Source organism: Actinoallomurus sp. NBC_01490, from assembly GCF_036227085.1.
In the GTDB taxonomy this organism is placed as follows: Bacteria; Actinomycetota; Actinomycetes; order Streptosporangiales; family Streptosporangiaceae; genus Actinoallomurus; species Actinoallomurus oryzae.
Map to the genome: position 1 here is coordinate 1076406 of NZ_CP109433.1, position 111327 is coordinate 1187732.

General features: G+C 70.3%; 117 protein-coding genes (2 of these 117 running past the window's edge). 72 read left to right on the plus strand and 45 right to left on the minus strand.

The window, feature by feature from the left end; translation table 11 throughout:
* From rplE to OG417_RS05585, 12 genes are all read left to right on the plus strand, one after another.
* On the plus strand, positions 1–514 hold the 3' portion of the coding sequence (gene rplE / locus OG417_RS05530; RefSeq protein WP_285625176.1) for a 50S ribosomal protein L5. Its footprint begins 62 nt before the window's first position; 514 of the gene's 576 nt are visible here — the last part of the coding sequence; its start codon lies beyond the left edge, outside the window; its stop codon occupies positions 512–514.
* A gap of 3 nt (positions 515–517) precedes the next feature.
* Positions 518–703, plus strand: coding sequence for a type Z 30S ribosomal protein S14 (locus OG417_RS05535; protein WP_285582680.1), 186 nt, complete (start codon positions 518–520; stop codon positions 701–703).
* Between the two features lie 126 nt (positions 704–829).
* Complete coding sequence (rpsH, locus tag OG417_RS05540; protein WP_285582679.1) at positions 830–1228, plus strand: 30S ribosomal protein S8; 399 nt, start codon at positions 830–832, stop codon at positions 1226–1228.
* An 18-nt stretch (positions 1229–1246) separates the two neighbouring features.
* On the plus strand, positions 1247–1783 hold the full coding sequence (rplF, locus tag OG417_RS05545; protein ID WP_329250663.1) for a 50S ribosomal protein L6: 537 nt from the start codon (positions 1247–1249) through the stop codon (positions 1781–1783).
* An 8-nt stretch (positions 1784–1791) separates the two neighbouring features.
* On the plus strand, positions 1792–2172 hold the full coding sequence (gene rplR / locus OG417_RS05550) for a 50S ribosomal protein L18 (protein ID WP_378205481.1): 381 nt from the start codon (positions 1792–1794) through the stop codon (positions 2170–2172).
* 43 nt (positions 2173–2215) lie between these two features.
* A complete protein-coding gene (rpsE, locus tag OG417_RS05555) occupies positions 2216–2827 on the plus strand; it encodes a 30S ribosomal protein S5 (protein ID WP_329250666.1) in 612 nt (203 codons plus the stop codon).
* Positions 2824–3006: a 50S ribosomal protein L30 gene (gene rpmD / locus OG417_RS05560; protein WP_329250669.1), complete on the plus strand. Its 183-nt coding sequence runs from the start codon at positions 2824–2826 to the stop codon at positions 3004–3006. The genes rpsE and rpmD overlap by 4 nt, the downstream gene beginning before the upstream one ends.
* Before the next feature lie 2 nt (positions 3007–3008).
* Positions 3009–3461, plus strand: coding sequence for a 50S ribosomal protein L15 (rplO, locus tag OG417_RS05565; RefSeq protein ID WP_329250672.1), 453 nt, complete (start codon positions 3009–3011; stop codon positions 3459–3461).
* A 163-nt stretch (positions 3462–3624) separates the two neighbouring features.
* Positions 3625–4926 carry a preprotein translocase subunit SecY gene (secY, locus tag OG417_RS05570; protein ID WP_329250675.1) on the plus strand — a complete coding sequence of 434 codons (1302 nt, stop codon included), beginning with the start codon at positions 3625–3627 and terminating at the stop codon, positions 4924–4926.
* Positions 4926–5579 carry an adenylate kinase gene (locus OG417_RS05575; protein WP_329250677.1) on the plus strand — a complete coding sequence of 218 codons (654 nt, stop codon included), beginning with the start codon at positions 4926–4928 and terminating at the stop codon, positions 5577–5579. Before secY ends, OG417_RS05575 begins: the two co-directional genes overlap by 1 nt.
* A gap of 119 nt (positions 5580–5698) precedes the next feature.
* Complete coding sequence (gene map, locus OG417_RS05580; RefSeq protein ID WP_329250678.1) at positions 5699–6535, plus strand: type I methionyl aminopeptidase; 837 nt, start codon at positions 5699–5701, stop codon at positions 6533–6535.
* On the plus strand, positions 6519–6956 hold the full coding sequence (locus OG417_RS05585; RefSeq protein ID WP_329250680.1) for a DUF1707 SHOCT-like domain-containing protein: 438 nt from the start codon (positions 6519–6521) through the stop codon (positions 6954–6956). Before map ends, OG417_RS05585 begins: the two co-directional genes overlap by 17 nt.
* 18 nt (positions 6957–6974) lie before the next feature.
* On the opposite strand, the gene OG417_RS05590 is transcribed toward OG417_RS05585, so the two are convergent.
* A complete protein-coding gene (locus tag OG417_RS05590) occupies positions 6975–7751 on the minus strand; it encodes a metallophosphoesterase (RefSeq protein ID WP_329250683.1) in 777 nt (258 codons plus the stop codon).
* A 229-nt stretch (positions 7752–7980) separates the two neighbouring features.
* On the opposite strand from OG417_RS05590, the gene infA reads away from it, so the two are divergent.
* The 8 genes from infA (at position 7981) to truA (ending at position 12808) form a co-directional block, all read left to right on the plus strand.
* Positions 7981–8202 (plus strand): translation initiation factor IF-1, encoded by a 222-nt coding sequence (gene infA / locus OG417_RS05595; RefSeq protein ID WP_067912209.1) that lies wholly within the window; start codon positions 7981–7983, stop codon positions 8200–8202.
* Between the two features lie 68 nt (positions 8203–8270).
* Positions 8271–8384 carry a 50S ribosomal protein L36 gene (rpmJ, locus tag OG417_RS05600; RefSeq protein WP_141956754.1) on the plus strand — a complete coding sequence of 38 codons (114 nt, stop codon included), beginning with the start codon at positions 8271–8273 and terminating at the stop codon, positions 8382–8384.
* Between the two features lie 142 nt (positions 8385–8526).
* Positions 8527–8907 carry a 30S ribosomal protein S13 gene (rpsM, locus tag OG417_RS05605; RefSeq protein WP_329250685.1) on the plus strand — a complete coding sequence of 127 codons (381 nt, stop codon included), beginning with the start codon at positions 8527–8529 and terminating at the stop codon, positions 8905–8907.
* A gap of 61 nt (positions 8908–8968) precedes the next feature.
* Positions 8969–9370, plus strand: coding sequence for a 30S ribosomal protein S11 (gene rpsK, locus OG417_RS05610; protein ID WP_285582658.1), 402 nt, complete (start codon positions 8969–8971; stop codon positions 9368–9370).
* A gap of 15 nt (positions 9371–9385) precedes the next feature.
* A complete protein-coding gene (gene rpsD / locus OG417_RS05615; RefSeq protein ID WP_329250687.1) occupies positions 9386–10015 on the plus strand; it encodes a 30S ribosomal protein S4 in 630 nt (209 codons plus the stop codon).
* Between the two features lie 98 nt (positions 10016–10113).
* The gene (locus OG417_RS05620; protein ID WP_329250690.1) at positions 10114–11127 is read left to right on the plus strand and encodes a DNA-directed RNA polymerase subunit alpha; all 1014 of its coding nucleotides are present in this window, start codon (positions 10114–10116) and stop codon (positions 11125–11127) included.
* Between the two features lie 120 nt (positions 11128–11247).
* The gene (rplQ, locus tag OG417_RS05625; RefSeq protein ID WP_329250693.1) at positions 11248–11784 is read left to right on the plus strand and encodes a 50S ribosomal protein L17; all 537 of its coding nucleotides are present in this window, start codon (positions 11248–11250) and stop codon (positions 11782–11784) included.
* 172 nt (positions 11785–11956) lie between these two features.
* A complete protein-coding gene (gene truA / locus OG417_RS05630) occupies positions 11957–12808 on the plus strand; it encodes a tRNA pseudouridine(38-40) synthase TruA (protein WP_329250696.1) in 852 nt (283 codons plus the stop codon).
* A gap of 86 nt (positions 12809–12894) precedes the next feature.
* Here truA and OG417_RS05635 read toward each other — a convergent pair whose 3' ends face one another.
* From OG417_RS05635 to OG417_RS05645, 3 genes are all read right to left on the minus strand, one after another.
* Positions 12895–14424: a hypothetical protein gene (locus tag OG417_RS05635; RefSeq protein ID WP_329250699.1), complete on the minus strand. Its 1530-nt coding sequence runs from the start codon at positions 14422–14424 to the stop codon at positions 12895–12897.
* Positions 14425–14632: 208 nt separating this feature from the next.
* On the minus strand, positions 14633–15706 hold the full coding sequence (locus OG417_RS05640; RefSeq protein ID WP_329250702.1) for a hypothetical protein: 1074 nt from the start codon (positions 15704–15706) through the stop codon (positions 14633–14635).
* A gap of 39 nt (positions 15707–15745) precedes the next feature.
* Positions 15746–16477 (minus strand): CAP domain-containing protein, encoded by a 732-nt coding sequence (locus OG417_RS05645; RefSeq protein ID WP_329250705.1) that lies wholly within the window; start codon positions 16475–16477, stop codon positions 15746–15748.
* Positions 16478–16753: 276 nt separating this feature from the next.
* Here OG417_RS05645 and rplM point away from each other — a divergent pair, with 276 nt between their 5' ends.
* From rplM to OG417_RS05665, 4 genes are all read left to right on the plus strand, one after another.
* A complete protein-coding gene (gene rplM / locus OG417_RS05650; protein ID WP_329250708.1) occupies positions 16754–17197 on the plus strand; it encodes a 50S ribosomal protein L13 in 444 nt (147 codons plus the stop codon).
* Positions 17198–17232: 35 nt separating this feature from the next.
* Complete coding sequence (gene rpsI, locus OG417_RS05655; RefSeq protein WP_329250713.1) at positions 17233–17739, plus strand: 30S ribosomal protein S9; 507 nt, start codon at positions 17233–17235, stop codon at positions 17737–17739.
* Between the two features lie 180 nt (positions 17740–17919).
* Positions 17920–19260 (plus strand): phosphoglucosamine mutase, encoded by a 1341-nt coding sequence (gene glmM, locus OG417_RS05660; protein ID WP_329250716.1) that lies wholly within the window; start codon positions 17920–17922, stop codon positions 19258–19260.
* Between the two features lie 5 nt (positions 19261–19265).
* Positions 19266–19790, plus strand: a complete 525-nt coding sequence (locus OG417_RS05665) for a hypothetical protein (RefSeq protein WP_329250719.1) — start codon at positions 19266–19268, stop codon at positions 19788–19790.
* 66 nt (positions 19791–19856) lie between these two features.
* On the opposite strand, the gene OG417_RS05670 is transcribed toward OG417_RS05665, so the two are convergent.
* From OG417_RS05670 to OG417_RS05685, 4 genes are all read right to left on the minus strand, one after another.
* Entirely contained in the window at positions 19857–20570 is a 714-nt protein-coding gene (locus OG417_RS05670; protein ID WP_329250722.1) for an ABC transporter permease, read from the minus strand.
* 64 nt (positions 20571–20634) lie between these two features.
* A complete protein-coding gene (locus OG417_RS05675) occupies positions 20635–21546 on the minus strand; it encodes an ABC transporter ATP-binding protein (protein ID WP_329250724.1) in 912 nt (303 codons plus the stop codon).
* A 31-nt stretch (positions 21547–21577) separates the two neighbouring features.
* Positions 21578–22468 carry an ABC transporter permease gene (locus OG417_RS05680; protein ID WP_329250726.1) on the minus strand — a complete coding sequence of 297 codons (891 nt, stop codon included), beginning with the start codon at positions 22466–22468 and terminating at the stop codon, positions 21578–21580.
* Entirely contained in the window at positions 22465–23367 is a 903-nt protein-coding gene (locus OG417_RS05685; RefSeq protein WP_329250728.1) for an ABC transporter ATP-binding protein, read from the minus strand. Before OG417_RS05685 ends, OG417_RS05680 begins: the two co-directional genes overlap by 4 nt.
* 251 nt (positions 23368–23618) lie before the next feature.
* Here OG417_RS05685 and OG417_RS05690 point away from each other — a divergent pair, with 251 nt between their 5' ends.
* Positions 23619–24308 (plus strand): HNH endonuclease family protein, encoded by a 690-nt coding sequence (locus OG417_RS05690; RefSeq protein WP_329250731.1) that lies wholly within the window; start codon positions 23619–23621, stop codon positions 24306–24308.
* A 578-nt stretch (positions 24309–24886) separates the two neighbouring features.
* On the opposite strand, the gene OG417_RS05695 is transcribed toward OG417_RS05690, so the two are convergent.
* Together OG417_RS05695 and OG417_RS05700 are read right to left on the minus strand one after the other, a co-directional pair.
* Positions 24887–25039, minus strand: coding sequence for a hypothetical protein (locus OG417_RS05695; protein WP_329250734.1), 153 nt, complete (start codon positions 25037–25039; stop codon positions 24887–24889).
* Positions 25040–25092: 53 nt separating this feature from the next.
* The gene (locus tag OG417_RS05700) at positions 25093–25608 is read right to left on the minus strand and encodes a DUF1697 domain-containing protein (RefSeq protein ID WP_329250735.1); all 516 of its coding nucleotides are present in this window, start codon (positions 25606–25608) and stop codon (positions 25093–25095) included.
* 186 nt (positions 25609–25794) lie between these two features.
* Between OG417_RS05700 and OG417_RS05705 the strand changes: the two genes are divergently transcribed.
* Positions 25795–26247 carry an ATP-binding protein gene (locus OG417_RS05705; RefSeq protein WP_329250737.1) on the plus strand — a complete coding sequence of 151 codons (453 nt, stop codon included), beginning with the start codon at positions 25795–25797 and terminating at the stop codon, positions 26245–26247.
* Positions 26244–26990, plus strand: a complete 747-nt coding sequence (locus tag OG417_RS05710) for a tRNA(His) guanylyltransferase Thg1 family protein (protein WP_329250740.1) — start codon at positions 26244–26246, stop codon at positions 26988–26990. The genes OG417_RS05705 and OG417_RS05710 overlap by 4 nt, the downstream gene beginning before the upstream one ends.
* Positions 26991–27055: 65 nt before the next feature.
* Here the strand turns inward: OG417_RS05710 and OG417_RS05715 are convergent, their stop codons facing one another.
* The 3 genes from OG417_RS05715 to glmS all read right to left on the minus strand — a co-directional run bounded on the left by OG417_RS05715 (position 27056) and on the right by glmS (position 29593).
* Positions 27056–27334, minus strand: coding sequence for a type II toxin-antitoxin system RelE family toxin (locus OG417_RS05715; RefSeq protein WP_329250743.1), 279 nt, complete (start codon positions 27332–27334; stop codon positions 27056–27058).
* Between the two features lie 4 nt (positions 27335–27338).
* Positions 27339–27620: a type II toxin-antitoxin system Phd/YefM family antitoxin gene (locus OG417_RS05720; RefSeq protein WP_329250746.1), complete on the minus strand. Its 282-nt coding sequence runs from the start codon at positions 27618–27620 to the stop codon at positions 27339–27341.
* 65 nt (positions 27621–27685) lie between these two features.
* Positions 27686–29593 carry a glutamine--fructose-6-phosphate transaminase (isomerizing) gene (gene glmS, locus OG417_RS05725; protein ID WP_329250749.1) on the minus strand — a complete coding sequence of 636 codons (1908 nt, stop codon included), beginning with the start codon at positions 29591–29593 and terminating at the stop codon, positions 27686–27688.
* A gap of 165 nt (positions 29594–29758) precedes the next feature.
* Between glmS and coaA the strand changes: the two genes are divergently transcribed.
* From coaA to tsaE, 7 genes are all read left to right on the plus strand, one after another.
* The gene (gene coaA, locus OG417_RS05730; RefSeq protein ID WP_329250751.1) at positions 29759–30697 is read left to right on the plus strand and encodes a type I pantothenate kinase; all 939 of its coding nucleotides are present in this window, start codon (positions 29759–29761) and stop codon (positions 30695–30697) included.
* A gap of 77 nt (positions 30698–30774) precedes the next feature.
* Complete coding sequence (locus OG417_RS05735; protein WP_329250752.1) at positions 30775–30999, plus strand: hypothetical protein; 225 nt, start codon at positions 30775–30777, stop codon at positions 30997–30999.
* Between the two features lie 9 nt (positions 31000–31008).
* The gene (locus tag OG417_RS05740) at positions 31009–31380 is read left to right on the plus strand and encodes a holo-ACP synthase (RefSeq protein WP_329250755.1); all 372 of its coding nucleotides are present in this window, start codon (positions 31009–31011) and stop codon (positions 31378–31380) included.
* A 2-nt stretch (positions 31381–31382) separates the two neighbouring features.
* Positions 31383–32900: an NAD(P)H-hydrate dehydratase gene (locus OG417_RS05745; RefSeq protein WP_329250758.1), complete on the plus strand. Its 1518-nt coding sequence runs from the start codon at positions 31383–31385 to the stop codon at positions 32898–32900.
* Positions 32901–32963: 63 nt separating this feature from the next.
* Positions 32964–34094: an alanine racemase gene (gene alr, locus OG417_RS05750; protein WP_329250761.1), complete on the plus strand. Its 1131-nt coding sequence runs from the start codon at positions 32964–32966 to the stop codon at positions 34092–34094.
* Positions 34091–35164, plus strand: a complete 1074-nt coding sequence (locus OG417_RS05755) for an alpha/beta fold hydrolase (RefSeq protein ID WP_329250764.1) — start codon at positions 34091–34093, stop codon at positions 35162–35164. Before alr ends, OG417_RS05755 begins: the two co-directional genes overlap by 4 nt.
* A gap of 43 nt (positions 35165–35207) precedes the next feature.
* Positions 35208–35666, plus strand: coding sequence for a tRNA (adenosine(37)-N6)-threonylcarbamoyltransferase complex ATPase subunit type 1 TsaE (gene tsaE, locus OG417_RS05760; protein WP_329250767.1), 459 nt, complete (start codon positions 35208–35210; stop codon positions 35664–35666).
* A gap of 16 nt (positions 35667–35682) precedes the next feature.
* On the opposite strand, the gene OG417_RS05765 is transcribed toward tsaE, so the two are convergent.
* Positions 35683–36309 (minus strand): nucleotidyltransferase domain-containing protein, encoded by a 627-nt coding sequence (locus tag OG417_RS05765; protein ID WP_329250769.1) that lies wholly within the window; start codon positions 36307–36309, stop codon positions 35683–35685.
* Positions 36310–36458: 149 nt separating this feature from the next.
* On the opposite strand from OG417_RS05765, the gene OG417_RS05770 reads away from it, so the two are divergent.
* From OG417_RS05770 to tsaD, 4 genes are read left to right on the plus strand one after another with little or no spacing between them, the layout of a single operon-like run.
* Positions 36459–37178 (plus strand): hypothetical protein, encoded by a 720-nt coding sequence (locus tag OG417_RS05770; RefSeq protein ID WP_329250772.1) that lies wholly within the window; start codon positions 36459–36461, stop codon positions 37176–37178.
* A 35-nt stretch (positions 37179–37213) separates the two neighbouring features.
* On the plus strand, positions 37214–37879 hold the full coding sequence (gene tsaB / locus OG417_RS05775) for a tRNA (adenosine(37)-N6)-threonylcarbamoyltransferase complex dimerization subunit type 1 TsaB (RefSeq protein ID WP_329250776.1): 666 nt from the start codon (positions 37214–37216) through the stop codon (positions 37877–37879).
* The gene (rimI, locus tag OG417_RS05780) at positions 37876–38358 is read left to right on the plus strand and encodes a ribosomal protein S18-alanine N-acetyltransferase (RefSeq protein ID WP_329250779.1); all 483 of its coding nucleotides are present in this window, start codon (positions 37876–37878) and stop codon (positions 38356–38358) included. The genes tsaB and rimI overlap by 4 nt, the downstream gene beginning before the upstream one ends.
* A complete protein-coding gene (gene tsaD / locus OG417_RS05785; RefSeq protein WP_329250782.1) occupies positions 38355–39386 on the plus strand; it encodes a tRNA (adenosine(37)-N6)-threonylcarbamoyltransferase complex transferase subunit TsaD in 1032 nt (343 codons plus the stop codon). Before rimI ends, tsaD begins: the two co-directional genes overlap by 4 nt.
* Positions 39387–39402: 16 nt before the next feature.
* On the opposite strand, the gene OG417_RS05790 is transcribed toward tsaD, so the two are convergent.
* From OG417_RS05790 to OG417_RS05805, 4 genes are all read right to left on the minus strand, one after another.
* Positions 39403–40326: a phosphotransferase family protein gene (locus OG417_RS05790; RefSeq protein ID WP_329250785.1), complete on the minus strand. Its 924-nt coding sequence runs from the start codon at positions 40324–40326 to the stop codon at positions 39403–39405.
* Positions 40327–40530: 204 nt separating this feature from the next.
* Positions 40531–41721, minus strand: a complete 1191-nt coding sequence (locus tag OG417_RS05795) for a hypothetical protein (protein ID WP_425550861.1) — start codon at positions 41719–41721, stop codon at positions 40531–40533.
* Between the two features lie 215 nt (positions 41722–41936).
* Positions 41937–42152 carry a TFIIB-type zinc ribbon-containing protein gene (locus OG417_RS05800; RefSeq protein ID WP_329250790.1) on the minus strand — a complete coding sequence of 72 codons (216 nt, stop codon included), beginning with the start codon at positions 42150–42152 and terminating at the stop codon, positions 41937–41939.
* A gap of 122 nt (positions 42153–42274) precedes the next feature.
* On the minus strand, positions 42275–43513 hold the full coding sequence (locus tag OG417_RS05805) for a class I SAM-dependent methyltransferase (RefSeq protein ID WP_329250793.1): 1239 nt from the start codon (positions 43511–43513) through the stop codon (positions 42275–42277).
* A gap of 304 nt (positions 43514–43817) precedes the next feature.
* Here OG417_RS05805 and groES point away from each other — a divergent pair, with 304 nt between their 5' ends.
* From groES to glpD, 10 genes are all read left to right on the plus strand, one after another.
* Complete coding sequence (groES, locus tag OG417_RS05810) at positions 43818–44129, plus strand: co-chaperone GroES (protein WP_141956791.1); 312 nt, start codon at positions 43818–43820, stop codon at positions 44127–44129.
* A 103-nt stretch (positions 44130–44232) separates the two neighbouring features.
* Positions 44233–45855: a chaperonin GroEL gene (gene groL, locus OG417_RS05815; protein WP_329250796.1), complete on the plus strand. Its 1623-nt coding sequence runs from the start codon at positions 44233–44235 to the stop codon at positions 45853–45855.
* A 332-nt stretch (positions 45856–46187) separates the two neighbouring features.
* A complete protein-coding gene (locus tag OG417_RS05820) occupies positions 46188–46769 on the plus strand; it encodes a sigma-70 family RNA polymerase sigma factor (protein ID WP_329262127.1) in 582 nt (193 codons plus the stop codon).
* A complete protein-coding gene (locus tag OG417_RS05825) occupies positions 46766–47449 on the plus strand; it encodes a hypothetical protein (protein WP_329250798.1) in 684 nt (227 codons plus the stop codon). The genes OG417_RS05820 and OG417_RS05825 overlap by 4 nt, the downstream gene beginning before the upstream one ends.
* 300 nt (positions 47450–47749) lie before the next feature.
* Entirely contained in the window at positions 47750–48037 is a 288-nt protein-coding gene (locus OG417_RS05830) for a hypothetical protein (RefSeq protein ID WP_329250801.1), read from the plus strand.
* A gap of 102 nt (positions 48038–48139) precedes the next feature.
* Entirely contained in the window at positions 48140–48526 is a 387-nt protein-coding gene (locus OG417_RS05835; protein WP_329250804.1) for a DUF5319 domain-containing protein, read from the plus strand.
* 134 nt (positions 48527–48660) lie between these two features.
* Positions 48661–50157 carry an IMP dehydrogenase gene (gene guaB / locus OG417_RS05840; protein ID WP_329250807.1) on the plus strand — a complete coding sequence of 499 codons (1497 nt, stop codon included), beginning with the start codon at positions 48661–48663 and terminating at the stop codon, positions 50155–50157.
* Positions 50158–50220: 63 nt separating this feature from the next.
* A complete protein-coding gene (locus OG417_RS05845; RefSeq protein WP_329250810.1) occupies positions 50221–51333 on the plus strand; it encodes a GuaB3 family IMP dehydrogenase-related protein in 1113 nt (370 codons plus the stop codon).
* A 192-nt stretch (positions 51334–51525) separates the two neighbouring features.
* Positions 51526–52734 (plus strand): RNA-guided endonuclease InsQ/TnpB family protein, encoded by a 1209-nt coding sequence (locus tag OG417_RS05850; RefSeq protein WP_329250813.1) that lies wholly within the window; start codon positions 51526–51528, stop codon positions 52732–52734.
* 76 nt (positions 52735–52810) lie between these two features.
* The gene (glpD, locus tag OG417_RS05855) at positions 52811–54553 is read left to right on the plus strand and encodes a glycerol-3-phosphate dehydrogenase (protein WP_329250817.1); all 1743 of its coding nucleotides are present in this window, start codon (positions 52811–52813) and stop codon (positions 54551–54553) included.
* A gap of 81 nt (positions 54554–54634) precedes the next feature.
* Here the strand turns inward: glpD and OG417_RS05860 are convergent, their stop codons facing one another.
* Positions 54635–55417 carry an SDR family NAD(P)-dependent oxidoreductase gene (locus OG417_RS05860; protein ID WP_329250819.1) on the minus strand — a complete coding sequence of 261 codons (783 nt, stop codon included), beginning with the start codon at positions 55415–55417 and terminating at the stop codon, positions 54635–54637.
* 86 nt (positions 55418–55503) lie between these two features.
* Between OG417_RS05860 and OG417_RS05865 the strand changes: the two genes are divergently transcribed.
* Positions 55504–56361, plus strand: coding sequence for a helix-turn-helix transcriptional regulator (locus OG417_RS05865; RefSeq protein WP_329250820.1), 858 nt, complete (start codon positions 55504–55506; stop codon positions 56359–56361).
* A gap of 384 nt (positions 56362–56745) precedes the next feature.
* Here OG417_RS05865 and OG417_RS05870 read toward each other — a convergent pair whose 3' ends face one another.
* On the minus strand, positions 56746–57939 hold the full coding sequence (locus OG417_RS05870) for an RNA-guided endonuclease InsQ/TnpB family protein (protein ID WP_329262130.1): 1194 nt from the start codon (positions 57937–57939) through the stop codon (positions 56746–56748).
* Between the two features lie 437 nt (positions 57940–58376).
* On the opposite strand from OG417_RS05870, the gene OG417_RS05875 reads away from it, so the two are divergent.
* Entirely contained in the window at positions 58377–59708 is a 1332-nt protein-coding gene (locus OG417_RS05875; protein WP_329250821.1) for a phospholipase D-like domain-containing protein, read from the plus strand.
* A gap of 12 nt (positions 59709–59720) precedes the next feature.
* Here the strand turns inward: OG417_RS05875 and OG417_RS05880 are convergent, their stop codons facing one another.
* On the minus strand, positions 59721–60356 hold the full coding sequence (locus OG417_RS05880; protein ID WP_329250824.1) for a TetR/AcrR family transcriptional regulator: 636 nt from the start codon (positions 60354–60356) through the stop codon (positions 59721–59723).
* 207 nt (positions 60357–60563) lie between these two features.
* Here OG417_RS05880 and OG417_RS05885 point away from each other — a divergent pair, with 207 nt between their 5' ends.
* The 3 genes from OG417_RS05885 to OG417_RS05895 are packed head-to-tail and all read left to right on the plus strand — an operon-like array spanning position 60564 to position 65761.
* Positions 60564–62165, plus strand: coding sequence for a succinic semialdehyde dehydrogenase (locus tag OG417_RS05885; RefSeq protein ID WP_329250828.1), 1602 nt, complete (start codon positions 60564–60566; stop codon positions 62163–62165).
* 8 nt (positions 62166–62173) lie between these two features.
* Positions 62174–63895, plus strand: a complete 1722-nt coding sequence (locus tag OG417_RS05890; RefSeq protein ID WP_329250831.1) for a GMC family oxidoreductase — start codon at positions 62174–62176, stop codon at positions 63893–63895.
* A gap of 36 nt (positions 63896–63931) precedes the next feature.
* Entirely contained in the window at positions 63932–65761 is a 1830-nt protein-coding gene (locus tag OG417_RS05895) for an alkyl/aryl-sulfatase (RefSeq protein ID WP_329250834.1), read from the plus strand.
* A gap of 33 nt (positions 65762–65794) precedes the next feature.
* Here the strand turns inward: OG417_RS05895 and OG417_RS05900 are convergent, their stop codons facing one another.
* Positions 65795–66247: a hypothetical protein gene (locus tag OG417_RS05900; RefSeq protein ID WP_329250836.1), complete on the minus strand. Its 453-nt coding sequence runs from the start codon at positions 66245–66247 to the stop codon at positions 65795–65797.
* A 170-nt stretch (positions 66248–66417) separates the two neighbouring features.
* Between OG417_RS05900 and OG417_RS05905 the strand changes: the two genes are divergently transcribed.
* The 4 genes from OG417_RS05905 to guaA all read left to right on the plus strand — a co-directional run bounded on the left by OG417_RS05905 (position 66418) and on the right by guaA (position 71219).
* Entirely contained in the window at positions 66418–67683 is a 1266-nt protein-coding gene (locus OG417_RS05905; protein ID WP_329250839.1) for a sensor histidine kinase, read from the plus strand.
* Entirely contained in the window at positions 67671–68318 is a 648-nt protein-coding gene (locus tag OG417_RS05910; protein WP_329250842.1) for a response regulator transcription factor, read from the plus strand. The genes OG417_RS05905 and OG417_RS05910 overlap by 13 nt, the downstream gene beginning before the upstream one ends.
* On the plus strand, positions 68315–69142 hold the full coding sequence (locus OG417_RS05915; protein ID WP_329250846.1) for a DUF4097 family beta strand repeat-containing protein: 828 nt from the start codon (positions 68315–68317) through the stop codon (positions 69140–69142). The genes OG417_RS05910 and OG417_RS05915 overlap by 4 nt, the downstream gene beginning before the upstream one ends.
* A 505-nt stretch (positions 69143–69647) precedes the next feature.
* Positions 69648–71219: a glutamine-hydrolyzing GMP synthase gene (gene guaA / locus OG417_RS05920; RefSeq protein ID WP_329250849.1), complete on the plus strand. Its 1572-nt coding sequence runs from the start codon at positions 69648–69650 to the stop codon at positions 71217–71219.
* 3 nt (positions 71220–71222) lie between these two features.
* Here the strand turns inward: guaA and kynU are convergent, their stop codons facing one another.
* The 3 genes from kynU to OG417_RS05935 form a co-directional block, all read right to left on the minus strand.
* A complete protein-coding gene (kynU, locus tag OG417_RS05925) occupies positions 71223–72470 on the minus strand; it encodes a kynureninase (protein WP_329250852.1) in 1248 nt (415 codons plus the stop codon).
* Between the two features lie 145 nt (positions 72471–72615).
* On the minus strand, positions 72616–73464 hold the full coding sequence (locus OG417_RS05930) for a haloalkane dehalogenase (RefSeq protein ID WP_329250855.1): 849 nt from the start codon (positions 73462–73464) through the stop codon (positions 72616–72618).
* Positions 73465–73541: 77 nt separating this feature from the next.
* On the minus strand, positions 73542–74357 hold the full coding sequence (locus OG417_RS05935; protein WP_329250857.1) for an SDR family oxidoreductase: 816 nt from the start codon (positions 74355–74357) through the stop codon (positions 73542–73544).
* Between the two features lie 74 nt (positions 74358–74431).
* On the opposite strand from OG417_RS05935, the gene OG417_RS05940 reads away from it, so the two are divergent.
* Positions 74432–75007 carry a TetR/AcrR family transcriptional regulator gene (locus OG417_RS05940; RefSeq protein ID WP_329250860.1) on the plus strand — a complete coding sequence of 192 codons (576 nt, stop codon included), beginning with the start codon at positions 74432–74434 and terminating at the stop codon, positions 75005–75007.
* A 140-nt stretch (positions 75008–75147) separates the two neighbouring features.
* Positions 75148–75891 carry an SDR family NAD(P)-dependent oxidoreductase gene (locus OG417_RS05945; protein ID WP_329250863.1) on the plus strand — a complete coding sequence of 248 codons (744 nt, stop codon included), beginning with the start codon at positions 75148–75150 and terminating at the stop codon, positions 75889–75891.
* Between the two features lie 70 nt (positions 75892–75961).
* Here OG417_RS05945 and OG417_RS05950 read toward each other — a convergent pair whose 3' ends face one another.
* The 5 genes from OG417_RS05950 to OG417_RS05970 form a co-directional block, all read right to left on the minus strand.
* Positions 75962–76858 carry a LysR family transcriptional regulator gene (locus OG417_RS05950; RefSeq protein ID WP_329250866.1) on the minus strand — a complete coding sequence of 299 codons (897 nt, stop codon included), beginning with the start codon at positions 76856–76858 and terminating at the stop codon, positions 75962–75964.
* A gap of 221 nt (positions 76859–77079) precedes the next feature.
* Positions 77080–77844, minus strand: coding sequence for an SRPBCC family protein (locus OG417_RS05955; RefSeq protein WP_329250869.1), 765 nt, complete (start codon positions 77842–77844; stop codon positions 77080–77082).
* 112 nt (positions 77845–77956) lie between these two features.
* Entirely contained in the window at positions 77957–78802 is an 846-nt protein-coding gene (locus OG417_RS05960) for an FAD binding domain-containing protein (RefSeq protein ID WP_329250872.1), read from the minus strand.
* Positions 78799–81201, minus strand: coding sequence for a xanthine dehydrogenase family protein molybdopterin-binding subunit (locus OG417_RS05965; RefSeq protein ID WP_329250875.1), 2403 nt, complete (start codon positions 81199–81201; stop codon positions 78799–78801). The genes OG417_RS05960 and OG417_RS05965 overlap by 4 nt, the downstream gene beginning before the upstream one ends.
* Positions 81198–81686, minus strand: a complete 489-nt coding sequence (locus tag OG417_RS05970; protein ID WP_329250878.1) for a (2Fe-2S)-binding protein — start codon at positions 81684–81686, stop codon at positions 81198–81200. Before OG417_RS05970 ends, OG417_RS05965 begins: the two co-directional genes overlap by 4 nt.
* Positions 81687–82204: 518 nt before the next feature.
* Between OG417_RS05970 and OG417_RS05975 the strand changes: the two genes are divergently transcribed.
* The 3 genes from OG417_RS05975 (at position 82205) to OG417_RS05985 (ending at position 85333) form a co-directional block, all read left to right on the plus strand.
* A complete protein-coding gene (locus OG417_RS05975; RefSeq protein WP_329250880.1) occupies positions 82205–82825 on the plus strand; it encodes a TetR/AcrR family transcriptional regulator in 621 nt (206 codons plus the stop codon).
* A gap of 76 nt (positions 82826–82901) precedes the next feature.
* A complete protein-coding gene (locus tag OG417_RS05980; RefSeq protein ID WP_329250883.1) occupies positions 82902–84665 on the plus strand; it encodes a serine/threonine protein kinase in 1764 nt (587 codons plus the stop codon).
* Between the two features lie 143 nt (positions 84666–84808).
* Positions 84809–85333, plus strand: coding sequence for an SRPBCC family protein (locus tag OG417_RS05985; protein ID WP_329250886.1), 525 nt, complete (start codon positions 84809–84811; stop codon positions 85331–85333).
* A 20-nt stretch (positions 85334–85353) separates the two neighbouring features.
* Here the strand turns inward: OG417_RS05985 and OG417_RS05990 are convergent, their stop codons facing one another.
* Complete coding sequence (locus tag OG417_RS05990) at positions 85354–85746, minus strand: cysteine dioxygenase (protein WP_329250889.1); 393 nt, start codon at positions 85744–85746, stop codon at positions 85354–85356.
* A 251-nt stretch (positions 85747–85997) separates the two neighbouring features.
* On the opposite strand from OG417_RS05990, the gene OG417_RS05995 reads away from it, so the two are divergent.
* The 3 genes from OG417_RS05995 to OG417_RS06005 all read left to right on the plus strand — a co-directional run bounded on the left by OG417_RS05995 (position 85998) and on the right by OG417_RS06005 (position 88883).
* The gene (locus OG417_RS05995; protein WP_329250892.1) at positions 85998–86546 is read left to right on the plus strand and encodes a hypothetical protein; all 549 of its coding nucleotides are present in this window, start codon (positions 85998–86000) and stop codon (positions 86544–86546) included.
* Between the two features lie 73 nt (positions 86547–86619).
* A complete protein-coding gene (locus tag OG417_RS06000; RefSeq protein WP_329250894.1) occupies positions 86620–88167 on the plus strand; it encodes an alkaline phosphatase D family protein in 1548 nt (515 codons plus the stop codon).
* Between the two features lie 263 nt (positions 88168–88430).
* Positions 88431–88883 carry a hypothetical protein gene (locus OG417_RS06005; protein WP_329250896.1) on the plus strand — a complete coding sequence of 151 codons (453 nt, stop codon included), beginning with the start codon at positions 88431–88433 and terminating at the stop codon, positions 88881–88883.
* A 92-nt stretch (positions 88884–88975) separates the two neighbouring features.
* Here the strand turns inward: OG417_RS06005 and OG417_RS06010 are convergent, their stop codons facing one another.
* Positions 88976–90031 carry an LLM class flavin-dependent oxidoreductase gene (locus OG417_RS06010; protein ID WP_329250900.1) on the minus strand — a complete coding sequence of 352 codons (1056 nt, stop codon included), beginning with the start codon at positions 90029–90031 and terminating at the stop codon, positions 88976–88978.
* A gap of 352 nt (positions 90032–90383) precedes the next feature.
* Between OG417_RS06010 and OG417_RS06015 the strand changes: the two genes are divergently transcribed.
* Together OG417_RS06015 and OG417_RS06020 are read left to right on the plus strand one after the other, a co-directional pair.
* On the plus strand, positions 90384–90644 hold the full coding sequence (locus OG417_RS06015; RefSeq protein WP_329250902.1) for a hypothetical protein: 261 nt from the start codon (positions 90384–90386) through the stop codon (positions 90642–90644).
* 310 nt (positions 90645–90954) lie between these two features.
* The gene (locus OG417_RS06020) at positions 90955–91398 is read left to right on the plus strand and encodes a DoxX family protein (RefSeq protein ID WP_329250904.1); all 444 of its coding nucleotides are present in this window, start codon (positions 90955–90957) and stop codon (positions 91396–91398) included.
* 360 nt (positions 91399–91758) lie between these two features.
* Here the strand turns inward: OG417_RS06020 and OG417_RS06025 are convergent, their stop codons facing one another.
* The 6 genes from OG417_RS06025 to OG417_RS06050 form a co-directional block, all read right to left on the minus strand.
* Complete coding sequence (locus OG417_RS06025) at positions 91759–92181, minus strand: RidA family protein (RefSeq protein WP_329250907.1); 423 nt, start codon at positions 92179–92181, stop codon at positions 91759–91761.
* A complete protein-coding gene (locus tag OG417_RS06030; RefSeq protein ID WP_329250909.1) occupies positions 92178–93368 on the minus strand; it encodes a pyridoxal phosphate-dependent aminotransferase in 1191 nt (396 codons plus the stop codon). The genes OG417_RS06025 and OG417_RS06030 overlap by 4 nt, the downstream gene beginning before the upstream one ends.
* 17 nt (positions 93369–93385) lie before the next feature.
* Positions 93386–94081 carry an HAD-IA family hydrolase gene (locus tag OG417_RS06035; RefSeq protein ID WP_329250911.1) on the minus strand — a complete coding sequence of 232 codons (696 nt, stop codon included), beginning with the start codon at positions 94079–94081 and terminating at the stop codon, positions 93386–93388.
* Entirely contained in the window at positions 94065–95429 is a 1365-nt protein-coding gene (locus OG417_RS06040; protein WP_329250914.1) for an amidase, read from the minus strand. Before OG417_RS06040 ends, OG417_RS06035 begins: the two co-directional genes overlap by 17 nt.
* 13 nt (positions 95430–95442) lie before the next feature.
* Positions 95443–96783 (minus strand): MFS transporter, encoded by a 1341-nt coding sequence (locus tag OG417_RS06045; RefSeq protein ID WP_329250917.1) that lies wholly within the window; start codon positions 96781–96783, stop codon positions 95443–95445.
* 572 nt (positions 96784–97355) lie between these two features.
* A complete protein-coding gene (locus OG417_RS06050) occupies positions 97356–97994 on the minus strand; it encodes a GntR family transcriptional regulator (RefSeq protein ID WP_329250919.1) in 639 nt (212 codons plus the stop codon).
* 136 nt (positions 97995–98130) lie between these two features.
* Between OG417_RS06050 and OG417_RS06055 the strand changes: the two genes are divergently transcribed.
* On the plus strand, positions 98131–98220 hold the full coding sequence (locus tag OG417_RS06055) for a DUF397 domain-containing protein (RefSeq protein WP_329250921.1): 90 nt from the start codon (positions 98131–98133) through the stop codon (positions 98218–98220).
* A gap of 99 nt (positions 98221–98319) precedes the next feature.
* Here the strand turns inward: OG417_RS06055 and OG417_RS06060 are convergent, their stop codons facing one another.
* Positions 98320–98514 (minus strand): hypothetical protein, encoded by a 195-nt coding sequence (locus tag OG417_RS06060; RefSeq protein ID WP_329250923.1) that lies wholly within the window; start codon positions 98512–98514, stop codon positions 98320–98322.
* A complete protein-coding gene (locus tag OG417_RS06065; protein ID WP_329250926.1) occupies positions 98501–99802 on the minus strand; it encodes a PspC domain-containing protein in 1302 nt (433 codons plus the stop codon). The genes OG417_RS06060 and OG417_RS06065 overlap by 14 nt, the downstream gene beginning before the upstream one ends.
* A gap of 115 nt (positions 99803–99917) precedes the next feature.
* Between OG417_RS06065 and OG417_RS06070 the strand changes: the two genes are divergently transcribed.
* Both OG417_RS06070 and OG417_RS06075 read left to right on the plus strand, forming a co-directional pair.
* Entirely contained in the window at positions 99918–101126 is a 1209-nt protein-coding gene (locus tag OG417_RS06070; RefSeq protein ID WP_329250928.1) for a PspC domain-containing protein, read from the plus strand.
* A 13-nt stretch (positions 101127–101139) separates the two neighbouring features.
* Positions 101140–101766, plus strand: a complete 627-nt coding sequence (locus OG417_RS06075; protein WP_329250931.1) for a response regulator transcription factor — start codon at positions 101140–101142, stop codon at positions 101764–101766.
* A 6-nt stretch (positions 101767–101772) separates the two neighbouring features.
* Here the strand turns inward: OG417_RS06075 and OG417_RS06080 are convergent, their stop codons facing one another.
* Positions 101773–102204 carry a hypothetical protein gene (locus OG417_RS06080; RefSeq protein ID WP_329250934.1) on the minus strand — a complete coding sequence of 144 codons (432 nt, stop codon included), beginning with the start codon at positions 102202–102204 and terminating at the stop codon, positions 101773–101775.
* Positions 102205–102299: 95 nt separating this feature from the next.
* Here OG417_RS06080 and OG417_RS06085 point away from each other — a divergent pair, with 95 nt between their 5' ends.
* Positions 102300–103691, plus strand: a complete 1392-nt coding sequence (locus tag OG417_RS06085) for a serine/threonine-protein kinase (protein ID WP_329250937.1) — start codon at positions 102300–102302, stop codon at positions 103689–103691.
* 14 nt (positions 103692–103705) lie between these two features.
* Here OG417_RS06085 and OG417_RS06090 read toward each other — a convergent pair whose 3' ends face one another.
* The 3 genes from OG417_RS06090 to OG417_RS06100 form a co-directional block, all read right to left on the minus strand.
* Positions 103706–106897: an efflux RND transporter permease subunit gene (locus tag OG417_RS06090; RefSeq protein ID WP_329250940.1), complete on the minus strand. Its 3192-nt coding sequence runs from the start codon at positions 106895–106897 to the stop codon at positions 103706–103708.
* A 172-nt stretch (positions 106898–107069) separates the two neighbouring features.
* On the minus strand, positions 107070–107735 hold the full coding sequence (locus tag OG417_RS06095) for a response regulator transcription factor (RefSeq protein ID WP_329250943.1): 666 nt from the start codon (positions 107733–107735) through the stop codon (positions 107070–107072).
* Positions 107732–108922: a sensor histidine kinase gene (locus OG417_RS06100; RefSeq protein WP_329250947.1), complete on the minus strand. Its 1191-nt coding sequence runs from the start codon at positions 108920–108922 to the stop codon at positions 107732–107734. The genes OG417_RS06095 and OG417_RS06100 overlap by 4 nt, the downstream gene beginning before the upstream one ends.
* Positions 108923–109194: 272 nt before the next feature.
* Here OG417_RS06100 and OG417_RS06105 point away from each other — a divergent pair, with 272 nt between their 5' ends.
* Positions 109195–110430 carry a sensor histidine kinase gene (locus OG417_RS06105; RefSeq protein ID WP_329250950.1) on the plus strand — a complete coding sequence of 412 codons (1236 nt, stop codon included), beginning with the start codon at positions 109195–109197 and terminating at the stop codon, positions 110428–110430.
* 26 nt (positions 110431–110456) lie between these two features.
* On the opposite strand, the gene OG417_RS06110 is transcribed toward OG417_RS06105, so the two are convergent.
* Positions 110457–111327: the 3' portion of a right-handed parallel beta-helix repeat-containing protein gene (locus OG417_RS06110; protein WP_329250953.1), read on the minus strand. 596 nt of this gene lie beyond the right edge of the window; only the last 871 of its 1467 coding nucleotides appear in the window; its start codon lies off the right edge, out of view — the gene reads right to left on this strand; its stop codon occupies positions 110457–110459.

Consider the following 111327-nt stretch of genomic DNA (forward strand, 5'->3'; position numbering starts at 1 on the left):
CGAGATCGCCAAGGCGATGCGCGACGAGTTCGGCTACGCGAACGTCATGCAGATCCCCGGGTTGACCAAGATCAAGGTCAACATGGGCGTCGGTGACGCCGCCCGCGACTCGAAGGTCATCGAGGGCGCGGTGCGCGACCTGACGACCATCACCGGGCAGAAGCCGGCCGTGGCCCGTGCGAAGAAGTCGATCGCGCAGTTCAAGCTGCGCGAGGGTATGCCGATCGGCGCTCACGTCACGCTCCGCGGTGACCGTATGTGGGAGTTCCTCGACCGGCTGCTGTCGCTGGCCCTGCCGCGCATCCGTGACTTCCGTGGCCTGTCGCCGAAGCACTTCGACGGCAACGGCAACTACACCTTCGGGCTCACCGAGCAGGTGATGTTCCACGAGATCGACCCGGACAAGGTCGACCGGCAGCGCGGTATGGACATCACGATCGTGACCACCGCCAAGACCGACGAGGAGGGTCGGGCGCTTCTTCGGCACCTGGGCTTCCCCTTCAAGGAGAACTGACAGATGGCGAAGAAGGCTCTGATCGCCAAGGCGAACCGGAAGCCCAAGCACTCGGTGCGCGCCTACACTCGGTGCTCGCGCTGTGGGCGTCCGCGCGCGGTCTTCCGCAAGTTCGGCCTGTGCCGGATCTGCTTCCGGGAGATGGCGCACCGCGGCGAGCTGCCCGGCATCACCAAGTCCAGCTGGTAAGCCGGACTGCATTCAAGACAACAGGCGATAATGACCAACCGGGTGCCTGAGCAAGGCACCCACGACCACGTCGAAGGTCCGCGCGGACGATGCGTGGAAACCGCGGCGAGGAGGGCCCAGTAGGCCATGACGATGACCGACCCGATCGCAGACATGCTGACACGTCTGCGGAACGCGAATTCGGCGTACCACGACACCGTGGCGATGCCGTACTCGAAGATCAAGGCGCACATCGCCGAGATCCTCCAGCAGGAGGGCTACATCTCGGGGTGGAGCGTCGAGGACGCCGAGGTCGGCAAGAAGCTGGTGGTCGACCTCAAGTTCGGCCCGAGCCGTGAGCGTTCGATCGCCGGGCTCAAGCGGGTTTCCAAGCCGGGCCTGCGGGTCTACGCGAAGAAGGACAACCTGCCCAAGGTCCTCGGTGGTCTCGGCGTCGCGATCATCTCGACGTCCTCGGGCCTGATGACCGACCGGCAGGCCGGCAAGAGCGGTGTGGGCGGGGAAGTCCTCGCCTACGTCTGGTAAGAGGGGAGGGAAAACAGCATGTCGCGCATTGGACGTCTGCCCATCCCCGTCCCCAGCGGCGTCGACATCAAGGTCGACGGCCAGGACGTCACGGTCAAGGGCCCCAAGGGCGAGCTCAAGCACAAGGTTGCCCGGCCGATCGAGGTCGTCCAGGAGGACGGTCAGATCAAGGTCGGTCGCCCCAGCGACGAGGGACCGGTCCGTGCCCTGCACGGCCTGACCCGGACGCTGATCCACAACATGGTCATCGGCGTGACCGAGGGCTACAGCAAGACGCTGGAGATCGTCGGCGTCGGTTACCGCGTTCAGGCCAAGGGCAGCAACCTCGAGTTCTCCCTCGGCTTCAGCCACCCGATCACGGTGGAGCCGCCGGCCGGCATCACCTTCCGTGTCGAGCGGCCGACCCAGTTCGTGGTCGAGGGCATCGACAAGCAGAAGGTCGGCGAGGTCGCCGCGAACATCCGCAAGCTGCGCAAGCCGGACCCGTACAAGGGCAAGGGCGTGCGCTACCAAGGCGAGCAGATCCGCCGCAAGGTCGGAAAGGCTGGTAAGTAGTCGTGCCTGTGAGCAAGACCCAGGTCCGCAAGCGGACCTCGGCGCGCGCGGCGTCCCGGGCCCGTCGGCACCTGCGCGTCCGCAAGAAGATCCAGGGCAGCGCCGAGCGGCCGCGGCTGGTCGTGACCAAGTCGGCGAAGCACATGTCCGCGCAGATCATCGACGACATCGCCGGCCACACGCTGGTGTCCGCGTCGACGCTCGACTCCACGCTCCGTACGAGCGAGGGCGACAAGACGGCCAAGGCGCGCAAGGTCGGCGAACTGCTGGCGGAGCGGGCCAAGGAGGCCGGCATCGGCGCCGTCGTCTTCGACCGCGCCGGGCACCGGTACCACGGTCGCATCGCGGCTCTGGCCGACGGTGCCCGCGAGGGTGGGCTGGAGCTCTGATGGCCCGCTCACTGCAACCGACGGACGAGAAGAGGAACCACTAATGGCAGCACCACGTCGTGGCGGCGGCGAGCGGCGCGACCGGCGTGATGATCGCCGGGGTGGCGCCGACAAGGGCCAGTCGTACATCGAGCGTGTCGTAGCGATCAACCGCGTCGCCAAGGTCGTCAAGGGCGGCCGGCGCTTCAGCTTCACCGCGCTGGTCGTGGTGGGCGACGGCAACGGCACCGTGGGTGTCGGCTACGGCAAGGCCAAGGAGGTGCCCGCGGCGATCGCCAAGGGTGTCGAGGAGGCCAAGAAGCACTTCTTCAAGGTGCCGCGGATCCAGGGCACCATCCCGCACACCAGCCAGGGCGAGGAGGCGGCGGGCGTCGTCCTGCTGAAGCCGGCCAGCCCCGGTACCGGTGTCATCGCGGGTGGCCCGGTCCGCGCCGTGCTGGAGTGCGCGGGCATCCACGACGTCCTGTCCAAGTCGCTGGGCTCGTCCAACGCCATCAACATCGTCCACGCGACGGTGGCGGCGCTGAAGCAGCTCAGCCGGCCGGAGGAGATCGCGGCCAAGCGCGGCCTGCCGATCGAGGACGTCGCCCCCGCCGCCATGCTGAAGGCCCGTGCCGCCGGCACCGAGGCCCGGCAGGAGGTCGCGGCGTCATGAGTAACCTGAAGATCACGCAGGTCAAGTCGCGGATCGGTGGCAAGCAGTACCAGCGCGACACCCTGCGCACCCTCGGGCTCAAGCGGATCGGCCAGAGCGTCGTCCGCGAGGACCGCCCCGAGGTGCTCGGGATGATCCAGACCGTGCGCCATCTGGTCACGGTCGAGGAGGTTGACTGATCATGGGAGCCGAGACTCCGCTGCGGCCGCACCACCTGCGGCCCGCTCCGGGTGCTCACAAGGCCAAGACCCGTAAGGGCCGTGGCGAGGCGTCCAAGGGCAAGACCGCCGGGCGCGGCACCAAGGGCACCAAGGCCCGCAGCACGGTGCCGGCCGGGTTCGAGGGCGGCCAGATGCCCCTGATCCGGCGGGTGCCGAAGCTCAAGGGCTTCAAGAACCCGTTCCGTGTCGAATACCAGGTCGTCAACCTGGGCCGGCTCGCCGAGCTCTACCCTGAGGGTGGAGAGGTGACGCCCGACGACCTCGCCGCCAAGGGCGCGGTGCGCTCGGGCCGTCCGGTAAAGATTCTTGGTACTGGTGACATCTCTGTAACGGTGCAGGTCAAGGCTCACGCCTTTTCCGGCTCCGCCAAGGAAAAGATCACAGGTGCCGGGGGCACCGCCGAAACACTGTGAGACCAAGCCCTTGTGGGAATCGCCCCCGCCGAGGCCCGGCGGGGGCGTCAGCCCATGCAAGGGCTGTTAGAGTGCGAGCGGCGGCTATCGCCGCCTACCATCGACCGGGGCCCATCCGCGGCCCTGATTGTGCCTCATGGCCGGAATTCGCGCAGGAGGAATGGTGCTGACCGCGTTCACTCGGGCGTTCCGAACACCCGACCTGCGCAAGAAGCTTGTCTTCACGCTCTTCATCATCGCCGTGTTCCGGCTGGGGTCCACGCTGCCGGCACCGGGCGTGAACACGGGCGCCGTCCATCGTTGTGTCGATGTGGCGACCAAGGGTGCCAACGGCAATATTTACGGCTTGGTCAACCTCTTCAGCGGCGGCGCGCTGCTCAAGCTGTCGATCTTCGCGCTGGGCATCATGCCCTACATCACCGCGAGCATCATCTTGCAGCTGCTGACCGTGGTGATCCCGCGTCTGGAGTCGCTCCGCAAGGAGGGACAGTCCGGCACCACGAAGATCACGCAGTACACGCGTTACCTGACGATCGGGCTGGCGGTCCTCCAGGGCACCGGCATCGTCGCGATGGCGAGCACCGGCAACCTGCTGCAGGGCTGCACCGAGGACCTGCTCTGGAACAAGGGCTGGTTCACCATCGTCACGATGGTCATCGTGATCACGGCGGGTACGTCGGTGATCATGTGGCTGGGCGAGCTGGTGACCGACAAGGGCATCGGCAACGGCATGTCGATCCTGATCTTCACCCAGGTCGTCGCGGTCTTCCCGAGCGAGTTCTGGAACATCTACAAGACCAAGCACGGCTTCGTCTTCGCGATCGTCATTCTCGTCGGTATCGCGATCGTCGCCGGCGTGGTCTTCGTCGAGCAGGCGCAGCGCCGCATCCCGGTGCAGTACGCCAAGCGGATGGTCGGCCGCCGGATGTACGGCGGCACGTCGACCTACATTCCGCTCAAGGTCAACCAGGCCGGTGTCATCCCGGTCATCTTCGCCTCGTCGCTGCTGTACCTTCCACAGCTCGTGGTGCAGATGTGGCACAGCACCAACCCGGTGAGCACCTTCATCTCGAAGTACCTCGTCAAGGGCGATCACCCGATCTACATGGGGCTGTACTTCGTCCTGATCATCTTCTTCACGTACTTCTACGTCGCGATCACCTTCAACCCGACCGAGGTGGCCGACAACATGAAGAAGTACGGCGGGTTCATCCCCGGCATCCGTCCGGGCCGGCCGACCGCCGAGTACCTCGACTACGTGCTCACACGCGTCACGGCGCCGGGCGCGCTCTACCTCGGGCTCATCTCTTTGATCCCGATGATCGCGTTCGGTCTCATCGGCGCCAGCCAGAACTTCCCGTTCGGTGGCACGAGTATCCTGATCATGGTCGGTGTCGGGCTGGACACGGTCAAGCAGATCGAGAGCCAACTCCAGCAACGTAACTACGAGGGCTTCCTGCGGTAGTGCGCATCGTGCTCGTGGGTCCCCCCGGAGCGGGCAAGGGGACGCAGGCCCAATTCATCGCATCGCACCTGTCAATCCCGAAAATCTCGACAGGTGACATCTTCCGCGCGAACGTGAGCGGAAACACCCCCCTCGGCCGTAAGGCCAAGGAGTACATGGACCGGGGTGACCTCGTCCCGGACGAGGTCACCATCGCCATGGTGCGTGACCGGTTGGGCGAGGAGGACGCCCAGGAGGGCTTCCTGCTCGACGGCTTCCCGCGCAACGTTCCGCAGGCGGAGACGCTCAAGAAGATCCTGTCCGAGACCGACCGCAGGCTCGACCTCGTGCTCGAGCTCGTGGTCGACGACGACGAGGTCGTACGCCGGCTGTCGGGCCGCCGCACGTGCCGCAAGTGCGGGCGCATCTGGCACGTCGCCTTCGACCCGCCCACCAAGGACGGCGTCTGCGACGTCTGCGGCGGTGAGCTGTTCCAGCGCGACGACGACCGCGAGGAGACCATCCGGCACCGCCTGGAGGTCTACCAGGAACAGACGGCGCCTCTCGCGTCGTTCTACGCCGATGAGGGCATTCTGGTGGGTATCGACGCCACCGGGCCCGTCGAGGAGGTCACGGAGCGGGCCCTGGCCGCGCTCCGCCGCTTCGCCGCCTGATCTCGCGGTCGTTGCACGGCGCCCGAGCGCCTGCCGCGCCCGCCTGGGCGGTGGGCGCAGGCCCGCAGGCGTGGAGCCGTCCTCGTAGGCCAACCCCCGGACCACGTGCGGAGCGAAGAGTGTGGAAGAAGCGTAAGCCGGCCATCCAGATCAAGTCGCGCGACGAACTCGCGGTGATGCGGGAGGCCGGCCTCGTCGTCGGCCGCACCTTGCGCCGCCTCACCGAGGAGGTACGCCCGGGGATCACCACGGCCGACCTCGATGCCATCGCCGAGGAGTCCATCCGCTCCGCGGGCGCGACGCCGTCATTCAAGGGCTACCAGGGTTTCCCCGCCACGATCTGCACCTCGGTGAACGAGGAGATCGTCCACGGCATCCCCAGCGCCGACAAGGTCCTGCGCGACGGCGACATCATCTCCATCGACTGCGGTGCCATCGTCGACGGCTGGCACGGCGACTCGGCCGTGACGGTGCCGGTCGGGGAGATCACACCGGACCTCCAGCGGCTCCTGGAGGTCTGCGAGGAGTCGATGTGGCGCGGCATCGCCGCCGGCCTGGTCGACGCCCGCCTGAGCGACATCGGCCACGCGGTCGAGACATATGTGCGCGATCAGGGCGACTATGGCATCGTCGAAGAGTACGTCGGCCATGGGATCGGTACGCAGATGCACATGGACCCTCCGGTGCCCAACTACGGCGAGGCCGGGCACGGGCCGCGCCTGTCTTCCGGCATGTGCTTCGCGGTCGAGCCGATGGTCAACCTCGGGACGGCGGCGACCGTCCTGCTGGACGACGACTGGACGGTGGTGACCGGCGACGGCGCCCGCTCGGCGCACTTCGAGCACACCTTCGCGGTCACCGAGGACGGTCCCTGGGTGCTCACCGCGCTCGACGGCGGTGCGTCCCACGGTTTCCTCGGCCGGGACGAGAGGATCAAGGATGGCGCTCAACCCTGAGATGCGGGCCTCCGACGCCGACCGCGACCGGGTCGCGGCGGCGCTACGGGAACACTGCGCTCAGGGGCGCATCGACGTCGAGGAGCTGAACGAGCGCCTCGAGGGCGTCTACTCCTCCAGGACTCTGGGAGACCTGGAGAAGGTCACCGCGGACCTGCCCGAAGAGGACCTGTACGAGCTGCCCGTGCCGTCCTGGCGGCGGTCGACCCCGGCCCGGCGCATGGGCGGCGGCCTGTCGCGCGGGGGCCTGCGGGCGGGCTGGGCCACGTACGCCGCGGTGAACCTCGTGTGCTTCGTGGTCTGGCTGCTCACGGCGGTGTCCTCGGGTGCCTGGTACCCCTGGTGGGTCTGGGTGGCCGGGCCCTGGGGCGCGGTGATGCTGGCCGGGCAGGCCTTCGGCACCCGCGGCGACCGTCGCTGACCTTGTCCGGGGGCTCTCTCAGACGGGTTCGGGCGTCTCCTCCACCGGCCGGAAGTGGGTGACGGCGCTCATGCCGTCGATGAGGTGCAGCGCCAGGCCGGGCGGCGCGTCGGACAGCGCGGGCCGGCCGCCGGGGTCGACGTGCAGCTGGCGGTACGTGCTCGGGCAGGTCGTGGCGACCGTACCGGCGAAGGCGCGCACCGAGCCCGCGTGCACGTGTCCGGCGATGACGCGGACGACCTGTGGATGGCGCGCGATCACGTCGGCGAGGCGCTCGGGCCGCGCGTGCCCCATGGCGTCGACCCAGCCGACCCCGATCTCGTACGGCGGGTGGTGCATGGCCACGACCGACGGGGCCTCGGGCTCCTCGGCGAGGGCGGCGTCCAGCCACTCCGGATCCGACAGCGCGCCGCCGTCCTGGCCCGGAACGGTCGAATCGCAGCACAGCAGCCGGACGCCGGCCACGGTCACCGCGTAGCTCGCCGCCGGGATCGCGGGGAAGGCCGCCAGCAGCGCGGCGACGTCGTCGTGGTTGCCGGGCAGCGGATGCGCGGGGATCGGCAGGCGCGCGAGCTCGTCGCGGAGGAGCGCGTACTCCTCGGGGCGGCCGTGGTCCGTCAGGTCGCCGGTGAGGACCACCGCGTCGGGCCGCGTGGCGAGGGCGAGCAGCGCGGCCAGGGCGGTGCGCAGCGAGCGTACGCGGGTGGGGTCGTCGACGGTCAGGTGAAGATCGCTGAGTTGCGCGAGGATCGTCATGGTTCCCCAGCCGACCACGAGCGCGTGGGGAATCACCATGGCCACTCGTGCGTTGAGACTCCCCGAGGAGTGGCATGGCCACGATGCCGGCTCGGCGGACCACCACCGGGCCGGTCTGGTGAGGAATCGCGCCGATTTCACATTCTCGCGGCTGGTGACGTACACTTCTTTGTCGGTCCTGTGTCGGCTCATGTCCGCATGCTCTGCGTGCTTCGGGGCGCCGCGAGGGCCGTTCTCCTGACGAACCGATCAGTGAAGCGCGGAGGACATGCCCAAAAAAGAAGGGGCCATCGAGATCGAAGGCACCGTCGTCGAGTCTCTCCCGAACGCCATGTTCCGGGTGGAGCTGGACAACGGGCACAAGGTTCTCGCTCACATCAGTGGGAAGATGCGGATGCACTACATCCGGATCCTTCCCGATGACCGTGTGGTCGTTGAACTGAGTCCGTACGACCTCACCCGCGGCCGGATCGTCTACCGCTACAAGTAAAACCACCCACTGGGGTTGCCTTCCCCGCGTCTGGCAGCGCGGGGGTGACCCTGCTATGAGGAGACCCAGTGAAGGTCAAGCCGAGCGTCAAGAAGATCTGCAGCAAGTGCCGCGTCATCCGCCGGCACGGCCGGGTCATGGTCATCTGCGACGACCCGCGCCACAAGCAGCGCCAGGGCTGATGACCTACTAGGCACAGCTCGACAACATCATCGTTCCGCGGCTCCCTTTCGGGAGCGACCCCCGGTCGGAGGCCGGGGCCTCACCCGGGCAGGTGGGGGTGCGGAGCGCAGACCTCCGTGAAACAGAAGGGAACTGCCCGAGATGGCACGCCTCCTCGGCGTCGACCTCCCGCGCGAAAAGCGCCTCGAGGTCGCTCTTACCTACATCTTCGGCATCGGCCGCACCCGCGCGCTCGAGACCCTCAAGGAGACCGGCATCAGCGGTGACCGCCGGGTCCACGAGCTCGGCGACGACGAGCTGGTGCAGCTCCGCGACTGGATCGACGCGAACTACAAGATCGAGGGTGACCTCCGCCGCGAGATCCAGGCGGACATCCGTCGCAAGATCGAGATCGGGTGCTACCAGGGCATCCGCCACCGCCGCGGGCTGCCGGTCCACGGCCAGCGCACGCAGACCAACGCCCGTACGCGCAAGGGCAAGAAGAAGACCGTGGCCGGCAAGAAGAAGGCCGGCAAGAAGTAGTCCGCCGCCCGGCCACGTGCCGGACCGTCGGATCGACGACCTCCAGGAGACTTGAGAGCAGATGCCGCCTAAGAGCCGCACCGGCGCCAAGAAGGTGCGCCGCAAGGAAAAGAAGAACGTCGCTCACGGGCATGCCCACATCAAGAGCACGTTCAACAACACCATCGTCACGATCACGGACCCGATGGGCGCCGTGATCTCCTGGGCCAGCGCCGGCCACGTGGGCTTCAAGGGCTCGCGTAAGTCGACGCCGTTCGCCGCTCAGATGGCCGCTGAGGCCGCCGCGCGCCGCGCCATGGAGCACGGCATGCGCAAGGTCGACGTCTTCGTGAAGGGCCCGGGCTCGGGCCGCGAGACCGCGATCCGGTCGCTGCAGGCGACCGGCCTCGAGGTCGGTTCCATCCAGGACGTCACCCCGGTCCCGCACAACGGCTGCCGGCCGCCCAAGCGCCGCCGCGTCTGAGTTAGGAAGAGAGAGATGGCTCGATACACCGGCGCGGACTGCAAGCTGTGCCGCCGCGAGAAGATGAAGCTGTTCCTCAAGGGCAGCAAGTGCGACGGGCCGAAGTGCCCGATCGAGATCCGGCCCTACCCGCCGGGTGAGCACGGCCGTGGCCGTCCCAAGGAGAGCGAGCACATGCTCCAGCTCCGGGAGAAGCAGAAGGCCCGTCGCATCTACGGGGTCCTCGAGGCCCAGTTCGTCAACTACTACAAAGAGGCGAACCGCCGCCAGGGCAAGACGGGTGAGAACCTCCTGTCCCTGCTCGAGCGCCGCCTCGACAACGTGATCTACCGTGCCGGCTACGCCAAGAGCCGTGACATGGCCCGCCAGCTGGTGCGCCACGGTCACTTCCTGGTGAACGGCAAGAAGGTCGACATCCCGTCGTACCGCGTCAGCGAGCGGGACATCATCGAGGTGAAGCAGAAGAGCCTCGAGCAGACCCCGTTCGTGGTCGCGCGCGCCGAGGCCGGCGAGCGTCCGGTCCCGGCATGGATCGAGGTCGCGCCCGAGAAGATGCGCATCCTCGTGCACTCGCTCCCGGTCCGCCAGCACATCGACGCGCCGGTCCAGGAGCAGCTCATCGTCGAGTGGTACGCCAAGCGCTGACGTACGGCTCGGGCGGGCGTGCGCCTCTGCGGCGTACGCCCGCCGAACGCAAGGTCGCGGCAGTCAAATAGCGGGCGCCGCGGAAAGGATGTTCTGAAATGCTCATCGCACAGCGACCGACCCTCACCGAGGAGCAGGTCGACGAGTTCCGGTCGCGGTTCACCATCGAGCCGCTGGAGCCGGGCTTCGGCTACACCATCGGCAACTCGCTCCGCCGTACGCTCCTGTCCTCGATCCCGGGTGCCGCGGTCACCAGCATCCGCATCGAGGGCGTGCTGCACGAGTTCTCCACGATCCCGGGGGTCAAGGAGGATGTCACCGACATCATCCTGAACCTCAAGGAGCTCGTCGTCTCCTCCGAGCACGACGAGCCGGTCGTGATGTACCTCCGCAAGCAGGGGCCCGGTGACGTCACCGCCGCCGACATCGCGCCGCCGGCCGGTGTCGAGGTGCACAACCCCGAGCTGCACATCGCCACGCTGAACAACAAGGCGAAGCTGGAGATGGAGCTCACCGTCGAGCGTGGCCGAGGCTACGTCTCGGCGGCGCAGAACAAGCAGCCGGGCCAGGAGATCGGCCGGGTGCCGATCGACTCGATCTACTCGCCGGTCCTGAAGGTCACCTACAAGGTCGAGGCGACGCGTGTCGAGCAGCGCACCGACTTCGACCGGCTGATCGTCGACGTCGAGACCAAGCCCGCGATGCTGCCGCGCGACGCGGTGGCGAGCGCCGGCAAGACGCTCGTCGAGCTGTTCGGGCTGGCGCGCGAGCTCAACGTCGAGGCCGAGGGCATCGACATGGGCCCGTCCCCGACGGACGCCGCGCTCGCCGCGGACCTGGCGCTGCCGATCGAGGAGCTCAACCTCACGGTCCGGTCCTACAACTGCCTCAAGCGCGAGGGCATCCACACCGTGGGTGAGCTCGTGGCGCGCAGCGAGCAGGACCTGCTCGATATAAGGAATTTCGGCGCCAAGTCGATCGAAGAGGTCAAGCAGAAGCTCAACGACATGGGCCTCACGCTGAAGGACTCCCCGCCCGGGTTCGACCCGACCGCGGCGGCCGACTCTTACGGCGACGAGGACCAGAGCTACGCCGAGACCGAGCAGTACTAAATGATGTGGGCGGTCCGTTCCGGGCCGCCCACACCGCGATACACAGCGGGAAGAACTCTCGCTGGACCGACGCCGGTACCTCGTACGGCCGGCGCGGGTTGAACAAGGAGAGAAGCACTCATGCCCCAGCCCACCAAGGGCCCTCGTCTCGGCGGCAGCCCCGCGCACCAGCGGCTGATCCTGGCGAACCTCGCCACCGCCCTGTTCGAGCACGGCCGTATCACGACGACCGAGGCCAAGGCCCGGCGGCTGCGGCCGCTGGCGGAGAAGCTCATCACCAAGGCCAAGCGCGGTGACCTCGCCGCGCGGCGCCAGGTCCTCACCGTCGTGCGGGACAAGAGCGTCGTCCACACGCTGTTCACCGAGATCGGCCCGCGCTTCGAGAACCGCCCCGGCGGTTACACGCGGATCACCAAGCTCGGCCCGCGCAAGGGCGACAGCGCTCCGATGGCCCTGATCGAGCTGGTCGACGAGCCGATGGCGGCCGTGACCACCGGGCGTCCGGCGCAGGCCGCCGCGCCCGCCAAGGCCGAGGAGCCGGCCGCCGAGGCCGAGACCCCGGCCGAGGAGCCGGCCGCCGCCGAGGCCGAGGAGGCCGAGGAGGCGCAGGACAGCGCTCCGGCCGAGGAAGCAGACGAGGCCGAGGACAAGAAGTAACTCACGCTTGGTCACGAGCCCGCCGTGCCCTACGGGACGGCGGGCTCGATCTTTGGGAGAGTTGTGGAATGGCCAGGACACGGAGAGCATGGACACGGGGTCACCGCCGAACGGCGGGGCCCGGAGGGCAACCGACATGGACGAACGGCCGCCTGAGCCATCTCCCGATGCCATGACCGCTCTCGTACGACTCCGGCTCGACATCGGTTACGACGGGTCGGACTTCGCGGGCTGGGCCCGCCAGCCCAACCAGCGGACGGTTCAGGGTGTCATCGAAGAGGCTCTGGGACGCGTGCTCCGCCTGGACCCGCCGCCGGTGCTGACCGTGGCGGGCCGTACGGACGCCGGGGTGCACGCCCGCGGTCAGGTGGCGCACGTGGTCGTCCCGGTCGCGGCCTACTACCCGGTCACCGGGACCCTGCCGCGGCGCCTCGCGGGCGTGCTGCCCGCCGACATCCGGATCTGGCGCATCGGCCAGGCGCCGGAGGGCTTCGACGCGCGGTTCTCGGCGCTGTCGCGGCGCTACGCCTACCGGGTGTGCGACAACCCGATCGGCGTCGACCCGATGCGCCGGCACGAGGTGCTGTGGCACCCGCGGCCGCTCGACCTCGACCGGATGAACGCCGCGGCGGCGCTGCTGCTCGGCGAGAACGACTTCGCGGCGTACTGCCGTCGCCGCGAGGGCGCCACGACCATCCGGCGGCTGCTGCGCTGCGACTGGGCCCGCGAGGCCGGGAACATCGCCGTCGCGACCATCGAGGCGGACGCCTTCTGCCACTCGATGGTGCGGGCGCTGGTCGGCGCGCTGATCTCGGTCGGCGACAGCCGCCGTCCCATCGAGTGGCCGGCCGAGGTGCTCGCCGGCGGACGGCGCGACTCCGCCGTGCAGGTGCTCCCGCCGTACGGTCTGTCGCTGGAAGAGGTGACCTACCCGGACGCCGCGCACCTGGCCGACCGTGCCCAGGAGACGCGCCGCATCCGGGTCCTCGGCGGGAGCGCCCCCGAGGAACGCCACGCCAGCTGACCTGTCTCACGACTCGCCGCCCGGTCGGGCGGCCGGTGGTTCCCAGGCCCGCGGCCGGACGACGGGGCCTGGGAGCACCCCGGCGGTCAGTGCTTGTCGTCGCGCCGTTCGATGGGACGGGCGGTCGAGTCGCGGAACGCGGTGCCGACCTTCTTCAGCGTGTCGTCGTCGGCGGCCGGCTTGTGACCGTCGGCGTACGTCGCGTACGCGTAGCTGATGTAGCGCCCGCGCACCGTGCTCGCGGCGAAGCCGCCGGCGTGGTCGATCTTCGGGGCGCCGGTGGCCTTCATTCCGCGGAACCACTCGTAGTGCGCCGGGTCCTGGACCTTCAGGACGGCCTTGGCGGCGGCGTCCGTCGGCATCACCGCGATGCCGGTCGTCACGGCCACCTTCTTGTCCGCCGAGACGAACGTCGCGCGGACGACCCGGCGGCAGTGCTGGCGGGTCAGCTCGGTGGCGAACGGCCCGTTGGCGGCCAGGGAGCAATGGTCGTTGATGACCGCCTTGGCCCGGGTGAACTTCTGTTTCGCCAGTGTCAGCGTCTTGGCCGGGAAGACCTCGTGGACGGTCAGCGGCTTGGGATCGGTCTTCTCGTCGCGGATGTCGACCGGCACGTGCTTGGGCTTGTGCTTGGCCTTGGTCTTCGACGGGGTCGGCGTGGGCGTCGGCCGCACCTGCGTCGGGGTCGGCGGCTGCGGGTCGGCGACCTTGTGCTCCTTCGCCGTACCGCCGGAGAGCTGCGTGACGGCCAGCGCACCGCCGCCCCCGAGTACGAGGGCGGCCACGAGTCCACCGGCCACGAGCAGCGCTCTACGGGCCCCTGAGACCCCTCCGGTGCCGCCGCCCTGGGGCGGGGGCCCGCCGGGACCGCCGGGGAACGACGCCCCGGGGCCGAGCCTGGGGATCGGACCGGTCGTGGTGGCGTGCGGGTCGGGCGGCGGCGGGTCGGGCGGCGCCTGCGGCGGCGTGCCGGGCGGCAGGATCGCGTCGGGTTCGAGCTCGGGGCCCGGGGCGCTGGTCGTCGCCCCGTTCGTGGGGATCTTCAGGATGGCCACCGTTCGCTGTCCGGTCGCACCGGTAGCGGCCTCTGCCGAGGCCCCGGACGGCGGGACGTCGTCGGCCACGGTCCGTTCCGCCTCGGGGAGGTCGCCCGGAGCGGCCTCCTGCGCGGCGTTCGGCTCGTCGGTGACGGTGCGCTCGGCCTCCGGCACGGGTGGCTCCTGCGGAGGCGTCCGGCCGGTCTCGCCCGCCGCGCCGGCGAACCCCGGTGGCGGAGTGGTGTCGTGCGGAGCGCCGCTGGTGTCACCCGGGAAACCGGGCGGCGGCGTGGCGCCGTACGGGGCGCCTGAGCCGGTGGGGCCGCTCGCGTCGCCTGGCACGCCGGACGGCGGTGTGGCGCCGTACGGGCCGCTCGTGGGCGCCGAGCCGGGGAGGCCGTTCGGCGGTGGTGTGGAGGGGGTGGTGTGCCCGTCGTCCGATGCGGCGCCGTTCGTGGTGTTCTGTGGGGATGAGTCCTGCGCCGGGTGCGAGGGCGGGGTGGGCTGGTGGGCGTCCGGCGTGGGGGCGCCGGGGCGCGGGAAGGGCGGGGTCATGGTCTCCTCGGCGTCGGATGCCACCGACGATCCGGAGAAGCCCGGCATGCCCGGGCGTGTGTCGGCGGTCTGGAAAACGACTGACGGCCTCTTGGCGGCCGGGCCCTGTCCGAAGTGTGGCGGAGCGTCTGTCGGCGGTTGCGGCGGAAGCTTCGCTTCCTCCTCGTCGGGAGGAAGGAAAGTCTCGTCATGGCCAGACATGAGTCACCAGAGTATTAGGTGAAGGCAAACCTTATGCCGGTTTGCCCTCCATTGACCGATAGTTCAGGGCCGTGCGCAGATTGCTGCCGTACGTCGTGTACTTCACGAACGACTTCACGGCCGAGTAGTCGCTCGTGGCGATCTTCTTGCCGCTCGGGTACTGCACCCAGCTCATGATCAGGTAGTGGCCGTTCACCTCGGTGGTGGTCAGCGACAGGCCCTGGCCGATCTTCTTGGTGGTGCCGGTGCCCGGCAGCGCGAGGACGAACGCGTCCTTGGACTTCGACGCGGTCTGAGCCGACGTGGCCGCGGCCTGGGTCCTGAGATTGATCACACCGATCGTGCCGATCAGCTTGCCGTTGCTGAAGGTCGCCCGCAGCACCTGGTTGCAGCCGCCCCTCGCGAGGGCCTTGCGGAACTTCGTGCCGTGCGTCGGCGGTGAGCACTTGCGCTCCGAGCGCCGTGCCGTCATGAGGTAACGGCGGCCGCCGGCCTTGAACGACCGGTCCTTGAAGATCTCGTTCAGTGTGAGGAGCTTGGGGTCGGTCGCGCGGCTCTGGAGGCGGTCGCCGCGCCCGGTCTCGGTGGGAGACGGCGTGGGAGTCGGCGTCGGCGTGGCGGGAGGCGCCGAGGACGGAGCCGCCTCCGTCTTGGGCTTGTCGTCGCCTCCGGACGTGATCGCGAAGGCCGCGCCGCCGGCGACCACGATGACGCCCACCGCGATCGCCGCGCCGATGAGTAGCCGCTTGCGGCCGGAGCCCGAGCCCGAACCCGAGCCGAAGTCATCGCCCGGACCGTAGTCGCCCGGACCGCCGCCGTAGGGTTCGGCGCCCTCGTCGTAGGAGTCGTAGGAGGGGTTCGGCTCGAAGGCGTTGCCGTACGACGGGGGACGCTCGTCGCCGAACGAGGGGTCGTCGCCGAAGGAGCCGCTGTAGCCGCCCGCGCCACCGGCGCCGCCGCCCGGCCCGAAGCCTCCGTCTCGTGGGCCGCCGAAGGAGGGCGGACCGCCGTGTCCTGCCTGGTCGTCGCCCGGGCCGTACGGCGACGACGGCGGCTGGGAGGGCCCCCAGCCGCCGGGTTGCTGCTGATCACCCGGATAAGACATGAATGCGACCCTACCTGCTCGTATCAGGTGATCAGGGGTTTACCGGAAGCCGAAGTCCTGCGTCCACCACGGCCCTCCAGAGCCGTACTCGACGCCGATTCCGACCGCCTTCAGGCTGCAGTTCAGGATGTTCGCCCGGTGTCCGGGGCTCTTCATCCAGCCCGCGACGACCGCCTGGGCTGTGGCGTATCCCATGGCGATGTTCTCGGCGCCGGGCTGGCTGTAGCCGACCGCCTTGATCCGGTCCCACGGGGTCCTGCCGTCCGGTGAGTTGTGCTCGAAGTAGTGCCGTACGCGCATGTCCTTCGAGTGGGCCCGCGCCGCGGTGCGCAGGTGCGCGTCGACGTGGAGCGCGGAGCAGCCGTGCTTGGCCCGCTGCTGGTTCGTCAGCTGTACGGCGAGGTTCTCGGCCGCGACGTTCTTGGCCGGGGCGCCCGCGGAGCCGGCGTTCACCGTGGTCGAGGGCTTCTTCTTCGGCTTGACGACCTTGGCGGCGGGGCGGTGGCTGGGCGTGTGCTTGTGGGAGGGGGTGGGCGAGGGAGCCAGGGTGGTCGGCCGGACGGCCGAGCCCTCCGGGCTGGGGACCACGGCCGCGTCCTGCGCGGGCTGGTCGCCGGTTACGGAGTGCGCCGTCATGTAGCGGTTCGCCGCGAAGCCTGTCGCGACGAAGAACGCGATCGCCAGGATCACGAACGCCTGGACCTTGCGCTTGATGGGGATCGAACGCTTGGCGGACAGGGGGTCCTCCAGGGGGCTGCGGAGGTGCAGCACTATAGAGGTGCTAACCACCATCGAGCGCGCCGTTCTGGAGTAATTCCTGCTATATGCTGTACAAAGGACGAACGCATGATCGTCCGAAGCGATGGCAGGAGGCGGCGGAAGCCGCCCGCTTTGACCCGCACGTCAGTGGGCCGGTATCCTGCCAGTTCGTTGTGTGCGTCAGCGTGCCCGTTCTTCGGGTCGCTTGACCATGCGGGCCAGTGACGGACGTCGCCCGTCCCGCCGGCCCGGTCTCTGTTGTCAGACACGAAACGAAGGCTTACGACCGTGCGCACCTACACCCCTAAGCCCGCTGACGTCGAACGTCAGTGGCACGTCATCGACGCGACCGATGTCGTGCTGGGTCGGCTGGCCAGCCAGGTCGCGACGTTGCTTCGGGGTAAGCACAAGCCGATCTACGCGCCACACCTCGACACCGGCGACTTCGTGATCATCATCAACGCCGACAAGGTGGCGCTGTCGGGTAAGAAGCTGGAGCAGAAGAAGGCCTACCGTCACTCGGGCTACCCCGGTGGTCTCCGCTCCGTGACCTACTCCGACCTGATGGCGAAGCACCCCGAGCGCGCCGTCGAAAAGGCGATCAAGGGCATGCTGCCCAAGAACTCGCTCGGCCGGAAGATGTTCGGGAAGCTCAAGGTCTACGCCGGTCCCGAGCACCCGCACCAGGCGCAGCAGCCGGTGCCCTACGACATCAAGCAGATCGCGCAGTAGACGCGCGCCGTCGAGATCGAAATCTGAGGAGTCCCGTGGCTGAGTCCACCGGTATCGAGACGCCCCTCGAGGGCGCCGACTATGAAGAGTACGTGGGGGACTACACCTCCGAGTCCGCTGAGGTCCTCGTCGAGGAGACCCCCCGTCCGGTGCTGACCGGCCCGGCCGCGGGCACCGGCCGTCGCAAGGAGGCGATCGCGCGCGTGCGCATCGTCCCCGGCAGTGGAAAGTGGACGATCAACGGTCGTCCCCTCGACGCCTACTTCCCCAACAAGGTCCACCAGCAGGTCGTGAACGAGCCCTTCGTCACGCTCGGCCTCGAGGACCAGTTCGACGTGATCGCGCGGGTCAACGGCGGCGGCGTGACCGGCCAGGCCGGCGCCCTGCGGCTGGGCATCGCCCGCGCGCTGCAGCTCGTCGACCCCGACAACCGCCCGCCCCTCAAGAAGGCCGGCTTCCTCACCCGTGACGCGCGGGCCAAGGAGCGGAAGAAGTACGGCCTCAAGAAGGCCCGTAAGGCTCCGCAGTACAGCAAGCGTTGATCGGCCCTGTGCGGTGACCCGCCGACTCGGTACACCCGGGCGGGGGCGCCGCACAGGACTTCGGCGGTTCCGTAGATTCGCGGGACCGCCGATCGCTTTGTTTCGCCGGGCCGGCACACCGGCCTGCGTTTCGAAGGGCCGGCGGACCGGCCTGCCACGCGCGACCTTGGGGTGTTAGCAGTGTCACGTCTGTTCGGAACCGACGGTGTCCGGGGGGTCGCGAACCGTGACCTGACCGCCCGGCTCGCGCTCGACCTGTCGGTGGCCGCCGCCCGTGTCCTGGGTGAGGCCGGCGCGTTCGAGGGCCACCGGCCCGTCGCGGTCGTGGGCCGCGACCCGCGCGCCTCGGGCGAGTTCCTCGAAGCCGCCGTCGTGGCCGGGCTCGCCTCCGCCGGCGTCGACGTCCTCCGCCTGGGCGTCCTGCCGACGCCCGCCGTCGCGTACCTCACCCAGTCGCTCGGCGCCGACCTCGGCGTCATGCTGTCGGCCTCCCACAACCCCGCGCCCGACAACGGCATCAAGTTCTTCGGCCGCGGCGGGCACAAGCTCGCCGACCAGATCGAGGACCAGATCGAGGCGCACCTCGGCGAGGAGTGGTCCGGCCCGACCGGCCCCGGCGTCGGCCGCGTACGCGACGCGCAGGGCGAGGTCGAGAGCTACATCGCGCACCTGCTGTCGACGCTGCCCCGCTCGCTGGACGGCCTCCGCGTCGTGGTCGACTGCGCGCACGGCGCCGCGTCCGGGGTCTCCCCCGAGGCGATGCGCCGCGCCGGCGCCAATGTGGTCGCCATCGGCGCCTCCCCGGACGGCCTGAACATCAACGACGGCTACGGCTCCACCCACCTGGACGCACTGTGCCGCGCCGTGGTCGAGCACGGCGCCGACGTCGGCATCGCCCACGACGGCGACGCCGACCGCTGCCTCGCGGTCACCGCCACGGGCGAGCCGATCGACGGCGACCAGATCATGGCCATCCTCGCGGTCGAACTGCGGGAGGCCGGCCGGCTGCCCGGCGACACCGTCGTCGCGACGGTCATGTCCAACCTCGGCTTCAAGATCGCCATGCGCGACGAGGGCCTCAACGTCGTCGAGACGACGGTCGGCGACCGCTACGTCCTGGAAGCCATGAAGTCCGGGGGCTACGCCTTCGGCGGCGAGCAGTCCGGCCACGTGATCATGCTGGACCACGCGACCACCGGAGACGGCCTGCTGACCGGCCTGCACCTGCTCGCCACCGTCGCGGGCCGCGGCCGCCCGCTCGACGAACTCGCCAAGGTGATGACCCGCCTCCCGCAGGTGCTCATCAACGTCAAGAACGTCGACAAGTCCCGCGCCAAGACCTCCCCGGAGCTGACGGCGGCGGTCGAGACCGCCGAGGCGGAACTCGGCGACACGGGACGCGTCCTGATCCGCCCGAGCGGCACCGAGCCGATGGTCCGCGTCATGGTCGAGGCCACCCACGAAGAACAGGCCCGCACCCTGGCCGAACGCCTCGCCGAGGTCGTCCGTACCGCCCTGTAGCGCTGATGGGCGGCGAACTCTCCGCCGGGTGGCTCTCCCGGTGGCGATCGCAGGTCGATGCCGCTCTCAGCACGATGCTGAGCACGTTCGAGGAGAAGTACGGCTATCCGCCGGGCACCAACGAGGTCAGATCCCCGGGCGCCGGCGACCGGAGTGCGGCCGCGGAGCTCGCCCGCGAGCAACTGACCCCCGCCGATCTGGTCACCTTCTACCGATCCATCGGCGAGGTCGTCCTGGCGGACGTCGGCAACGCGTACTTCCTCCACCCGGCCGGACTCGTACTCGATCACCTGCGCGCCGACGGCCCCGTACCGCTCGACGGTGCGGACGACGCGCGGGGCACGGTGATCGCTTCGGACGGCGGAGGCATCATGTTCGCCGTCGACGCCGAAGGAGCCGTCCACCGCTCCCGTGCGGCGTCCACCGAGAGCGGGTTCGACAAGGTCACGGGTAGTGTCCAGGAGTTCCTCGACCTGATCCGTCGTTCCGTCGTGCGTTTCGCCGACACCGGTAAGCCCGGCTATCTCTAGAGCGCGCGATCGGAGTGCGGGAACCGCGCTCGCGCCGGCCGAGCATTTCACTGTTGCCGGTGCATTTCAGTCGGCGCCGGTGATCGAGAGGGTGCGGAGCTTCCAGCCGGCGACGGTGACGCCGAGGACGGTCAGCACGATCAGCAGGGGTACGGCGGTGGAGGTGTGCACCTCGGAGGTGACCGAGGTCGCGTTCGTCGCCAGGTCGGTGATCGTGACCGACCACTGCCGGATGGACAGCGTCCGGACGCCCGAGGCGTACCGGCCGATGAGGTTCTCCCAGACCAGGGCGTAGATCAGGCCGATCGTCACGGCGAACCGGCTCATCACCGCGAGCGCCACGAACAGCGCGCAGTACGCGATGCCGCCCACCAGCGCGCCCAGGGCGAAGCCGCTCGCCAGGCCCGCCGTCAGGCCGTTCATGATGAGGCCGGAGACGAAGATCGGCACGACGCCGAAGCCGACGACCAGGATCACCGCGACCAGGTACTTGGTGGTCGAGATGACCGGCCGGGCGATCGGCTTGGTCATGATGTACATGATCTGGCCGTCGTCGATCTCCGGGCCGATCACGCCGGTGCCGGCGAGCAGCGCCAGCAGCGGCAGCAGCGCGCCCAGCCCGAACTGCGTCAGCAGGGCCGCCGCGGTGTCGAGGTCGGCGTTGCCGGTGATCCGCAGGCCGATGCTGAGCAGCAGCAGGACGCCCGGGAGGATGAACAGCAGAAGCGCGCGGCGCCGCCCGAGCATGCCGCGAAAAGTGATGTACGCGATGGTGTTCATGCATCCTCCTTCATCGGAGGAGTGACCCCGTGTGCTGTGTTATTGATTCGCTCACTACGTTCGTTCATGGGGAGACCAGGTAGGAGAAGACGCTTTCGAGGGACTCGTCGGCCGGGGAGACCTCCCACAGCCGGATGCCGGCGCCACGGGCCACCTGCGGCAGCAGCAGGGTGAACCGCCGGAAGTCGACGACCTCCACCTCCAGGCCGGCCGAGGTGAGCTCGACGCCGCGGGTCGAATCGTCGGCGATCAGCGCGGCCGCCAGGCGGCGGTCGTCGCTGGAGCGGATGGCGAACATGTGCGGCCGGTCGGTCATCAGCCGCCGGATCGCGCGGAAGTCGCCGGAGGCGGCGTGCCGTCCCGCGACGATGACCTCGATGTGGTTCGCGAGCCGCTCGACCTCCTCCAGGATGTGCGAGCTGAACAGCACCGTACGGCCCTCGGCGGCCATCTTGCGGATGAGGTCCATGAGCTGGAGCCGCTGGCGCGGGTCCATGCCGTTGAACGGCTCGTCGAGCAGCAGGACCGCCGGGTCGTGTACGAGCGCCGACGCCATCTTGACGCGCTGGCGCATCCCCTTGGAGTAGGTGCCGATGGTCCGGTCGGCCGGCGGCAGCATCTCCACCATCGCGAGGGCACGGTCGGCGGCGGCCACCGGGTCGGGCAGCTTGTGCAGCTTGGCCATCGAACGGACGAACTGCCTGCCGGTGAGGAAGTCGTAGGCGGACTCGCGTTCGGGCACCAGCCCGATGTGGCGGTAGACCGAGGGGTTCTTCCAGATCCGCTGCCCGTCGATGCCGACCTGGCCGTTGGAGGGCGCGAGGAACCCGCCCATCATGTGGATGAGCGTCGACTTGCCGGCGCCGTTCGGGCCGAGCAGGCCGGTCACCCCCGGGCCGATGGTCATCGACACGCCGTTGACCGCGACCACGTTGCCGTACCACCGGGAGACGTCCCGGAGCTCCAGGACACTCACGATGCCTTCCTCTCGTCGGTGGGCCGGCCGGTCATTGCGCACCCGCCCTGCGGAACCGCTGGTACAGGATCGCGAGTCCGCCCACGACGACGGCCACGCACACGAGCGCGAACACCGGGCCGCCGAGGCCGGACGGGGGCGGCTCCGGGGAGGACGACTTGGCCCCCAGCGCCCAGACCTGCACGTCGTCCACGAGGTTGAAGGGCGTGAACATGCCCGCCCAGCGGGCGACTCCGAACTTGGTCTGGGTTTCGGCGATGCCCTGGATCGAGCCGACCGCGGCGGTGCTGATGAGGTACACCGCCATCACCGCGGTCACGCCGAAGCCGCGGCGCGGCGTGAAGGCGGCCACGACCAGGCCGATCGCGGCGAGCACCAGAGCGAACATCAGGCAGCCCACCACGGCGCCGGCCCAGTCGAGCGTGTGGGTGCCCAGGTGCTTCTGCTTGGTGGCGAGCGCACCGATGAACAGGATCGTGACCGGCGTGCCCAGCAGGATGAACAGCGCCGTGGTCAGCGCGCCGTACTTGGCCAGCACGTAGTCCAGGCGCGACAGCGGGCGGGAGAAGTACAGCGGCGTGACGTGGAACCGCAGGTCGCGCGAGGCCAGCACCGGCGCCTGCGCCGCCAGGAAGATCGCGATCAGCGGCTGGAGGTAGACGGCGTAGGCCGAGTAGCGGATCAGGTTGACGGGCTGGCCGCTGCCGAGCGAGGAGGCCAGTGCCGTGATCGCGACACTGATGGCCGCGGGCAGCAACATGATCGTGAACAGCAGGAACGGCATGATCTTGGCCTTGGCCGGCCGCCCCAGCCCGTACGCCGCGCGCAGGTTGTGCGTGAACAGGGAGCGGACGGCGTACGCGCGGCCGAGCCGCGGGCCGTCGTAGTGCCGGTAGCCGATGTCGTGGATGACGCTCGTCATGAGGAGAACACCTCTTCGATGCGGTGACGGCGGTTCTCCATGCGTACGAGGGCCAGGCCGAGGTCGGCGACGCAGTCGCGCACGAGGTCGTACGTCGTCTCGTCGGCGATGTCGATGAGCAGGCCCCGTCCGTCGGGGTGGACGCGCAGCCCGGCCTCAGCCAGGCGGTGACCGAGCCGGTCGCGGCCGGCGGCCTCATCGTCGATCTCGACCGCGAGAACGCCGCTGGCCTGGGTGAACGCGGTGACCGCCTGCGACCGCAGCAGCCGGCCGCCGTCGATGATGACCAGGTGCTGGGCGACGCGTTCGAGCTCGCCGAGGAGATGGGAGGTGACCAGGACGCTGATGCCGAACTGGGTGCCGATGCGCCGGATGAGGGCGAGCATCTCGTCCCGTCCGGCCGGGTCGAGGCCGTTGGTGGGTTCGTCGAGGAAGACGAGCTTCGGGTCGTGCACGAGGGCCTGGGCGAGCTTGACCCGCTGGCGCATGCCGGTGGAGTAACCACCGATCGGCCGGTAGCGCTCCTCGTACAGGCCGACGTGGCGGAGGGTGTCGGCGGCGCGTTCGCGCGCGGCGGTGGCCGGCAGCCCGGACACGCGTGCGACGTGCACGATGAACTCGGTGGCGGAGACGTCGGGCGGGAGGCAGTCGTTCTCGGGCATGTAGCCGACCAGCTCCCGGATCTTCAGCGACTCGCGGACCGTGTCGAGTCCGAGGACGCTCGCCTGCCCGCGGGTCGGGGGGATGAGCCCGAGCAGGATCTTGATGAGGGTCGACTTGCCCGCGCCGTTGGCCCCGACCAGCCCGACGACGCCGGGCTCGATGTCGATGGTCAGCTCGTCCAGGGCGAGCACGCCGGGGAACTGCTTGCCGAGCCCCCGGGTGGCGATGATGGACATGCGCCGAACTTAGTGGACCGTCGTGGTCGCGTCGTCACCCTTGGGCGGTACTCGCCACCAGCCGAAGGGATGAGAACTCCCCCCTACCGAAGCCGGATGCCCGCTGAGAACGCGCTGCACACGTGCCGGGTCATCCCGGCCGGCCCTTCCATTCCGCGGTGCTCGCCGCAGGGGACCGGCCGTCGGCGATTGGAGAATAAAGCCGTATATTCCGGGCATAGCTTCGCCAAAAAATCCTGGACGGTGGGGATATGTCAGTACGGCGACGGGTGGGCGTGCAGGTCACCTCGATGGTCGTCTCCGTGTTCGTCGCGGCCGGATGCGCCGGCAATGTCAGGCTGTCCGGGGACGGCCCGTCGAGTTCGGCCTCGGGTAAGTCCTCCAAAAAGGGCGGCAAGGGCAAGGAGGGGACGGCGCGGAAGGAGCTCGCCGGGCTCAAGGAGGGCAAGCCGGACTCCATGAGCGGGTACAGCCGGGATGAGTTCGGCCCCGCCTGGAAGGACGTCGACCACAACGGCTGCGACACCCGCAACGACATCCTCGCCCGCGACCTGGACGACGTGAAGAAACGCAACGAGTGCGTCGTCATCGCCGGGACGCTGGACGACCCGTACACGGGCAAGCAGATCACTTTCGCCAAGGCGCACGCCACGATGGTGCAGATCGACCACATCTTCCCGCTGGGGCTCGCCTGGCGGATGGGTGCGGACCACTGGACCGAGGAAAAGCGGACCGAACTGGCCAACGACCGCGACAACCTCCTGGCGGTCTGGGGACGGCCCAACGAGCAGAAGAGCGACAAGGGCCCGTCGGAATGGCAGCCGCAGAAGTCCTTCCAGTGCACGTACGCGGAGAAGTTCGTCGCCGTGGCCGATGAGTATCACCTGTCGGTGACGCAGGCGGACCACGACGAACTGAGCGACATGCTCGACACCTGCTGAGTCCGCCCGGAAAGGCCCTGCTCGGTGCCAGTACGGTGAGGCATCGCCGTGCTGAGGGTGGCGATCGTCGGCGTTTCCTTAACCCTTCTGTGCTCCTGCGCCGCCTCGCCCGACCGGCGGCGAGAAGGCACCGCCGCCTCGCCACGGCGATCGCCGCCGTGGCGCCCAAGGACGTGCGGGTGGCCGGCGCGGACGGCCCGGGCCCGAGCCCTGCGTTCGCCTCGCACTGGGACGGGACGCGCTGGACCGTCCGGCGTCCTTTCTGCATACGGGAGCACGCCCTCCTGACGGACGTGAGCGCGACGGGAGGCAAGGCCTGGACTCGAGAGTACGGCCCCTGCCGGCGGCCGGCCGCCCCGCCGAGAAAGGCCACCAAAGGGTCGATCGCGTCCGAATCACCCCGGTCCCGGCACCCGCATGGTGTGGGCGGTCGGTTCGATCGGCGCGGGACGGGACAACGGGGACCCGGCGCGGTACTTCGTGCTCCGAAACGACGATGCCTGACCGGCCTGGTCATTCCCGAGAAACGGAGAGCGCCCCCGCCAGGCGCTCTCCGTTTCTTCTCCGGTGATCGGCTCTTATGCGGCCTGCCGGCGCGTCCGCCGCGCCGCCCTCGACCGTCCGTTGCTCGGAACGCCCAGCAGACGGGCGAGGACCCGGAAGGGCAGCAGAAGTACGTTGGCCACCGTCGCGAGGACGGTACGGAGTGCTGCGATGATGCGGCTCGCCATCGGTCCCTCCCTTCACTGTCCGTTGGGGGAGGTGTATACCCGGTGAGCGCGTTTTATTCGGCGAGCGACAAAAGGCTGGTGACCGTGTTCCAGTTGCGCATCGTTGCGGTGACCTTCAGGCGCCGCCCGAGCGCGACCGGCAGTTTCGCGCGGCCGATGCCGTTCGGCAGCCGGAGGTAGATCTCGCGCTCGCCGGCGCGCATCTCTTCGGGGGCGAATCGCCCCAGGTCAAAGCCGGAAAGCCAATCCTGGCGCGGTGGCTCGGCCAGAAACCAGACGGTGGACTTCGCCGGGTCGTCGACTTCCAGCGGGTTGCGCTCGACCACGTCGCGGAGCTCCTCCGCGGTCCGCAGGATCACCTCGGTCGTCAGCCCCAGCTCGGCGGCGAGCCGCTCCTCGACCGACGCCGCCACCCGCTCCGGCCGCGTCTCGGCAGCGGTGAAGACCGCGTTGCCGCTCTGCAGGTACGTCCGCACGTCGGCGTACCCGAGGCCGGCCAGCAGACCGCGCAGGTCGGCCATGGAGACCTTCTTGTGGCTGCCAAGGTTCACCGCGCGCAGCAGCGCCACGTATCGCGTCACAACGTCGCTTACTACTCCATCGCGGCGAAATTCGCCAGACCGCCCCCTGGTCAACACCGGTCCCGGCGCTGGCGAACTCGCTGGGAAGGCCCGTACGGTGAGCAGGTGTCGGGCCCCGACCAGCCGCGATCCGGCTGACTCTGGCGGTGACTTGGGATGCCTACGCTGGCGATCTTGATCGGGTTGCAGGCGTCGGGGAAGACGACGTTCTACCGGCAGGTGCTGTCGGCCGCGTACGTGCACGTCTCCAAGGACGATTTCCCCAATGCGCGGCGGCGGCAGGCGCGGCAGATGCGCCTCGTCGAAGAGGCGCTGACGGCGGGCCGGGATGTCGCCGTCGACAACACCAACCCTTCGCCCGAGGAGTGGGCGCCGCTGATCGGCGCCGCGCGGAGACACGGCGCCACGGTCGTGGGGTACTGGTTCGGTCCCGACCTCGTCGGTTCGCTGGAGCGCAACGCGGCGCGTGCCGGAAAAACCCGGGTGCCGGAGGTCGGCATCTATGCGACCCTCAAACGCCTGCGCCACCCGCGGCGTGCGGACGGGTTCGACGAGTTGTACGCGGTCCGGTTCGACGGCGCGGGAGGTTTCGACGTGCGGCCGCTGGCCGAGGAGGCGGAGACATGAAGGGCAAGGACCTGGAGACCCGCATGCGGTCGTTGGAGTGGTTCCACTCCCTCGCGGTGCTGCCAGGTGCCTGGATCATCATTCGGGTGGACGGGCGCAGCTTCTCCCGGTTCACCGAAAGCCGCTTCGACAAGCCGTTCGACGAGAGATTCTCCGCATTCATGATCGAGACGGCGCGGACCCTGCTGAACGAGTTGGGTGGCTGCTACGCGTACACCGAGAGCGATGAGATCTCCGTGCTGCTGAAGCCGTCGTTCGACCTGTTCGACCGCGAGGTCGAGAAGCTGGTGTCGATCTCCGCGAGCGTTGCCACCGCTGCCTTCACGCACGCCGTAGGAGAACCCGCCCACTTCGACAGTCGCGTGTGGATGGGCGCCGCTGTGGAAGACGTCGTCGACTACTTCTCCTGGCGGCAGACCGACGCGGCGCGCTGCGCGCTGAACGGCTGGTGCTATTGGACGCTGCGCGGCGAGGGCCGGTCCAGGCGGGAGGCGACCCGGATGCTGAAGAACTCCGATGTCGCCGCCAAGAACGAACTCCTCTTCGCCCGTGGGGTGAACTTCAACGACGTGCCCACGTGGCAGCGCCGTGGAGTCGGGCTGTGGTGGGAGACCTTCGAGCGGCTGGGCCACGACCCGGTCCGGGGCGTCGACGTGACCGCCACGCGGCGGCGGATCCACGTCGAAAAAGATCTCCCGATGAAGGACGACTACCGGACACTCGTTCAGCGGCTGACCGCCTGACTCGGCCCCGGGCGCGGCGGTTTGGCCGATCTCAATCGGGTCGGAGCGTGACGTTCGTGCGGGGCCTACAGGTTCCGGTAGATGTCGCGGCGATTTCCGGCGGCCAGGACCCACACGACCAGTTCGCCGCCCTCGATCGTGTACACGACGCGGTAGTTCCCGACTCTGAGGCGCCACCGGGAGCTGTGGCCTTGGAGAACCTTGACGTCGAAGCCTGCGATGTCTCCCGCGTCCATCGCTCTCTGCAGTTCCGTGAGCCGGTGCAAGATCCGCAAGGCGTCAGATCGGGGGATCTTGAGCATGTCCCGTTGGGCGTGCGGCGTGAACCGTGTGACGTAACCCACCGGATCAGGCGTGGTCGGTCCGGAGCATGGCCGCCATCTCTTCGAGAGAGACCGAACCCTCCATGCCTTCGGACTCCGCTTCGTCGGCCAGACGGTTGAGCCAGGATTCTTCGACCTGTTCCGCGACCTGACGCAAGTGTCGGTATTCCTGGATGTCGACCACGATGGCCTCCTGCTTGCCGCGTCGCGTGATGATCGTCGGGGTGTGCTCACGGTGAGCACGGTCGATGACATCCGCGAGGTGCCGGCGGACCTCGGCCATTGATTCGACTTCCGGGTCAATCATGTCACGAGTGTAACAGATGTACATCTGTTACACAGTGGGCCTCTCGCTTGGACGCATCGGAGCTTCTACTCCACGGTCACAGACTTGGCGAGGTTGCGGGGCTGGTCGACGTCGTGGCCGCGGGCGGTGGCGAGTTCGCAGGCGAACACCTGGAGCGGCACGGTCGCCACCAGCGGCTGCAGCAGGGTCGGGACGGCCGGTACGCGGATGAGCGTGTCGGCGTACGGCACGACCGCCTCGTCCCCGTCCTCGGCGATCACGATCGTACGGGCGCCGCGGGCGCGGATCTCCTGGATGTTGGAGACGATCTTGTCGTGCAGGATCGGGCGGGCGCGCGACGGCACGATGACCACGACCGGCAGATCCTGTTCGATCAGGGCGATCGGTCCGTGCTTCAGCTCGCCGGCGGCGAAGCCCTCCGCGTGCATGTAGGCGAGCTCCTTGAGCTTGAGCGCGCCCTCCAGCGCCACCGGGAAGCCCACGTGCCGGCCCAGGAACAGCACGCAGCGCTCACCGGCCAGCGACCGGGCCAGCTCGCGTACCGGCTCGACGGTCTCCAGGACCTGCTCCACCTTCTGCGGCATCGTGCCCAGCAGCTGGATCATCGCGAACACCTCGTCGCCCCACTTGGTCCCGCGTACCTGCGCCAGGTAGAGGGCGATCAGGTAGACGGCGACGAGCTGGGTGAGGAACGCCTTGGTCGAGGCGACGGCGATCTCCGGCCCGGCGTGCGTGTACAGCACGCCGTCGCACTCGCGCGGAATGGTCGAGCCGTTGACGTTGCAGATGCCGAGGACGCTGGCGCGCTGCTCGCGGGCGTGGCGGACCGCCATGAGCGTGTCCATCGTCTCGCCGGACTGGGAGATCGCGATGACCAGCGTCGAGCGCGTCAGGATCGGGTCGCGGTAGCGGAACTCGCTGGCCAGCTCCACCTCGCACGGGAGCTGGGTCCAGTGCTCGATGGCGTACTTGGCGATCAGCCCGGCGTGGTACGCCGTGCCGCACGCGACGATGATGATCTTGTCGATGTCGCGCAGCTCGTCGTCGGTGAGGCGCATCTCGTCGAGGCTCAGCCGGCCGTCGGTGCCGATGCGGCCGAGCAGCGTTTCGGCGACCGCGCGCGGCTGCTCGGCGATCTCCTTGAGCATGAAGTAGTCGTGGCCGCCCTTCTCCGCGGCGGACACGTCCCAGTCGACGTGGTACTCCTTCACCTCGGCCGGCCTGCCGTCGAAGCCGGTGACCGTGACGCCCGACGGCCGCAGCTCGACGACCTGGTCCTGGCCCAGCTCGATCGCGTCGCGGGTGTGCGCGATGAAGGCCGCGACGTCACTGGCCAGGAAGTTCTCCCCGGCGCCGACGCCGACGACCAGGGGAGAGTTGCGGCGGGCGCCGACCACGAGGTCGGGCTCGCCGGAGTACACGGCGACGAGCGTGAACGCGCCTTCGAGGCGCAGGCAGACCCGGCGCATCGCGTCGGCCAGGCTCGCGCCCTTGGCGACCTCCTCCTCGAGCAGGTGGGCGACGGCCTCGGTGTCGGTGTCGGAGGACAGCTCGTGGCCGCGGTGCTCGAGTTCGAGGCGGAGCGCGGCGAAGTTCTCGATGATGCCGTTGTGCACGACGGCGACGGCGCCGGTGCAGTCGGTGTGCGGGTGGGCGTTGCGGTCGTTCGGCGGCCCGTGAGTGGCCCAGCGGGTGTGCCCGATACCCGAAACGCCGGTCTCCGTACGCTCACCCGAACCGCCCGCGTCCGTACGGCCGGCGCTCCCGGCCTCCTCGCCGCCCGGCGGGACGGTGCCCGCGAGTGCCTCACGCAGGTTGGCCAGCTTTCCGGCGCGCTTGGTCACCGTCAGCTTGCCGTCGGCGGAGATGGCCGTGCCCGCCGAGTCATACCCCCGGTACTCCAACCGGGAGAGGCCCTCGATGACGACGTCGAGCGCCGGCTGCGAGCCGACGTACCCCACGATTCCGCACATGCGGGCCACAGTAATGGCTCCAGGTGAACGGGTAGACCACCGCCGCGCCAACTCTCCGCCCGCCCTGGCCGCCGCGGGCGAGACGGTCGGCCTGACCCGGCCCTGTCGCCGAGCGTAACTCTGTCGTAACACTGTAAATCGCCGCAATTCGCTAGGGTCCACGTCATGACGAGCATCGGGGGCAATCCCCCCAGCCCGTATGTCGAGCTCGAACGTGAGGCCTGGCGTGCCCTACGTGCCGGTACGCCGTTGTCCCTCACCCCCGCCGATCTGGAGGAGATCCGCGGGCTCGGCGACCCCATCGACCTCGACGAGGTCGAGGATGTCTACCTGCCGCTGTCGCGGCTGCTGCGGCTGTTCGTCGCGGGCGACGGCCGGCTGCGCGACACCGTTAGCGCCTTCCTCGGCGAGCCGGTCGCCCCCACGCCGTACATCATCGGCATCGCCGGCAGTGTGGCCGTGGGCAAGTCGACGGTCTCCCGCCTGCTGCGCGTGCTCCTCTCCCGTGGCCCGGGAGACCCGAGGGTGGAGCTGGTCAGCACGGACGGTTTCCTCTATCCGAACGCCGTCCTCGCCGAACGCGGCCTGATGCAGCGCAAGGGCTTCCCGGAGTCCTACGACCGGCGCGCGCTGCTGAAGTTCGTCTCGGAGGTCAAGGCGGGCGTGCCCGAGGTGTCCATGCCGGTGTACGAGGCGCTGCGGTACGACATCGTGCCGGACGCCCGGCAGGTCGTACGGCGGCCGGACATCCTCATCGTGGAGGGGCTCAACGTGCTGCAGAGCGCCCGGCCGGGCGGCCTGGCCCTGGCGGACCTGTTCGACTTCTCCATCTACGTCGACGCGCGGGTCGACGACATCCGCCAGTGGTACATCGACCGCTTCTTCGCCCTGCGCCGGACGATCTTTACCGACGAGCGCTCCTACTTCCACCCGTACGCGCAGGTCGACGGGGACGAGGCGGCGGCGCAGGCGGAGCGCTTCTGGCGCGACATCAACGAGGTCAACCTCGTGGCCAACATCCTGCCCACCCGCGCCCGCGCCACTCTCGTCCTGAACAAGGACCGCGACCACCGCGTCCGCCGCGTACGGCTGCGGCGCATCTGACGGCGCAGCCCCGCCGCTGGAGCGGCGGCAGGGCGCAGCAGGCGCCCACGGCCGCCGCGCCGGCCAGAGCCACGCACGTGACCGTCAGCGCGTGCCCGGTCGGCGGCGCGACGCCGAGGAACAGCGTGCCGAACGTCGCGACGCCCACGACCTGGCCGAGCTGGTTCGTCATCGCGAGCAGCCCGCTGGCATCCGCCGCGTCCGTCACGGCCACGTGGGTGAACGCGACCGCACCCGGCCGCCGACCACACGCACGCGCCCGTCCACTGACGCCGCTCTTGCGCGACGGCCACGAGCGTTAACCTGAATCGGTGATCGTCGGAGTGGGGATCGACGTCGTGGACATCGCGCGGTTCGCGGGGTCCCTCGAACGCACGCCCGGCCTCGCCGTCCGGCTGTTCACCGAGTCGGAGCGGGGGCTGCACCCGCGCTCCCTCGCCGCGCGCTTCGCGGCCAAGGAGGCCCTGGCCAAGGCGCTGGGCGCGCCGCGCGGGCTCAAGTGGACCGACGCCGAGGTGCGCAGGGCGTCCGACGGACGTCCCAGCCTGCACGTCGAGGGCACCGTCGCCGCCGCGGCGACGCGTCTCGGCGTCGACTCCTGGCACGTCTCGCTCAGCCACGACGGCGGTGTGGCCGTCGCGGTGGTGATCGCCGAGCACACCGACCGAAGAGAGGGAGCGTGAGCATGCGGTACGCGCACGAGGTGGAGAAGGTTCGCGCCGCCGAACGCGCCCTGATGGCCCGGCTGCCCGAGGGCGCGCTCATGCGCCGCGCCGCGGCCGGGCTCGCCTCCGTCTGCGCCGGGCTGCTGCGCACCGGGCGGGCGGGGGTCACCGGCCCGGGCGAAGGCGTGTACGGCGCGGAGGTCGTGCTGCTCGTCGGCAGCGGTGACAACGGCGGTGACGCACTGTACGCCGGCGAGCGGCTGGCCCGCCGTGGCGCGCGGGTCACCGCGATCCTGGCCGGCTCCAAGACCCACGAGGGCGGCCTGGCGGCGCTGCGTTCGGCGGGGGGACGCGCCGTCGAGGCCGGCGACGGCGACCGACCGGTACGCGCGATCGAGGCCGCGGACCTGATCATCGACGGGATGCTCGGCATCGGCGGCCGTGGCGGGCTCCGTGAGCCGTACGCGACCCTGGCCGGGCACGCCTCGCGCGCCATCGCCACCATCGTGGCGTGCGACCTGCCCAGCGGCGTCGACGCCGACACCGGCGTGGTGAGCGGCGCGGCCGTCCGCGCCGACGTGACGGTGACGTTCGGCACGTACAAGCCGGGCCTCTTCGTGGATCCGGGGGCCGAGCACGCGGGCGTGGTGGAGCTGGTCGACATCGGGCTCGGCCCGTACCTGAACGACCCGGACGCGTGCCTGCCGCAGGCGGCCGACGTCGACCTGTGGATCCCCCGGCCGCAGCGGGAGTCCAACAAGTACCGCCGCGGTGTCCCCGGTGTGCTCGCGGGGAGTGAGACCTTCACCGGCGCCGCGGTGCTGTCGGTCGGCGGTGCCGTACGCGGCGGCGCCGGCATGGTGCGCTTCGCCTCGGCGCGGCACTCGGTCGAGCTCGTCCGGCACCACTGGCCGGAGGTGGTGACCAGCGTGGTCGAGGACACCCTGAGCGGCGTCGGGCGGGTCAACGCCTGGGTCGCCGGGCCCGGCATGGGCACCGACGAGCGGGCCGAGACGCTGCTGAGCGAGGTGCTCTCCACCGATCTGCCGGTGCTGGTCGACGCCGACGGGCTCACCGTACTGACCCGCCGCCGCGACCTGCTGTGGCGCAGCGCGCCGACCGTGCTCACCCCGCACGCCGGCGAACTCGCCCGGCTGCTGGGCACCGAGGCGGACCAGGTCGAGGCCCGGCGGCTCGAACACGTGCGCCGGGCCGCCGAGGAGCTCAACGCGACCGTGCTGCTCAAGGGCTCCACCACGGTCATCGCCGAGGTCGGCCGGCCCGTACGCGTGAACCCGACCGGCACCGCGCGGCTCGCCACCGCGGGCAGCGGCGACGTGCTGTCCGGCCTGATCGGCGTGTTCCTGGCCGGCGGGGCGTCCGCGATCGACGCGGCGGCGGCCGGAGCGTACCTCCACGGCCTCGCCGGACGGCTCGCCGCCGCCGGTCCCGAGCCCGGCTCCGACGCGGAGGCGCCGATCAGCGCCCAGGACGTCGTCGAGGCGCTCCCCGCCGCCTTCCATACGCTCGGCGGCTGAGCTTTCCCGGCGCGCCCGTCGCCGATGGCCTGGGCAAGCGTCCGGCGCTGCCACACTTGTCGCATGAGCGTTACCACCGCGGCCTCCATCGATCTTGCCGCGATCAGGCGCAACGTCGAACTGCTGCGAGAGAGCGTCTCGGGTGCCGCGCTGATGGCGGTCGTCAAGGCGGACGGGTACGGCCACGGGATCATCCCGGCCGCACGCGCCGCGCTGGCGGGCGGAGCGTCCTGGCTGGGCGTCGCCACCCTGGACGAGGCGCTGACCCTGCGGCGCGCGGGCATCGACGTGCCGGCGATGTGCTGGCTGTACGCGCCCGGCGAGCGGTTCGACGACGCCGTCGCCGGAGGCGTCGACCTGTCCGCCACCTCGGTCGGGCAGGTGGAGGAGATCACCCAGGCCGCCGCCCGGGTCGGACGGCAGGTCAGACTGCACCTGAAGGCCGACACCGGGCTGGGCCGCAGCGGCGCGACCCCGGCCGACTGGCCCGCACTGGTCGACGCGGCCCTGCGCGCCCAGGCCGAGGGCCTCGCGGCGGTCGTCGGGCTCTGGTCCCACCTGGCCTGCGCGGACGAGCCGGGCCACCCCTCGATCGCCGCCCAGCTCCGGGAGTTCGACGACGCGGTCGAGTTCGCCGAGAAGGCCGGCGTACGGCCCGAGGTGCGCCACATCGCGAACTCCGCAGCCACGCTGACCCTCCCCGAGGCCCGCTACGACCTCGTACGGCCCGGCATCGCGGTCTACGGCCTGGACCCGATCCCCTCACTCGGGCCCGCGGCCCGCCTGGGCCTGCGTCCGGCGATGACGCTGACCGGGCGGCTGGCGCTGGTCAAGCGGGTCGGTGCCGGGCAGGGCGTGTCGTACGGTCACCGGTACACCACCCCGGCGGAGACGACGCTCGGTCTGGTGCCGCTGGGGTACGCCGACGGCATCCCGCGGCACGGCACGAACCTCCTGGAGGTATGGGCGGCGGGCCGGCGGCGGCGCATCGCCGGCACCGTGTGCATGGACCAGTTCGTCATCGACGTCGGCGACGACGAGATCCGCGCGGGCGACGAGGTGATCCTCTTCGGGCCGGGCGACCGAGGCGAGCCCACCGCGCAGGAGTGGGCGGAGATGCTCGGCACGATCTCATATGAGATCGTCACCAGAATCGGAGCCCGGGTCCCCCGTACGTACGAAGAGGCGGCATGAACAAGAAGCGAGCCGGCCTGATCGGTGCCGCGATCGGCACCGCCGGTGCCATCGGTGTCGGCGCGGTCGTCGGAGCGCGCCGCTACGCCGTCGGACGCGAGCGGCTGCGTCCCGACCCCGATCGGTACGAACGGTTCGGTGAGCTGCGCGGCCGCCCCCAGACCGTCGTGGCCAGTGACGGAGTGCCTCTCCACGTCGAGGTCGACGGGCCGGACGACGCCGCCCTCACGGTCGTCTTCAGCCACGGCTACTGCCTGACCCAGGACTCCTGGCACTTCCAGCGGCGCGACCTGGCCCGCCTCGACGACGTGCGGATGGTCTTCTGGGACCAGCGCAGCCACGGCCGTTCGGGACGCAGCGACCTCACCCACGCCACCATCGACCAGTGCGGCGACGACCTGCTCGCGGTGATCGAGGCCACCACGTCGCCGGGCGCGCCGGTCGTGCTGGCCGGTCACTCCATGGGCGGCATGACGATCATGGCGCTGGCCGACCGGCACCCGGAGCTGTTCGGCTCTCGCATCGTCGGGGTGGCCCTGGTCAACACCTCCTCGGGCCAGCTGGCCGAGCTGACGCTGGGTCTGCCGGAGCTGTTCGGCAAGCTGTTCCGGCGCGCCGTGCCGGGCGTCGTGCGCGGCATCGGCAAGCGCGGCGCGCTGGTCGACCGGGGCCGCCGCATCGGCGCCGACGTGGCCTTCGTGATCACCCGCCGCATCGCGTTCGCCGACCGCGAGGTGAGCCCGTCGATCGTGGAGTTCGTCGAACGCATGATCGCCTCCACGCCCACCGACGTGATCGCGGAGTTCTACCCGACGCTCGCCGAGCTCGACAAGCTGGAGGCGCTCGGGGTGCTTCGCGACCTCCCCGCCGTGATCGTGATCGGCGACGACGACCGGCTGACCCCGCCCGCCCACGGACGGGCCATCGCGGCGGCGCTGCCGGACGCCGAACTGATCGAGGTGAGCGAGGGCGGCCACGTGGTGATGCTCGAACACCCCGAGATCGTCACCGACGCCATCGCCGAGCTGGTCGGCCGGGTCCGGCCGGCGGCCGAGGAGCGTTCCGCGTGAGCGAGCGGCGTGAGCGAACCGGTCCCGTGGTCACGGAGGGCGCATGAGCACGCCCGCCTTCCACGTCCCGACCGAGGGAGAGATGCGCGACCTGGGCCGCCGGCTGGCCGGCCTGCTGCGCGCCGGCGACCTCGTCCTGCTGTCCGGTCCGCTCGGGGCGGGCAAGACGACGCTGACGCAGGGCCTGGGCGACGGCCTGAAGGTCCGCGGCCCGATCACCTCACCGACCTTCGTGATCGCGCGCGTGCATCCGCCGCTGGCGGGCGGCCCCTCGCTCGTGCACGCCGACGCGTACCGCCTCGGCGGCCTGGACGAGCTGGACGACCTCGACCTGGACCTGCAGGACGCGATCACCGTGGTCGAGTGGGGCGGCGGCATCGCCGAGGGCCTGTCCGACGACCGCCTGGAGATCGCCATCGAACGCAGCGAGACCGACGAGCGCACGGTCACGCTGACCGGCGTCGGCCACCGGTGGGAGAACCTCGGCGACCACCCGCTCTGACGGGCCGCGCCGCTCATTACGCGAGCCGGTCCTGCCACGGGTGCGAGCCGAAGCAGTGCGACAGGGCTTCGCTCAGCCAGCGCCGCCGCGCCGCATCCAGGAGGGGCAGGACCGCGAGGAGATCGATCTCGTCTTTGCGCCGGGGGTTCTTGGCCTTGTAGAACAGCTGGATCTCGGGCGCGAGGCAGGGGACGCCGCCCGGGCCGGTCGTCCCGATGTCGGCCAGGGGACGCCGGATGGCCGGATCGCGACGAGACACCCAGTCTTCGCCGTTCGTCTCGTCCAGCATCACCTGGACACGCCACGGTTCGCCGGGTCCCGGGCGGCACCAGATGTCGTGGACGGAGGGCGGCAGCACCTCGGCGGGCTCCCAGCGACGCAGCACGCCCGGCGGATCGGCGGCCCAGCACTCCCAGCCGCGCAGCGCGTCGTGCAGGTGGAGCTGGTCCGGGCGCAGCATCATCACGTCGATGTCCCCGTGGCCGCGGACGCGATGGCCGACGGCGAGCTCGATGGCGTACCCGCCGGCGATCCACCACCGGCACGGCATCGCGGAGAACAGCGCGGCGACCTGGGCGGGCGTCGCGGGCTCCCAGCGCCCGTACGGCGCGACGATCCTCCCTCGGCTCGGCTGCTCCACCACACTCCGCTCCCGTGTGAACGCCCACCGTGGGCCTCATATCAAACTCTGGACCCTCGATCGATCAGAATTACGATCTTGTCGTACTCTCTTCCCTTAAATCTCATCTCCTGGCAAAGCGTGCGAATCGGAGATGAGGGAGGGGAGACCCGGTGAGCGGTCGTCGTCGTGCCGTCCGGCCGGCCAGACGGCGTGGCCGCCTGGTCGCCGCCGCCTGTGCGGCCGTGTCCGTCGTCGGGGTTTCCGGCGCCGTCGCCTGGTTCACCGTCGGCCGGGACCACGCCCACCAGCCGCGCTCGCGGGACGCGAGTGCCGAGAGCTCGCCCATGAGCACCGGCCAGGGATCCGAGCGCGACGCCGTGCCCAGCGCCTGTGACACGCTCAGCAAGAGCGTCGCCGACGAACTCGCGCCCGGTGCCGACCGCAGCGCGACCGTCGCCACCCAGTCCGACGAGCACAGCGAATGCGCGTGGAGCCGGTACGGCTCGCGCACTCGCCAGCTGAGCGTCGAACTGCGCGCCATCGCCGCGGGCGGCGGCACGTCGGCCACCGACGCCGCGATCCGCACCTTCTCCGACGAGTGGCGCGCCGACCGCGACGGCAAGGATCTGGCGGACGGCGTCAAGGTACGGGACAGCCGTGGCGTGAGCGGCGTGGGAGAACAGGCGTACGTCGTGTACACGGTCGAGGCCGGCGCCGCGATCGGGGAGGCCGTCGCCAACGCCCGGCTCGCCAACGTACTGATCACCGTGCACTACTCCGGCGGCGACCACCTCAACGCCGCGGGCAGCCCTCTGTCGTCCAAGTCCGCGGGCGACGGCGCCTTGGAGGCCGCACGCGACATCGTCTCCAAACTCGAGTCTCACTCGTAACTCGCAGTGGCCGGAGGGCGCTACCCTCAAGGATCGTGCTGGTCCTGGCTTTCGATACCGCGACAGCCGCGGTCACCGTCGCGCTGAGCGAGTGGGCCCCGGGCGAGACGCCGCGCCTCCGGGCCGAGTCCAAGGTCGTCGATCGCCGCAGGCACGCCGAGGTTCTCGCGCCCGCGATCGACACCGTGCTCGGCGACGCGCGGGTGAGCCGCGAGGAGCTGTCCGCCATCGCCGTCGGCGTCGGCCCCGGCCCGTACACCGGCCTGCGGGTCGGCCTGGTCACCGCGCGCTCGCTCGGCGCCGTCCTGCAGATCCCGGTGCACGGCGTCTGCACGCTCGACGCGCTCGCCTGGGAGTCCAAGCGCACCGACCCGTTCGTGGTGGCCACCGACGCGCGCCGCAAAGAGGTCTACTGGGCGCGGTACGACTCGGCGACCGTCCGCACCGACGGTCCGTCGGTCGGCAAGCCCGCCGACGCCGCGGTCCCGGGGCTGCCCGCGCTGGGCGAGGGGGCGCTGCTCTACCCGGAGGTGCTCAAGGGCGAGACCCCGGCGCTGCCGTCGGCCGCCGCGATCGCCGAGCTCGTCGTCTCCCGGCTGTCCGGCGGTGAAGGCCCCGATCTCCTGCCGCCCGAGCCGCTCTACCTGCGCAAGCCCGACGCGCGTGAGCCCGGGCCCCGCAAGCGGGTGACGCCGGGATGAAGGTCCGCGAGCTGACCCTCGACGATCTGCCGGCGGTGCTGGAGCTCGAACACCTGCTGTTCACCGACGAGGCCTGGTCCGAGAAGACCTACCGCGGCGAGCTGGTCGATCGCAGCGGCACCCGCCACTACGTCGCCGTGGACGACGGCGGCGTGCTCGCGGGCTGGGCCGGCCTGTCCGCCGTGGGCGGGCAGGGCGACGTGCTGACCATCGGCGTGCGCCCGGAGCTGCAGGGCCGGGGCATCGGGTCGGCGCTGCTGACCGCGCTGCTGGAGGAGGCGGCCGTACGCGGCTGCGTGGAGATCTTCCTCGACGTGCGCGCCGACAACGACCGGGCGCGCCGGCTCTACGAGCGCTTCGGCTTCACCGCCGTCGGGATCCGCAAGCGCTACTACCAGCCCTCCGGGGTGGACGCGATCGTGATGGTGAAACAGTCGCGGCCGGCCGACGCGCCGGCGCGGCAGGGGGTGGGGACGTGAAGGACCAGCCGTTGGTGCTGGGCATCGAGACGTCGTGTGACGAGACGGGCGTGGGCGTGGTCCGGGGCCACACGCTCCTCGCCGACGCGATCGCCTCCAGCGTCGATGAGCACGCCAGGTTCGGCGGGGTGGTGCCCGAGGTGGCCTCCCGCGCCCACCTGGAGGCGATGACGCCGACCGTGGACCGCGCGCTGAGCGAGGCCGGTGTGACGCTCGCGGACGTCGACGCGATCGCGGTCACCGCCGGCCCCGGTCTCGCCGGCGCCCTGCTCGTCGGCGTCGCGGCCGCCAAGGCGTACTCCCTGGGCCTGGGCAAGCCGCTGTACGGCGTCAACCACCTCGCCGCGCACGTGGCCGTCGACCAGCTCGAACACGGCGCCCTGCCCAAGCCCTGCGTCGCCCTGCTGGTGTCCGGCGGGCACTCCTCGCTCCTGCTCGTGCCCGACGTGGCCTCCGACGTACGCCCGCTGGGCGCCACGGTCGACGACGCCGCCGGTGAGGCGTTCGACAAGGTGGCGCGGGTGCTCGACCTCGGCTTCCCCGGCGGCCCGCACATCGACCGCGCGGCGCGCGAGGGCGACCCGGGGTCGATCGCCTTCCCGCGCGGCAAGTACGAGGACGGCACCTACGACTTCTCCTTCTCGGGGCTGAAGACCGCGGTGGCCCGCTGGGTCGAGTCGCGTGAGCGGGCCGGTGACCCGGTGCCGGTGGCCGACGTCGCGGCGGCGTTCCAGGAGGCGGTGGTCGACGTGCTGACCAAGAAGGCCATCGCCGCCTGCAAGGACAACGACGTCTCCCACCTGCTCGTCGGCGGGGGCGTCGCGGCCAACTCGCGGCTGCGGGCGCTGGCCCAGGAGCGCTGTGAGGCGGCCGGCATCCGGCTGCGCGTGCCGCGGCCGAAGCTGTGCACCGACAACGGCGCGATGGTCGCGGCGCTCGGCGCCGAGCTCGTCGGCGCGGGACTGGCCCCCTCGTCCCTCGACCTCCCCGCCGACTCGTCCCTGCCGATCACCGACGTGCTGGTCTAAGCCGCCGGAACCGCCGTCAGAACCGCGCGGCCGGAGCGCCGAGTTCGATCAGCGCCCGTTCGAGGAACTCCTCCAGCAGCGGGATGTCGCCCGGGGAGATCGGCCGCAGCGGCTGCTCGGGCAGCAGGTCGAGCACGCTGCGCAGGTCCCAGTAGGGGTTGTGCCGGTAGCCGCCGGAGACCTGGTCGAACGCGCCCAGGAACTGGTCGGCGACCGCGACCCCGTAGCGGAGCGCGAGGTTCCATCGCATGTGGGCGACGTCGACGGCGGCCGGGCCGTGGGAGGCGCTGGACCAGTCGACGACGCCGGTGAGCCGCCCGTACGCCCAGAGGGTGTTGTCGGGCAGGTAGTCGCGGTGGATGAAGTGCGGCGTGGCGCCCGGGCACGGGCCGGCCGCGATGTCGAACGCCCGCTCCCACAGCGCCGGGTGCCGCGCGTTGATCGGTGCGAGGCGTACGTCGAGGTGGTTGTACGGGCGGTAGGGCGGCATCGTGGAGGCGCCCCCGACCGCGTGCACCGACAGCAGGCCGGCGGCGAGCTGGATGAGGTATTCGGGGAGTTCTTCGCGCGCCGGTCGCGGCGGATGGCCGAGCAGCCGCGTGATCAGCAGCGTCGGCGTCTCGCAGTGGGCTCCGGAGGGGTCGGCGGCCACGAGCGACGGTGTCGGGATCTCACAGCCCGCCAGGAGCGTCAGCGCGGCGATTTCGCGCTCGGGCGAGAACTCGATGTCGATGTCCGGCCAGGACGCGGAGGCCCAGCGGCGCAGCACGAGCCGGTGCACGGTGCCGGAGCGGCTCTCCGCGAGCAGCGCGTGGTTGATGTGGGACAGGCCGCCGACGAGCGGCCGGACCATCTTCACCTCGCTGCCCGGCCCCAGGCATTCCTCGACCCAGCGCAGCGTGGCAGCGCTCAGTGGCTCTGAGAATCTGGGGAAGGTCACGGGTCCCATCCAAACGGATTCCGAACCGTATCGGGAGTGATTTTATCAATCCAAGGTGAAGTAAACGGCATGTCATTGCGGCACAACGATCTTCTTGGGTCTGCTATTAACCCAGAAAGTCGCGCAAATGCCCATGGGAGTAGCGTTCCGCGCAAAGGGCGACGAAAAGGCCGCTCCGGGACAAGGCCGGAGCGGCCGTCGCCGTCACTCCTTGGTCTCCCGGCGCGGGCGGAAGAGCGCCTCGGCCAGCGCGAGCATGGTCTCCTCGAGCGTGATGAGCCGTTTCATGAGGTCCTCGTGGACGGAGATCATGCGCTGCGTCATGTCGTGCTGGACCCCGTCGACCTTCTTGCTCACGTCCTCGTGCACACCGCCGACCTGCCGCAGCAGGTCCTCCCGGAGGATCTCCATGTGCTTCGTGAGGTCGGAGCGCGACGACTCGACGATCTTCGACAGGGTCTCCTCGGCCTCGTCGCGGTCGGGCCGTGCCCGCAGCTCGTCGACGAGCGGGTCGATCGCCTCGGCGAGGCGTTTCTCCAGCGCGTCGAAGCGGTCGGTCGGGTCGATGAACGGCCGGTCGCCGATGGCGGCGAGCTTGCGGTGCAACTCGCCGATCTCCAGCGTGACCGGCAGCTGGCCGATGCGCTGGTTGACCCCGTCGACGCGGTCGTCGACGCCTTCGATCTTGGCCTCGAGCCCCTGGAAGTGGCCCTCGATGCCCTTGATCTTGCCGGACAGGCCCTCGACGCGGCCGTCGATGCCGTCGAGGCGCCCGCCGACGCCCTCGACCCTGCCGTTCACCGCGTCGAGCCCCTGCTCGACGCGCTCGGCCATGTCGCCGAGCGACTGGTCGACCTTGCCGGCCACGGCGTTGATCTGGTGCTCGAGCTTCTCGGAGCGGTGTCCGAGGTCGGCGAGGGTCTTGTCGAGCCGGTTGAAGCGTACGGACGCGGCCTCCATCGTGCCCGCCAGCCGGTCGAGGCGCTTGGTGAGGTCGTCCATCTGCTGCGCGGCCCGCAGCGTCGCGTCGGTGATGCTCTTGCTCGAGTCGAGGACGTTCTGGATGCGGGAGAGGCCCTCGTCGACGTTCTCCGCGATGACGCCGACGTCGGCCCACAGCGAGGGCAGCTCGGCGACCGGCTTGACCTTCTCGCCGACGGACTCGATGTGCTCGGCCAGCCCCTCGGCCCACTCCGGAGGCTTGCCGTACAGCTCGTCGACCTGGCCGCGGACCGAGTCGAGCTGGGTCGTCAGGCCGCTGAGCTCGCGCTCGCGCACCTCGCGGAGCAGCCACTCGATGCCTTCGAGCCGCTGATGGATCTCGTCGAGGACCTGACCTGTCGAGCGTTGCTCGTAAACATGATCTTGAGCAGCGCGGGCCAGCAATTCCCGCATTCGGTCCGAGACCGGTTGACCTCCTGTCTGCAGGAAGTTGTGATTGGTGTCCACCCGGGGAGCTCCTTCGTTTTGCCGGGTCGCCGGCCTGCGCGCGGAAATGGCAGTGGCGTGCGTCGCGAAGGGTCACTCTAATGAGCCGACCATGGTCATCGAGCGTAAGCAAAGAAATTCAGGGAAAAGAGATCATTATCCCGGAGTAGCGGAATGCCGTTTTAGTCGCGGCGGTGACGGCCTTCGTAAGGCGCGGGCATCGCGTGAGCGTTCGTCCCGGCCGCGCCCGAGGCGCCGCGTCCGAGGAGCCGGTCCAGCTCGCCACGGCCGAGGAAGACGCCGCGGCACGCGCCGCACTCCCGCAGGGAGACGCCGGCGCGGTGAAAACCGGCCATGGCGACGCCGCACTTGGGACATTGCAGCACGGCGTCGGTCATCGTCGTTCCCCATTTCCCCCGTGCGCCCGGCCGGGCGCTCCTCCTGTCGCGCCCCCGCGGCGCGGATTGCGGCCGCTGCCAAGAGTAGTCAACCCAATACGGCAATAGTCGCAGTGTTTGCCTTAGGGTGGCGTGTCTTCTGCCGTGACCTGGTGTCGGCGGGCTTCGCAGATGAGTGCCGTTGGTGTTTCGCCGACCCGCGTCAGAACCACGACCCACTCCCGCGACCCGGACGGCCGCAGGTCGCGCCGGAGACGTTCGATGTCGACGGCGAATCCGCGCTTCTTGATCGTCAGGGTGCCGGCGTCGCGTCGCCGCAGCTCCGCCCGCAGGCGTTTGACCGAGAAGGGCAGGACGTCGTGGATCTCGTACGCGCGGGCGAACGGCGTGGGGCGCAGCGTGTCGGAGGTGACGTAGGCGATGCGCGGGTCGGCGAGCGCCCCACCGAGCGTGGCGGCGACCTCTGCGACGAGATGGGCGCGTATGACCGCTCCGTCCGGTTCGTAGAGGTAGCGCCGCCACGGCGCGACAGGGGGCGGCCCGAGGGCCGGGTCGGCCGTCATCGTGGCCGGCTCCGCGCCCTCCCTGAGCACGGTCGCCCGGCGCAGCGTCGTGCCCCGCCGGGCCCCGGACAGGCCGCCGAGCCACAGCGCCGCCTCCTTGACCTCGCCGCCGTCGGAGATCCACTCGGCCTCGGCCCCCTCCGGCACCGCGTCGTGCGGGATGCCCGGCGCCACCTTCACGCAGCCGGCCGGCGCCGTACGGGCGAGGCCGAGCACGGTGGTCAGCGGAGGCTCGTACGCCTCCGGGTCGAACACCCGCCCACGCGACGTGCGCCGCCCGGGGTCGGCGAAGACGGCGGCGTGCCGCGCGGGGTCCTGGGCGACCGCGTCACCCGCGCGTACGGACGCCGAGTCCTCCAGCCCGAAGGCCGCCACGTTCGCGCGGGCGACGGCGGCGGTCAGCGGGTCCAGGTCGACGCCCAGGCCGTGGCAGCCGGCCCGTCCGCGTGCGACCAGGTCGCCGCCGATGCCGCAGCCGAGGTCGAGCACGCTGCCGGCGCCCTGCACGTGGGCGGCGAAGCGCCGGGCCCGGTGCCGCGCGACGCTCGCCCGCGTCGCCTGCTCCAGGCCGGCCGGCGTGAAGTACATGCGGTCGGCGTCGGCGCCGAACTTGGCGCGCGCCCGCTGCCGCAGGCGTACCTGGGTCAGCGCGGCCCCGACCAGCTCCGGGGGATGGCGGGCGCGCAGCCGCGACGCCGTCGCCAGCAGCGCCCCCTCGCTCACGTCGGCCGCGCCCGTCTCGCCGAGCAGGGCCTGGCCGCCGGGGGTCAGCAGGCCTTCGAAAGCGGCGATGTCCACCCGAAGAAGGTAGCGACGCCCGGTCGCCGTACGACACCGGCCGCGGGCGCCGGAGAGTCACACGGCGCGCCGGACGTGTCATCGGGGCAGGTCACGGGCGGCGGACTCCGTAGGCGCGGGCCCGTGTTGACGGGTACCCGAGCACGGCATAATCTCCATGACTGGCACTCTCATCAGTAGAGTGCCAATCAAGCGACAGGCTGGTCTGGCACCCGCGACGGCAGGCCACCGTGGTCGCGTCTCCATCATGCGGCTGGCCGCTTCGGTCGGCCGAGGATACGCAATCGAAGGGGAAGGTCAGATCGTGTCGACCGCCACCAAGGTTGTTCTCAAGCCGCTCGAGGACCGCATCGTCGTCCAGCCCCTCGAGGCCGAGCAGACAACTGCGTCAGGTCTGGTTATTCCGGACACCGCCAAGGAGAAGCCGCAGGAGGGCACCGTCCTCGCCGTGGGCCCGGGCCGCTTCGACGACAAGGGCGAGAAGCGCGTGCCGCTCGACGTCAAGGTCGGGGATGTCGTGCTCTACAGCAAGTACGGCGGCACCGAGGTCAAGTACAACAACGAGGACTACCTCGTGCTGTCCGCTCGCGACGTGCTCGCCGTCGTCGAGAAGTAACAACTGAAGACAGATGCACCGCCCCGGTCGGCCCCTGCGGGCGGCCGGGGCTGTGTGCTTCTAGCGCATATCTGACGTACATCCCTTACTTGGAGCTTCTCTCATGCCGAAGATCCTGGACTTCGACGAGGACGCGCGGCGCTCGCTCGAGCGCGGTGTCAACGCCCTCGCCGACGCCGTGAAGGTGACGATCGGCCCGCGTGGCCGCAACGTCGTCATCGACAAGAAGTGGGGCGCCCCCACGATCACCAACGACGGTGTGACCATCGCACGCGAGGTCGACCTGGAGGACCCGTTCGAGAACCTCGGGGCCCAGCTCGCCAAGGAGGTCGCCACCAAGACCAACGACATCGCGGGTGACGGCACCACCACCGCGACGGTCCTGGCCCAGGCCATGGTCCACGAGGGCCTGCGCAACGTCGCCGCCGGCGCCTCGCCGATCGGCCTCAAGCGCGGCATCGACGCCGCCGCCGCGTACGTCTCCGACGAGCTGCTCAAGTCGGCCCGCGAGGTCGACGACAAGGAGTCGATCGCGCACGTCGCCACCATCTCCGCCCAGGACGCCAAGATCGGTGAGCTGATCGCCGAGGCGTTCGACAAGGTGGGCAAGGACGGCGTCATCACCGTCGAGGAGGCCCACACGATGGGCCTGGAGCTGGAGTTCACCGAGGGGCTCCAGTTCGACAAGGGGTACCTGTCGCCGTACATGGTGACCGACCCCGAGCGCATGGAGGCGGTCCTCGAGGACGCCTACATCCTCATCCACGACGGCAAGATCTCCAACGTCAACGACTTCCTGCCCCTGGCGGAGAAGGTCGCCCAGACGCGTAAGCCGCTGCTGGTCGTCGCCGAGGACGTCGAGGGCGAGGCCCTGGCGCTCCTGGTGCAGAACAAGATCCGCGGCACCTTCGTCAGCGTCGCCGTCAAGGCCCCCGGCTTCGGCGACCGCCGCAAGGCCATGCTCGAGGACATCGCCGTGCTCACCGGCGGCCAGGTCATCACCGAGGCCGTCGGCCTCAAGCTGGACGGCGTCGAGCTCGACATGCTCGGCACGGCCCGCCGCGTCACGGTGAAGAAGGACGCCACCACGATCGTCGACGGCGCGGGCGAGGCCTCCGCCATCGAGGACCGGGTCCGCCAGATCCGCCAGGAGATCGAGAACAGCGACTCCGACTGGGACCGCGAGAAGCTCCAGGAGCGGCTCGCCAAGCTCGCCGGCGGCGTGAGCGTGCTGCGCGTCGGCGCGGCCACCGAGGTGGAGCTGAAGGAGAAGAAGCACCGTCTCGAGGACGCCATCTCCGCGACCCGCGCGGCCATCGAGGAGGGCATCGTCTCCGGCGGCGGCAGCGCGCTGGTGCACGTCGCCAAGGGCGGCTTCGACGCGCTCGGCCTGTCGGGCGACGAGGCCACGGGCGCGGAGTCCGTGCGCAAGGCGCTCGTCGAGCCGCTGCGCTGGATCGCCGAGAACGGCGGCAACGAGGGCTACGTCGTCGTCTCCAAGGTCCAGGCGCTGTCGGCCGGGCACGGCTTCAACGCCGCCACCGGCGAGTTCGGCGACCTGATCGCGCAGGGCGTCATCGACCCGGTGAAGGTGACCCGTTCGGCGGTCACCAACGCCGCGTCGATCGCGGGCATGCTCCTCACCACCGAGGCGCTGGTCGCGGACAAGCCGGAGGAAGAGCCCGACGCCGCGGCCGGCGGTCACGGCCACGGCCACGGCCACTGATACCGGCCGGTCTTTTCCGGGCCCTCGCCGCGCCGTGCGGCGAGGGCCTTTCTTTGTGTTCGGCGGCCCCGCGTAGGCTGGACTTGCGAGGGATGCCAATAATTTCCCGAAAGCCTGCTGCTCACGGAATGTGTGTTGCAAATGACGCACAACGCTGACAGTGAGCTTGTGTGCGGCTACAATGAGTGAGAAATGGCCGCTCGATCGTGCACTGTGACCATTCCGTTGTCATCAACGAGGCAGACAGGCGCGATCTCGATGGGCATCATGCTCTCGTGACCGAGGGAGCAATCGCCGGGGCCACGTATCGGGGTGCTGCCGACGATCTACGGCTGAGCCGTCCGGCCAAAGGGGATGAAAGTGATCTCCGCGACTTGACGAATCTCGCCGTACAGGGAGACCCGGCGGCGGTCGAGTCTCTGATCGGGCGTGTGCGCCCGATGATCGTCCGTTACTGCCGTGCGCGACTCGGCCGGGTGTCCGGGCAATACCACATCGCCGACGACGTGGCGCAGGAGGTGTGCATCGCCGTGCTCGGGGCCCTGCCCCGTTACCGTGACATGGGCCGGCCATTCGCCTCCTTCGTCTTCGGCATCGCCTCACACAAGATCGCCGACGCGTTGCGCAGCGCCATCCGTGCGGCCGTGCCGACCGAGGACCTGCCCGACGGGCCCGACGAGGGGCCGGGGCCGGAGGAGACGGTCGTGCGCTACATCGAGGCCGAGCGCGCTCGCGACCTGCTCGACCGCTTGCCGGAACACCAGCGCGAACTGGTTCTTCTGCGGGTGGTGGCCGGTCTCTCCGCGGAGGAGACCGGTAATGTACTCGGTATGTCAGCGGGGGCCGTACGCGTCGCGCAGCACCGGGCCATCGCCCGGCTTCGAGCGATGGCAAGTGAGGAGTCGATCGCTTGACACGTGGTCGTGCCACCACCCCCGATCCGTTCGACATCAGTGCCGTGAGCAGCAGCGACGAGCTCTTCGACGCGCTCTCCACCCGCCGCCTCGCCGACGTCCGCCGCTCCTCCTCCGACGATCCGGCGGCCGCCCTGCTGGCGGCGCTGGTCGCCGACGTCGACGCGGGTGCTCCGCCGCTGCCCGCCCCTCCGTCACGCGTGCCGTGCGGCCTCCAGGGGCAGTGCCGCCGGGGCGTCCGCGTGTTCGTGACCTTCGGCGTGGCCGCGATGGTGCTGACGTCGGCCGGTGCCGCCGCCGCGGGCGGGGGCAAGGATCTCGGCGCGATGGGCGGCACCCACGGATCGGCCGGAGTCAACGGCGCGGAACGTTCCAACGAGAACGCCCAGCGCCACGACCCGGTGGCCGACACGAACACCATGCTGACCGGCCGCCGCATGCCGGCGCGGCGCCCGCCGGACAAGCGCCCGCGCGGCGTACCGTCGGAGGACTCCGCGCCTCGCGCCGCCGACGATTCGCGGTCGCCGTGGACTCACTGGGGCCACCGGCCGTCGCGCGGCACCACGCGATCGCCGGTGGACGGCCATGGTCACCACCCGTCGAGCCATACGGACGCGCACGCCTCGAACGACGGCTGGCACGGGTCGCCGTACCGGCCGGAGCGCACCTCCACCCCCTGAGGCCTGTCCGCCTCCGGCGGCTGATGGTGGCCACCAACGGTCTCGAGTGACCATCGAAGATACGGTGACCCCGTGACGGGCCAGAATCACGGACAAAGCGGCCCACCGCCCCCGGGGGGACGGCCGCCGCAGGGTGGGCACGGGCAGTGGCATCAGACGCCTCTTACGCCCCAGCACGCGCCGCCGTCTCGGACCGGCCCGTCGGCCGCTCCGCGTCCGGGGCGACCTGGCTCGGCGGACCGCCCGCGGTTCCCGCTGCTGCGGCTTCGCGGACGCGGTTTCTGGGGGACCGTCGGCCGGGTGCTCCTGTTGATCGTCCTGTCGCCGTTCTTCGCCCTCTACGGCGTGTACTGGCTCGTCACCTTCCTGCTGACCCCGGTGTTGTTCGCGCTGCACCTGGTGGTCTGGCCGCTGGCGTGCCTGTGGGCGGGCGTCTGTCACCTGTGCGGTGCCAGGCGCGACACGAGATGGCGGATCTTCCACCCGACGCTGCCGGCCTTCCCCGCGATCTGGCGGCTGAGCTACTGGTTCACGCTACGCAGGGCCATCTCGGCCTTCTTCCTGATCATTTCGGACGGGATCAGCTGAGGCTCAGTTGAGGCTCACCGCGACGCCGTGGCGGGCGTCGGCCTGCTCATTGGTGTGACGGACCCGGCACCCACCACTTGCGCCGCGCAGTAGCGTGGGTTTGTGCACGATGACGCCCCGCTCGATCCTTTCGCGGATGATCCGGAAGACCCGGCCGCCGCGCTCGGCGACCTGGATGACGAGGTCGAGCCGCTGAGCATGACGGAGCGTGAGGACGTGCTCGCGGATCTGTCCGACCTCGAGGTCTTCCGCGCGCTCCTGGAGCCGTTGGGCATCAAGGGCCTGACGGTCGACTGCACCGACTGCGGCAAGCCTCATCACATCGACTGGGACCTGCTGTACGGCAACCTGCGGCACCTGCTCGACCAAGGGCTGGCCCGGGTGCACGAACCGGCCATCGCCGCCGAGCCGAGCGACTACGTCAGCTGGGAGTACGCCCGCGGCTACGTCGACGGCGTGATCGACAGCGAAGAGGGCCAGTCCGGCTAGGGTTCAGGGTTCACAGGGGTGCTCCCGGTTGTCCACAGCCCCACCCAACGGGCCTTGTCAGCAACCCCCTCGCTCTAGGATGTAACCAGGATCCGCTGACCTGGCCCGATATCGCACCCCATCGGATGATGCCAATGACTTCCGCGCCCGAGCCCGCAAAGTTCGCCCCGCAGGGCTTCACCTACGACGACGTGTTGCTCGTGCCCTCCTATTCCGATCTCGCGCCGGGTGAGGCCGACACGTCGACACGCCTGTCCCGCTCGGTGACCCTGCGCATCCCGCTGGTCTCCGCGGCGATGGACACCGTCACCGAGGCCCGGATGGCCGTGGCGATGGCCCGTCAGGGCGGCCTCGGCGTGCTGCACCGCAACCTGCCGATCGAAGAACAGGCGCTCCAGGTCGACCTGGTCAAGCGGTCCGAGGCGGGCATGGTCACCGACCCGGTGACGTGCTCGCCCGGTGACACGCTCGCCGACGTCGAGCGCCTGTGCGCCCACTACCGCATCTCCGGTGTGCCGGTGACCGACGAGGAAGGCGTCCTGGTCGGCATCGTGACCAACCGCGACATGCGGTTCGAGACCGACACCTCCCGTCCCGTGCGCGAGGTCATGACGCCGATGCCGCTGGTCACGGCCCCGGTCGGCGTGTCCCGTGAGGACGCGTTCGCCCTCCTGCGAAAGAACAAGGTGGAGAAGCTCCCGCTGGTCGACAAGGGCGACCGGCTGCGCGGGCTGATCACCGTCAAGGACTTCACCAAGAGCGAGCAGTACCCCGACGCCACCAAAGACTCCGCCGGCCGGCTGATCGTCGGCGCCGGGGTGGGCGTGGGCGAGGAGGCCGAGCTGCGCGCCCGCGCGCTGGTCGACGCCGGGGCCGACGTGATCGTCGTGGACACCGCCCACGGTCATTCGCGCGGCATGCTCGACATGGTCGCCAAGCTCAAGGCCAACACCCGCGCGGACATCATCGCGGGCAACATCGCGACCCGCGCGGGCGCCCAGGCGCTGGTCGACGCGGGCGCCGACGCGGTCAAGGTCGGGGTCGGCCCCGGCTCGATCTGTACGACGCGGGTGGTGGCCGGGGTCGGCGCGCCCCAGGTGACCGCGATCTACGAGGCCGCGCTGGCCTGCCGTCCCGCCGGGGTACCGGTGATCGGCGACGGCGGCCTGCAGTACTCGGGCGACATCGCCAAGGCCATCGCGGCCGGGGCCGACTCGGTGATGCTGGGTTCGCTGCTCGCGGGCTGCGAGGAGAGCCCCGGCGAGCTGATCTTCATCAACGGCAAGCAGTACAAGACCTATCGGGGCATGGGCTCGCTCGGCGCGATGAAAAACCGCGAGCGCGGCGGCTCCTACAGCAAGGACCGCTACTCCCAGGAGACGGTCGAGGGCGAGGACAAGCTCATCCCCGAGGGCATCGAGGGCCAGGTGCCCTACCGCGGGCCGATCGCGGCCGTCGCCCACCAGCTCGTCGGTGGCCTGCGCCAGGCGATGTGGTACACCGGCTCCCGCACGATCAGGGACCTGAAGGAAAAGTCCGTACTCATGCCGATCACCGGGGCGGGTCTGCGGGAGAGCCACCCGCACGACATCCAGATGACGGTCGAGGCGCCCAACTACCAGGTCCGCTGAAAGAGACTTTCTCGGCCGTGACCACGAGGGTGGTCGCGGCCGAGCCATGGAAAGGGACATCAGATGGCTGAGGTTGAGATCGGGCGGGGGAAGAGCGGCCGCAGGGCGTACGAGCTCGATGAGATCGGCATCGTCCCCTCGCGCCGCACGCGCGATCCCGAAGAGGTCAGTGTGGCCTGGCAGATCGACGCGTACCGGTTCGAGATGCCGCTGGTCGTCGCCCCGATGGACAGCGTCGTCAGCCCTGAGATCGCGATCGCGATCGGACGCCTCGGCGGGCTGGGCGTGCTCGACCTCGAAGGGCTGTGGACCCGCTATGAGAACCCCGAGTCGCTGCTCGCCGAGATCACCTCGCTGGAGGACGGCACCGCGACCAAGCGGCTTCAGGAGCTGTACGCCGAGCCGATCAAAGAAGAGCTGATCGGGCAGCGCATCAAGGAGATCCGCGACGCGGGCGTCACCGTGGCGGCCCGGCTGTCGCCGCAGCGCACCGCGCAGTACCACAAGGCGGTCATCGACGCCGGGGTCGACCTGTTCGTCATCCGTGGCACGACGGTCAGCGCGGAGCACGTCTCGGGCCGTGCGGAGCCGCTCAACCTCAAGCAGTTCATCTACGACCTCGACGTCCCGGTCATCGTCGGCGGCTGCGCCACCTACACCGCCGCGCTGCACCTGATGCGCACGGGCGCGGCGGGCGTGCTCGTCGGGTTCGGCGGCGGGTCGGGGCACACGACCCGCACGGTGCTCGGCGTCGCGGTGCCGATGGCCACGGCGATCTCCGACGTCGCCGCCGCCCGGCGCGACTACCTCGACGAGTCGGGCGGGCGCTACGTCCACGTGATCGCCGACGGCGGCATGCGGCAGTCCGGCGACATCGCCAAGGCCCTCGCGGTCGGCGCCGACGCGGTGATGATCGGCTCGCCGTTCGCGCGGGCCGCCGAGGCGCCGGGGCGCGGCTACCACTGGGGCAGTGAGGCACACCACGAGGAGCTGCCGCGCGGCACCCGGCTCGACGTGGGTTCGATCGGCACGCTGCAGCAGATCCTCTACGGTCCCTCGAACGTCGCCGACGGTTCGATGAACCTCATCGGTGCACTACGTCGTGCGATGGCCACGTCCGGGTACTCCGACCTGAAGGAGTTCCAGCGTGTGCAGGTCGTGGTCGCACCGCACTGAACCCTGCTTTGTCGCTGAAGTGACGCCGTCATCGGGTCTCTCCTTCGTGGATACCCCCGGCTTCAGCCGGGGGAGGAAACGAAGCTCCTGCGGAGCGGGGCAGGAAAAGCCGGTTTGTCGCCAGGGCGGACCGGCGTCCACCATTCACCGGCCGACACGCCCGCTCACACGGAACCTGATACGGTGTGAGGAATGACGCAGCTGGTCAAGCGGGCTTTCAAGTACCGCTTCTACCCCACGGACGAGCAGGCGGCTGAGCTGTCGCGCACGTTCGGCTGCGTCCGCCTCGTCTACAACAAGGCGCTGGAGGAGCGCACACGGGCCTGGTACGGCGAGCAGCGCCGTGTCTCCTATGTGCAGTCGTCGGCGGCGCTGACGGAGTGGAAGAAGACCGAGCAACTGGCCTTCCTGACGGAGGTGTCCTCGGTTCCGCTTCAGCAGGCGCTGCGCCACTTGCAGACGGCGTTCGGGAACTTCTTCGCCAAGCGCGCCAAGTACCCGCGCTTCAAGTCGAAGAAGAGGTCCCGGGCGTCGGCCGAGTACACCAGTAGCGCGTTCAAGTGGCGTGAGGGGCAACTGACTCTGGCGAAGATGGCGGAGCCCCTGGACATCCGGTGGTCGCGTCCGCTCCCGGAGGGTGCGAAGCCGACCACGGTGACCGTGTCCCGCGACGCGGCGGGACGCTGGTTCGTGTCCCTGCTGTGCGAGGACACCATCACCCCGGCCCCTGCCACCCCGGCGGCGGTCGGCATCGACGCCGGGATCACCTCCCTGGTGACCCTGTCCACCGGGGAAAAGGTCGCCAACCCGAAGCACGAGCGGCGTGACCGCGCCCGCCTTGCCCGCGCGCAGCGGGAGCTGTCGCGGAAGGTGAAGGGCTCGGCCAACCGGGAGAAAGCCCGCCATCGCGTCGCCAAGGTCCACGCGCGGATCGCCGACCGGCGCCGCGACTTCCTGCACAAGCTGTCGACTCGACTCGTCCGTGAGAACCAAACGGTCGTGATCGAGGACCTCACCGTCCGCAACCTGCTGAAGAACGGCACGCTCGCGCGCGCCATCTCCGATGCGGCCTGGATGGACCTCCGCGTGATGCTGGAGTACAAGTGCGCCTGGTACGGGCGCGAGCTCGTCGTGATCGACCGCTGGTTCCCCAGCTCGAAGCTGTGCGGAACCTGCGGCACGGTCGCAGCGAAGATGCCGCTGAACGTCCGCGAGTGGACGTGCGACTGCGGCACCGTGCATGACCGCGACGTGAACGCGGCACGTAACATCCTGGCCGCCGGGCTGGCGGCGTCTGCCTGTGGAGACGGTGTAAGACCTCAACGGGAGTCCTCCCGGACGGGGCGGTCGTCGGTGAAGCAGGAATTCCAGCGGGCGACCGCTGGAATCCCCCGCCTTTAGGCGAGGGAGGAAGCCAAAGCGTGGTGCTTGCAGAACGAAACGACGCGACGCGACGGACGACGCGAGGGAGTGCGCAATGGCAGATGGGCAGTCGGTGAACGGACTCGGCACCTCGCGTCTCGGCCCGGCCGAGCGCGAGACCGCGCTGAAACGCATGGGCACCGAGGAGTTCGACGTCGTCGTGGTCGGCGGTGGCATCGTCGGCGCCGGGGTGGCGCTCGACGCGGCCACGCGCGGGCTGTCCGTGGCACTGATCGAGGCGCGCGACTTCGCCTCGGGCACCTCCTCGCGTTCGTCCAAGCTCATCCACGGCGGGCTGCGCTACCTCGAACAGCGCGACTTCGAGCTCGTACGCGAAGCGCTCACCGAACGCGGTCTGCTGTTGAGCCGCATCGCCCCGCACCTCGTACGCCCGGTGCCGTTCCTGTTCCCGATGACGCACCGGGTATGGGAGCGCGGCTACATCGGCGCCGGGGTCGCGCTCTACGACGGCCTGTCCCTGTCGATGGGCACGGCACGCGGTGTGCCCCATCACCGCCACCTCACCCGTACGAAGGCGCTGAAGGTCGCGCCGTCGCTCAAGCGCGACTCGTTCGTCGGCGCCATCCAATACTGGGACGCCCAGGTGGACGACGCCCGCTACGTCACGATGCTGCTGCGCACGGCGGCGGAGTACGGCGCGCAGATCGCCTCGCGTACGCAGGCCGTGGGCTTCCTGCGCGAGGGCGAGCGCGTCACCGGCGTGCGCATCCGCGACCTGGAGTCGGAGACGGAGACCGACGTCCGCGCCAAGCAGGTCGTCAACGCCACCGGCGTGTGGACCGACGACATCCAGGAGCTCGTCGGCGGTCGCGGGCAGATCCACGTACGCGCCTCCAAGGGCGTGCACCTCGTCGTGCCCAAGGACCGCATCCACTCCGCCAGCGGCATCATCCTGCGTACGGAGAAGTCCGTCCTGTTCGTCATCCCGTGGGGCCGGCACTGGATCATCGGCACCACCGACACGCCGTGGGACCTCGACAAGGTGCATCCGGCGGCGTCCAAGGCCGACATCGACTACGTGCTCGAACACGTCAACGCGGTGCTCAACGTGCCGCTGACGCACGACGACGTCGAGGGCGTGTACGCCGGGCTGCGGCCGCTGCTGTCCGGCGAGTCGGACGAGACGTCGAAGCTGTCACGCGAGCACGTCGTGGCCCACCCGGTGCCCGGCCTGGTCGTCGTCGCGGGCGGCAAGTACACCACCTACCGAGTCATGGCCAAGGACGCCGTCGACGCGGTGGCGCACGGCCTGGACGGCAAGGTGCCGGGTTCGTGCACCGACCAGGTCGCGCTGATCGGCGGTGACGGCTTCCAGGCGCTGTGGAACTCCCGCCACCGCCTGTCGGAGTCCTCGGGCCTGCACGTGGCCCGCGTCGAGCACCTGCTCCGCCGGTACGGCACGCTGGTCGAGGACCTGCTGTCCCTCATCCGCGAACGCCCCGACCTGGGCCGCCCGATCGAGGGCGCGGACGACTACCTGCGCGCCGAGATCGTCTACGCCGCCACCCACGAGGGCGCCCGGCACGTCAACGACGTACTGTCCCGCCGCACGAGGATCTCCATCGAGACGTGGGACCGCGGCGTCCGCGCCGCCCGCGAGGTGGCCGAACTCCTCGCCCCCGAACTCGGCTGGTCCAACGAACAGACCGAGCGCGAGATCGAGTACTACGAGAAGCGCGTCGAGGCCGAACGCATCTCCCAAGAACAGGAGGGCGACCTGGAGGCCGACGCCACCCGGCGCGGCGTCCCGGACATCGTCCCGACGATGACCCCGTAACCACTTCGCGCCACGGCGGCACCAGGCCCGGCCCACGTTCGCGCCCGCCCTCTCGACGACGGCTTGCCCGGGCTCGTCCTTTCAGGCGCCGGCGCCGCCGTCCACCGGCACGATGGCGCCGGTCACCATCGAGGCTCGGTCGCTGAGCAGCCATGCGGCGGCCTCGGCGACTTCGTGGGGCTCGGCCATCCGTCCGAGCGGGATCGACGCCTTCGCCTGCTCGATGATGCCGGGCGTCGCCGCCTCCCACGCGTCGATCATCTCCGTGGCGGTGCCGCCGGGGGTGATGCCGTTCACCCGGATGCCATCACGGGCCCAGCTCACCGCGGCGGTCTCGGTGATGCTGTTGAGCGCGCGCTTCATCGCGCCGTACGCGGGGAGAGCGGGGTTCGCGCGGCGGCTGCCGATGCTGGAGGTGTTGACGATCGCCCCGCCGCCGTTCCGTCGCATGAGTGCGGCCTCGGCGGTCATGGCGGTCCAGTGCGAGCGGAAGTTCACCGCGAACTGCTCGTCGATGTCCTCGTCGCTCGTGGCGTCGAGCGGACCGGGCCGCTGGATCGTCGCGCCGTTGTTGAAGGCGCAGTCCAGCCGTCCGTGCAGTTCCTCGACGCGGTCGACCGCGGCGCGGACGCTCGCACGGTCGGCGAGGTCCAGGGTGACGGCGTCGGCGACGCCGCCGTCGGCGCGGATCTCGCTGACGATCCGCTGGAGGGCGTCGGTGCCGCGGGCGGCGAGCACGACGGCGGCGCCCTCGCGGGCGCAGAGCCGGGCCGCGGCCTCCCCGATGCCGCGGCTGGCGCCGGTGATGAACACGACCTTGCCGGTGAGCAGGCCGATCGGTGTGCTGTCGATGTCGTTCGTCATGGCGACAGTGTCCGGCCGGCCTCCGGGCCGGAGGCAGGCACAGGCGGTACCAGGATGCGTCGCCGCGCGGCGTGCAGACTTGGGGTATGGACAAGCAGGAGCTCGGGGCGTTCCTCCGCAGCCGTCGCGAGCGGCTCCGGCCCGAGGACGTCGGCCTTCCCTCAGGCTCGCGACGACGGACACCGGGTCTTCGCCGCGAGGAGGTGGCGGTCCTCGCGCACATCTCCACCGAGTACTACATCCGGCTCGAGCAGGGCCGGGCGCCGCGGCCGTCGGGCGAGGTCCTCGCCGGGATCGCCGGTGCGCTGCGGCTCACGGACGCCGAGTCCGATCACCTCCACGTCCTCGCGGGCACCGCGCCGCGCCGTACCGGACTGCACCGGCGTGACGTCCGCCCGAGCATCCTCGCGCTCCTCGAGCGGCTGCCGCAGACGGCCGCCTTCGTGATGTCCGCCGCGTTCGAGGTGCTCGCGTGGAACGACCTCGCGGCCGCGCTCATGGAGGACTTCGCCGAGGTCGCCCCGCAGGACCGCAATCTCGCGCGCCGGGCATTCCTCGGGCCGGCGGACGCCGATGCGACGCTGTACGGGATCTCCGACGCCGCGGAGTTCCGGCACCACGTCGTGATGGAGCTCCGATCCACCCTCGCCCGCTACCCCTCCGACCCCGCGGTGACCGGACTCGTCGACGAGCTCCGCCACGGCAGTTCCGAGTTCGCCCGGCTCTGGGAGCGGCACGACGTCCAGGCCGCCCCGATGCTCACGAAGACCTTCCGTCACCCGGTCGTCGGGGAGATCACCGTCGACTGCGACTCGCTCGCGCTCACCGACCGCGACCAGCACCTCGTGCTCTACAGCGCGCCGTCAGGATCCCCCGGCGCCGAGGCTCTGGCCCTGCTGCAGGCACTCGGCGTCGAGTACGTCAATGCGAGCAGGTCGCTCTGACGGGCCGATCGAACGCCGTATCGGCGGCGGCCGTTGGTGGCCGCCGCCGATGGTGAGCCGGAGGTTACCGGCAGAGGGCGGTGTCGATGTCGGCGGTCAGGTGCTGGAGCCGGGTCGGGCTGCTCGGCAGCTCGGTGACGGCGATGGTGGCGGCGCGGCCGTCCTGGGTGACGGCGTCGCTGGTGTGGTAGCCGGGGAAGTCGCCGCCGTGGCCCCAGGCGACGCCGCCGCAGCTCAGCGGGGTGCTGGTCAGGCCGAGGCCGTACCGGACGCCGTTGCCCAGCGCGGACGCACGGGACCACCGTGGTCTGCATCTCCGTCAGCTTCTCGACCCTGAAGAAAGGGCTGAGCTTGCAGCTATGATCCGCACCTGGCGGGTACGGGTCAGGCCGCGTCGTCGGCAGCGTGACTCACTGCCCAGCCCGCCACACCACGCGCGGCGATGTTGCGGGCTGCGTTGATGTCGGCGTGCTCAGCGAAGCCGCACGACATGCAAGCGAAGGTGGCCTGATCAGGCCGGTTCTTCTTACTGATGTGGCCGCACGCGCTGCACCTCTGGGAGGTGTAACGGGGGTCCACGAACACCACCGGCACCCCGGCACGGGCCGCCTTATAAGCGATGTAGCCGCCGAGTTGCTGAAAGCTCCAAGAATGTAGGGTGACCCGCTGGGGCTTGCGGAGCCGTACCCTGTCGTGGATACCGCCCAGGTCTTCCAGGGCGATGCCGCGACAGGTGCGTTCAGCCTCGGTCACCAGCTTCTTGGAGATGCGATGGTTGGTGTCGGCCGCGAAACGCGCTTCCCGGCCCGACAGCTTCCGCAACAGCCGTTTCGCGGACTTAGTGCCCTTCTTCTGCAAGCGCTTGCGGAGGCGGTGGTTGCGGTGCCGGACCTGGTTCACATGCTTGCCGGCGTGGACGGTGCCGTCGGAGGTGACGGCGATGTTGGCGATGCCGAGGTCGACGCCGAGGAACCCTTTCTCGGGTTCGCGTGTGTCGGGTTCGGGGATGTCGCAGGTCGCGTACAGGTACCAGTTTCCGCCTCGGAACACCAGATCTGACTCGCCACGCCGATACTCACCCAGGAGGTTCATCTGCTCCAACGAGCATTGGAACGGGATACGGCCCGATCGGCCGTGGACGGTCCAGATCGAGATCGTGCGGGCATCGAGCTGCCAGGACAAGCAACGATCATCGAATGGTTGGGCGGCGTCCTTACGGAACCGGATCGGCGTGCTCTCTGCTTTGGCGCGCCGCTTGGAGCCTTCGGGGCCGTAGTTCCCCGCCTTCAGATTCGCCTTCAACGTCGCGTAGGCCCCCGCGACCTTTCGAACCGCGTGTATCGCGGGCTGGGCGGACAACCCCAGCTGCTTTAACTCGCCGTAAACCAGACGCTGCAAAGACGTCTTCCCCACAATGCCGGTGTCGAAAGCGCGACGGGAGGCGTGGTTCGCGGCGATGTTGCACAAACGCAGCGTCTCCCGAAGCGCGGTTTCGGTTGCCTTGTCTGGGAGTAGCTTCTCCGGCCGGGAATGGTCGGGATCCCTCGCAAAGACTCGTTGATGTCGCTTGGCGTGGATGATCTGGTGAGCGGCCCAGCCCTAGGACGGGTCTTCGTCGGTGACGTCGGTCAGCGGCGCCTTCGGATCGTCATGGCGGTGCCCGCGCGGTTCACAGATCGCCTCGTCGCACCGCTTCGGGAAGTTAGGTGTGCCGCAGCCCGGCGCTTCCGCGTGGTCACCGACGCCGGTGCGGCGGGAACCCGTCGTCGCTCACCAGCGCGTCCAGAAGCTGGTGCGCGACGTCGGCGGGTCGGCTGGCGGTGTGCGCCTCAATCCGCCGCAGGAGCCCCGGCTGACTCGGCGGAGTCGGGGAGTGTTCGCCGGGCTGACCAGGAGGTTCGGGATAACTCTTGACCGTATAGACCTGTTCTGGGCGACCGTAACTCCTGTACGCTTTCGGCACTTCAAGCGCTTTCTGAGTGCTTTAGCGCTTGGTGTCCACTTCGGGAGCTCGTGTGGTGAAGTTCGTGCCGGCCGCCAGGGCCGTGATCGCGGCCTCGGCGCTGGCCGTCGGCGCCACCACGGCCCCTGCGGCGATCCCGGCCGCGGTCGCCCACCTCTCGGCCATCCGTACCTCGGCCGCCACTCCCTCGGCCGCCCGGGCCTCGATCATCCGCGGCTCGACCGCCCGTACCTCGACCGTCGCAGGGGTGCCGGTCGACGCCCGGGCATCGGTCGCCGGGGACGATCCCGTGCCGCGGACCGGGCCGATCTTCAACTCCCCGGTCAGCGGTACGGCGAAGCAGGACGCCATCTCCACCCGCGTCGCCCGCCTGATCGCCGGGACGCCCAAAGGCAGCCGGATCGCCATCGCGATGTACCACTTCTCCAGCACGGACACCGCCGCGCAACTCGTCGCCGCCGCCAAGCGGCACGTGAGCGTGCAGGTCGTGCTCGACCACGAGTCCACCGCGTACGCCGCCTTCAAGCGCCTCAAGCGCGGGCTCGGCACCGACACCAAGAAGGACTCCTGGGTGGTCGTGTGCGACGAGGATCGCGGCTGCATCGGGCCGGAGTTCAACCACAACAAGTTCTTCCTGTTCTCCACCACGGGCGGCGCGCAGGACATGATCGTGCAGACCTCCGCGAACGCCACCGACGGCGCCCGTGACACCCAGTGGAACGACGCGCTCGTCCTGCAGGATCCGGCGGTCTACGCCGCCTACCTGTCCTACTTCCAGGACCTGGCCGCCCAGCATCACAAGCTCGACTACCACCGCACCGTGCAGGCCGGGCGGTATCGCCTGGACTTCTTCCCCTGGGCCAAGGGCGATCCGATCAGCCAGGCGCTGGACCAGGTCTCGTGCACCGGCGGTACCCGGATCAGGCTGAGCCTCGGCCACTTCACCTGGGGCCCCATCGCGCGGCGGCTGTGGAAGCTGGACGACGCGGGCTGCCGGGTACAGGTCGTGTTCGACATCGTCGGCCCGAAGACCCTCCGCTCCCTCGTCAAGAAGGGTGGGCGGCACGGCGGCCCCGAGACCCGGTATCTCACCGAGGGCGGCCGGACGACGTACGCCCACTCGAAGTACCTGCTGATCGACGGCCAGTACCAGGGCCGGGCGCAGAAGGTCGTCTTCACCGGCAGCCCCAACTACACGACCGTCGGCTTCCACGGCCACGACGAGGCGATGATCACCGTGGCCGACCCGCGGCTGGAGCAGGAGTACGCCGGGAACTTCGACGCGGTGTTCAAGCACGGCCACACGGTCAAGAGCGCGGACTCCGTGCCCGACGCCGTACTGGAACCCCCGGACCCCGAGGACGCCAACCACAGCCGCGAGTGAGCGCGGCAGGCGCTACGGCATCGCGGGCCCGAGGACGAGGTTCATTCCCGGGCCGTACAGCTCCGCCGGGACGCGGTCCGGGTCGAGCAGGTGCTGGAGCGCCAGCCCGAACTCGATCGCCATCGCCAGCGACGCGCGGTCTTCCGCCGACAGGTCGTCGCCGCCCGTCCGCAGCCCGGCGGCGAGGCCCTCGCGGTGGCTCTGGTACCAGTCGGCGATGCGCCAGCCGGCCGAGAAGTCGCGCATGCCGAACAGCCACAGCTCCATCAGCAGCAGCGCCTTCATCCGCGTCTCCTCCGCGGACAGCCGGCTGGCGTAGTGGCGGCCGGCGTCGGCGCAGCGGTCGGCGCGCGGGCGGCCCTGGTCGCGCAGTGCCGAGGAGGTGCGCTGCCCGAACTCGACCTGGGTGTACCGGTCGAGCAGCGCCAGGATGAGGTCGGTCTTGCCCGCGAAGTTGGAGTAGACCGCCCCCTTGGTCATGCCCGCCGACGCCGCGATCTCATCCAGTGACGCTCCCCGGATACCGTGTTTGGCCCACAGGCGCTCCGCCGCGTCGAGCAGCGCCTCCCGGGTCTGGGCGCGCTTCTCCTGACGAGTCGTCCGTTTCATCGCTTCCGGGACGGCGCGTTCCTGCGGGTCGGAGATCATCCTTGCCCTTCCGTCGACTGCCGGTCACCCCTCCAACATTGGGATACAAGGTTTTCTCAAGGCGCACCAGTGGAAACGAAAGTTGAGTACGGCTCGGCGGTGCTTGAGTCGGCCGAAATGACCTTTGGAGCTTGTCCGACATCCCAAAACGGACGTCTTGGTTACCGAGCGGTAGCCAGGGGCCGAACCACGTTCTACGCTTCATCCATGAGTGCAACCGCTGCGTCCCCCGCCGAAGCGTCGGACGCGGGGCCCGGCGAGGCCCCCACGATCACGCCACCACCCGTACCGGACGGCCTCGATCGGCTGGCCGCCCGCGTCGTCTCCGGCGGGCGGACCACCGCCGTACGGACGCCGTTCACCGGAGAGCCGCTCGCCGAGCTGCCGATCTCCGGGCCGGACGACGTCGCGACCGCGTACGAGCGCGCCCGCGAAGCGCAGCGGGAGTGGGCGCGCCGGTCGCCGGCCGAGCGCGCCGCGCCGTTCATCCGCTTCCACGACGCGGTCCTGGACCGCCGTGAGGAGATCCTCGACCTCCTCCAGCTGGAGACCGGCAAGGCGCGCCGGCACGCGTTCGAGGAGGTCATGGACGCGGCCGGCTGCACGCTCTACCACGCCCGGCACGCGCCGGGGATGCTCCGGCCGCGCCATCGCCAGGGTCTGCTGCCGCTCGCGACCCGGACGATCGAGGTCCGCCACCCCAAGGGCGTCGTCGGCCTGATCTCGCCGTGGAACTACCCGCTCGCGCTCAGCGTGCCCGACGCCGTGCCGGCGTTGCTCGCGGGCAACACGATCGTCCACAAGCCGGACACCCAGACCGCGCTGACCGCGCTGTGGGCGATCGACCTGCTGGTCGAGTGCGGGATGCCGCCCGAGATCTGGCAGGTCGTGGTCGGTGACCCGGCCGAGATCGGCGAGCCGCTGATCGGTGCGGCCGACTACGTCGCGTTCACCGGCTCGACCCGGGGCGGCCGGGCCATCGCCGAGCAGGCCGCCAAGAGGCTGATCGGCTACTCCCTCGAACTCGGCGGCAAGAACCCGATGATCGTGCTGGACGACGCCGACATCGAGAAGGCCGCCCAGGGTGCGGTCCGCGCGTGCTTCGCCAACGCCGGCCAGCTCTGCATCTCGATCGAGCGCCTCTACGTCCACGAGAAGGTCTTCGACCGGTTCGCCGAGCGCTTCGCCCACCGCGTGCGCAACATGCGGCTCGGTGCCGGCTACGACGCCGACATGGGCTCGCTCACCTCCCAGCGTCAGCTCGACACCGTCGTCCGGCACGTCGAGGAGGCGGTCGAGAAGGGCGCCAAGGTGCTCGCGGGCGGTCGCCCCCGCCCGGAGGCCGGGCCGTACTTCTTCGAGCCGACCGTGCTCACGGGCGTCGAGGACGACATGGAGCTGTGCCGGTCCGAGACATTCGGGCCGGTGGTGTCGCTGTACCGCTTCCGCGACGAGGACGAGGCCGTCGAGCTCGCCAACGACTCCGCCTACGGGCTGAACGCCAGCATCTGGAGCGGCGACGTGGGACGCGCGCGCCGCCTCGCCGTACGGATCAAGGCCGGGACGGTCAACATCAACGAGGGATACGCCTCGGCGTACGCCTCCTACGACGCGCCGATGGGCGGTATGAAGGACTCCGGAGTGGGCCGTCGGCACGGCGCGGAGGGCCTGCTGAAGTACACCGAGGTCCAGACCGTCGCCAGCCAGCACTGGCTCGGTTTCGAACCGGTCATGGGCATGCCGTACGACAAGTACGCGGCGCTGCTCAGCCGCGGCCTGAAGACGATGAAGCGTCTGCGCCTGAGGTAGGAGCCCGCATGGATTACGACGTGATCGTGGTCGGCTCGGGGTTCGGTGGCAGCGTCGCTGCGCTGCGGCTCACCGAGAAGGGGTACCGCGTCGCCGTGGTGGAGGCCGGCCGGCGGTTCGACGACCCGGACGGCGATCCGGGGAGCCGCCACCGCGACCTGCCGAAGACCTCCTGGCGCACCCGCCGATACCTGTGGGCGCCCGGCCTCGGCATGACCGGCATCCAGCGCATCCACCTGCTGCGCGGGGAGAAGGGCTCCCGGGTGCTCATCCTCGCCGGGGCGGGCGTCGGCGGCGGGTCCCTCGTCTACGCCAACACCCTGTACGAGCCGCCGGAGCCGTTCTTCGCCGACCCGCAGTGGCGGCACATCACCGACTGGCGGGCCGAGCTGTCTCCCTTCTACGACCAGGCCCGGCGCATGCTCGGAGTCCGGACGAACCCGACGATGACGCCCGCGGACCAGGCGGTCCAGCGGATCGCCGAGCGGATGGGCCGCGGGGAGACCTTCCACCGCACCCCGGTGGGCGTCCTGTTCGGCGACAAGGCCGGTGAGCGGGTCGAGGACCCCTACTTCGGCGGCGCCGGCCCCCGCCGTACGACGTGCACCGAGTGCGGCTCCTGCATGACCGGCTGCCGCGTGGGCGCCAAGAACATGCTCACCGAGAACTACCTCTACCTGGCCGAGCACGCGGGCGCGAAGGTCCTGCCGATGACCACGGTGACGGCCCTCCGCCCGCGGGCGGAGGGCGGCTACACGGTCGAGGTGACGCGCACGGGCCGGCGGGCGCGGAGGCTGCGGCGCACGCTCACCGCCGCGCACGTCGTGCTGGCCGCCGGGACGTACGGCACGCAGCGCCTGCTGCACCGGATGAAGACGACGGGCGCGCTGCCCCACCTGTCCGACCGGCTCGGCGTCCGCACCCGCACCAACTCCGAGGCGATCCTGGGCGTCGAGCGGTTGGGCCGCAAGGGCGACGACCACTCGCGCGGCGTCGCGATCACCTCCTCGTTCCACCCGGACGAGCACACCCACATCGAGCCGACCCGCTACGGGCCCGGTTCGAACGCCATGGGCGCGCTCCGCTCGCTGCTGATCGACGGCGACGGCCGTGCGCCCCGCTGGGCCAAGTTCCTCGGCCAGGCGGCGACCCACCCGCACCAGCTCGTCCGCCTGCCGAACCTCCGTGACTGGTCGCGCCGGACGATCGTCGCCCTGGTCATGCAGACCCGCGACAACTCGATCACCGTCGTGCCGTCGCCGTCCGGGCGCGGCATGCGGGCCCGCCGCGGCCACGGCGAGCCGAGCCCGACCTGGATCCCCGAGGCGCACCGCGCCGTACGGATGCTGGCCGAAGAGATGGGCGGCATGCCCGGCGGCACGTGGCTGGACCTGTTCAACATCCCGACGACCGCGCACTTCATCGGCGGCTGCACGATCGGCGCCTCGCCGGAGGAGGGCGTGATCGACCCCTACCACCGGGTCTACGGCCACCCCGGCCTGCACATCGTGGACGGCTCGGCGGTGTCGGCCAACCTCGGCGTCAACCCCTCGCTGACCATCACCGCCCAGGCCGAGCGCGCCATGGCGTTCTGGCCGAACAACGGCGAGGACGACCCGCGCCCGGAGCTCGGCGCCGCCTACGAACGCCTCGCCCCCGTCGCCCCGAAGGCCGCCGTGGTCCCCGCCGACGCCCCGGCGGCGCTGCGCCTGCCCATCTCACCCGCCTGACACAGGTTTACCTGCTGGTGGCCCTGAGCCGAAGCGATGCCGGAAACGAAGATCGTTGTGAGCGTCATGCCGCCGCTGGAGGACCGGAGCGACTTCGAGGCTGCTGACAGAGGGTTCGTCGGGACGACGTCTCAGGAGGCGATCAGGGACCCCGCCGGGCGGGTCGTGTGGGACTTCGGTGCCTACGCCTTCCTGAGCGAGCCGTGCCCCGACACGGCGCATCCGAGTCTGTGGCGGCAGTCCCAGCTCACCGCCAGGCACGGCCTCTACCGGGTGGCCGAGGGGATCTACCAGGTGCGCGGCTTCGACCTGTCCAACGTCTCCTTCGTCGAGGGCGAGCGAGGCGTCATCGTCATCGATCCGCTGCTGTCCACCGAGTGCGCGGAGGCGGCGGTCGGGCTCTACCGGCGGCACCGGGGGAACCGGCCCGTGACCGCCGTCATCCACAGCCACTCCCACGCCGACCACTTCGGCGGTGTCCGGGGGGTCGTGCCCGACGGGGCGAACGTCCCGATCATCGCTCCGGCCGGGTTCCTGGAACACGCCGTCGCCGAGAACGTCTACGCCGGGACCGCCATGAACCGGCGGGCGATCTACATGTACGGCTCCGCGCTGCCCAAGAGCGCCGACGGCCAGATCGGCTCGGGACTCGGCCAGACCACCTCCATCGGAACGATCTCGCTGCTCGAGCCCACGCTCCTCATCACCCGGACCGGCCAGGAGGAGGTGGTCGACGGCGTCCGCATCGTCTTCCAGCTCACCCCGGGCACCGAGGCGCCGGCCGAGATGAACTTCTTCTTCCCCGGTGGCCGGGCCCTGTGCATGGCCGAGAACGCCACCCACAACCTGCACAACGTGCTGACCCTGCGCGGCGCGCTCGTCCGCGACCCGCGGGTCTGGTCCCGCTATCTCACCGAGGCGATCGAGATGTTCGCCGCCGGCTCCGAGGTGCTGTTCGCCTCACACCACTGGCCGACCTGGGGAACGCCGGAGCTCACCGCCTTCCTGTCCCAGCAGCGCGACCTGTACGCCTACCTGCACGACCAGACGCTGCGGCTGCTCAACCAGGGCCATACCGGCCCGGAGATCGCCGAGATGTTCAAGCTTCCGCCGGTGCTGGACCGGGCCTGGCACGCCCGCGGCTACTACGGCTCGGTGTCCCACAACGTCAAGGCGATCTACCAGCGCTATATGGGCTGGTTCGACGGCAACCCCGCCCATCTGTGGGAGCTTCCCCCGCAAGAGTCGGCACGCAGGCACGTGGAGCTGATGGGCGGCCCGCGGAACATCCTGTCCAGGGCCGAGGAGGCCTTCCAGGCCGGCGAATGGCGATGGGCCGCCCAGATCCTCAACTACGTCGTGTTCGCCGACCCGGCCCTGGGCGCCGCCCGGGAACTCCTGGCGAAGGTCTACGAGAAGCTCGGCCACGGCAGCGAGAACGGCACGTGGCGGAACTTCTATCTGCAGGGCGCCGCCGAACTGCGCGGGGACAAACCGGAGAACGCCCTCGACACCACCAGCCCCGACGTCGCCCGCGCACTGAGCGCCGAGCAGATCTTCGACTCCCTGGCCGTCCGCCTCAACGGCCCCCGCGCCTGGGACACCCGCCTGACCATCGACTGGAACCTCACCGACCTCGGCGAGGAGGTCAGGACCAGCCTGGCCAACGGGGTCCTCATCCAGACGCGGGCGCACCAGGCGACACCGGCCGACCTCACGGTGACCCTGACCAGGGCGCAGCTGCTCGCGCTGGTCGCCACCGGCGACCTGGACGACGTCCGGACCTCCGGTGACCGGCAGGTGCTCACCACCCTGATCGGGCTCCTGGACGACGCCGATCGCGACTTCGACATCGTCACGCCGTGACGGCCTGACCCTTCGCGGGTGCCCGGCGGGGCGTCAGGACCCGGTGCGCGGAAGCGTGCGGACGGCCAGGACGGCGCACAGGATCGCCAGCGGGAGCTCCAGGCCCGCGGCCATGGCGACCGCCGTCGCCTGGTCGGCGCCCGGTGCGGCGGTGGTCACGTCGAACCACGCGTCGACGGTCAGCAGGGTCGCGGTGACCGTCGCGGCCAGGCAGCGCCGGGGATCGCGCCGGTTGAGCAGCACTCCCGTCGCGATCAGGCCGAGCGCCTCCAGGCCGTCCAGCCCCACCCACGCGGTCGACCAGTGCGCGGCGGTCGTGCTGGCGGGGAGCCCGACGGCCAGGACGAACAGCCACGGGATCAGCGCGAGTCCGGAACCGATCAGGCCGAGCCCCACCCAGCGCGCCCTGCCGTGCCACCGTACGGACGACGGCGGGTCACCGGCCGTCTCACTGGACGCGGATGCGGGCTCGATGGTGGTGATCATGGGTTCGGCCTCCTCGTGAACCCGGCGGTTCGGGAACGATCACCAGCGTGCCGGTCGGCGGCATCACGGTCAGTAACGGCGCTATCCGACTTGGGGTGGTGCTAGTTTCACCATCGAAACTGCAAGAAACGGCATTGCTGCCGACAAAGTGCGAAAACTAGGGTCCTGGCATGGCGATGACGATTCCGGCGCGGCGCGCGTTTCACTGGGGGAACGCACACGCTCCGTGGTCGCCCTGGGCGTGGCGGAACACGACGTTCGTCACGGCCGGCGTGCCCGTCCACCTCGTCGCACTGATGATCTTCTCGGTGCCGTGGGTGTTCGCGGTGTCGACCACTGGGGTCCTGCTCGCGCTCGTGGTCTCGGTCGGGCTGCCGCTGGCCGCGCTCCGGCTGCTGACCGCCGTCCAGCGGCACCGGTTCTGGGCCCTTCTCGGCGTGGACGTGCCCGCCGTCCCCCATGAACGCCTCGGCCGCCGGACCGTCGCGGCGATGGTCCGCTCGCCCACGGCCTGGCGGCAGCTCGCGTACCACCTTCTGGCCGGGCCCGCCCTCGCCACCGGCGGGCTGCTGGTCGTCGCCGTGTGGGCGGCCGGGTTCACGCTGGCGCTGCTCAACACCTACTCGTGGGCGCTGCGTCCGTCCAGTCCGCTCGCGCTGACCGGGCACGCGGTGGCCGACGGCCTCCTCAACGCGGTCGGTGTCATCCTGCTGCTGGCCGCGCCGGGACTGGCCGCCTCGGTCGCGCGGCTGGACACGCGGGTCGCGTTCGCCCTGCTGGGGCCCAGCCGGGCGGAGGAGCTCGAACGCCGGGTCGAGGACCTCGCGGAGAGCCGCGCCGGCGTCGTGGACGCTGCGGACGCCGAACGCCGGCGCATCGAACGCGACCTGCACGACGGCGTACAGCAGAGGCTCGTCGCGCTCGCCATGAACCTCGGGCTGGCGCGCGAGACCCTCACCGGCGGTCCCGAGGCCATGGAGGTGATCGCCGAGGCGCACCGGGAGGCCAAGGAGGCGCTGACCGACCTGCGCAACGTCGTCCGCGGCCTGCACCCGGCCGTACTCGACGACCGCGGGCTGGACGCCGCGCTGTCGGGCATCGCCGCGCGAGCGCCCCTCCCCGTACGCCTCCAGGTCGACGTGCCCGAACGCCCGTCGCCCACGGTCGAGGCGGTCGCCTACTTCGTCGCCTCCGAGGCGCTCACCAACGCGGTCCGGCACGCGCGGGCCACGCAGGTACGGATCCTCGTCACCCGCTTCGGGGATCTCCTGCGGATGACCATCACCGACGACGGGGCCGGCGGCGCGGAGCCGTCGAGGGGCACGGGCCTGACCGGCCTGCGTCAGCGCGTCGGGTCGGTCGACGGTACGTTCCGGATCAGCAGCCCGGCCGGCGGGCCGACCGTCATCACCGTGGAGTTGCCGTGCGCGTCGTGATCGCCGAGGACTCGGTCCTGCTCCGGGCCGGACTCATCAAGCTTCTGGAGGTCTCGGGGTTCGAGGTGGCGGCCGCGGTCGGCGACGCCGACGCCCTGCTCGCCGCGGTCGAGGAGCACCGGCCCGACGCCGTCGTCGCGGACGTGCGGATGCCTCCCGGCCACAGCGACGAGGGCGTACGGGCGGCGCTCGTGATCCGGCGGCAGTGGCCGGACGTCGCGGTGCTGCTGCTGTCGCAGTACGTCGAGGAGCGGTACGCCGCGGACCTGCTGTCGGCCAACACGAGCCGGGTCGGCTACCTGCTGAAGGACAGGGTCGCCGACGTCTCGGCGTTCATCGACGCGCTGCGCCGGGTGGCGTCCGGGGAGACCGCGCTCGACCCGGAGGTCGTGGCGCAGCTCCTCATCCGGCGGCGCAGCGACCCGCTGGACCGCCTGACACCACGGGAGCGCGACGTGCTGTCCCTCATGGCCGAAGGGCGCTCCAACAGCGGCATCGCCGAGGCGCTGGTGATCAGTGACAGCGCCGTCGCCAAGCACATCAACAACATCTTCGCCAAGCTGGACCTGCCGGCCGCCGACGCCGACCATCGCCGCGTACTCGCCGTGCTGCGCTTCCTGGGGGTGGGCTCGTGACCGAGACCGCGACCGAGCCGCGCGTGACCGGTGCCGAGCGCCCCCGTCGCCGGGGCGTGTGGATCGCCGTCGCCGCGGTCACGGCGTTCACGGCGATCGTGCCCCTCGGAGAGCAGGCCTGGGGCCGCCTCTTCCGCCAGACCGAGACGGTTCCGGCCGTCTCGTACGCGCACGCGATCACCGCCCTCGAGGTCGAGGCCGGCAGCGGATCGGTGACGGTCGGCACCGGGCCGCCGGGCCGGGTCGCCGTCGGGCGGACCCTGCGATGGACGCTGGGCAAGCCGAACGTCGGCCAGTCCTGGAACGGCGACACGCTGGTCATCAAGGCGGACTGCGGCGCGCACGCGACCCTGTTCTCCGGTCCCGGATGCGACGTCGACCTGAACGTGCGGGTCCCGGCGGGGATCACCGTGCGGGCCACCGTCAGCTCGGGCACCATCACGGCTCAGGGCCTCGCCGGCCCCGTCCGTCTCCAGGCGCGGTCGGGCTCGGTGAACATCGCCGGGACGCACGGCCCCGTCTGGGCGAGGGCGAACTCCGGCTCGGTCAACGGCACCGACCTGTCCTCGCCGCAGGTGGACGTCAGGACCTCCTCCGGAGCCGTCGGGCTCGGCTTCGCCGACGCGCCACAGCAGGTCACGGCCAAGGCCACCTCCGGATCCGTCACGGTCGCCCTGCCCCGCGGCTTCCGCTACCGGGTGAACGGCACGTCGTCATCCGGCGACCTGAGGGTCGACGACGGGCTCCGCGACGACGGTTCGAGCCGCCGGATCGACGTGAGTACGAGGTCCGGCGCGGCCAGGGTCCGCTACTCGCCGTCCTGAGACGACGGGCGAGCCGCTGCTCCGGTAGGCAGGTCCCCGCGATCGCCCTCCGGCAGACGACAAGATCGCTCTTGAGATAGTGCCGTGTCAGTCAACGTTTGCCTCGTGGGGGAGGTGGGGTTGGCTGATCCTCGCTTGGGGCGAGCGACTCCCCACGTCGGGTGGGGCGGGCCACGGCCGGCCAGGGGACCCCGGGTGCGGTGCCGTGATGGGGGATCGCCTGGGGTCACGCCGGGACCGGCCGGCACCGGGTAGGTGCTGTCCGGCTCGACGGTGCGTGATCACCACCGGAAACATGCTCGTGGTGGTGATGGTGCCGCCCGGGCCGCGCCGGGCGATGTTGGCGCCGCCGACCAGGTCGCGCAAGCGCCTACGACAGAAACCCAGCTTCCGCGTCGATGCCGTCGGTCGTGATCATCCGATCAGTATGGGCTCCCACGAGGGAGAACGTTCATCGTTTCGCCACTAGACTGTGGCTATCCCGCGACTCCGAAAGGCGTTCTTGGTGTCCGTCGAGTCAGTCGAGCAGTCCTTCGACACGGTCCTCGTTGTCGACTTCGGGGCGCAGTACGCGCAGCTCATCGCCAGGCGCGTGCGCGAGTGCCACGTGTTCAGCGAGATCGTGCCCTCGACCATGCCGGTCGCCGAGATGCTGGCCAAGCGGCCCAAGGCGATCATCCTGTCCGGCGGTCCCGCGTCGGTGTACGAGCCCGGCGCGCCGCCGGTTCCCGACGGCCTGTTCAAGGCCGGGGTGCCGACGCTGGGCATCTGCTACGGCTTCCAGGCGATGGCGCGGGAGCTGGGCGGCATGGTGGCCAACTCCGACATCGCCGAGTACGGCCGTACGGACCTGACCGTGCTCGACGAGGGCACGCTCCTCGCCGGCCTGCCCGCCGAGCAGTCGGTGTGGATGTCGCACCGGGTGACCTGCAGCGCGCCGCCCGCCGGGTTCACGGTGACCGCCCGCACCGCCAGCGCCCCGGTCGCCGCGATGGAAGATCCGGCGCGCCGCCTCTACGGGGTGCAGTTCCACCCCGAGGTCATGCACACCGAGCACGGCCTGACCGTGCTGCGGCACTTCCTCACCGCGGCCGGATGCCGTCCGTCGTGGACCATGGTCAACATCGTCGAGGAGTCGATCGAGGCCGTCCGCGCCCAGGTCGGCGACAAGCGGGCGATCTGCGCGCTGTCCGGCGGCGTCGACTCCGCGGTGGCCGCCGCGCTCGTCCAGCGGGCCATCGGGTCCCAGCTGACCTGCGTCTTCGTCGATCACGGGCTGCTGCGCAAGGGCGAGGCCCTCCAGGTCGAAAAGGACTTCGTCGCCGCGACCGGCGTCGACCTCAAGGTCGTCGACGCCTCCGGCCAGTTCCTGTCCGCGCTCGACGGCGTCACCGACCCCGAGGAGAAGCGCAAGATTATCGGCCGGGAGTTCATCCGGGTCTTCGAGGAGGCCGCCCGCGAGATCGTCGACACTCACGGCGAGGCGGTGGAGTTCCTCGTGCAGGGCACGCTCTACCCCGACGTCGTCGAGTCCGGCGGCGGCACCGGCGCGGCCAACATCAAGTCGCACCACAACGTCGGCGGGCTGCCCGAAGACCTGAAGTTCTCCCTGGTCGAGCCGTTGCGCACGCTGTTCAAGGACGAGGTGCGCCGGCTGGGCGAGGAGCTCGGCCTGCCGCCGGAGATCGTCTGGCGGCAGCCGTTCCCGGGCCCCGGCCTCGGCATCCGGATCATCGGCGCGGTCACGCGCGAGCGGCTCGACCTGCTCCGCGAGGCCGACGCGATCGCCCGGGAGGAGCTCACCCGAGCCGGTCTCGACCGCGACATCTGGCAGTTCCCGGTCGTGCTGCTCGCGGACGTGCGCTCCGTGGGCGTGCAGGGCGACGGTCGCACGTACGGCCACCCGGTCGTGCTGCGCCCGGTGACCAGCGAAGACGCCATGACCGCCGACTGGGCGCGGCTGCCGTACGAGGTCCTGCAGCGCATCTCCACGCGCATCACCAACGAGGTCGCCGAGGTCAACCGGGTCGTCGTCGACATCACGAGCAAGCCGCCCGGCACGATCGAGTGGGAGTAAGGCTCAGGTCACCCGCGCCGGCTCGCTGGAGAAGCGTTCGTACGCCCGCTCGTCCACGATCGTGCGCAGGCGGTGGAGGCCGTCCCACACGTCGGTGAAGCTCGTGCTGATCGGTGCGGGGCCGAGCCGCAGCCGGTCGGGGGTCCGGTAGTCGGGGATCACCCTGTCCGCGATCATGGCCTGCGCCATGCGCCAGGCCTCGGGGTGGCGCAGCGCGACGTGTGAGCCGCGCCGCTTCGGGTCGGCGGGGGTGGCCAGGGCGAGGTCCGGCAGCCACGCCTCGGCCAGGTCGATCAGGTAGCCGGTGAGCGCCTGGCCCTTGGCCCGCAGCCGGTCGATCCCGGCCTCGGCCAGCAGCCGTACCCCCTCCTCGACCGCGGCGATCGCCATGATCGACGGCGTGCCGACGAGGAACCGGCCGATCCCGGGTACCGGATCGTACGCCGGGCCCATCGCGAACTGGTCCCGCTGCCCGAACCAGCCCCAGATCGGCTGGCGCAGGTCCTGAACCTCCTTGCGGACGTACAGGAAGGCGGGAGATCCGGGGCCGGCGTTCAGGTACTTGTAGGTGCAGCCGACCGCGAGGTCCGCGCCGCTCGCGTCGAGGCGTACGGGCACCGACCCCGCGGAGTGGCACAGGTCCCACAGCACGAGCGCGCCGGCCTCGTGGACGATCTCGGTCACGGCGGCCATGTCGAGCAGCGCGCCGGACCGGTACGCGACGTGCGACAGGCTGACCAGTGCGGTGTCCGCGCCCACGGCCTCCTGGAGGATGTTCAGGTCCAGGCCCTGGTCGATGTCAGTGTGCACGACGCGCAGTTCGAGGCCGCGCTGGGCGGCCAGCCCCTCCAGGACGTACCGGTCGGTGGGGAAGTTGTCGTCGTCGGTGACGATCACTTCCCGGCCCGGTCGCGCGTCGAGCGCGGCGACGGCGAGCTTGTAGAGGTTGATCGTGGTGGAGTCCGAGACGACGACCTGACCCCCGGCCGCGCCGAGGAGCGTCTCGCCGATCAGGTCACCCGCCTGGAAGGGCAGGTCGGCCCAGTGACTCCACGAACGGATCAGGCCGGAGCCCCACTCGTCCCGTACGACCCGCGCGATCCGCTCGGCGGTCCGCTTCGGCAGCCGCCCGAGCGAGTTGCCGTCGAGGTAGATCAGCTCGGGATCGTCGCGTACGAAGGCGTCCCGCAGCGGGGCGAGCGGGTCGTCGGCGTCCAGCGCGGCCGCGTACTCCCGGGACGTGTCGGTCATGCCGCTCACTCTAGAGCGGACGTCCGCCCTTCCGGCACGTGCCTGAAGCGGCCGGTCCGGCTCCTTCGCCGCTCCCGAGGTGGTGAACGCCACGGGCCGGACGGAGAGGACGACGCGGTGTTCGGGGTTCGGGACCGGACGGCCCCTAGATCCGGTGTCGTCGCAGCCAGTTCGCGACGGCCGTGGCGATCAGCTCGGGCCGGTCCTCGGGCGTGTGGTGGCCGGCGACCGCGTCGTACCGCTCGATCTCCAGCCCGGCCATGTGCGACGAGCACCAGTCGATCATCTCCGGGGTCATCATCACGCCGGGCCCGGGCGCGAACGTCACCAGCAGCTTGGGCACGTCCGGGCTCGCCGCGAGCCACGCGCCGTACGCCTCGATCCGGGCGACGACGTCGGCGGGCGCACCGCCGAGCGGCATCGACCGCGCCCAGCGCAGGATCGGCCGGCGGCTCTGACGGGTGGGGTACGGCGCGCGGTAGGCGGCGATGTCCTCCTCGCCGATCGGGGTGGCGACGCTGCCGGGCAGCATCTCGATGAAGGCGTTGTCGTCGAGGATCATGGCCTCGCCCTTGTCGCTCTTGATCGCCTCGAACAGCGACCGGCCGGCCTCGGGGAACTCCTCCCAGCTCATGGGCTTGACGATGGTCTCGGTGAACGCGATGCCGCGCACCCGCTCCGGATGCCGGGCGGCCCAGTCGAACGCGAGCGCGCCGCCCCAGTCGTGCCCGACCAGGACCACGTCGTCGAGGTCGAGCGCGTCGAACCAGGCGTCCAGGTACCGCGCGTGGTCGGCGAAGGAGTAGTCGATGGCGGGCTTGCCGGACCCGCCCATCCCGATCAGGTCGGGTGCCAGCCGCCGCCCCGGCACGGCCGGAACGACGTCGCGCCACAGGTGAGAGGAGGTGGGGTTGCCGTGCAGGAAGACGACAGGCGTGCCGCCGCCCACCTCCTGGTAGCGGATCGTTGAGTCGAGCACTCGCTGGACGGGCATGAGAAGCCTTTCTGAGGGTGAGCTTCATCGGGTGGTCGACCGCGATCTCCGGCCGGGCGCATCGGGCGGGGAGGCGGTCACCGGAAGGCCGCGAGGTTCCGCCGCGCCCAGTCGGCGAAGGCGCGCGGTGGACGGCCGAGGATCTGCGCGACGGCCGGGCCGACCTTCTGCTCGGCGGCGGTCGGGTCGCCGGTGATGGCGAGCGTGCCCTCGACGACCGGCTCGGGCATGAAGCGGAGCATCTCCTCGCGGGCCTCCTCCCGGGTCTGTTCGACGAACCGCACCGGCTCGCCCAGCGCCTCGGCGATCGCCGCGGCCCGCTCGCGCGGAGTGATCGCCGCCGGGCCGGTGAGTTCGTAGGTCCGTCCCGCGTGGCCCGGCTCCCGCAGGACGGCGGCGGCGACCTCGGCGATGTCGGCCGGGTCGATGGTCGGCAGGCCGACGTCCGCGAACGGCGCGGCGGCCGTCCGGTTCGCGCGGATCGACGCGGCCCAGGCGTAGGAGTTGGAGTGGAAGCCGCCCGGGCGCAGGATCGTCCATTCGAGGCCCGACGCGCGTACGGCCGCCTCGAAGGTCACCGGATGCCGGTAGGCGTCCGGCCGGAAACCCGCGCCCTGCGAGGACAACAGCACCACCCGCCGTACGCCGCCCGCCTCGGCGAGGTCGAGGACCTCTCGCGGTTCCTCCCCGGCGACGAGGAGGAACAGCGCGTCGGCCCCCTCCAAAGCGGTCTTGAGGCCGGCAGGTTCGGCGAGGTCGGCGGACCAGTGCCGCGCGCCGGCGGGCACCTCCGCCGGGTGCCGCGAGACGGCTCTCACCCGTTCGCCGGCGGCCGTCAGGATCCGCATGAGCGCTCCACCGACGTTTCCGGTCGCTCCTGTCACCACGATCATTTGAATCGCTCCTAAGTCAGTCAACTAACTAAGACCGTAGCCGACGGCGATCAGTCACGTCTACAGTTAGTCGGGTGACTGACTCAAAAGTCGGGCGGCGGCCCGGCAAGCGGGAGCGGCTGGCCGGCGCCGCGGCCCGGGTGCTGCACGAGCAGGGCGTCGAACGGACCACGCTCGCGGACATCGCGCGAGCGGCCGACGTGCCGGTCGGCAACGTCTACTACTACTTCAAGACCAAGGATCAGCTCGTCGAGGCCGCGATCGACACGCAGGCGGACCACCTGCGGGAGACGATCGCGGCGCTCGACCGGCTCCCCACCCCGCAGGAGCGGCTGAAGGCGCTCGTGCAGGGCTGGGTCGACGGCCGCGACCTCGCCGCCCGGTTCGGCTGCCCGACCGGCACCCTCGCCGCCGAGCTGGACAAGCGCGCCGACGGTCTCGACCGTGCGGTCGCCGACGTCATGCGGCGGCTGGTCGACTGGATCGAAGGGCAGTTCGCGGCGATGGGCCGCGACGACGCGCGTGAGCTCGCCATCGGCCTCCTGGCCGCGTACCAGGGGATCTCCCTGCTCACCAACACCTTCCGCGACCCCGAGCTGATGGCCACCGAAGGCCGCCGGCTGGAGCGCTGGATCGACTCCCTCGCCTGATCGCCCGGCCGCTTATCCCGGCGATAACCCGCCCGAATAGATCAACGGGATGTCCGGCGGCTCTCCGGGACTTGCACCCGGCGCGGCCGGGACGAGCCTGGCCGCGCCGCTGATCGCGGCATAGGGATGCAGGTGAGCAAATGTCAGAGTTGCAGGGAAGGTCGGCGCTGGTGACGGGCGGTAACAGCGGCATCGGCCGTGCCTCGGCCATCGCACTCGCGAACCTCGGTGCGCACGTCGTCATCTCCGGCCGGGACGAGGCGCGGGGCGACGAGGCGGTCCAGAAGATCCGCGCGAGCGGCGGCAAGGCCGACTTCGTACGCAGCGACCTGCGCGACCTGGCGTCCGTGCGGGCGCTGGCGGCGCGGGCGCGTGCGCTGGCCGGTCACGTGGACATCCTGGTCAACAACGCAGGAATCTATCCGTTCGTCTCCACCGACGAAACCAGCGAGCAGGACTTCGACTCGGTGTACACGCTGAACGTGAAGGTGCCCTACTTCCTGGTCGCCGAACTCGCTCCGGAGATGGCCGAGCGCGGTCATGGCGCGATCATCAATCTGACCACGATGGTCTCGGAGTTCGGAGTCGCTGGTTACGCCCTCTACGGGAGCAGCAAGGCAGCGGTCGTGCTGCTCACCAAGGCCTGGGCGGCCGAGTACGGGCCCAAGGGGGTCCGGGTCAACGCGGTCAGCCCCGGCCCGACGCGCACCGAGGGAACCAGCGGATTCACCGAGGACCTCGAGGCGCTGGCCGGCGCGGCGCCGGCCGGACGCCCCGGCTCGGCGGAGGAGATCGCCGAGGCGGTCGCCTTCCTGGCCACCGACCGTGCCGGGTTCGTGCACGGCGCGCTCCTCCCGGTCGACGGCGGGCGTATCGCCGTCTGAAGCCCCCCACCACGGCCCGCTTCGCGTTCCCACCGCGAAGCGGGCGCCGGTGGCGGTGCGGACGGTCCGCCTACCGCGTCGAGCGGTCGAGAGCCACGATCAGGTGCCCGAGGTCGCGGCGGTGGGAGTCGGCCTTCCACGCCGCCCAGGTGCGCCGGACGAGCGGATGGCCGGCCAGCGGAGACCAGACGACGGTGTCCGGGAGCGGATGACGCCAGTGCGGCGGTGCCAGGGCGAAGGCGTGGCCGGCGGTGACGGCGGCGAGCTTCACCTCCGGGATGAGTTCCTGGCCCTCGGGAGCGGGAGGCCCCAGCTCGAGACCGTGGCTGCGCAGGATGGCGGTCAGCTCGTCGTACCAGGCGGGGCTGCCGGAGCGCGGGAAGCCGACCCAGTCGAGCCCGGCGAGCGCGTCCAGGCGGATGCCCTCCGGCTCGGAGATCTTCTCGGCGTGCTCGACGGTCAGCAGCACTCCGAGCCGTTCCTCGGCCACTTGGACGGCGTCCAGGTCCGGGCCGATGGGATGTTCGCGTACCAGGCCGACGTCGAGTTCGCCGGCGCGCAGCGCGGCCATCTGCGCGGCGGTGGAAAGGTGATGGGCCAGCACCCGGGTGTCGGGGTAGGCGGCAGCGAGGTCGGCCAGCGGGCCGGTGAGCAGGTCCGGCGGCAGTTCGAGCGGAATGCCGATCTTCAGAATGCCGCCGCAGGCTCCGGCGTGCCTGGCGACGGCGGCGGCGGCCTGGTCATGGCGGGCCAGAACCGCACGGGCCTCGGTGAGAAGGGTCAGGCCGGCCTCCGTGGCCGCCACGCCGGTGGAACTCCGGACGAGCAGCTCCACACCGAGCTCCCGCTCCAGCGCACTGATCGTCTGGGACAGGGCCGGTTGGCTCAGATGCAGCCGCCGCGCGGCCGCGGACATGCCGCCCTCTTCGACGACGGCGACGAACGCCCGCATCTCCCGCAGTTCCATACGACGATGCCATCACTCCCGGTTCGCCGGACGCCGGCAGCGGCCATAAGTCCTGCTGATCGACGTTATTCGCCGCCGCTCGGCCGTACGGGCCGGCCGTATGGGCCCGGCCGTCGCCGGAGCGCGGACGCGTGGCCGGGCGGGGCACGAAATCCTCGTTCCCGCGGCCGCCGATCTCCCATGGCGCCGCCCCGCCCGGCACGGGCGACCGGCTCAGCCGGTCACTTGCGCCGGGCGCGCCGGACGATCCGCCACAGTCCGAACAGGCCCAGTAGGCCCACCACCACCGGCGCCAGCCGCTTGGCGATCGAGGGGCCCGCGAACTCCAGCAGGTTGATCGCCTCGTCGTTCGACGAGCGCGCGGCGACGGGCCGCTGCGCCGCCGGCCGCGGCGTGGCCTCGGACGCCTTGGGCTCGGCGGGGGCGGTCTGCGGCTCCGCGGCCTCGGTGGCCTGGGGGGTGCCCTCGCCGCTCGGCGCCGGCTCCGCGGGCGCCGCCTGCGGCTCCTCGGCCGGAGCCGCCGCGGCCTCGGGCTCCTCCGCGGGCCGAGCGATCTCCTCGGCGAGGTTGTCCGCGAACCGGCCGATCAGCTTGCCGCCGACCTCGGACATGATGTTGCGGCCGAACTGCGCCGGGCGCCCGGTGATGTTGAGCTTGGTGTGCACGGTGACCCGGGTGCTGTCGCCCTGGTCGTGCAGCTGTGCCTGGACGTTCGCGCTGGCCGTTCCCGCGCCGCGCGCCTCCTTGCCGGTGCCCTCGATGGACACCGTGTGGGTGTCCTCGTCGCGAGCGGCGATGCGTGCCGAGCCCTTGTAGGTGATCGTCATCGCCCCGAGCTTCACCTTGAGCCGGCCCGTGAAGTCGTCGCCGTCGACCGAGTCCAGCGTCGCGCCGGGCATGCACGGAGCGATGCGCTCGACGTCGAGCAGGACCGGCCACGCTTGGTCCACGGGTACGGGAACGGTGAATTCGTGATCAAGTTCCATGGACATCCTCCCAGATGAACCCTACGAGGGCCCCAAAGCTCCGCTGACGCGGGGTATGCGCGACATGCACGACTGCATACCCCGCGCCAGGGGAGCGAACGCGCGACGCGCGCTAAACGTCGGCCGCTCTGGACAGCGCACGCGCGGTCAGGACCGTCGCGAGATGGCGCCGGTAGTCGGAGGACCCGTGCAGATCGCTGGGCGGGCTGGTGCCCTCGGCGGCGCTTCCGGCCGCCGCGCGGAAGGCATCCCGGTCGGCCGCGCCGCCGCTGACCGCCGACTCCACCGACGACGCGCGCACCGGGGTCGAGCCCATGTTGGTCAGGGCGATCCGGGCCGCGGCGACCTCGCCGCCCGCGCGGTTGACGAGGCACGCGACGCCGACGATGGCCCAGGCCTGCGCCGTACGGTGGAACTTCTCGTAGTGGAAGCCCCACCCGGCGAAGGACTTCGGCAGGCGGACGCCGACCAGCACCTCGTCGGGTTCGAGCGTCGAGGTGAGGTAGTCGGCGAAGAACTCGGCCGCCGGAATCTCCCGCGACGACGTGACGAACACCCCGTCCATCGCGAGCACGACCGCCGGCAGGTCGCCCGCCGGGTCCGCGTGCGCGAGCGAGCCGCCGAAGGTGCCCCGGTGGCGTACGGCGGGGTCGGCGACGGTCGAGGTGGCCGCCGCGACCAGGGGCGCGTGCTGCCGGATCAGCGGATCGCGCAGCACCTCATAATGCGTCGTCATGGCGCCCACCAGCAGCGAGGAGCCCTCGTCGCGTACGCCGCGCAGCTCCGGCACCGAGGCCACGTCGATCAGCACCTCGGGGAACGCCAGCCGCATCCGCAGCAGCGGCAGCAGGCTCTGCCCGCCAGCGATCACCTTGCCCTCGTCGCCGGCGTCGCGCAGCGCCGCGACCGCCTCGTCCAGCGTCGCCGGGCGTACATAGTCGAACGATCCGGGAATCATGCCTCACCTCCGGCCGATCCGAGCCCGCCGCCCGCACCGGGTTGCGCCGAGTGTTCCGGTCCGCCCCCTTGCAGGGTTCGCCACACGCGTTCGGGCGTGCACGGCATCGGCACGTCGTTCACGCCGTACGGGCGGAGGGCGTCGACGATCGCGTTCACCACGGCCGGCGTGGAGGCGATCGTGCCGGCCTCGCCGACGCCCTTGACGCCCAGCGGGTTCGTGGTCGCCGGGGTTTCGGTGCGGTCGGTGGTGAACGTCGGCAGGTCCGAGGCCGCCGGGAGCAGGTAGTCGGCCATCGTCGTGGTCGTCAGGTTGCCGTCGGCGTCGTAGACCGCCTCCTCGTACAGCGCCTGGGCGATGCCCTGCGCCAGGCCGCCGTGCACCTGGCCCTCGACGATCAGCGGGTTCACGACCTTGCCGACGTCGTCCACCGCGACGTACGAGCGGATCTTGACGTATCCGGTCTCGGTGTCCACCTCGGCGGCGCACAGGTGCGTGCCGTGGGGGAAGGAGAAGTTGTCCGGGTCGTGCGTGGCGTCGGAGTCGAGCGACGGCTCGAAGCCCTCGGGCAGGTCGTGCGCCGCGAAGGCGGCCAGCGACACCTCCTGGAGCGTCCGCGACTGGTCCGGCACGCCGCGTACGGAGAACGCCCCTCCTCCGAACTCGACGTCGTGTTCGTCGGCCTCCAGCAGGTGCGCGGCCATCCGGCGGGCCTTGTCGATCACCTTGTCGCAGGCGTTGTACAGCGCCACGCCGCCGACGGCGAGGGACCGCGAGCCGTAGGTGTCCATGCCCTTGGGCGAGATCGCGGTGTCGCCGTGCAGCACGCGCACGTCCTCGAACGGCACGCCCAGCCGGTCGGCGGTGATCTGCGCCCACGCCGTCTCGTGTCCCTGCCCGTGCGCCGACGAGCCGGTCACCACCTCGACCTTGCCGGACGGCAGCACCCGTACGGACGCGTGCTCCCAGCCGCCCGCGCCGTACGACAGCGAGCCGAGCACCCGCGACGGCGCGAGACCGCACATCTCGGTGAACGTCGAGACGCCGATGCCGAGCTGGACGGGGTCGCCGCGGTCACGCCGGTCGGCCTGTTCGGCGCGCAGCTTGTCGTACTCGAAGAGCTGCCGCGCCTTGTCGGTGGCGGCCTCGTAGTTGCCGGAGTCGTAGGTGAGCCCGGCGATCGTCTCGTACGGGAACTCCTCGTGCTTGATCCAGTTGCGGCGGCGCACCTCCAGCGGGTCGAGGGACAGCTCGCTCGCCAGTTCGTCCATCAGCCGCTCGATCGCGTACGTGGCCTCGGGGCGGCCGGCGCCGCGGTACGCGTCGGTCGGGGTCTTGGTGGTGAAGATCCCGGCGCACTTGAAGTGGTAGGCGTCCATCTTGTAGATGCCGTTGAACATGAACGCGCCCAGCAGCGGAATGCCCGGCGTGACCAGCATCAGGTAGGCGCCCATGTCGGCGAGCAGGTCGACCTTCAGCCCGCGGATACGCCCGTCGGAGTCGGCGGCCAGCGACAGGCGCTGGATCTGGTCGCGGCCGTGGTGGACGGTCGCGTTGCCCTCGCTGCGCGACTCGGTCCACTTGATCGGGCGGCCGAGCCGTTTCGTCAGCAGCAGGCAGGCCACCTCCTCGCCGTACACCTGGAGCTTGGAGCCGAAACCGCCGCCGACGTCCGGCGCGACGACCCGGAGCCGGTGCTCGGGGATGCCGGTGACGGTGGCCAGCATGAGCCGCAGGATGTGCGGGATCTGCGTCGCCGACCACAAGGTGTACTCGTCGCCGACGGCCGAGCACACCACCGCGCGCGGCTCCATCGCCGACGGGATCAGCCGCTGCTGGACGTACCGGCGCTCGATGACGACCGGTGCGTCGCGGAAGGCCGCGTCGATGTCGCCCGCCGCGAAGACCCACTCGTAGGACTTGTTCGTGCCCTTGTCGGCGTGGACGAGGTCGGCGCCCTCCTTGATCGCCTCCTCCATGTCGAGCACCGCGGGCAGCGACTCGTAGTCGACGTCGATCGCCTCGAGCGCGTCCGCGGCGGCGTACCGGTCGCGGGCCACGACGACGGCCACCGGCTCGCCGACGTACCGCACCTCGCTCACCGCGATCGGCGGGTGGTCCGGCAGCACCATGTCCTCGGTGACCGGCCACGCGCACGGCAGGCTGCCCTGTTCGTCGGCCAGGTCGGCGCCGGTGAAGACCGCGATCACGCCGGGCCGCTCGCGCGCCTGGCTCACGTCGATCGCGGTGATGCGCGCGTGCGCGACCGGGCTGCGCAGGAACGCCGCGTGCAGCAGACCCGGGAGCTGGATGTTGTCGGTCCAGTTGGTCCGCCCGGTGATCAGCCGGGCGTCCTCGGAGCGCAGTCGCGCGCTGCCGATCTCGGGGGCGGCCGTCATCGGGTGGCCTCCTGTTCGCTCGGGCGCAGGTCGGTGGCGGCCCGTTTCACCGCCCGTACGATGTTCTGGTAGCCGGTACAGCGGCACAGGTTGCCTTCCAGCCCCTCCCGTACCTCCTCGTCGGAGGGGTCGGGGTTCTCCCGCAGCAGGTCGAGCGCGGCCATGATCATGCCGGGGGTGCAGTAGCCGCACTGGAGGGCGTGCTCCTCGTGGAACGCGCGCTGGAGCGGGTGGAGCCCCTGGCCGTCGCCGAGACCCTCGATGGTGGTGACGTCCTGCCCGTCGGCCTGGACGGCGAGGACGGAGCAACTCTTGACGCTGATGCCGTCGAGGAGGACGGTGCAGGCGCCGCAGTTGGATGTGTCGCAGCCGATGGGTGTCCCCACCTTGCCGAGGCGGTCACGGAGATAGTGGGCGAGTAGAAGACGCGGCTCGACGTCATCGTCGTACTTGACTCCGTCGACCTCGATGGACACGCGCGGCATTCGTCCTCCCTGGATGATCTGCTTCCGAACCTGGGCGTGCCGGATCCGGGGGAGGTCCGCGGGCTCGTCTGTGCGCCGGCCACATCACGTTGCCTTCTTCGTCGAAGGAAAGTGGCGGATGGGAACGGCGGCGCTCCTCCACAGGGGAGTGCGTCGCGGTGGCGCCCTCCCGTACGGAAGAGCGCTCGATGGCGGCGGGTGACCCGCGCGGTCAGTCCTTCGCCGGTTTTTCGGGCAGGACCGCCTTGTGGGTACGGCGTGCGCCGGAACGGTGCTTGCGGCGGATACGCGCGGAGGCTCTACGGATGCGTCTGGTGCGGCTACGCGGCATCACGAACTCCTGTGGAAGGAGGCTGGTGGTGCCAACGTAAGCCTCAACACCCCCCGTAGACCAGAGGCGGCGCACCGTCGCCACCGGATCATCATTGACCACTCTCGTTCACTTGACCGTCGCAGGGCCGTCCCATGCCGTTCCCGGACCGGCTCGCCGGTGTTCCGGCTGTGGTAGCACTGCACGCATGGACGACAAGCTCGGTCAGCGCGCCGGTTACCACCACGGCTCCCTGCCCGCGGCTCTCGTCGCGGCGGCACTCGAACTCTTGGACGAGCGCGGGCTCGACAAGGTGAGCGTGCGCGAGGTCGCGCGCCGCGCCGGGGTGTCGCCGGGGGCCCCGTTCCGGCACTTCAACGATCGGCAGGCGCTGCTGACGGCGGTCGCCGACCGGATCCTGGCCGACTTCGAGGAATGGCAGCTCGCCGCGCTCGCGGACGCCCAGTGCGGGGCGATGCACGCCTACGGTCTGGGGTTCGTGCGGTACGCGATCCGGCATCCGCACCGTTTCGAGCTGATCAAGTCGCGGGTGTTCGGCGCCGAACAACCGGACGAGCTCCGGAGCCGGCTGGACCACCTGGAGCAGACGCTGGGCGACATCATCGTGGCGGGCCAGCTGGCGGGCGAACTCCCGGAGGGCGACCCCGCCGTGATCGGCCTCGCCGGTCAGGCGATCGTCTACGGACTGTCTCAGATGATCATCGATGGCTACCTGCCCCGGGATCACGCGGACGAGCTGGCCGAGCGGGTGCTGGACGCGTTCGGTCCGAAACCGCCGAGCACTTCGCAAATTGAGCACCGCGAGTAGCCCGTTCCATTTTCTCCGTTCTTCTCCGCATGAGAGAGTCAGGCTTTGATCATGGTTGACGGCGAGGGGGCACGGGGTGTCCAGCGGCAGGCTGCTACCGCTCAAGCCGGGTGATCCGCAGCGGGTCGGGCAGTATCTCCTGCTCGCACGGCTCGGGGCCGGAGGGATGGGCCGGGTCTACCTGGGCCGCTCGCAGGGCGGGCGTACGGTCGCGGTCAAGATCGTCCATCCCAACTTCGCCGAGGACAGGCAGTTCCGGCGGCGGTTCGCCCAGGAGGTCGCGGCGGCTCGTCGTGTCGGAGGGTTCCACACCGCGCAGGTGGTGGACGCCGACACCGACGCCGATCCGCCGTGGCTCGTGACGGAGTACATCGCCGGTCCGTCGTTGCAGGAGGCCATCGACGAGCACGGAGCGCTGCCCGAGCAGGCGGTGGCGGCGCTCGGCGCGGGCCTGGCCGAGGGGCTGATGGCGATCCACGCCCGCGAGGTGGTCCACCGGGACCTCAAGCCCGGCAACGTGCTGCTCGCCTCGGACGGGCCACGGATCATCGACTTCGGCATCGCCCGCGCGCTCGACGCGACCTCGCAGACCACCCGCAGCAGCCTGATCGGTACGCCCGGGTACATGTCGCCCGAGCAGTTCCGTGGTCGCGAGGTCGGTCCGGCCAACGACGTGTTCTGCCTGGCGGCGGTGCTGGCGTTCGCCGCCACCGGCCGCCGGCCGTTCGGTGAGGGGCCGGGCGACGCCCTCGGCTACCGGATCGTCAACGAGGAGCCCGACCTGACGGGCGTACCCGCCTCGCTGCTGCCCCTGATCGCGGCCGGCCTGGAGAAGGACCCGGACGACCGGCCCGGTACCGAGGAGTTCCTCGACCGGTACTCCGCGCTGGTGGAGGGCGAGGGGCTGTCACTGCCCCAGCCCGTCAACACGATGATCCTGACACAGGTGGCGGAGACCAAGGCCCTGACCGCGAGTGCTCCCGAGGGCGTGAAGGCTCCCGGGGAAGAGGCTCCCGAGAGGCCGTCTCCGGGGGTTCCTCCCGGCTTCACGCCTCCGTCTTCGTCGCAGGTTCCGCCTGGTTTCGCGCCTCCGCCTGGTTTCGCGCCTCCGCCTCCGCCGGGGGGTCCGCCTGGGTTCACGCCTCCGTCTCCGCAGGGGGTTCCTCCCGGTTTCACGCCTCCGTCTCCGCTGCCGGCCAAGCCCGCGAATCGGCAGGCGGGTTACGCGGTGGCGGCGCTGGTGGTCGCGGTGCTGATCGCCGCGATCGTCGTGTTCGTCGTCGGCCGGAAGGACAGGACCGACGCATCGGGTTTGGGCACCGCGCAGGCGAGCACGTCCCGGACGTCCGATGAGGAGACTCCGACGCCCGATCCCACCTACGAGGCCTTCGCGGCCATCTCGGTCGGCGACTGCCTGGACGCGTACATGGACCCGTACGAGATCGACGAATGGAGCGAGGAGCTGCCGCGTGCGGTCGGCTGCGAGCGTACGGACGCGTACGTGCGGGTCACCAAGGTGACGGACGGCACCTGCGACAACACCCTTCTGGACGGGGAGGCGACGTGGAACTACAGCGGCGGACAACGACCGATCCGCCTCTGTCTCGAACGGCAGTTCCGCGTCGGCGAGTGCTTTCTGGCCGTTAAGAATCCCAAGACGGGCAAGCCCAGAATCAACTACCACGGGCTGATGACCTCGTGGGGATGCGGCAAGAGCACCGTCCCGACGGACTTCAACTTCATCCTCCAGGTCACCGGCCTGACCAACGGCACCTGCCCCAGCGACTCCTACACCTGGGAGGACTTCCGCGGCGGCAACCTGTGCGCCAAGGTCAGTTGAGTCGCGGCGGCGGGGGCGAGTATCGGCGCGACCGCCGGCCGGTACGAGCGGCGTGGGGGTAGTCGATCCAGCCGGCTCTCAGGAACCTTGACCATGGGCCGCCGCCCTGATGTAATCGCCGCTTACATCAGGAAGGAGGCCCGATGCACATACCGCGATTCCCCGAGCCCGCCGCGACCGGCATGGTGACCATCGAGGCGGAGCCGGACGAGGCGTACCGCATCATCAGCGATCCGCCGTCCATGGCCCTCCTGGCCGCGGAGGCCTACAGCGCCCGCTGGCTGGACGGCGCGACCGCCCCGGCCGTCGGCGCCCGGTTCCGCGGCTACAACCGCAACGGACCGCGTCGCTGGGCCACCACCTGCAGCATCACGGACGCCGAACCGGGCCGGCGCTTCGGCTACGAGGTGACGGCGCCGTTCAACATCCCCCTCTCGCGTTGGCAGTACGACATCGAGCCCACGGCGGACGGCTGCGTCGTCACCGAGACCAGCTGGCTGCGCGTGCCGTCCTGGTTCATCCCGTTCGGCATCGCGATCACGGGCGTCGCCAACCGCGCCGACACCAACGACGCCAACATCGCCACCACCCTGCGCCGCCTCAAGGCGTACCTGGAGAAGAGGTCCAGCCTCCGCGCCGAGGGACGGCTGACCGACGCCGGTTCCTGATCAGTCCGCCGTGGGACCGCTCATCCGCGGTTCGCGTGCAGGCTGAGGGCGTACCCCGGGCCGAGGTTGACCAGCTCACGGGGATTGCCGGCGCCGTACACGCGGATCCGGTTGGCCCGCAGCGTGCGCTCGGCGACGCCTTCGTCGGTGATCGTCCGCTCGGACAGCTCGCCCGCGAGGACGGTGAGCACGGCGGCGCCCGGGTCGGCGCGGTGGCCCGGAGGCCAGACCGACAGCCACAGGTCGTTCGCGGCGGCGAGCCGTACGGGCGTGCCGTCGAAGCGGGCGAGGTGCCACCAGTACGCGGGCCGGGCCGCGACCTCGCGGACGACGCCGGCCAGGCGGCCGACGGTGAGGCCGTCGACGGCCTCGTGGCTCTGCATGGTGAGATCGGGAATGGCCGAGAAGTTCATCAAGGGTCCTTCGGAGTGCGGCCGAGCGCCGCGGGCTGACGTCTACGACGAAGATCGGGTCAGCGACAACACGAAGGACACAGCGCGATGACCGCGTGGCGGGACACCACGTCGGCGGTCGAGAAGGTACGCGCTGGCATGAAGGAAAGTCTGGGTGCCACCGCGCCGCTCTGTCAAGCCGGACGACCGCCGCTACCAGGCACGAAACAGACTTGCCGGGAATTTCGGGGCCCTCGCCTTAGACTTCCCCGATGTCGCTGATCGTGGGCTGTGTGCTGTGCTTCGTGGCCGGTGCCGGGGCGGGAGTCGCCGGGGCTCTGAGCGGTCGGCGGCTGTTCCGGGTCCGGCGCTCCCTGCGCACCTACCGCAAGCGGCTCGAAGGGCCCCGTCCGGGGCTGGCCTTCTACGTCATCCCCGCCGAACTCGGTGACCCGAACGAGGTCGTCGCGGACCTGACCGGCAACCGGCGGCCCCGGCTGTGCCTCATCGGACGCCTGTGCGGGCCCCTCGCATCGGACGATCGGCCGGGCGGCGGCATCGTTCCGGAGGCCGGGTTGGAGCGCGGTGCCCTCTGGGTGGCTCAGGGGCTGCTGATCTTCGATCCGGTGCGGGAAGGCGCGGAGATGAGCGTCCTGGAGGCGCCGTACGGGGTGGAGGTGCGGGAGCCCATGGTGACCGAGGCCGGTATCCCGACCGTGACGTTCGACCTCGGTGACAGCGTGCTGGTCTTCGAGCCCACGCCCGACAACGACGCGTCGAACGCCTGGAGCCGCATCCAGAGTGTGCTGGAGTTCACCTAGCGGCAACCTTCGGTCCTGATCCCGTACCCCGTCGCGCGCCACGATCGGTGCGGTTTCGAGACGGGAGTGGGATATGAAATTCGACCGGCGTTCCTTCCTGCGCAACGGCCTCATCGCGACCGGAGGCGCCGCCCTGCTGGGGACGGGTCCACACGCGGCCGCCCTCGTACGGTCCGGGCGTCCCCGGCTGACGCACGGTGTGCAGAGCGGTGACCCGTCGGCGGACGGCGCCGTCGTCTGGACCCGCGCCGACCGGCCCTCCCGCATGCTCGTCGACGTCAGCACCCGTCCGGACTTCCGGCACTTCTCGACGGTGCGCGGCCCGCTCCTCACCCCGGACACCGACCTGACCGGCAAGGTACGGCTGGACGGCCTGCCCGCCGGCCGGCGGATCCACTACCGCGTACGGGCCGCCGACCTGGACGACGCGTCGCTGGTCTCGGCCTCGGTCTCCGGCACGTTCGGCACGGTCCCGCGGGCCCGGCGCGACGTCGGCTTCGTGTGGTCCGGCGACCTCGCCGGCCAGGGCTTCGGGATCAACCCCGACATCGGCGGGTACCGGATCTTCAAGGCGATCCAGGCCGCCGACCCCGACTTCTTCCTGTGCAACGGGGACCACTGGTACGCCGACGACCCGATCGAGCCGAGCGTGACGCTCCCGGACGGGAGGATCTACCGCAACCTGACCTCGCCGGAGAAGGCGAAGGTCGCCGAGACCCTGGCGGAGTACCGCGGCCAGCACAAGTACAACCTGATGGACGACAACCTGCGCGCCTTCGCCGCGGCCGTGCCGCAGATCAACCAGTGGGACGACCACGAGACCCACAACAACTGGTACCCGGGCGAGATCCTCGACGACGACGCCTACACCGAGAGGCGCACGGACGTGCTGTCGGCGCGGGCCCGGCAGGCGTTCTTCGAGTACGTCCCGATCGGCGGGCGGCCGCACGACGACGGGCGCATCTACCGCAGAATCCCCTACGGCCCGCTGCTCGACGTCTTCGTGCTCGACATGCGCACCTACCGCGACGCGAACGGCCCGGACGACCAGACCACCGACGCGCAGGGCATCATGGGCGCGCGGCAGGCCGAGTGGCTCAAGCGCTCGCTCGCGGAGTCGCGGGCCACCTGGAAGGTCATCGCCGCGGACATGCCGCTCGCGCTCGTCGTGCCGGACGCCGACCGCATCGAGGCGGTCGCACAAGGGAACAACGGCGCGCCGCTGGGCCGTGAACTGCAGCTCGCGGACGTCCTTTCCTCGATCAAGAAGAACCGCGTCCAGAACGTCGTATGGATCACCACGGACGTGCACTACACGGCGGCGCACTACTACGACCCGGCGAAGGCGGCGTTCCAGGACTTCGAGCCGTTCTGGGAGTTCGTGTCCGGGCCGCTCAACGCGGGCGCCTTCGGGCCCAACGCTCTGGACGAGACCTTCGGCCCGACGGTGAGGTTCCAGTCGGCGCCGCCGCAGGCCAACACCTCGCCGCTGGAGGGCTACCAGTTCTTCGGCGAGATCGCGATCAGTGGGGAGTCGGGAGACCTGACCGTCCACCTGCGCGACTACACGGGCAAGGCGCTGTGGAGCGTTTCACTTTCCCCGAAACGGCTGTCACATTAGGTGATCTTAATGTAACTTCTCGTGACATCCACGCGAGCCCCTGCACGGGATCGTGGTGGAGGTCCAGCAGGAGAAGACCAGGGCCAAGCGCCGGCAGTTACCGCGCTACGCCGCCGCGCTGTGGCTGATGCTGCGGTGCCCGGTGACGGTGCTGTGCATCTGCCCTGATTCGGACGTCGCGGCTTGGTACGCCGAGCCGATCGAGACGGGTCTGTCCGGTTATGTCTTTCGGGCCGTGGGTTTTCGGGCCGGGAGAGGTTCCGGTGATCCTCGACTCCGAGGAGGTCGCCGCCCAGCCGGAGCTCGCCATGCTGGGGGTAATGGCCCATGGCCGGAACCGGAAGGTAGTCCAGACCTTCACGGACACCCTGAAAGCCATGGAGGACAGTGAACACGCTCTGCAATACTACGAACACGCTTACCTCATGGCTTCGCCTGCGGGGCGACGCATCCTGGAGGAGTTCATGCCATCGACGGATTGGCCTGTTTACAGTCCCTTCGCCAAGAAGCACTACGGCCGCGGCAAAGCCGAGGGTCTAGAGGAAGGCGAAGTCAAGGGTGAGGTCAAGTCGATCCTGGCGATCTTGGACGCCAGGGAGATCGAGGTGCCCGAAGACGCTCGTGCCCGCATTCGCGGCTGCGTCGACGTGGAGCAGCTCGACACGTGGCTCAAACGTGCTGCCGTCGCGCACTCCGTGACGGACGTATTCGACTGACCGGGCCGGTAAGGCCTTTGTGGCGGTCGGTCATCCCGGGACCGGTGGGCGGCTCGACGCATGGCTGGGGCGGGCTGCCGTCGCGGAATCTCTCATGGATCTGTGCGGCTGAGCAGTGGCTGGTCCTGGGTTCGGAAGACGGGGATGACCTCGCTGCCGAAGCGGCGGATGCACTCCAGTTCCTGCTGGTGGTCCGGTCCCGCCGCCATGCGGAAGGTCAAGATGAGGTAGTCGGGGTCGATCGCCTCCTGGAAGGCGCGGATCGAGGCGATGCAGTCGTCCGGGCTGCCGACGATCAGGCGATCGATCCGGTGGCGGTCGAACTTGAAGTCATCTTCTTCGGTGACGTCCTGGAGGAACGGCTCGCGGTCGGCCACCCAGCGCGGGACCTCCTTGAAGTAGAACCAGTGGTCGGCGCGGACGTGCGGCCACCAGGTGCGTTCGACGTCGGCCAGGGAGTCGGCGACCCAGCCGTCACGGAGCAGGTTGACGCCGAGTTTGTGCGACGTGCCGTACTCCTCGCCAGCGCTGCGGTACACCTCGGCCCAGTGCTTCATGACGTCGATGTTGTGCAGCGGATCGGTCGGCCACGGGCAGCCGAACCGCGCCGCGCGGCGCACGCCGGGCTCGGACATCGCGCCCAGCCACAGCTCGGCGCCGACGGGCCGGGGGGTGATCCGGCCCTTGATGTCGAAGTGCCGGCCGTGGAAGTCGAGTTCCTCCCCGGCCCACGCGCGCTGCACGACCTCGATGCACTCTTCGAAGCGCGACACCTGGGTGGCGGGGTCGATCCCGTAGAGCTCGAACTCGGTCGGGAAGTTGCCCAGCCCGCACCCCAGCCGTAGCCGCCCGCCCGAGATGACGTCGACCATCGCCGCGTGCTCGGCGACATGGATCGGGTGCTCGAACGGCAGCAGGTGGATCGTCGTGCCGATCTCCACGCGCTCGGTGATCGCGGCCAGCGCGCCGAGTGCCGCCCACGGGGAGGGCGGATAACCGTCGGGCATCATGTGGTGTTCGGGTACGAAGAGGCCGTCGAAGCCCGCCTGTTCGGCAACCTTGGCGGCGGCCAGGATCTCCTGCCATCGCTCGACGATGTTCGCCGCGCCGGGCGGGTCCTGCGGACGGAACAGGATGCCGAACTTCATCTCCGACCCTTTCTCCGTGCGTCTCCCTGATGTGCCCGCCCACCAACGTATCTGCCGAACTGGCGGCTGAACATACCGAAAAGTATGGTTGATCATTCATTATCGGCCGACGTGGAGGCGCCGCCGATAATGCTCATCTACGCCGTTCAAACGCTCGTGCCGGTTGAAATCAGAGAGTGTGAACAAGGAATCCGACAAAAAGGAAATGGGAAATTGGCCGCACGTCGCGGTCCGACGGCGTCATCGGCCTCGATCCGCCGGTGAAGGTCGGTCGAAGCGGCGGGCGGGGTCGGTCCTGGCGCCAAGGTGATGTCGCTGGTGGCGGCGATGTGCGCCGGAGCCGGCAGCATTGATGATGCCGACCGGCTACGGCACGGTGCGATGCCGGTGGCCTTCGCCGGAGTGCGGGCTCCTGGCCACCGCCACCGAGACCGGCCGCACCGGCGCCCGAATCCTGCGCGCCGACTCGGAGTTCTCCACCGCCGATGTAGCGGCCGCCTGCCGCTGCGGCAGCGACCGGTTTTCGATCACGACCGGGAATCCCTCCACCGGACGAGCCATCGCCACCATCCCCGCGGATGCCTGGCGGCAGGTCCGCTTCCCCAACCCCTGAAAAAGCCGGCCAGGCCGGCCGATCAGCCCTGCCCGCTGGAGACCGGCAGCCCATCATCCGAGCGAAAAATGACCGAAAGACCATCAGCGACATTCACCGGCGGATCGAGGCTAAGGCGAACAGTTCGTTTATCTGAATCTGTAAGCTTCCATGAAAAGCCGTGAAAGAGGGTTTTTGTAGTTTATTAACCGACTTACACTCCAGTAATCCGCCGGTAAACGACCTGGCGAGACCGTCTTTTTCGTCCCCTACCGTCGCCCGACGGCCGGTCCCCTTGGCCGTCCGCGTGTCTCCCGCCTCGGAGGAATCCATGCAACGGCTGCGCTCTTCCGTACTGTCGCTTTTCCGGGTCATAGTCGGGTTCTTGTTCACCTGCCATGGAGCCGCAACCTTGTTCAACGTCCTTGGCGGCGCGCACGGCGGCGCACAACCGCACCTGGGCGAGTGGCCCGGCTGGTGGGCCGCCCTGATCCAGTTCGTTGCCGGCGGGCTGGTGACCCTCGGGCTGGCCACCCGTGTCGCCGCAGTGATCGCGTCAGGGTCGATGGCCTACGCGTACTTCACCGTCCACCAGCCGAAGGCGCTCTTCCCCATTCTCAACGGTGGCGAGCCGGCGGTGATGTTCTGCTGGTCCTTCCTGCTGCTGGCCCTGTTCGGCGGCGGGTCCTGGGCGCTCGACACGCTGCTGAGCCGCCGGGCACGGCCCGCGGTGGTCCTGGCCGTCGAACCGATTTCCGCCGAATTAGAGGTCTGACCCGCATCGCGGCGCCCAGCACCGCCCGCCGGGCGCCGCGATGTTTCGCTGCCCACCTGTCTTCAGCGCCGCCCCGCTCCAACACGAAGGCGACCGCGGCGGCGATGCCGTGGCCGGCGAGCACGGTGCGGTCATGCTCAGGTTGAGGGCGGTCGCATGGAGTTGCCCGGCGTTCTGCGCGGCCACTTTGAGGCCCGGGTGGGACGCCTGCGCGTGGCGCCGTTGACGTCAATGGCCATCGCCGTCATCTTGACGATCCGTTACATCCTGCCTGGGTACCGACGGGTCAAGTACCTGCGAATGTGGCTTGTAGAACGCGTTGTCGCTCATGTTGCCGTCCTGCTGGGCGACACAGCCAGATCACTCCGATGCGATTGCGACGAGTTCGACCTCCACCGGCTGACCTCCGGGTAGCGAGCTGACCCCGATGGCCGTGCGAGCGCCGACGGCCGCGTCACTCCAGCGCTCGCGCAGGCAAGAAGAGGCTTCGTCGGCCAGCACAGAATGACGGGTGAATTCTTTCGCGCAAGCCAGGTAGACGGTCAACCGCATCAGCGCGGTGACGGTCTCGCCGGGCTCGAGCATGCTCGTCACGGCGTCGGCTGCATTCTGCGCGGCGATGCGAACTGCACGCCGGCGCTCGTATTCATCGAGATCGTCGCCGATGGTTCCGAGGAGTGTGGCCTTGCCCCGCATGCGGGATGTCATGCCCGCAGTGAAGACGAACCGACCGTGGCGTGCGGCCGGGACGTAATCACCCTGAGGGGGCGGAGCGTCGGTCATCGGACGTGATCCTGGACGAACTGGGCAATGATTTCACCTGCTTCGATCGCCCGTTGGCGATCTTGGGAAAAGTTCAGCCGGATGTTCGATCGGAACTGGGGTCCGAACTCAGTACCCGGAGTCACGATGACGCCATACTTCGTGCGCAACAGGTCGCACAGTTCCAAAACGGAGATCGACAGGGGTGGCAGTTCCGGAAAAAGGTAGCTCCCGCCCTCCGTCGGCCGCACCCTGGCACCGTCGGCCTTGCCGATGAGCGAGACCATGTGATGCAGGATTTCCTGATGGTCCCTGATTCGCTGGTCCAGCCAGCCGTCGGGCTCCTCGAACCACACCTTGAGCACCGCTTGGTTGTAGCCGGCGGTACGCAGGGAGTGGATGGCCAGGATTTGTTCCATCCTCTTCAAGATCGAAGCAGGCCCCACCGCGACGCCGGTACGGAATCCGCTCATCGACTCTGTCTTCGATGGCCCCATAAGGGTCAGGCAGAGGTCGGAGGCTATACCGCTTGATCGCAGGTGGACGAAGGATCTTCCCGGGTAGATCAGTCGTGAGTAGAGCTGGTCGGCGACGACGAAGGTCCCGTACTCCTCCGCGATGGCGGTGATTTCTTCAAGATGATCGCGGGAGTAGATCACGCCGGTCGGGTTGTTCGGATTCGAGAAGACCAGCACCTTGGCGCCGGCACGGGCAGCGTCTTGGAGTTTCTCGAGATCGATGCGGCCCGGAGACGACGCGTCCGCGAAGTCGAGTGGAACGGGCAGGACCTCGCCTTGGAGGAAGGTGACTGTCTTGCGGTTGGCGAAGTAGTCGGGTTCGATGATCGCCACCTTGTCGCCGGGGTTCACCAAGGCGGCCAGGGCAAGGAACAGGCCACCCTGGGTTCCGGGGGTGATCATCAGGTTGCGTGCCGGGTCGACGGGAGCGCCGGTAAACTCCGCGATCTTCCCGGCGGTGGCTTCGAGGAGGTCGCTGTGCCCGCGGTACCTGGAGTAGGCCCGTCCCGCCCCGGCGACGAAAGCTTCGTGGAACGCCTCGATCGCCCCGGGGGGAGGCGGGAACGCGTCGACGTCGCCGTGCGAGAAGTCCACCAGGATCGATGCCGCTTCGTGTGTTGGGTGGCCAGCACTCTGCTGACCGGGCGCGTTCTCGATGCCGAGGGACGAAAACCGGTCGATGGTCGTCATGTGCGAGTCCTCATTCCTCACTGCGCGACGCCGAGCACCCGCGGAACTCCGCGGAGATCCGGCAGGACGGCCTGGGGTTCGGGGGTGCCTTCCCGGAGCGTTTGGCTGTTGCGGTTGATCCAGATCGTCCGCATGCCCATGGGGATGCTTCGGGGCAGGTCGACGTACTGGGACTGGGCGAGGTGGACGGTGGCCGCGGCCGCCACTCCCGCTCGCGCGAGAACGAGTTCGAAGAGAGCCGGTGCCGGCTTGTAGGCGTGAGTGGTCTCCGCGGTGATCACAAGTTCGAAGAGGTCGTCCATCCGCCGCACGGCGTGACTGATGATGTCGTCCTGGCTGTTGCTGATGATGCCGAGCCGGAAGTGTGGCGCGATCTTGTGTAGGAAGTCCAGCGTGTCCGGAAAGGGATCGGCGTCCGCCATGGCGTCGCCGAAGTCGTCGCCGTCGCTCGGGCGCACGTCAGCGGAGAACGAGCGCAGTGCGTCTTGCAGGCTGTCCTTGAGAAGGGTGCGGTAGAGCTTGAACGGTCCGGCGAGCATCGGGAGTGCGTGCCGGTAGTACCAGTTCTCGTAGAACTCCGCTTCCGAGACCGACAGGGACTTCGCGGCGATCAGGTCGGCAACGTACCGGCGCAGTGCGCTGTCCCAGTCGATCAGCGTGCCGTAGCAGTCGAAGGTCAACAGCTCGGGCCGGGGCTCAAGCGGGAATGTCATGGGGGTGGTCCTCTCGTGATCGGGTGCGTTCGAACGCGGCGGCGACGGTGAGCAGCCGGCGTTCTGCGTGCCATGGGCCGAGCAGTTGCAGGCCGACGGGCAGTCCTGTGGGTGAGCGGCCGCACGGCACGGTCAGCGCCGGAAGGCCGAGCAAGTTGGCCGCGGCGGTGTTGCGGGTGAGGGTGGATCCGACGTCGGCGACGCCGGCCGGCAGGTCGACGATCCGCTGCTGCACGAGCGGAGCGGTGACCGGTACGGTCGGGGTCGCGATGACGTCGACTTGACGGAAGACGGCTTCGGCAAAGTGCCGGCGGGCCTTGCGCGCCAGTTCGTAGTCGTCGCCGACCGCACGCGGGGCGTTGAGGATGCGGTCGAGGACTTCGGGGTGGATGCTCTCGCTCCGGTGGTCGACGAACTCGCCGAGGCTGACGTCGGCCTCGGTGGCGAGAACGCGACGCTGGATTGCGGTCATCAAGCTCATGTCGGGCAGCTCGACGGGTACCAGCTCGGCGCCGAGTTCCTGGCAGGTGGCCAATGCCCGCAGGACCGCGGCACGGACCGGCGGCTGGACGTCGTCGAAGTAGAAGGTGGTCGGCATCCCGATCCTGAGGCCGTTGAGCCGGGTCGTCGCGGTCGTTTCCCGGTGGGTGGTCCGCTGGGTGAGGACGTCGAGCAGGGTGGCGCAGTCCCCGACGGTACGGGCCATCAGTCCGACGCAGTCGAGGGTCCGGCTGAGCGGAACCACCCCGTCGGTGCTGATCCCGCCTTGAGTCGGCTTCAGCCCGACGACTCCGCAGAATGCGGCGGGAACGCGGACCGATCCGCCGGTGTCCGTGCCCAACGCCGCGAAACACAGGCCCGCTGCTACGGCGGCACCCGAGCCGCTACTCGAGCCTCCGGACATCCTGCCCCGGTCGTGCGGGTTACGGACCGGGCCGAAACCCGACACGTCACCGGTCGCCCCGTAGGCGAACTGGTGCAGGTTCGTTTTGCCGATCACGATGGCCCCGGCCGCCTCCAGCCGGTGGAGGACCGCGGCGCTGCGCGTCGGTTCCGGATCGACCGGTGGCCGCAGTCCCGCGGACGTCGGCACGCCGGAGAGGTGGATATTGTCCTTTACCGCGATCGGTACCCCGAGAAAGGGTCCAGTTTTCGCGCTCGTCGCCTGCTCGACCGCTTCGGCCTGAGCCACCGCTCTCGACCCGAGAACACTGACATAGCAGTTCAGAACCGGATCGACGGCCTTGATGCGCTCCAGCGTCCAGTTCACCAGCTCGACCGCAGAGACCGTGCCGGACGCCACGGCCGCGGCAGCGGCCGTGGCGTCCAGTCGCGGGAGGTCTGTCATGTTCAACGGGGGCTCACGAGGGTTCGCCGGCCGGAGCCGGGCTGGCGGCCGGGTTCGAGGCCGCCGCCGCCACGCTGCGGTCCTTTCCGGTCTCGCGGGACATGTACACGCACAGCAGGCTGATCAGCGACAGCGCCACCAGCCAGGCCGGCGCCGGCCAGTAGGCGCCGGCCTCGGCGACCAGCGCGGTCACGATCAGCGGGGTCGTGCCACCGACGGCCGCCGCGGAGACCTGCTGCCCGATCGAGGCGCCGGTGTAGCGCACGTGGGCGTCGAACATCTCCGCGGTCAGCGCCCCCATCAACCCGTACAGCGCGCCGTTCGCGATGCCGCCGAGTCCTTGGGCCAGCCACACGATCGGGGCAGACTGGAGCTCTACCAGCCAAAAGAGCGGAAATGCGTAGAGTGCGGTGAACGTGGCGGCGACGATGAAGACCGGGCGCCGGCCGACACGGTCGGACCAGGCGGAGAAGACGAGGGAGCCGATCAGGCCGCCCACCGAGAAGAAGATGCCGCCGATGAGCATCGTTGTTGCCGACAGCCGCACCTGGTCCGTTCCGTAGGAGACCATGTAGGTCGCGTAGACGTAGTAACCGCCGCTGGTCACCAGGAACGCGCCGATGCTCAGCAGCACCTGCTTCGGGTGGGTCCGCACCACCTCGGCCAGCGGGAGCCTGCTTGCCCTGACCCGTTCCTGCGCCCGGGCGAGGGCCGGCGGCTCCGCGATCTGCGTGCGGATGAACAAGCCGAGCACGATGAGCACTGCGCTGAGCAAGAACGGAACTCGCCAGCCCCAGCTGAGGAACTGGTCATCCGGTAGCTGAGTCACGATGGCGAAGACGGCGGTCGCCAGCAGGAATCCGGCGGGCGACCCGATCTGGGGGAAGCTGCCGTAGAGTCCGCGCCGGTTCGGCGGGGCGTGTTCCACGCTCAGCAGGACGGCCCCGCCCCACTCCCCGCCGAGCCCGATACCGCCCAGGACTCGCAGCACTACCAGGACGATCGGCGCGGCGACACCGACGCTTGCGTAGGTGGGCAGGGCGCCGACCAGGAACGTCGAGATTCCGGTGAGCAACAGGGCGGCCAGCAGTGTGGTTCGCCGGCCGATCCGGTCGCCGAAGTGGCCGAAGAGCAGGCCGCCGAGCGGCCGGGCGATGAAGCCCACCGAAAAGATCGCGAACGACGCGAGGGTCCCCGTCAGCTGGCTGAGGTTGGGGAAGAAGAGCTTGTCGAAGGCCACTGCGGCGGCCATGCCGTAGAGCTGGAAGTCATACCACTCGATGGTCGTCCCCACCAGGCTCGCCATCGCCAGCTTGCTCACCGATACCTGCTGTTGGTTGTTTCTCGTACTCATGGGTACCTCCGCACGTCCTTCACGCATGACCAGGCGTTCCTGTGGAGGGCGGATGGCTGGTTCTCCAGCCGCAAGTGTCCGTTGATGGTTTGGATGTGGTCGTTCTTCAGTCGTGCATCGCCGAGGGCTTGACGGGTGCTTCACCGGGTAGTGCGGTCGGGCCGGAAGGAGGGGTGGTCCCGTCCTGGCGTACGGTGCGGCGCAGGCTGCCGGGGTTCAACGTCTGCGGTAGCGGGAAGTCTCGGGATGGCCGATGAGCCGTCGTCCGAATTCGCGGTCGAAAGGTCGGCGGCGAAGCCGAAGCCTGCGGACGCGTGGTCCGAAGCCGCACGTTCGACCAGCGCACGCTGCGGTGTGTGCCCGTTTGCCCTGCATCTCTCGCGTTGCCATCGCTGCCTACCCCCCTCTTCTCATCCGTCCGGTCCCGCCGGCCGCAGCGATCGGCTGCTGCCGCGCGGGCGGCTGTTCGGACGATCTTCGCTCACGCGGGCAAAAGTGTCAACAGTTTCATCGTTTCTGTTAACAGCTTGGCCGTCGGCGGGTTTGGCAGGCTGAATCCGGCTGAGCGGGTGTTAGGGAACGATCATTGAGTCACGAAGGCGCTCGTAGGCGCCGAGAAGGTGGTCTTCAATCAACCGGGTGAGGCGGTCGGCATCCCCGTTGGCCAGGGCGTCCACGATCGCTCCGTGCTCGCCGACGACGACTTCCCGCGAGGTCAGGGCGTTGGTGTTGCGATGCACGAGGAACAACACCACCTGCGAACGCAGGTCCGCCCACGCCCGCTGCAGACGGCGGTGCTTCGATGCGACGTAGATGTGATCGTGGAAGGCGACGTCGAGCAGGCTCAGCTCGACGAGGTCGCGCCGGTCGAACGCCGCCGCCATATCGCGGAGCGTCGCGCGCATGCCGCTGAGGTCGCCGTCGGTGATGTTGCGGACCGCGCGCTGCGCGGCCAGTTGCTCCAACGATCTGCGCATACTGTAGATCTCTTCGATATCCCGCAGTCCCAGCTCGACCACCCGGGCGCGCCGGTTGGGCGGGGACACCACTAGCCCCTCGCGCTCCAAGACCGCCAGCGCTTCCCGCACCGGGCCGCGACTAACCCCTAGACGCGCCGCGATCTCGGTCTCCGCCAGCACGTCTCCTGGGGCTCGATCGCCGCGCAGGATCGACTCCCGAAGTTTGTCCACCACGCCGTCGCGCAGCGCCACCGCTCGACTCGTCACAACGCAAACTGTAGACACTCTGCCCCAGCGTGTGCACACCTGCTCCGGGCCCCGATAAGACGCGACATGCCACAGGTTTCCCCGACGAGCTGATCAAAAAGGTGATTAAGGAGAAATGGACGTGACAACTCTCGACTGGCGGAAGTCGGCGCGCAGTTCGGAGAGCGGCGGCAACTGCGTCGAGGTCGACGTCATCGACAACGGCGGCTGAACGTTCCCCTGACCCTTACGACCCCTCGCCCGCTCCCGGGTGGAGGGGGCGGCGCCTGTCCGCGCCGGGGAAACACCCTGATGTAGCGGCGAGCGAGGGTCACTGTTCGCGGCGGCGGGAGCGGAAGATCACGCGCAGGATGGCGATCAGGACGACGGCCGCGAGCACGAACGGCGCCGCCCAGGGGAACGACACGGTGCGGCCGCCGAGACCCTCGACCAGGTAGCGGCCCGCGATCGTCAGGAACAGGACGCCCGCGACCAGCGAGGCCGGGTCGAACCTATGCCGGAACACGCGTGACCTCCATGTCGCCGACCTTGCTGCGAATGCGCAGCGCGATCGTCGCCGTCGCGGAAGTGCCGCCCTCCGGGGTCAGCACGCGGCGGACGCGGGCACCCGGGCCGCTGGTCACCTGGTGGTCGATCGTGATGTCGCCCAGGTAGGCGTGGCCGTCCACCTCCACGCGGGCGGTGCTCGGCACCTTGACCGCCAGCACGCCGAGCGTCACCTCGGCGTTGACCTGCAGCCGTTGGCCCGGCGCGAGGGGCACGTCCGTCAGGTCGACGACACCCTGGCCGACGAAGACCTTGTGGGTCTGCTCGGCCTGGGCCGTGCCGGCCGGGCGCCACATCGTGTGGTGGGTCCGGCGGGCGACCGCCGGGTTGCCGGCGATCGAGGTTGATGCGAGGGCGAAAGACATGACCGCTCCAACGAGGACGAGCTTGCGGACCCGGCCGAACCAGGCACCGAGGAGGAGGCCGACGGCGACGACGACGAGCGCCCCGGCTATGACGATCTGAAGGCCGCTGAAGTTCGCGCGGTGGCCGAATTCGGCGTAGAGCGCCGCGCCGACCAGTACGGCGGTCAGCAGGGTGAGCCCCGTCAGGTACGACGGCCGGTGCGGGGGCCGTGGGGCGGGAGGCGGCGGGGGGCTGCCCGGGGCGTACGGGCCGGCCGGGTGGGGACCCGGGCCGGTGCCGAGCGGCTGGGTGGTGTTCTCCGGGGCCGGCGGAGCGTACGGGCCGGCCGCGTAACCGTCGGTGCGGCGGCCGAGGCGGGCGAGATCGACCATGCCGTCCGACAGCGGGTACGCGGGCGGAGGCGGAGGGGGCGGCGTCCACGAGTCCAGCGGGTGGCCCTTGATCCGGTCCGGCAGGCTCCGCGCGGTCTGGGCGAGATCGACCCCGCGCGACCGGGCCACGAGCAGCGCCAGGCCGAACACCACGACGACGCACAGCGCCTCGCCCGACCCCCAGTTGTTGGCGACGCCGAGCAGCATCCCGGCGCCCAGCGCCGCGCCGAGCAGCGCCAGTGCGGTGTCGCCGTCGAACAGGCGCTTACCGGTGCGCTCGACCCACGAGGGCCCGCCGTCGGGCGCACCCATGAGCAGGAAGGCCGCGATGTAGAGCAGGATGCCGACGCCGGTGGTGATGACCAGCAGGGCGAACCCGACCCGGAACACGATGGCGTCGATGTTCGTATAACGAGCGAGGCCCGCGCACACTCCCGTGATCAGACGGCCCTCCTGGGAGCGGAGAAGCCGCCGCGGGGAGCCGGGCGTGTCGGCGCTGTCCTCGTTCATGCGTTATATCGTCTCGCGACGCTGTCACGGTCACCATCCGGGAGGACCCTGACTCATCCCTGAGGGCCTCCGGGATCTCCCAGGGCCCTCCCCGATGCGAGAAGGACCGGAACGTGTGACCATCTCTTTTGTGCCCGAAACACCCGGCGGGGAGACCGCGCAGCAGGCCCCCGCCCGCCTCGAACGACGAGCCGGCCGACGGCTCGTCGGCGGCGTGTGCTCCGGGCTGGCCGAACATCTCGGCCTGGAGGTGATCGTCGTACGCGTGGCGTTCGCCGTGCTGCTGGCGGCCGGCGTGGGCGTCGTCGCGTACGTCGCGCTCTGGCTGCTGGTCCCGCAGCGCGACGAGCCGGCGGGTCCCCGCAACATCGGGCAGCTCTTCGCGTACGCGGCCCTGGTCGGGGGGCTGTGCCTGTTCACCTGGGGCGCGGGCGCGCTGAACTGGGCCATGTGGCCGATCGTGGCGGGCGGCATCGGCGTCGGGGTCATCTGGCAGCAGGCCGATCCGGAACGCCGGCGCCGCTGGGTCCGCAGTTCGCAGGCGATGTGGCTGCGCAGCATCATCGGCACGCTGCTCGTCGTCGCCGGGCTCGTCGCGTTCCTCGCCCAGCAGATTCATCCCGGCCAGGCCGGGCAGGTGCTGCTCGGCTCCACCGTGGTCCTGGCCGGCGTCGCGGTCGTCGTCGCGCCGTGGCTGCTGCGGATGTGGCGTGACCTGGACACCGAGCGCCGCGAACGGATCCGTTCGCAGGAGCGTGCCGAGGTCGCCGCGCACGTACACGACTCCGTCCTGCACACCCTCACGCTGATTCAGCGCAGCGCGTACGACCCGCGGGAGGTGCAGCGGCTGGCGCGGGCGCAGGAACGCGACCTGCGCGCCTGGCTGTACGAGCCGAAGGCGGACGCCGAACAGGACCTGGCCGCCGCCGTGCGCAAGGCCGCCGCCGAGGTCGAGGACCACCACGGCATGCCGATCGAGGTGGTCTGCGTGGGCGACTGCCCGCTGGACGAACGCCTCGGCGCGATGCTCCAGGCGGCACGCGAGGCCATGGTCAACGCCGCCAAGTACGCCGACGGAGAGCCGGGCGACCAGGCCCGTACGTCGTCGGTGTCGGTCTACGCCGAGGTGGTCGGCGACGACGTGTCGATCTTCGTACGGGACCGGGGCCGCGGCTTCGACCTCGACGCAATCCCGCACGACCGCATGGGCCTGAGAGAGTCCATCATCGGGCGGATGGAACGCAACGGCGGCAAGGCCGAGATCCGTACGGCCCCGGGCGAGGGCACGGAGGTACGACTGGAAATGCGGCGTGATTCCAAGTGAGGCGAGAGACCCGATGACGCGCGTGGTACTGGTCGATGACCATCAGATGTTCCGCAGTGGCGTGAAGGCTGAGCTGGGCGACTCCGTGGAGATCGTCGGCGAGGCCGGTGACGTCGACGAGGCGGTCGAAGTGATCAAGACGGCGGGGCCGGACGTGGTCCTGCTGGACGTTCACCTGCCCGGCGGCGGTGGCGTCGAGGTGCTGCGGCGCGTGCTGCCGTCGGAGACGCGGTTCCTGGCGCTGTCGGTGTCCGACGCCGCCGAGGACGTCATCGGCGTCGTACGCGGCGGCGCCCGCGGCTATGTCACCAAGACGATCTCCGGTGGAGAGCTGACCCAGGCGATCGAGCGGGTGGCGGAGGGCGACGCGGTGTTCTCCCCGAGGCTGGCGGGCTTCGTCCTGGACGCCTTCGCCGCCGCCGACGTGCCGGCCATCGACCCCGAACTCGACCAGCTCACCCAGCGCGAACGCGAGGTCCTGCGCCTGATCGCCCGCGGCTACGCGTACAAGGAGATCGCCAAGGAGCTGTTCATCTCGGTCAAGACCGTCGAGACCCACGTGAGCAGCGTGCTGCGCAAACTCCAGCTCTCCAACCGCCACGAACTCTCTCGCTGGGCCGCCGCCCGGCGCCTCGTCTGAGCGCGCTCAGCAGTAGACGCCCAGGGCCTTCTTGATCTCGGCGGGCGCCTTCTTCATCTTCGGGCTCTCGCACAGGCCGTCGGTGCCGTAGGTCACGAGGCGCACTTCGCCGCCCTGTACGCGGACCACGACGCGCGAGGGGTCGGACCCCGGATACCGCATGGGAGCGGTCGCCCAGCCGTCCTGGCACACGATCTTCGTGGAGACGATGACCCCGGTGGAATGGTCCGCCGCCGAGACGGCGTCGGCGATCTGGGCGCGCGACGGGCAGGCGGGCGATGCCGCGGCGGCCGGAGAGGTGGCGGCCGGGGACGCGGCGGTCGACCGCGCGGAGGCGGAAGGAACCGGCTTTTCGCTCTCGTCGTCGGATCCGCAGGCGGCCGGCAGGCAGGCGCACGCGACCACGGTGGCCGCGACGGCCGGTCGGAACGGGGGCACTCGGCCTCCACCACAGGCGTTACCGGGAAGATCGCGTTGCGCCCGGTCCGGTCGGCGATCAATATAGTCGCGGCGTCCAGTCGGGGAGCGGTGAATTGGCAGGCGAAGAGTGGCCGGAGACCATCGGCAAGTACCGTCCGCAGTCCTATCTGGCGGCCGGCGGGATGGGCCTGGTCTTTCTCGCTCTCGACCCCGAAGGACGTACTGTCGCGCTCAAGCAACTGCACCCTTCCATCTCCTATGACGACGCCATGCGAGAACGGCTTCGGCGCGAAGTGGCGGCGATGCGGCGCATTAGCAGTCCCCGGGTGGCGCGACTCATCGACGCGGATCTGGACGCCGTTCCGCCCTACCTGGTCACCGGCTATGTTCAGGGCCGGACCCTGTACGACGTCGTCAAGACCGACGGCCCGTTGCGGGGGGACAGGCTGTGGCGAACGGCGCGCGGCGTCGCCGAGGCCCTGGTCGCCATCCATGCCGCCGGTCACGTCCATCGTGACCTCAAGCCGTCCAACGTGATGGTGGTCGGCGACGACCCCGTGGTGATCGACTTCGGCATCGCCCAGGAGTACGACGCGACCCGCATCACGCGAGAAGGCGGCGCCATCGGAACACTCGGCTACATGGCGCCGGAGGTACTCGACGGCGCATCGGCGGGTCCGGCCGCCGACGTCTTCGCCTGGGGCGCGACCATCGCCTACGCGGCGACCGGAAGACCGACCTTCGGCGGGGGCGGTATGCAGGCGGTCGCCCTGCGGACCTACCGGGGAGCGGCCGACCTCGACGGCGTGCCGGACGAGCTGCGCCCCGTCCTGTCGGCCGCGCTCGCACCGGCCGCCGAAGCCCGGCCCGACGCGGGCGCGCTCCTCGGCGCGATGACGGCGCCGGCCGGGGCGGCCTCGTTCCTCCCGGCCCAGGCCGCACGGCCGCCGGCTCCCCGGACCGGTCGCAGGCCGGCGATGCTCGTCCCGATTTCCGTGGTGGCGGCGGTCGCCGTCGTCATCGTGGCCCTGTTCGCACTGCGGCCGACCGGCAAGGGATCGCCGGAGCCGTCCGCCACGAAGACGGTGGTGACGGCTCCGGCGAGACCCTCCTACCGAGAGCCGATCGCGAACTTCGGACCCGGCACGAAGTTCCAGAAGTTCCTCGAAGACAACAATGGCAAAAAGGTGTACATCCTGGCGACCCTGGACGAGGCCATCGTTCCCCAGGACGGGCAAGGGCAGCCGTACGACCCGTCCCATGCGGACAACGGTGCGATGTTCACGGTCTGGACGAGTTGCTTCGAAAAGCTGGAACAGGGCGAGGAGCCGAACGGCCGGAAATGCGGCGGCCTGTCGGTCGGAATCTCGGCGGGCGACCCCGCGTGGACCGGCTTTTACTGGGTCCACGGCGCCTACAAGATTCAGGGCAACTTCGAGATCGAGGGAGGGGCCGTGCACCAGGGGGTGGCGGGCTTCGTCCTGAAGCCCGCCCCCGCGGCCTGACAAAGCGCGGTGTGTTACGGCAGGGCCGGCTCCTTCGTCCGGTGCCGGGGTGCCTGGTCGAGGCGGTTCTTCCTGGCGTGGCGGCGCTCCCGGCGGGTCTCGACCATGGTGTAGAGGGTCGGGATGAGGATGAGGCTGAGCACGGTCGAACTCACCAGCCCGCCGATGACGACGACCGCGAGCGGCTGGGAGATGAAGCCGCCGGAGTCGGTGACGCCGAGGGCCATGGGGAGCAGCGCGAAGACGGTGGCCAGGGCGGTCATCAGGATGGGCCGCAGGCGGCGCCGCCCGCCCTCGGTGACGGCCTCGGTGATCGACATCCCGGTCTTGCGGTACTGGTTGATGAGGTCGACCAGGACGATGGCGTTGGTGACGACGATGCCGATGAGCATCAGCAGGCCGACCATGGCGGCGACACCGAGGGGGACGCCAGTGACGCGCAGCAGCAGGAGCGCGCCGGTCGCCGCGAAGGGGATCGAGACCAGTAGCACCAGGGTCTGCCGGATGCTGCCGAAGGTGGCCACCAGCAGCAGGAAGACGATCACGATGGCGGCGACGATGGCGAGTCCGAGCTGTTTGAAGGCCTCGTTCTGGTCGCTGGTGATGCCGCCGAGGGAGTAGTCGGCGCCCGCGGGCAGCCGGAGCTTGTCCAGGGCGGTGGTGACGGCCCGGTTGGCCGCGCCCGTGTCGTCGCCGACGGGCGTCGCGGTGACGGTGATGGTGCGGTCGCCGTCCACGCGGGCACGCTCGACCGGGCCGTTCTGCTGGGTGACGGTGGCGACGTCGCCGAGCCTGACCGTCCGGCCGGTGGCGGTGCCGATCTTGAGGTTCTTCAGGTCGGCGGCGTTGTGCGGGGCGTCGCCGGTGCTGCGCAGGACGACGTCGGTGTCCTCGCCGTCCAGGCTCACGGTGGTGACGGTCTGCCCCTGCGTGGCCTCGGTCACCGCCGCGGCCAGTGTCGTGTCGGTCAGGCCCGCGGCGACGGCCTTCTTACCGTCGGCGTGGACGACGATCTGCGGCGCGCTCTCGCTGAGGTCGCTGGTGACGTCGGTGACCTGGGACACGCCCTTGAGGGCCTGCTCGATCTGCCTGGTCGCGGCGGTGAGGGCGGTGTCGTCGGTGCCGTGCACCTGCACCTGGATGTCGTTGGAGGCCCCGAAGCCGCTGTCGGCGGCGACGGTCAGCTCGCCCGCGCCGGCGAGGCCGTCCAGCCTGCCGCTGAGGGTGTTCTTGACCGTGTCGGCGTCGGCGCCGTCCTTGAGGGAGACGGTGTACGAGGCGCTGTTCGCGCCCCGGCCGGCGCCCATGAGGCCGCCGGGAGAGCCGATGGTGACCTGGTAGGACGCCACGCCGCCGGTGGCGGCCAGCACGCCCTCGACCTTCTTGGCCGCCGCGTCGGTGGCGGCCAGGCTGCTGCCGGCGGGCAGCTTCTGGGTGATGCTGAGCGCCTGGGTGCCCGAGTCGCCCAGGAAGCTGGTCTTCAGGCCGCCGGCCAGGGCGAAGGTGCCGATGAGGATGACCACGGCCCCGGCCGGCACGCTCTTGCGGTGCCGGGTGGCGAAGGAGATGACCGGCACGTACGCGCGCTGCAGCGGTCCGTGGCGTTCCTCCTCCTCGACCCGGCGGCGGAACTCTTCGGGGTCGGCGCCGGTGGCGGGCGTCTTGAGGAACCAGTACGCCAGGATCGGGATCACGGTGAGCGCGACGACCAGGGAGGCCAGCATCGCGACCGTCACGGTGATGGAGAACGGGCCGAACAGCTGCCCGACCATCCCGGTGACCAGGGCGATCGGCAGGAACACCGCGATGGTGGTGAGGGTGGAGGCGGTGACGGCCCCGGCCACCTCACGCACGGCCGTACGGACGGCGGTCGCCTTGTCCTCGCCGTACCCGAGGTGGCGTTTGATGTTCTCCAGCACGACGATGGAGTCGTCGACCACCCGCCCGACCGCGATGGTGAGCGCGCCGAGCGTGAGCATGTTGAGCGAGTAGCCGCCGGCCTTGAGGGCGATCAGCGCGATCACCACGGACAGCGGAATCGAGATCGCGGTGACCAGCGTCGACCGGGCCGACCGCAGGAACAGCACGATCACCACGATCGCCATCACCAGGCCGAGCAGCCCCTCTTCCAGCAGGCCCGAGACCGCCTCGCTGACGGCGGGGCCGCTGTCGGACACGACGGTGAGCCTGGCGCCGTCGCCGAGTTCGCGCTCCAGGCCGGGCAGCAGCCTGCGGACGTCGTCCGAGACCGAGGAGGCGCTGCCCTCGGGGTCGAGGGTGATCGCGACGCCCAGGCTCTCCCTGCCGTCCGTACGGGTCAGCGATGTCGCCGCCGCGTCGGTGACCTGGACCGACGCGACCTGACCGAGCCGCGCCGCGCCTCCGGCCGCGCCCGCCGCGGCCGCGCCGGGGACGCCGCCGCGAGCGGCGCTCGACCGGGCGCCGCCGGACGGGGACGCCGCGGCCGAAGGCGTCAGCCACAGCTGCTCGAGCTGGGAGACGGAGGTGATCGGGCCGCCGATCTGGACGCTGACACTCTTGCCGTTCGCATCCACCGATCCGCCCGGCGCGGTGATCCCGGCCGTCTGCAGCGCGGTGGTGACCGCCGCCATGGTCAGGCCGTGACGCTTCAGCTTCGCCTGGTCGGGGACGACCCGGACGACCCGGGCGCGTTCCCCCGACACCGCGGCCTCGTTGACGCCGTCGACGGCCTCCAGCTCGGGCACCACCTGGTCGGTGAGCTTGTCGGCCAGCACACGCGGGTCATCGCGCGACGTGGCGGCCAGCGTCAGCGTCGGCAGGTCGTCGGTCGAGCCGGTCATCACCTGCGGATCGACGTCGTCGGGCAGCCGCTGGGAGATCTTGTTCAGGTCCTGCTGGATCCGCGTGGACCGGTCCTGGGTGTCGGTCCCGAAGGCGAACCGCAACTGCACGGTCGCGCTGCCCTGGCGGGAGGTCGAGGTCATCGTCTCCAGGCCGTCGGTCCCCTTGACCGCGTCCTCGATCGGCTTCACGACCTGGTCCTCGACCACCTGGGGGGACGCGCCCGGATAGGTCGCGGTCACCGCGATCGCCGGAAAGGACAGGCTCGGCAGCAGCTGCTGCTTGAGCATCGGGATCAGGTAGGCGCCGAGCGCGATGACCCCGATGGTGATCAGAAGAACCAGCTTGCGGTGCGCCAAGCTGATCTTGGAAAGCCAGGACATGGACTCGATTCACCAGGGAGACGACAGGTTCCTCCAACCCTGGTCCGCGACCGGGCCCGGCCGCATCGGAGCGGCGCGGCATTCGCGCGTACCGCACCTGCGGTAGGGGCCGGCCCCGTCTCGACGTCCACACGCGTAGCGGGCGGGTTCGAACCGGAGGCGGGGACCGGCCCTACCGGGGACGCGGGCCGCCCGGCCTGACCAGGCCGCTCTCGTACGCGATGATCACCAGCTGGGCGCGGTCGCTGACGCCGAGCTTCGCCATGGTCCGGTTGATGTGGGTCTTGACGGTGTGCGGGCTCAGGTGCAGGCGCGCGGAGATCTCGTCGTTGGACAGCCCGCCGGCCACGAGGGTGAGCACCTCCCGCTCGCGTGGCGTCAGCGCCTCCAGCCGCTCGGGGTCGGACGGCCACTCCGCCTGGTCCCGGAACCGGGTGATCAGCGCCTTGGTCGCCGCCGGCGACAGCAGCGCCTCGCCGGCCGCCACGGTCTTGATGGCCGCCAGCAGCTCGGCCGGATCGGCGCCCTTGCCCAGGAAGCCGGCCGCGCCGACGCGCAGCGCCTCGAACACGTACTCGTCGACCTCGAACGTGGTCAGGATCAAGATCTTGACCTCGGGCCGGTCCCGTTTGATCCGCCTGGTGGCCTCCAGCCCGTCCAGGCGGGGCATCCGGATGTCCATCAGCACCAGATCGGGCCGCTGCTCGGCCGCCAGGGCCACGGCCTCCACGCCGTCGGAGGCCTCGCCGGTCACCTCCAGGTCCGGATCGGCGTCCAGCAGCATTCGCAGCGTCTTGCGGAGCAGTGCCTGGTCGTCGGCCAGCAGCATCCTGATCATTGGTCTCCCAGCGGAAGAGCCGCCTCCACCAGGAACCCGCCGCCCGGCCGGTGCCCGGCGGTGACCTCGCCACCCACCGCGGCGGCGCGTTCCCGCATCCCGATCAGCCCCCGGCCCGAGCCACCGCCGGGGCCCCGCCCGGCCCCGTCGTCCGCGATAACGATCTTCAAGGTGTCAGGGGCGTAGTCGAGGCTCACCCGGGCGGTCGCGGTCGCGGCGTGCTTGCTGACGTTGGTCAGCGCCTCCTGGACGATCCGGTACCCCGACACGTCCACGGCCGAGGGCACCGCCCGTGCCTCCCCCTGCCGCCGGACCTCCACCGTCAGGCCGGCGCGGGCGAACGAGGCGGCGAGGTCGTCCAACCGGTCCAGGCCCGGTACGGGCTCGCGGAGGACCTCCGGAGCCCCCAGCAGGCCCACGATGGACCGCAGCTCCGCCAGCGCCTGCTTGGAGTCGTCCTTCACATGGGACAGTGTCTCGGCCAGCCGGGCCGGCTCGCTCTGCCCGCCCTCGTGCAGGTAGAGCGCCACCCCCGCCTGCGCGTTGATCAGCGTCAGCTGGTGGGCGACCACGTCGTGCAGCTCACGGGCGATCCGCACCCGCTCCTCGCCGACCAGCCGGGCGGCCTCCTCCCGCCGGGCCCGCTCCGCCCGTACGGCCCGCTCCTCCAGCGTCGCCACGTACGCCCGCTGGGTCCGTACGCCCGCACCCGCGGCCACCGCCAGGCCGGTCGAGGTGACCAGGGCGACCACTCCCAGCGAGAGCTCTCCGGGAGCCACGACCATCTGCGTGGTCCCGGCCGCCGCCAGCAGCGCGGCGCCCGCCACCAGGCCCGCCCGGCCGCCCCGCGCCGCCGCGACCCCGTACAGGGCGACCTGCCCGGGCAGGAACTGCGGCCCGTGCTCCCGCATCGCGCCGTGCTCCACCGCGAGCAGGATCACCCCGTGCCCCATCGCCAGCAGGACGGTGACGACCAGCACGCCCACCGGCCACCGCCGCCGCATGAGCAGTACGGCACAGGCCGCCACCGCGTACCCGTAGTCCACCGGATTCAGCACCCGCCTGGTCGGCGGACGGCCGGCGAAGCGCATCATGCCCAGCGTCAGCAACAGCGTCACGAGCACCACCGCCGCGTCGACGACCCGGGGATACCGTCGCCACCACGCCTGGTTGCCTCCCACGCTCACCACCTCACCGTACGCACCCCAGCCGGGCTCCGAGCACACCGTAAACGCCGGTCCCCGGCGGCACGTCAGCCGACCGCGTCACCTCGGGTACCGCGCCCGCGGTACACCGACGTTCCCGCCGGGAGGAGGTGGCGGCCGGGGCGTGATACCGACCACGGGCGCCATCACCTGGGGCGATCACTCACGGTGTCCGACTTGTCGACACAGCGACATCGTTCCTAGAGTGAGGCCAATCGCGGGTCCGAACCAGCACGGACGGCAGAGGGGCGGCGATGGATACCCAGGCCGGGGCCCCGACGGGGGCGACCAGGGCGCACGGGCCGCTGACCCGTCGCCTGCGAGCCCTGCGAAACCGCCTGAACGTCGCCGACCACTCCGACTGCGGCGAGATGCGACGGCTCGCCGAAGAACGCGGCGCACTCCAGCAGGTCGCGATGCTGGTGGCGCGGGGGTCCTCGCCATCGGTGATCTTCAACGCGGCCGCGTGTGCTCTCGGTGGCCTGATCAAGGCCGACTACACCGCGATCAACCGGTACGAGGGTGACCGGACGATGTCGATCATGGCCTTCTGGCGCGCTCCGGGGACGCCGGACATCGGGCCGCCCTTCGGCGGGCGCTGGACGCTCGGTGACGACACCCCGTCGGCGGCCGTGCTGCGAGGACACAAGCCGTGCAGCCGCGCGAGCGCGACGATCCGCAGCGACATCGGCGGCTGGCACAGAGCGCACCGGATCGGTCATGCCGTGGCCTGCCCCGTCATCGTCGACGACGATCTCTGGGGCACGATGACGGCCCTGTACCTCGGCACGGATCCGCCCAAGTGCGACGTCGAGGAGCGCATGGGCAAGTTCGTCGAGCTCCTGAACTGCGCGATCATCCAGGCCAAGACCCGCTGCGAGCTCATCACCTCCCGCGCCCGCCTCGTCACCGGCGCCGACGCCACACGACGCCGCATCGAGCGCGACCTGCACGACGGGGCACAACAGCGACTGATCTCCCTCGCACTCCGGCTCCGCGAGGCCGAGGAGACCGTGCCGCCCGAACACCGCGAACTCCGGCAGCGGCTGTCCGAGGCCGTCCAGGACCTGACGGGCACCGTCGACGAACTCCGCGAACTGTCCGTGGGGTTGCGTCCACCGGCGCTGGCGGTACGGGGCCTGGACGCGGCGCTCGCACAGCTGGTGGCCCGGTCCCCGGTGCCCGTCGAGCTCAACATCGACGCCGGCCGGCGGCTCGACGAGGAGATCGAGGTGAGCCTGTACTACGTCGTGTCCGAAGCACTGACGAACGTGCTGAAACACGCGAACGCGTCGATGGCGAGCGTCGACCTCGAGAAAGAGGACACCCGGGTCCGCCTGACGGTCCGCGACGACGGTGTCGGAGGCGCCGACCCCGGCCGGGGCTCCGGCCTCACCGGTCTCCGGGACCGTGTCGAGGCACTCGGCGGCACCATCAAGATCACCAGCCCGCCGGGTCACGGTACGTCAGTGGTCGTGACGATCGGCTGAGAGCCGCCGGTGACCGGCCGTGCGGATCAGGCGACGGGGCGGCGAGGGGTCGCCAGCCAGTCGCAGCCCTTCGGGGTCGGCCGGCCCGGCTCGTACGCCGCGCAGGCCGTCACGACGGCGATCTTGGCCGGGTTGCCCTGCTGGGCGTACGGGCCGCTCGCCGACGGGTGGTCGCAGGAGGGCAGGACGGCCGGGTCGCTGCGCGGGTAGCCCTGCGACGAGGCGTTGCTCTGCCAGCAGTTGCGGTCGCCCTCCTCGTCCCACCAGAAATCGACGCCGTTCGGGGCCGCGGTGCCCTCCGGGGTGACGCCCATGAGGTTGCCGACGTAGCGGTTGCCGTGGGACGTGTCGCGCGCCTTGGCGGGGTCGGTCTCGCCCCGGCGGCTCGCCGGGATCCAGTACTGGGCGAAGCCGTATCGCCAGTTGTCGTAGACCATGTTGCTCGCGTAGGTGTTCTCGTCGCCGCCCGCGAGCAGCATGCCCGTGCCCACCGGCACCGCGCGGCGAGGGCACAGCTTGTCGCAGTCGTGGTAGAAGTTCGCGTTGTTGTCGAAGACCCGGTTGGCCACGAACATCGCGTGGTTCTGCGGCATGCCGGCCGCCTGCACGCTGCTGTCCAGCATCGCGCCGGTGGAGTTGCCGTTGAAGACGTTGTCGTGGACGTACACCGAGTCGCCGGCCGTGCCGGAGTAGCCGATCAGGTTGCCGTACGACGTGCAGCGCCGGATCTCGATGGACAGCCGGCCGCCCCGCTGGTCGGAGGCCGAGGCCGTGGCGATGCCGGCGTCGCCGTTGCCCGAGGCCGAGCAGTCGGTGATCAGGCCGTGGTCGGAGGTGTAGGCCGCGAGCCCGTGCCCGCCGTTGGCCAGGCCGGTGACGTGGTCGAGGGCGAACCCG

What these genes read in the sequence shown, in the direction of transcription:
- OG417_RS05535 (WP_285582680.1), top strand. Translation starts at nt 518, where the DNA reads ATGGCGAAGAAGGCTCTGATCGCCAAGGCGAACCGGAAGCCCAAGCAC.
- rpsH (WP_285582679.1), top strand. Translation starts at nt 830, where the DNA reads ATGACGATGACCGACCCGATCGCAGACATGCTGACACGTCTGCGGAAC.
- rplF (WP_329250663.1), top strand. Translation starts at nt 1,247, where the DNA reads ATGTCGCGCATTGGACGTCTGCCCATCCCCGTCCCCAGCGGCGTCGAC.
- rpsE (WP_329250666.1), top strand. Translation starts at nt 2,216, where the DNA reads ATGGCAGCACCACGTCGTGGCGGCGGCGAGCGGCGCGACCGGCGTGAT.
- rpmD (WP_329250669.1), top strand. Translation starts at nt 2,824, where the DNA reads ATGAGTAACCTGAAGATCACGCAGGTCAAGTCGCGGATCGGTGGCAAG.
- rplO (WP_329250672.1), top strand. Translation starts at nt 3,009, where the DNA reads ATGGGAGCCGAGACTCCGCTGCGGCCGCACCACCTGCGGCCCGCTCCG.
- OG417_RS05585 (WP_329250680.1), top strand. Translation starts at nt 6,519, where the DNA reads ATGGCGCTCAACCCTGAGATGCGGGCCTCCGACGCCGACCGCGACCGG.
- OG417_RS05590 (WP_329250683.1), bottom strand. Translation starts at nt 7,751, where the DNA reads ATGGTGATTCCCCACGCGCTCGTGGTCGGCTGGGGAACCATGACGATC.
- infA (WP_067912209.1), top strand. Translation starts at nt 7,981, where the DNA reads ATGCCCAAAAAAGAAGGGGCCATCGAGATCGAAGGCACCGTCGTCGAG.
- rpsM (WP_329250685.1), top strand. Translation starts at nt 8,527, where the DNA reads ATGGCACGCCTCCTCGGCGTCGACCTCCCGCGCGAAAAGCGCCTCGAG.
- rpsK (WP_285582658.1), top strand. Translation starts at nt 8,969, where the DNA reads ATGCCGCCTAAGAGCCGCACCGGCGCCAAGAAGGTGCGCCGCAAGGAA.
- rpsD (WP_329250687.1), top strand. Translation starts at nt 9,386, where the DNA reads ATGGCTCGATACACCGGCGCGGACTGCAAGCTGTGCCGCCGCGAGAAG.
- OG417_RS05620 (WP_329250690.1), top strand. Translation starts at nt 10,114, where the DNA reads ATGCTCATCGCACAGCGACCGACCCTCACCGAGGAGCAGGTCGACGAG.
- rplQ (WP_329250693.1), top strand. Translation starts at nt 11,248, where the DNA reads ATGCCCCAGCCCACCAAGGGCCCTCGTCTCGGCGGCAGCCCCGCGCAC.
- truA (WP_329250696.1), top strand. Translation starts at nt 11,957, where the DNA reads ATGACCGCTCTCGTACGACTCCGGCTCGACATCGGTTACGACGGGTCG.
- OG417_RS05640 (WP_329250702.1), bottom strand. Translation starts at nt 15,706, where the DNA reads ATGTCTTATCCGGGTGATCAGCAGCAACCCGGCGGCTGGGGGCCCTCC.
- OG417_RS05665 (WP_329250719.1), top strand. Translation starts at nt 19,266, where the DNA reads ATGGGCGGCGAACTCTCCGCCGGGTGGCTCTCCCGGTGGCGATCGCAG.
- OG417_RS05670 (WP_329250722.1), bottom strand. Translation starts at nt 20,570, where the DNA reads ATGAACACCATCGCGTACATCACTTTTCGCGGCATGCTCGGGCGGCGC.
- OG417_RS05680 (WP_329250726.1), bottom strand. Translation starts at nt 22,468, where the DNA reads ATGACGAGCGTCATCCACGACATCGGCTACCGGCACTACGACGGCCCG.
- OG417_RS05685 (WP_329250728.1), bottom strand. Translation starts at nt 23,367, where the DNA reads ATGTCCATCATCGCCACCCGGGGGCTCGGCAAGCAGTTCCCCGGCGTG.
- OG417_RS05690 (WP_329250731.1), top strand. Translation starts at nt 23,619, where the DNA reads ATGTCAGTACGGCGACGGGTGGGCGTGCAGGTCACCTCGATGGTCGTC.
- OG417_RS05695 (WP_329250734.1), bottom strand. Translation starts at nt 25,039, where the DNA reads ATGGCGAGCCGCATCATCGCAGCACTCCGTACCGTCCTCGCGACGGTG.
- OG417_RS05710 (WP_329250740.1), top strand. Translation starts at nt 26,244, where the DNA reads ATGAAGGGCAAGGACCTGGAGACCCGCATGCGGTCGTTGGAGTGGTTC.
- OG417_RS05720 (WP_329250746.1), bottom strand. Translation starts at nt 27,620, where the DNA reads ATGATTGACCCGGAAGTCGAATCAATGGCCGAGGTCCGCCGGCACCTC.
- glmS (WP_329250749.1), bottom strand. Translation starts at nt 29,593, where the DNA reads ATGTGCGGAATCGTGGGGTACGTCGGCTCGCAGCCGGCGCTCGACGTC.
- coaA (WP_329250751.1), top strand. Translation starts at nt 29,759, where the DNA reads ATGACGAGCATCGGGGGCAATCCCCCCAGCCCGTATGTCGAGCTCGAA.
- OG417_RS05745 (WP_329250758.1), top strand. Translation starts at nt 31,383, where the DNA reads ATGCGGTACGCGCACGAGGTGGAGAAGGTTCGCGCCGCCGAACGCGCC.
- alr (WP_329250761.1), top strand. Translation starts at nt 32,964, where the DNA reads ATGAGCGTTACCACCGCGGCCTCCATCGATCTTGCCGCGATCAGGCGC.
- OG417_RS05755 (WP_329250764.1), top strand. Translation starts at nt 34,091, where the DNA reads ATGAACAAGAAGCGAGCCGGCCTGATCGGTGCCGCGATCGGCACCGCC.
- tsaE (WP_329250767.1), top strand. Translation starts at nt 35,208, where the DNA reads ATGAGCACGCCCGCCTTCCACGTCCCGACCGAGGGAGAGATGCGCGAC.
- rimI (WP_329250779.1), top strand. Translation starts at nt 37,876, where the DNA reads ATGAAGGTCCGCGAGCTGACCCTCGACGATCTGCCGGCGGTGCTGGAG.
- OG417_RS05795 (WP_425550861.1), bottom strand. Translation starts at nt 41,721, where the DNA reads ATGCGGGAATTGCTGGCCCGCGCTGCTCAAGATCATGTTTACGAGCAA.
- OG417_RS05800 (WP_329250790.1), bottom strand. Translation starts at nt 42,152, where the DNA reads ATGACCGACGCCGTGCTGCAATGTCCCAAGTGCGGCGTCGCCATGGCC.
- groL (WP_329250796.1), top strand. Translation starts at nt 44,233, where the DNA reads ATGCCGAAGATCCTGGACTTCGACGAGGACGCGCGGCGCTCGCTCGAG.
- guaB (WP_329250807.1), top strand. Translation starts at nt 48,661, where the DNA reads ATGACTTCCGCGCCCGAGCCCGCAAAGTTCGCCCCGCAGGGCTTCACC.
- OG417_RS05845 (WP_329250810.1), top strand. Translation starts at nt 50,221, where the DNA reads ATGGCTGAGGTTGAGATCGGGCGGGGGAAGAGCGGCCGCAGGGCGTAC.
- OG417_RS05850 (WP_329250813.1), top strand. Translation starts at nt 51,526, where the DNA reads ATGACGCAGCTGGTCAAGCGGGCTTTCAAGTACCGCTTCTACCCCACG.
- glpD (WP_329250817.1), top strand. Translation starts at nt 52,811, where the DNA reads ATGGCAGATGGGCAGTCGGTGAACGGACTCGGCACCTCGCGTCTCGGC.
- OG417_RS05860 (WP_329250819.1), bottom strand. Translation starts at nt 55,417, where the DNA reads ATGACGAACGACATCGACAGCACACCGATCGGCCTGCTCACCGGCAAG.
- OG417_RS05865 (WP_329250820.1), top strand. Translation starts at nt 55,504, where the DNA reads ATGGACAAGCAGGAGCTCGGGGCGTTCCTCCGCAGCCGTCGCGAGCGG.
- OG417_RS05880 (WP_329250824.1), bottom strand. Translation starts at nt 60,356, where the DNA reads ATGATCTCCGACCCGCAGGAACGCGCCGTCCCGGAAGCGATGAAACGG.
- OG417_RS05885 (WP_329250828.1), top strand. Translation starts at nt 60,564, where the DNA reads ATGAGTGCAACCGCTGCGTCCCCCGCCGAAGCGTCGGACGCGGGGCCC.
- OG417_RS05890 (WP_329250831.1), top strand. Translation starts at nt 62,174, where the DNA reads ATGGATTACGACGTGATCGTGGTCGGCTCGGGGTTCGGTGGCAGCGTC.
- OG417_RS05895 (WP_329250834.1), top strand. Translation starts at nt 63,932, where the DNA reads ATGCCGGAAACGAAGATCGTTGTGAGCGTCATGCCGCCGCTGGAGGAC.
- OG417_RS05900 (WP_329250836.1), bottom strand. Translation starts at nt 66,247, where the DNA reads ATGATCACCACCATCGAGCCCGCATCCGCGTCCAGTGAGACGGCCGGT.
- OG417_RS05905 (WP_329250839.1), top strand. Translation starts at nt 66,418, where the DNA reads ATGGCGATGACGATTCCGGCGCGGCGCGCGTTTCACTGGGGGAACGCA.
- kynU (WP_329250852.1), bottom strand. Translation starts at nt 72,470, where the DNA reads ATGACCGACACGTCCCGGGAGTACGCGGCCGCGCTGGACGCCGACGAC.
- OG417_RS05930 (WP_329250855.1), bottom strand. Translation starts at nt 73,464, where the DNA reads ATGCCCGTCCAGCGAGTGCTCGACTCAACGATCCGCTACCAGGAGGTG.
- OG417_RS05935 (WP_329250857.1), bottom strand. Translation starts at nt 74,357, where the DNA reads ATGATCGTGGTGACAGGAGCGACCGGAAACGTCGGTGGAGCGCTCATG.
- OG417_RS05945 (WP_329250863.1), top strand. Translation starts at nt 75,148, where the DNA reads ATGTCAGAGTTGCAGGGAAGGTCGGCGCTGGTGACGGGCGGTAACAGC.
- OG417_RS05950 (WP_329250866.1), bottom strand. Translation starts at nt 76,858, where the DNA reads ATGGAACTGCGGGAGATGCGGGCGTTCGTCGCCGTCGTCGAAGAGGGC.
- OG417_RS05955 (WP_329250869.1), bottom strand. Translation starts at nt 77,844, where the DNA reads ATGGAACTTGATCACGAATTCACCGTTCCCGTACCCGTGGACCAAGCG.
- OG417_RS05960 (WP_329250872.1), bottom strand. Translation starts at nt 78,802, where the DNA reads ATGATTCCCGGATCGTTCGACTATGTACGCCCGGCGACGCTGGACGAG.
- OG417_RS05965 (WP_329250875.1), bottom strand. Translation starts at nt 81,201, where the DNA reads ATGACGGCCGCCCCCGAGATCGGCAGCGCGCGACTGCGCTCCGAGGAC.
- OG417_RS05970 (WP_329250878.1), bottom strand. Translation starts at nt 81,686, where the DNA reads ATGCCGCGCGTGTCCATCGAGGTCGACGGAGTCAAGTACGACGATGAC.
- OG417_RS05975 (WP_329250880.1), top strand. Translation starts at nt 82,205, where the DNA reads ATGGACGACAAGCTCGGTCAGCGCGCCGGTTACCACCACGGCTCCCTG.
- OG417_RS05985 (WP_329250886.1), top strand. Translation starts at nt 84,809, where the DNA reads ATGCACATACCGCGATTCCCCGAGCCCGCCGCGACCGGCATGGTGACC.
- OG417_RS05990 (WP_329250889.1), bottom strand. Translation starts at nt 85,746, where the DNA reads ATGAACTTCTCGGCCATTCCCGATCTCACCATGCAGAGCCACGAGGCC.
- OG417_RS05995 (WP_329250892.1), top strand. Translation starts at nt 85,998, where the DNA reads ATGTCGCTGATCGTGGGCTGTGTGCTGTGCTTCGTGGCCGGTGCCGGG.
- OG417_RS06000 (WP_329250894.1), top strand. Translation starts at nt 86,620, where the DNA reads ATGAAATTCGACCGGCGTTCCTTCCTGCGCAACGGCCTCATCGCGACC.
- OG417_RS06010 (WP_329250900.1), bottom strand. Translation starts at nt 90,031, where the DNA reads ATGAAGTTCGGCATCCTGTTCCGTCCGCAGGACCCGCCCGGCGCGGCG.
- OG417_RS06015 (WP_329250902.1), top strand. Translation starts at nt 90,384, where the DNA reads ATGATGCCGACCGGCTACGGCACGGTGCGATGCCGGTGGCCTTCGCCG.
- OG417_RS06020 (WP_329250904.1), top strand. Translation starts at nt 90,955, where the DNA reads ATGCAACGGCTGCGCTCTTCCGTACTGTCGCTTTTCCGGGTCATAGTC.
- OG417_RS06025 (WP_329250907.1), bottom strand. Translation starts at nt 92,181, where the DNA reads ATGACCGACGCTCCGCCCCCTCAGGGTGATTACGTCCCGGCCGCACGC.
- OG417_RS06030 (WP_329250909.1), bottom strand. Translation starts at nt 93,368, where the DNA reads ATGACGACCATCGACCGGTTTTCGTCCCTCGGCATCGAGAACGCGCCC.
- OG417_RS06035 (WP_329250911.1), bottom strand. Translation starts at nt 94,081, where the DNA reads ATGACATTCCCGCTTGAGCCCCGGCCCGAGCTGTTGACCTTCGACTGC.
- OG417_RS06040 (WP_329250914.1), bottom strand. Translation starts at nt 95,429, where the DNA reads ATGACAGACCTCCCGCGACTGGACGCCACGGCCGCTGCCGCGGCCGTG.
- OG417_RS06045 (WP_329250917.1), bottom strand. Translation starts at nt 96,783, where the DNA reads ATGAGTACGAGAAACAACCAACAGCAGGTATCGGTGAGCAAGCTGGCG.
- OG417_RS06065 (WP_329250926.1), bottom strand. Translation starts at nt 99,802, where the DNA reads ATGAACGAGGACAGCGCCGACACGCCCGGCTCCCCGCGGCGGCTTCTC.
- OG417_RS06075 (WP_329250931.1), top strand. Translation starts at nt 101,140, where the DNA reads ATGACGCGCGTGGTACTGGTCGATGACCATCAGATGTTCCGCAGTGGC.
- OG417_RS06090 (WP_329250940.1), bottom strand. Translation starts at nt 106,897, where the DNA reads ATGTCCTGGCTTTCCAAGATCAGCTTGGCGCACCGCAAGCTGGTTCTT.
- OG417_RS06095 (WP_329250943.1), bottom strand. Translation starts at nt 107,735, where the DNA reads ATGATCAGGATGCTGCTGGCCGACGACCAGGCACTGCTCCGCAAGACG.
- OG417_RS06105 (WP_329250950.1), top strand. Translation starts at nt 109,195, where the DNA reads ATGGATACCCAGGCCGGGGCCCCGACGGGGGCGACCAGGGCGCACGGG.